This is a genomic window from Massilia sp. FBCC-B171 (assembly GCF_059134155.1).
The window spans coordinates 2,788,093-2,903,435 of record NZ_CP101443.1; the positions used below are offsets into that span (position 1 = coordinate 2,788,093).

Sequence of the window (115,343 nt, forward strand, 5' to 3'; positions counted from 1 at the left end):
GCCTGCTGGTCGACGGCACCTTCTGGCGCGAGGACGAAATGATCGAACTGGGTTTCTCGTCCAAGCATGCGGCCGACATGGGCCACCTGCCGCAATCGGGCGCGGGCGGCATGATCGATGTGCTCGACAGGCTCGACCGGGACGACCGCCGGCGCCGCAAGATCCTCATCCACATCAACAACACCAACCCGATCCTCGACGAAGACTCGCCCGAGCGCGCCGAGCTTGCGCGCCACCGCATCGAGCTCGCCTTCGACGGCATGGAGATCGAGCTATGAGCCTTCCACCCTGGAGCCCCAGCGAGTTCGAAGCGCAACTGCGCGCACGCGGCGCGGGTTACCACATTCACCATCCTTTCAACCTCAGGATGAACGGCGGGCTGCTGACGCCAGACCAGATCCGCGGCTGGATCGCCAACCGCTTCTATTACCAGGTCAATATTCCGCAGAAGGACGGCGCCATCATCGCCAACTGCCCCGACCGCGACACGCGGCGCAAATGGGTGCGCCGGATTCTCGACCACGACGGCTGGGAAGATAACGCGGGCGGCATCGAAGCCTGGGTGCGCCTGGGCGCGGCGGCCGGCATCGATCCGGAAGCGCTGTGGTCGCAGCGCCTGGTGGTGCCCGGCGTGCGCTTCGCGGTCGACGCCTACGTCAATTTCGCGCGCCACGCGCCCTGGCAGGAAGCGGTCTGCTCCTCGCTGACGGAAATGTTCGCGCCCCAGATCCACAAGGACCGCCTGGCCAACTGGCCGCAGCACTATGGCTGGATTGATCCCGCGGGCCTGCAGTATTTTCGGGGCCGCATTTCGCTGGCCGAGCGCGACGTCGAACACGGCCTGCAGGTGACGCTGGCGCATTTCACGACCCGCGTCCAGCAAGAGCGCGCGCTCGAGATCCTGCAATTCAAGCTCGACGTCCTGTGGGCCATGCTCGATGCGATCGACAAGGCCTATCCATCTTCTTCGGAGACACCATGAACACCCTGCCCGACAAACCCGCGCTGTCGCGCGTCTTTCGCATGCAATGGGAAGAAACGCAGAATAACTATGTGCTGCTCTACCCGGAAGGCATGGTCAAGCTCAATGGCAGCGCGGCCGAAATCCTCAAGCGCTGCGACGGCCAGCGCAGCGTGCCGGCAATCGTGGCCGACCTCGAACAGGCCTTCGGCGCCAGCGGCCTGCAAGGCGATGTCGACGACTTCCTGCAGGCCGCCCACGAGCGCGGCTGGCTCGCCTGAATCATGAACGCGCCCCACCCCCGCATTGCCGCGCCGCTCTGGCTGCTGGCCGAGCTGACCTACCGCTGCCCGCTGCACTGCGCCTTTTGCTACAACCCGGTCGACTACACGCGCCAGGCTGCGGAGCTGAGCACCGCCGAATGGTTCGGCGTCATGCGCCAGGCGCGCGCGCTCGGTGCGGCCCAGCTCGGGTTCTCGGGCGGCGAGCCCCTGGTGCGCGAGGACCTGGAAGAACTCGTCGGCGAAGGCCGCCGGCTCGGCTTCTACACCAACCTGCTCACCTCCGGCGTGGGCCTGACCGAGCCGCGCCTGGCGCGCATGAAGGAACTGGGCCTGGACCACATCCAGCTGTCCTTCCAGGACTCGACCCGGGAGATGAACGACTTCCTCTCGAATGCCAAAACCTTCGAGCTGAAGGCGCGGGTGGCCAAACTGATCAAGCAGTACGACTATCCGATGGTCCTGAACGTGGTGCTGCACCGCTTTAACCTCGACCACGTCGGGCGCATCATCGAGATGGCGCTCGAGATGGGGGTCGAATACCTGGAACTGGCCAATACCCAGTATTACGGCTGGGGACTGGTCAACCGCGCCCAGCTCATGCCGACCCGCGAGCAGCTGGAGCGCGCCGAAGCCGTGGTGAACGAATACCGCGCCCGCATCGGCAACCGGGTGCGGATATTGTTCGTCGTGCCCGACTATTTCGAGGAACGCCCCAAGGCCTGCATGAACGGCTGGGGCTCGGTCTTTCTCGGCGTCTCGCCGGACGGCACGGCCCTGCCTTGCCATGCGGCGCGCTCGCTGCCCGGCATCGCGTTTCCGAACGTGCGCGATTACAGTGTGGAGGAAATCTGGTACGCCAGCGGCGCCTTCAACCGCTACCGCGGCGACGCCTGGATGAAGTCGCCCTGCAGCACCTGTCCCGAGCGGAGCAAGGACTTCGGCGGCTGCCGCTGCCAGGCCTATGCGCTGACGGGCGACGCCGAAAACGCCGACCCGGTCTGCGCCCGGTCGCCGCACCACGAAGGACTGCAAACAATCGTGATGCAAGCCCAGCGCGCGCAAGCAGAAGTGCCGGCGCAGACTATCCTGTTTCGCAGCGATGCGAATGCACGCCGGCTGGCCGGGCCGTAAAAGGGCATCCGGTGCTGCGGCGACGGGTTCGACGACCCGCCGCCATCACCGCGTTGTCAGCCGTTGAAGCCCTTGCCCTCGCCGGCAAGGTGTTCCAGCAGCGGCGCCGGCGCCCAGGCGTCGCCATGCTTGCCGCGTGCGAAAGCGCGCATGGCCTCGAGCACATTCGGCAGGCCGACGGTGTCGGCATACAGCATCGGGCCGCCGCGGTGCAGCGGGAAGCCGTAGCCGGTCAGGTAGACCATGTCGATGTCGGAAGCGCGCAGGGCAATGCCTTCTTCCAGGATGCGCGCGCCTTCATTGACCAGGGCGAACACCAGGCGCTGGACGATTTCCTCGTCCGACACCTTGCGCCGCTCGCCGCCGCTGGCCTGCAGCTGGGAAGCGACCAGCTCGTTCACCACCGGCGACGGATACGCGGTGCGGTCGCCCGCCTTGTAGTCGTACCAGCCGGCGCCCGTCTTCTGGCCGAAGCGGCCCTGTTCGCACAGCAGGTCCGGCACTTTCGAGTACTCGATGTCCGGGGTCTCGATGTAGCGGCGCTTGCGGATATACCAGCCGATGTCATTGCCGGCCAGGTCGCTCATGCGGAACGGGCCCATGGCGAAGCCGAACTTTTCGATCGCCTTGTCGACCTGCTCGGGCAGCACGCCCTCCTCCAACAAGAAGAAGGCCTGGCGCAGGTATTGTTCGAGCATGCGGTTGCCGATGAAGCCGTCGCACACGCCCGAGACCACGCCGGTCTTCTTGATCTTCTTCGACAGCGCAAGGCCAGTGGCCAGCACGTCCTTCGCGGTCTCCTTGCCGCGCACGATTTCCAGCAGCTTCATCACATTGGCCGGGCTGAAGAAGTGCAGGCCGATCACGTCCTGCGGGCGCTTGGTGAAGGCGGCGATCTTGTCGAGGTCGAGGGTCGAGGTGTTCGACGCCAGGATCGCACCCGGCTTCATGACCGCGTCGAGCTGGCGGAACACGGTTTCCTTGACGCCCAGGTCTTCGAACACCGCTTCGATCACGATGTCGGCCTGGGCGATTTCCTCATACGACAGGGTGCCGGTAATGAGGCCGATGCGCTGTCCTGCTTTCTCCGGCGAGAGCTTGCCCTTCTTGACCGTGTTCTCGTAGTTCTTGCGGATCGTGGCCAGTCCCTTGTCCAGCGCTTCCTGTTTCGTTTCCAGGACCGTCACCGGGATGCCGGCGTTCGCGAAATTCATCGCGATGCCGCCGCCCATGGTGCCGGCGCCGATCACGGCGGCTTTTTCGATCTTGCGGGTTGGGGTGTCTGCCGGCACGTCCGGCACCTTGCTGGCGGCGCGCTCGGCGAAGAAGGCGTGGCGCAATGCCTTCGATTCATTCGTCTGGGCCAGCGCCAGGAAGCGGTCGCGCTCGTATTTCAGGCCGTCTTCGAACTTCATCGTCACGCTGGCGGCCACGCATTCGACGCAGTCGAGCGGCGCCGGGAAGGGGCCGCTCATGGCTTTCACGGTATTGCGCGAAAATTGCAGGAAAGCTTCAGCGTTCGGGTAGTCGACCTTCAGGTTGCGCACTTTCGGCAGCGGACGCGTGTCGGCGATGCCTTCGGCAAATTCGACGGCGGAGGCGACGAGGTCGGCGCCTTCTGCGAACACTTTGTCGAACAGCTTGGTCCCGGCCAGCTTTTCCGACAGCACCGGGTTACCCGAGACGATCATGTTCAGGCCCTGCTCGAGGCCGACCACGCGCGGCAGGCGCTGCGTGCCGCCGGCGCCCGGCACCAGGCCGATTTTGACTTCCGGCAGGCCGATCTGGGCGCCAGGCGTGGCGACGCGGTAGTGGCAGCCGAGCGAGAGCTCCAGGCCGCCGCCCATGCAGACGCCGTGGATGGCGGCCACGACCGGCTTCTCGGAATTTTCGGCGGTGGCGATCAGGGTGTGCAGGGTCGGTTCGGTCAGCGCTTTCGGCGAATTGAATTCGCGAATGTCGGCTCCGCCCGAAAACACCTTGCCGGCGCCGGTGATGACGATGGCCTTGACCGCGTCGTCCTGCGCGGCGCGGCGCAGCGCGGCGACGGCGGCGGTACGGGTTTCCATGCCCATGCCATTGACCGGCGGATTGTTCAGGGTGATGACGGCAACGCTGCCACGCACGACGTAGTCTGCACTCATGTCTCTTCCTTTTTAATTGGTTGAACCTGCACTTTCAACTATAACGCCAAAAAGTACGGTCGTGTTATTTTTGAAGCCGAAAGATTGCCGGTCCTGCCCGCCCTGCATGAAGGCCATGCGCATGTGTCAGAATGCCGGGTTCGAATCGAACCTGCATGCGGCCGCGGCCCGGGAGCTTTATATGGAAAAACTGATTGCTGAACTGATGCGCCTGTTCATTCCGGCGGGGACGCTGGACCCTGCGCAGCTGGCCCAGCGCCTGCTCGGCCACGACACCCAGCCTCTGTCCCTAATCGCGCCCGACGGTCTGACGCGGGCGATCGCCATCCCCTTCGACAAATTGCCCGAGGACGGAGAAAACGGCCATTGGACGCGCCTGTGCGAAGCGGCAAGCAGCCTGCAGGCCGGGCACGGCTTCCCTGCCCCGGCCGTGAGCGTATCCGGCGGCAAGGGCTACAGCCTGTGGATTTCGCTGGCCACGCCCGTACCAGAGGCACAGGCGCGCCGGTTCGCCGGTCTGCTGCGCCAGGCCTGGCTGCCCGGCGCCGAAGGCGCTGCGGACGAAGCCATGGCCGCCCTGCCGCCCTGCCTGAACCCGGCCACCGGCAAATGGGCCGCCTTCATTCACCCGGGCATGGGGGCCTCGTTCGCCGAAGAGCCCTGGCTCGAGATGGCGCCGCCGGCGCCGGCCCAGGCCGCCTTCCTGGAAGCCATCGAAAGCGTCGGCAGCGTCCAGTTCGAACGCGCCTTCGCAGCCTTGCAGCACCCGGCCAGCCAGGCGCCGGCTGCGCCCCTTGCGGCGCCGCAATCGAAGGCGGTCCTCCTGCTCGAGGACGCCACGCTGGAAGACATCGTCCGGCACCTGCATGCCCGCCACATCGAGCCCACCTTCCGCCACCTGATTCCGCCCGGCCGGCCGCACTGAGGCCCGCCCGCCACCGCCCGGGATGCCTTCCCGCGCCGGCGGGTGTATGCTGGCTGCATTCAGGCGTATTTACCTTTGGCTCGGAAAATTCCGCAAGGAGACCGGCATGGGGCAGTCAGGGCGGCACATCTGTCTCGGGTTTACGGATGAAACTTATCCGGAAGGCACCCATATCTGTTACCTCTACAACAGCGAGGAGGAGCGGCGCCGCATCCTGCCCCTGTTCGCGCGCCACGCCCTGCTCGAAGGCGAATCCTTCGACTACCTGGCCGACGTCCCCACGCGCGCCGACCTGCCGCGTGCCATGGCTGAGCTTGGGTTGCCGCCGCAAGTGGCGATGTCGACCGCCATGGAAGGCTATTACCCTGACGGCCGCTTCGACCCGGATGCGATGCTCGAGCGCCTGCGCAAGCGCTACCTGGAATCGAAGGCGGCCGGCCTGGCCGGGGCGCGCATCGCCGGCGAAGCGAACTGGGCCGCGCGCGGCGTGCCCGGCGCCGACCGGATCGTCGAGTGCGAGGCGCGCATCAATGCCCTGGTGAAGGACACGCCGATCACCGTCATGTGCCAGTACGACCTGCGCCAGTTCGACGGCGCGCTGATGTTCGAGATCATGAACGTGCATCCGGTGATGATCGTGGGCGGGCATGTGCTGCGCAATCCCTTCTGCCAACACTCCGCCTGAACCATGGGAGACGACGACACCGGGCGCCCCGGGCTGCCCACCGCTGCCGTACTCGGACGCCTGCTGGTCATCCAGCAAGCCATCGATGCCATTCCAGACGAGGTGCGCATTGCCGGCTTCGTGCGCCGCGCCTTGAGCGAAATGCCCGGCGTGGCCGACGTCCACGTTCAGCTCGACGGGCACACGGTGCCGCCGAACCAGCGCATGGCGGCGCTGCTGGGGCGCTGCGAGCATGAACTGCAGCAGGCAGCGGCCAGGGGCGCCCTGCACGGCCCCGGCGACGAGCTGCAATGCTTCCCGATCGAGGCGGCCGGCCAGCGCTACGGCCACTTGGTGCTGGAAGTGCGCGACGCTGCCGCACTGCGTCCTTACCTGGCCTTTCTCGGCAATATTTCAGGCACGATCGGCCGGATCGTCACGGCGCGCAAATACCAGGCCCGGCTGGCAGAGCTCAATGCCGAACTGCGCGAGGCGCGCGACACCCTCGAGCTGCGCGTGGCCGAGCGCACCCGCGAGCTCGAATACCGCACCACCCACGACCAGCTCACGGGCCTTGCCAACCGGACCCTGCTGACCGACCGCCTGGAGGGCGCGATCGCCGCGGCCGCGCGCGACAACTGCATGGTCGCGGCGATCTATCTCGACCTCGACAACTTCAAGTTCATGAATACGGGCCTGGGCAACGCCTGTGGCGACCTGTTCCTGTGCGAGACGGCGCGGCGCTTGGCGCGCCTGGCGCACGAGGGCGATACGGTGGCGCGCATCGGTTCCGACGAATTCGTGATCCTGCTGGCCCGCCTCGACGGCGTCGAACGCAGCGGCGCCCGCCTGTCGGCCATGCGGGCGGCGGTACGCGAGCCGGTGCGTCTGGCGGGCAAGGACGTGGTGGTGACCTGCAGCATCGGCGCCAGCGTCTACCCAGCCGACGGCATCGAGCCCGAACTGCTCCTGCGCCGCGCCAACTCGGCCATGCACCGCGCCAAGGTATCGGGCAAGGATGCGATCCAGTTCTACGCCAGCACGCATGATGCCGCCGTGGCCGAACGCATGGGACTCGAAACGGAACTGCGCCAGGCCATCGCGAGCGGCGAAGTACTTGTCCATTACCAGCCCAAGCTCGATGTGGCGAGCGGCGCTTTTGTGGGCGCCGAAGCGTTGGCGCGCTGGGCCCATCCACGGCGCGGGATGCTGCAGCCGGGCCAGTTCATTCCGCTGGCCGAAGACTCGGCCCTGATCGTCGGGCTGGGCGAGCGGGTGCTGCTGCAGGCTTGCCTGCAGGCGCGCTACTGGCAACAGGCGGGCCTGGGGAATAAATCGGTCGCGGTCAACATCGCGGCGCGCCAGCTGCGCGACGACGGCATCGTCGACACGGTGCGGCAAGTGCTGCGCGACACCGGCATCGGCCCCGGCTGCCTGGAACTGGAGGTGACGGAGAGTTCGATCATGCACGACCTCGACCATGCCGCAAATCTGCTGCACGAACTCAAGGGCCTGGGCGTGACGATCTCGATCGACGATTTCGGCACCGGCTATTCCAGCCTGGCCGCCTTGCGCAATTTCCCGGCCGACAAGCTGAAGATCGACCGTTCCTTCGTCCACGAGATCGAAACCGCGCCCAGCGCGGCCGCGGTGGCGCTGGCCGTCATTTCCTTCGCCAAGACGCTGGGCATGCGGGTCAACGCCGAGGGCGTGGAAACCCGCGGCCAGGCCAATTTCCTGAAGCGCCACGGCTGCGACGAGATCCAGGGTTTCTTGCTGGCCAGGCCGGTGCCGGCGGAGCAGGTGCAGCTGCTGTTCCGCCAGCCGCCACTGGGCGGCTGGGGAGGTCCGGCAGCATGAAACGCCGCCGGATGAACATCAAGCCGTCGGCAGCTTGTGCTCCCGGTACTGGTCGCGCAAGCGGTTCTTCTGGATCTTGCCGGTTGCGCCCATCGGCAGCGCTTCCGTGAAGACGACGTCGTCCGGCAGCCACCATTTCGCGATCTTGCCTTCGAAGAAGCCGAGCAGCTCTTCACGCGACACTTCGACGCCCGGACGTTTCACGACGACCAGCATCGGCCGCTCGTCCCATTTCGGGTGCGCGATGCCGATGCAGGCCGCCTGCAGCACGGCGGGGTGCGACATGGCGATGTTTTCCAGGTCGATGCTGCCGATCCACTCGCCGCCGGACTTGATCACGTCCTTGCTGCGGTCGGTGATCTGCATGTAGCCGTCGCCGTCGATGGTGGCCACGTCGCCGGTCGGGAACCAGCCGTCGACCAGCACGTCGCCGCCCTCGTCCTTGAAGTAGCGCGAGATGATCCACGGGCCCTTGACGTACAGGTGGCCATAGGTCGTGCCATCCCAAGGCAGTTCCTTGCCCTCGTCGTCGACGATCTTCATGTCGACGCCGTAGATGGCATGGCCCTGCTTTTGCAGGATCTTGCGTTGTTCATCCTTCGGCAGGTCGCGGTGCTTGGCCTGCAGGGTGCTGGCGGTGCCCAGCGGCGACATTTCCGTCATGCCCCAGGCGTGGATCACCTGCACGTCGAGCTTGTCGATCAGGGTGTCCATCATCGCCGGCGGACAGGCCGAGCCGCCGATCACGGTGCGGCGGAAGGTGGAGAATTGCAGGTCGTTCTGGACTGCGTGGTTGATCAGGCCCAGCCAGACCGTCGGCACGCCGGCCGAGAAGGTCACGCCTTCGGATTCGAACAGGTCGTACAGCGACTTGCCGTCCAGGGCCGCGCCCGGGAACACCATCTTCGCGCCCGACAGCGGCACCGAATACGGAAGGCCCCAGGCGTTCACGTGGAACATCGGCACCACCGGCAGCACCGTGTCGGCCGACGAGACGTTCAGCGCGCTCGGGGTGCTGGACGCGTAGGCGTGCAGGATGGTCGAGCGGTGCGAGTAGAGCGCGCCCTTCGGGTTGCCGGTGGTGCCCGAGGTATAGCACAGGGTCGCGGCCGAGTTTTCGTCGAACAGCGGCCAGGCGTAGTCGTCGCTGCTGGACGCGATCAGGTCTTCGTAGCACAGCAGGTTGGGGATCTTTGTTTCCTGCGGCATGTGGGCGCGGTCGCTCATCATCACGAAGCCCTTGACCGTCTTGCAGTGGGCGGCGACCGCCTCGACCAGCGGCAGGAAGGTCAGGTCGAAGAACAGGTACTGGTCTTCGGCGTGGTTGACGATGTAGGCGATCTGTTCCGGATGCAGGCGCGGATTGACCGTGTGCATCACCGCACCGGAGCCGGAGACGGCGTAATACAGCTCCAGGTGGCGGTAGCCATTCCAGGCCAGGGTCGCGACGCGGTCGCCGAGCTTCACGCCCAGGCCTTCCAGCACCTGCGCCATGCGCCGCGAACGCTGCTCGCACTCGCGGTAGGTGTAGCGGTGCAGGTCGCCTTCGACGCGGCGCGACACGATTTCATTGCTGCCGAAATGGCGCGCGGCGAATTCGATGATGCTCGAGATGAGCAAGGGCTGGTTCATCATCTGGCCCATGAGCGGGCTCTTCGGATATGACATGTGCATGGTCTCCTGTGGACGAAACATTAACTCCGGACGAGTGTGAGTCGCTCGGCTGTCACCCGTCAAGGGCTTTCCATGCTGCGTCGCAGCACGACCGTACTATTCCGTTACCGGATGTAAGCGTAGTGGCGCTACAGGCGTGCGTGAATAGAATGAGCCGGGTACGGTAGAATCGCTGTTTCCCTCTATTCGCTCATTTTCTGACACGGAGCTGCCATTACGCCTGACGAACTGCAACTCAAGAACGGCTTCGCCGCGCTGCCGCCCGCGTTCTATACACGCCTGATGCCGACGCCCCTGCCCGCGCCCTATTTCGTCGCGGCCAGCAGCCGTGCGGCCAGCCTGGTGGGCCTGGACCTGGAAGCACTGGCGCAGGAGGATTTCGTGTCCGCCTTTACCGGCAACACCCTGCTGCCGGGCTCCGAGCCGGTATCGGCCGTGTACTCGGGCCACCAGTTCGGCGTCTGGGCCGGCCAGCTCGGCGACGGCCGCGCCATCCTGCTCGGCGACGCCGACGGCCCCGAGGGCCGAATGGAACTGCAACTCAAAGGCGCCGGCAAGACGCCGTATTCGCGCATGGGCGACGGGCGCGCCGTGCTGCGCTCCTCGATTCGCGAATTCCTGTGCTCGGAAGCCATGGCTGCGCTCGGCATTCCGACCACGCGCGCCCTCGTCGTGACCGGCTCGAACCAGCGCGTGATGCGCGAGAACATCGAAACGGCTGCCGTCGTCACCCGCATGGCGCCCAGTTTCGTGCGCTTCGGCTCTTTTGAACACTGGCATTACCGCGACAAGCCGGAAGAACTGCGGGTGCTGGCCGACTATGTGATCGACACCTTCTATGCCGAGCTGCGCGCGGCCGCCAATCCTTACAAGGAACTGCTGGCGGAAGTGACGCGCCGCACCGCGCGCATGATCGCCGGCTGGCAGTCGGTCGGCTTCATGCATGGCGTGATGAACACCGACAATATGTCGATCCTCGGCCTGACCATCGACTACGGCCCCTTCGGCTTCATGGAAGCCTTCGACGTCAACCACATCTGCAACCATACCGACCAGGGCGGGCGCTATTCGTATGCGAACCAGGTCGCGATCGGCCACTGGAATTGCTATGCGCTGGGCAATGCCCTGCTGCTCCTGATCGGCACCGTCGACGAGGCGCAAGAAGCGCTGGACGCCTACATGCCGGCCTTCGAAGCCAGGCTCGACGAGTTGCTGCACGCGAAACTGGGCCTGGCCACCGTGCAGGACGGCGACCGCGAACTGTTCGACGGGCTGTTCTCCATCATGCAGGCCGGCCACGTCGACTTCACGCTGATGTTCCGGCGTTTAAGCGAGCTGCAGGTGGAGGCGCCCGATACCGACGCGCTGCTGCGCGACCTGTTCATCGACCGCCCCGCCTTCGACGAATGGGCCGGGCGCTACCGCGCACGCCTGCGCCTGGAAAACAGCGTCGATGGCTACCGCCGCGCCGCCATGAACCGCGTCAACCCGAAGTACGTTCTGCGAAACTATCTGGCCCAGCAGGCGATCGAACATGCGCAGAATGGCGATTATGCGCTCGTGCGCGAGCTGCTGGCCGTGCTCGAACAGCCCTTCGACGAGCAGCCCGGCAAGGAACACTATGCCGCGCTGCCGCCCGACTGGGCGGCCCACCTTGAAGTAAGCTGCTCCTCGTAATTTTCTATAGAAAGAACACCATGACCGATAAAGTGACGAAGACGGACGCCGAGTGGCGTTCGCAGCTGGACCCGATGGAATACCAGGTGACGCGCCATGCCGCGACCGAACGCGCCTTCACCGGCAAGTACTGGGACCATCACGGCCACGGCATCTATCACTGCGTCTGCTGCAATACGCCGCTGTTCGAGTCCGACGCCAAGTTCGAGTCCGGCTGCGGCTGGCCCAGCTATTTCCGCGCGCTCGACCCCGAGAACGTCATCGAGAAAGTCGACACCACCCACGGCATGCGCCGCACCGAAATCATCTGCGCCGTCTGCGACGCCCACCTGGGCCACGTGTTCCCGGACGGCCCGCCGCCGACCGGCATGCGCTACTGCATCAACTCGGCCGCCCTGCGGTTTGAAGAAGTTTAAATATCCGGAGCACCATGAAATTCCTGTTCGACTTTTTCCCGCTGATCCTGTTCTTCCTCGTCTATAAATTAGGGAACGGTAACGAAGCGGCCGCTTTGGCCATCGCCGAGCAGTACCTGGGCGGCATGGTCTCGGGCGGCAAGATTTTGGCGGACCAGGCGCCGATGATGCTCGCCACCGTGGTGGCCATCATCGCGACCTTCCTCCAGGTCGGCTACCTGATGCTGCGCCGGCGCAAGGTGGACGGCATGCTGTGGGTGTCCTTCTTCGTCATCGTCGTCTTCGGCGGCATGACGATCTACCTGCACGACGAAACCTTCATCAAGTGGAAGCCGACCATCATCTATTGGGTCTTCGCCGCCGGCCTCTTGATCAGCCAGGTGTTCTTCAACAAGAACCTGATGCGCAAGGCCATGGAAGAAGCGCTGCCGCTGCCGGACGCCGTCTGGCCGCGCGTCGGCTTCACCTGGGTCGTGTTCCTGTTCCTGCTCGGCGCGCTGAACCTGATCATGGCCTTCGTCGTGTTTCGCGATAACACGGCCGCCTGGGTCAACTTCAAGGTCTTCGGCATGACCGCCATCTTCTTCGTGTTCACCATTGCCCAGTCGATGCTGCTCATGAAACACATTCCGCAGGAGAAAGCATGAATCCCGGCCAACCCGTCAATCCAGCCGTCGACAGCCGCCCCGAGCGCATCCAGCTGGCGCTGCAGGCGGCGCTTGCGCCCAGCCTGCTCGAAGTCACCGACGATTCCCACCTGCACGCCGGCCACGCCGGCGCGGCCTCCGGCGGCGGGCATTACAGCGTCAAAATCGTCTCCGAGCGCTTCCATGGACTGAGACTCGTCATGCGTCATCGACTGGTGTATGATGCCGTGGCCGAAATGATGCGGGCCGAGATCCACGCCCTCGCCATCACGGCGCTGGCGCCCTCTGAAACGGACTGAGGCCGGTTCAGGCTCGCTTAAGAAAATTGACTCACAATCGCTGACGCACAATTGTTGAACTGCTCGGCAAAAGAACGACTCTAATCTTGTCCAAGACTCTCCCTCCACAGGAACCAATAATGACTTTGAAGCCAGCACGCCTGCTGTTAGCCTTGACCGCCGCATTTGCTACCTGCGCAGCGCCCGCCTTCGCCCAGAATTTGGCCGTCGTGAACGGCAAGGCCATTCCGACCTCGCGCGTCGATGCGATCGTCAAGCAGGTCGTCGCCCAGGGCCAGGGCCAGGATTCCCCGCAACTGCGCGAAGCCGTCAAGCGTGACCTGATCGCCCGCGAAGTACTGATGCAGGAAGCCATCAAGCAAGGCTACGACAAAAAGCCCGACGTCAAGCAAGCCCTCGACAGCGCCCGCCAGGCCATCGTCGTGAACCAGCTGGCACGCGACTACATCGCCAAGAACCCGGTGACCGATGCCGACATCAAGGCCGAGTACGACCGCTACGCCAAGACCCAGGCCGGCGAGAAGGAATACCACATCCGCCACATCCTGACCGGCACCGAAGACGAAGCGAAAGCCGTCATCGCCAAGCTCAAGGGCGGCGCCAAGTTCGAAGAACTGGCCAAGACCAGCAAGGACACCGGTTCGGCTGCCAATGGCGGCGATCTCGATTGGGCAGCACCATCGGCCTTCCCGCCTGAATTCGCAGCCGGCTTCACCAAGCTGCAAAAAGGCGGCGTCACCGACACCCCGGTGAAAACCGGCGCCGGCTTCCACGTCATCAAGGTCGACGACGTGCGCGCGGTGAAAGTGCCGCCAATGGAAGAGATCAAGTCCCAGATCGCGGAAGGCCTGACTCAGAGCAAACTGGCGGCATACCAAGAGGAAATGGTCAAAAAGGCAAAGGTGCAGTAAGATGTTTGCCACCGGCGCCGTCGCTGGCGCCGGCCCTGTCGTCGCCAACGGGCGACTTTTCGAGTTTTTATAGGATCTGAACAATGATTTTGAAGCCAACCCGCCTGTTGCTCGCCATGTCGTTCATCGTGGCCGCACCTGTCTTCGCCCAGAACGTTGCGACCGTGAACGGCAAGCCGATTCCGGCAGCGCGGGTCGACCAGATGGTCAAGCAGGTCGTCGCCCAAGGCCGTGCAACCGATTCGCCGCAGCTGCGTGAAATGATCAAGAAGGACCTGATCGGCCGTGAAGTGCTGATCCAGGAAGCCGACAAGCAGAACGTGGGCGCGCGCGCCGACGTCAAGGCCGCCATCGACAACGCACGCCAGAGCATCATCATCAACGCGATGCTGGCCGACTACGTCAAGAAGAACCCGGTCAAGGACGCCGACATCAAGGCCGAGTACGACAAGGCGAAAGCCGGCGCACCGGACAAGGAATACAAGGCACGCCACATCCTGGTCGAGAAAGAGGAAGACGCGAAAGCGATCATCACCAAGCTCAAGGGCGGCGCCAAGTTCGAAGAACTGGCCAAGCAGAGCAAGGACCCGGGTTCGGCTGCCAATGGCGGCGACCTCGGCTGGACCGACCCATCGCGTTTCGTGCCTGAGTTCTCGAAGGCGATGAGCGCACTGAAGGTCGGCGCGATCACCGACACCCCGGTCAAGACCCAGTACGGCTACCACGTCATCAAGCTCGACGAAACCCGCCCGGTGACGATCCCGCCACTGGACCAGGTCAAGCAGCAGGTGGCAGAACAGCTGCAGCAGCGCAAACTGGCGGAATACCGCGAGTCGCTGCTGAAGAAGGCCACGATCAAGTAATTCTGATCGGCTGGACGAGAAAGGCGCTTCCGAGGAAGCGCCTTTTTTATTGTTGGCGTTCTAATGACGTTGATCGGAGGGACGTAGGGTGGGCGGCTACACCCTAACCGATGCAACCACGCTGCATACGCGCCGCCCACGCGTTCAACCGGCTCGTGAAACTTCGCGTCCCTTCAAACGCTGGTTGAACGCGTGGGCGGCGTTCAAGCCGCTGGCCAACCAGTCAGTCGGGTGTAGCCGCCCACCCTACGTCCCTTCGCTCCCCGTCGCGTGGCATTCAATCGCAATGCTTCGGCGCCCCCGGATACTGCCCGTTGTTATACGTATCCAGAACCCCGGCCCAGGTTTTCTGGGTCGCACAATCGCCCGGCCCGCAGGTCGACGGCACCGTGCCGCTGCGCAGCCAGGCGTTCGCTGCATTGATCACCGACTGCACGCCGGACGGCGCCGAAGCACCCGCGGCGCGGTTCAGCACGGCGGCGATGTACTGGTGTGCCAGGATGATGTAGCCGCTGCCGCGCGGCGGCGTGTCGAGGATCTGCTGCCAGGTGAGGCCTGAGGAAAAGAACAGCGCCTTGCGGCTGTAGGGTGCGGGCCAGAGTACGTTCGGCTTGTTGCCCCAGTAGCCCTGGGTGCGCACGCAGCCCTTGGGCGCGCAGCCGCAGACGGCGTCGGCGGTCATCATCTCGCTCTCCACGAACAGCGTGCGCAGGGTGGGGTCGGTCAAGGTGCTCAGCTGTATCGTGGCGGCGCTGCGCAGCACGCCCAGCGTCAAGGGCGGCGCCTCGACGCTGTAGGGCACCACCAGCGTGCTCCCTGCCCGCGCCTGCGCCAGGCCCGCGCTGGCCGCCGCCGCATCCACATAGCCGTCGCGCGAGGTCTGGTTCTGGATGCGGCTGTCGACGCGCACCTGCGCCCCTTCCAGGCCCGGCGCAGTCACCACACCCGAGTAGCGCCAGCGCCCCGTGGCTTCGTCGGCGCAGACGTCGAAGGTGGCGGCGGCGGCTTGCGGGGCCGCGTTCTGGGCCAGTGCGGTGTGGGACAGGCCGAGTGCGAATGCGATCGCGAGGACGGCGCGGGCGGGCGAAAAGCGGTGCGTCAGGGACATGAGGGTCTCCATCGGCTGAGGGACGGCAGGACTGCCGTGGCTTCATGATGAACGCGCCGCCGCCGCACCGAATTGTGCGGCCTCAGCAGCCTAACTCTTTGAATTTTAACGAAGAAATATTGTCGAAAAAAAAGCGCTTCCGAAGAAGCGCTTTTTTTCGCAGCGGCAAACCGGGGGTCAGCCGACCCACTTGCGCGCGTTGCGGAACATGCGCATCCAGGGCGCATCGTCGCTCCACTCAGGCGGCGCCCACGAATGCACGGCGGTACGGAACACGCGCTCGGCGTGCGGCATCATGGCCGTGAAGCGGCCATCCTGCGTCGTCACCGCCGTCAAGCCGCAGGGCGAGCCGTTCGGGTTGAACGGATAGGCTTCGGTCGCCTGCCCGCGGTTGTCGACATAGCGCAGCGACTGCACGACCTGGCTCAGGTCGCCGGTCAGCGAGAAGTCGGCGAAGCCTTCACCGTGCGCGATCGCCAGCGGCGCCTGGGTGCCGGCCATATCGGCAAAGAAGATCGACGGCGAGTCGAGCACCTCGACCATGCCGAAGCGCGCTTCGAACTGCTCCGACTTGTTGCGCGTGAACTTGGGCCAGGCATGGGCGCCCGGGATCATCGATTTCAGGTTCGACAGCATCTGGCAGCCGTTGCACACGCCGAGGCCAAAGGTATCCTGGCGCGCGAAGAAGGCGGCGAACTGGTCGGCCAGTTGGGCATTGAACAGGATGGTCTTGGCCCAGCCCTCACCCGCGCCCAGCACGTCGCCGTAGGAGAAGCCGCCGACCGCGATCACGCCCTGGAAATCGCTCAAGGTCGCACGGCCCGCGATCAGATCGCTCATGTGGACGTCGACCGCGGCGAAGCCGGCCTGGTGCATCGCCCAGGCGGTCTCGATGTGCGAGTTGACGCCCTGCTCGCGCAGGATGGCCACGCGCGGACGCACGCCCGTTGCAATGAAGGGCGCGGCGATGTTTTCGCTCGGGTTGAAGGTCAGCACTGGCGTGATGCCGGGATCGGTTTCGTCCAGCAGGCGATCGTATTCCTGGTCGGCGCAATCCGGATTGTCGCGCAGGCGAGCGATGCGCCAGCTGGTCTCGGACCAGAGGCGGTGCAGGCTGCTGCGCTTTTCGTTGTAGATGACTTTGGCGTCGCGCGTGAACTCGATCGCGCCGCGCTCGTTGACCTTGCCGATGATGTGGCTGCAGGCGCCCAGGCCCAGCTCGCGCAGCACGTTCATCACGTCGCGCTTATCGGCATCGCGCACCTGCACCACGGCGCCCAGCTCTTCCGAGAACAGCGCGCGCAGCGTCATCTCGTTGCGGCGCTCGCCCACTTGCGCGGCCCAGTTCTTGGCGTCGCCCCAGTCGGACGCATGCTCGTCGCCCATCGCCAGGATGTCGAGGTTGACCGAGACGCCGGCACGGCCGGCGAAGGCCATTTCGACCAGGGTCGCGAACAAACCGCCGTCGGAACGGTCGTGGTAGGCGAGCAGCTTGTCTTCCAGGTTCAGGCGCTGGATCGCGGCGAAGAAGGCTTTCAGGTCCTCGGCCGAATCGACATCGGGCACCGAGTCGCCCAGTTGCTGGGTCACCTGCGCCAGCGCGGAGGCACCGAGGCGGTTCTTGCCGCGGCCGAGGTCGATCAGCACCAGCACGGTGTCGCCCAGGTCCGTACGCAGTTGCGGCGTCAGGCAGCGGCGCACGTCCGTCACCGGCGCGAAGCTTGATACGATCAGCGAGACCGGCGAGATCACCGATTTGGCAACGCCATCATCGCTCCAGGTGGTGCGCATCGACAGCGAATCCTTGCCGACCGGGATGCTGATGCCCAGCGCCGGGCACAGTTCCATGCCCACCGCTTTCACGGTGTCGAACAGCGCGGCATCCTGGCCCGGCTGGCCGCAGGCCGCCATCCAGTTGGCCGAGAGCTTGATGTCTTCGATGCTGGCGATCGGGGCAGCGGCGATGTTGGTGATCGCCTCGCCCACGGCCATGCGGCCGGACGCGGCGGCGTTAATGACGGCCAGCGGGGTGCGCTCGCCCATCGCCATCGCTTCGCCCTTGAAGCCTTCATAGCTCATGGCGGTGACGGCGCAGTCAGCCACCGGCACCTGCCACGGTCCGACCATCTGGTCGCGCACGGTCATGGCGCCGACGCTGCGGTCGCCGATCGTGATCAGGAAGGACTTGTCGGCCACCGTCGGCAACAGCAGCACGCGGCGCGCCGCTTCATCCAGGGCGAGGCCGGTCAGGTCGATCGCGGGCAGCGTGCGCTGGACGTGCTCGACGTCGCGCGTCATCTTCGGCGGTTTGCCGAGCAGGACGTCCATCGGCATGTCGACCGGGTTGTTGCCTGCCTGCTGGTCGATGACCTTCAGCTGGCGCTCTTCGGTGGCGACACCGATGACGGCGAAGGGGCTGCGCTCGCGTTCGCACAGCGATGCAAATAAACTAAGGCTTTCTGGCGCAATTGCCAACACATATCGCTCTTGCGACTCGTTTGACCAAATTTCCTTCGGCGACATGCCGCTCTCTTCGAGCTGGATCTTGCGCAGGTCAAAGATCGCGCCGCGCTTGGCGTCGTTCACGATTTCCGGGAAGGCGTTCGAGAGGCCGCCCGCGCCGACGTCGTGGATCGAGATGATGGGATTGTTCTCACCCAGCTGCCAGCAGCCGTTGATGACTTCCTGGGCGCGCCGTTCCATTTCCGGATTGCCGCGCTGGACCGAGTCGAAGTCCAGGTCGGCGGTGTTGGTGCCGGTCGCCATCGAGGACGCGGCCGAGCCGCCCATGCCGATGCGCATGCCCGGGCCGCCGAGCTGGATCAAGAGGCTGCCGGGCGGGATGTCGTTTTTAAACGTGTGCTGGTCGGAGATGTTGCCGATGCCGCCCGCGATCATGATCGGCTTGTGGTAGCCGTAGACGCCGCCGGCGGCCTGCGCGTTCTGTTCGTAAGTGCGGAAGTAGCCGCCCAGGACAGGCCGGCCGAATTCGTTGGAAAACGCGGCGCCGCCGAGCGGGCCGTCGATCATGATCTGCAGGGGCGACGCGATGCGTTCCGGCTTGCCGTAGACGGGCGCATCGCCCTTCTGGCTTGCCGTCACGTCGGCCGCGTTTTCCCACGGACGCTGGGCGTCCGGCAGCAGCAGGTTCGAGACCGTGAAGCCCGTGAGGCCAGCTTTCGGCTTGGCGCCGCGGCCGGTCGCGCCTTCGTCGCGGATCTCGCCGCCCGCACCCGTGGAGGCGCCCGGGAAGGGCGAGATTGCGGTCGGGTGGTTGTGCGTTTCCACCTTCATCAGGGTGTGCGTCAGCTCCGTGATCGGCGCGTACTCTTGACCGGCGCCCGGGAAGAAGCGCGTGACGACCGCGCCTTCCATGATCGACGAGTTGTCGCTGTAGGCGACCACGGTGCCCTTCGGCTGCAGCTGGTGCGTGTTCTTGATCATGCCGAACAGCGACTTGTCCTGCTTCACGCCGTCGATGATCCAGTCGGCGTTGAAGATCTTGTGGCGGCAGTGTTCACTGTTGGCCTGGGCGAACATCATCAGCTCGACGTCGGTCGGGTTGCGCTGCGCTTTCGTGAACGCCTCGTACAGGTAGTCGATCTCGTCGATCGACATGGCCAGGCCCAGTTCCGTGTTCGCGCGCAGCAGGGCCTCGCGGCCTTCCTTCAGCACGTCGATCGATTCGAGCTGTTTGCCTTCGAGTTCAGTAAAGAGTTGCGAAGCTTCTTCGGCATGGCGCAGCACCGTCTCGGTCATCCGGTCGTGTAAGAGCGCGGCGACGTTCGCCAGTTCCTCGTCGTTCAGTTTCTTTGGCGCGCCGATGCTGCTGCCCAGGATGCCGCTTTTCAGCACCACGGTGTAGGCCACGCCGCGCTCGATGCGGTGGACGTGCGCCATGCCGCAGTTGTGCGCGATGTCGGTCGCCTTCGAGGCCCAGGGCGAAATCGTGCCCAGGCGCGGGATGACGAAGAACAGGGCGGTCGTGCCTTCATACAGCGTTTCGGGAACCGGCTCGCCGTAGGTCAGCATGGCGGTAAGGCGCTCGGTGTCCTCGATCGCCAGCGGCGCGCTGCTGTCGATGAAGTGGACAAAACGGGCCTGGACCGCGGCGATCGCGGGGGCGGCTGCTTGCAGCTGGCTCAGGAGGCGTTGGCTACGGAATACGGAGAGGGCATTGGAACCCGGCAGAATCAACATGGCTGGAAGTCGGTTGATGCAGCGTGGCTGCGGGTGGAAGATAGCCCGCTATTATACAGGGTTGACAATATTGCCTATGCGGGGCGCTTGATCGCAGTTGCCCAGCTTCCCGCTTGTCGGTATTGTAGCGATAGTGAAGGCGCCATTCGTGCGCCCATGAGAGAGACGATGCAAGAGAACAGCCAACTGTCGGTCCTGGTAATCGATCCCAACCCGGGGATGCGCAGCAATTTGCAGAACATGCTCAACCTGGCGGGCATCAACAAGATCGAATACGCCGTCAACTCGGGCACCGCGATCCGCCAGCTGACGCGCCGTGCCTACGACATCGTCCTCTGCGAATACGATCTTGGCAGCAGCTCCGGCGACGGCCAGGATGGCCAGCAGCTGCTGGAAGACCTGCGCCACCACCGCCTGATCAGCCCCTGGTCGATCTTCATCATGCTGACCTCGGAAGCCGTCTACGGCAAGGTGATCGGTGCGGCCGAGCTGACGCCGACCGACTACATCCTCAAGCCCTTCACCGCCGAGACGCTGGGCGGGCGCATCGGCCGCGCGATCGATCGGCGTGCCGTCTTCCTGCCGACCTGGCAGCTGGTCGCCCATGGCAACGTGCCGGAAGCGATCCGCTCGGCCGCGGCCGCCGAGATCGCCCATCCGCGCTACGCGCTCGAGTGTGCGCGCCTGCGCGCCGAGCTGCACGTGAACCAGGGCGAGCATGGCGAGGCCGAAGAAATCTACCGCAAGGTACTCGATTTCAAACCGCTCGGCTGGGCCGCGCTGGGGCTGGCGCGCGCCCAATTCGCCCAGCGCCGCATCGACGAAGCGCGCGATACGCTGCAGGTGCTGGTCGCCGCCAACCCGCGCCTGATGGCCGGCTACGACTTGCTGGCGCGCTGCCACGAAGCGGCGGGCAACCATGCGCAAGCCCAGAAAATCCTCGAGGAAGCCGTCGCCATCTCGCCGCACATGGTGCGGCGCCTGCGCAAACTGGGCGAAGTCGCATTTGAAGCGGGCGACTCGGCGGCCGCCGAAAAATCGTTCAGGCAGGTCGTCGCCAAGGCCCGCTATTCCGAATTCCGCGATCCCGAAGACCACGTGCGCCTGGTGAAAGCGCTCGTGAAACGCGGCGACGTGCTGGGCGCGAGCGGCGTGGTGCGCGAGCTGGAACGCTCGATGAAGGCAAGCCCCGAACTTGAGGCCTGCGTCGCCGTCGCCAACGCGGCCGTGCACGACGCGGCCGGCAACCGCGCCGGCGCCTTAACCGACCTGCAGGGCGCGGTGGCGGCGGTGCGTTCCAGCAGCGGCCTGTCGACCGGTCTCAAGATCGGCCTGGTGCGCTCCTGCCTCGACCACCGCTTCGACAAGGGCGCGCAGGACGTCATGATGGCGGTCGTGAACGACCAGCACAGCGGCGTAAGCTCGCAGGACGCATTGACCCTGTTCGCGCAGGCCGGCCGGCGCGATCTGGCCGACGGCGTCCAGCAGCAGCTCAAGGCCCAGGCCCAGATCCTGCTCGGCGTGGCCGACGAAAAGCGCAACATGGGCGACGTGCGCGGCGCGGTCCAGACCCTGCTCGAGGCCCTGCACATGGCGCCGCTGAACTTGCAGGTGATGATCGCGGTGGCGGGCGGGGTGCTCAGGCAGATCAACGAGCTCGGATGGGATCATCCGCTGGGAGAGCTGTGCCTTGCCCAGCTGGAGAAGATCCGGGCGATCGACGCACAGCATCCGCGGCTGGAGTCGCTCGACGAAGAATATCTGGCGATGCGCAGGAAGTACGGTATCGCGGGATAATCGCATCGTTCTTCGTAGGGTGGGCTCTCGAGCCCACCCTGCTATACTTCTCCGTACCCTCCTCCGCCTGGCGTCTCGATGATGAAGCGGTCGCCGGCCGCCATCTCGACCTTGCCGATATGCCCCACTGATTCCACCCGCCCATCGGCGCGCACCACCGTGTTGACGCCGCGTGCGCCCGGTTCGCCGCCGGCCATCCCGAAGGGCGCGTAAATCCGGTTGTTCGACAGGATCGCCGCCGTCATCGGTTCCAGGAAGCGCACTTCGCGCACCCCGCCCTTGCCCCCATGCCAGCGCCCCGCCCCGCCGGAGCCGGGCTTGACCGCATAGCTTTCCAGCCGCACCGGGAAGCGGAACTCGAGCACTTCGGGATCCGTCAGGCGCGAATTGGTCATGTTGGTCTGCACGACATCGGTGCCATCAAAACCCCCGCCCGCGCCGCTGCCGCCGGAAATCGTTTCGTAATACTGGTAGCGCGCGTTCCCGAAAGTGAAATTGTTCATCGTGCCTTGCGAGGCGGCCATCACCCCAAGCGCGCCGTACAGGGCGTTGGTGATGCAGGTCGAGGTCTCGACATTGCCCGAGACGACAGAGGCCGGGTAGCGGGGATTGAGCATCGAGCCTGGCGGGATAATCACCTCGAGCGGTTTCAGGCAGCCGCCGTTGAGCGGGATCTCGTCGGCGACCAGGGTGCGAAAGACATAGAGCACGGCCGCCATGCAGACCGCGGACGGCGCGTTGAAGTTGTTTTCCAGCTGCTGCGAGGTGCCCGTGAAATCGATGCGGGCGCTGCGCGCGGCCTGGTCGACGGTAATCGCCACCGCGATGCGCGCGCCGTTGTCGAGGTCCACGGCGAAGGCGCCGTCCTTCAGCGCCGTGATCACGCGCCGCACCGCTTCCTCGGCATTGTCCTGCACGTGGCCCATGTAGGCGCGCACCACGTCCAGGCCGAAATGCGCGACCATCCGGTGCAGCTCCTCGACGCCCTTGCGGTTGGCCGCGACCTGGGCGCGCAGGTCGGCCATGTTCTGGTCGGGATTCCTCGCCGGGTAGCGCGCACCTGCCAGGAGCGCGCGTGTCTCGACCTCGCGAAGCACGCCGTCCGTCCCGTCGACGAGCTTGAAGTTGTCGATCAGGACGCCCTCCTCCTCGATATGCGTGGAGTCGGGCGGCATCGAGCCGGGCGTGGTGCCGCCGATGTCGCCATGGTGGCCGCGCGAGCCGACGTAGAAAAGAATTTCCGCGCCGGCTTCGTCGAACACCGGCGAGATCACGGTGACGTCGGGCAGGTGCGTGCCGCCGTTATAGGGGTCGTTGAGCATGTAGACGTCGCCGGCGCGCATGCGCCCGGCATTCTCGCGCATCACGGTCTTGATGCTCTCGCCCATCGAGCCCAGGTGCACCGGCATGTGCGGCGCGTTGGCCACCAGGTTGCCGCCGGCGTCGAAAATCGCGCAGGAAAAATCGAGCCGCTCCTTGATGTTGACGGAACTGGCGGTGTTCTGCAGGCGCAGGCCCATCTGCTCGGCGATCGACATGAACAGGTTGTTGAAGATCTCGAGCATGACCGGATCGGCGCTGGTGCCGATCGCGCGCCGCGCCGGCAGCGCTTCCACGCGGCGCAGCACGAGGTGGCCGTAAGGCGTGACTTCCGCCTGCCAGCCCGGTTCGATCACGGTCGTCGCATTGTCCTCGGCGACGATGGCCGGTCCCTTGATGATGTCGCCCGCACGAACGTCCGCGCGGCGGTAGATGTGGGTGCCATGCCAGGCGCCGGCGCTGAACAGCTTCACCGTTTCGCAGGCTGCCAGTGCGCCCTGGCGCGGCGCCTGCGAGGGCAGCGCCTCGGGCGGGGCTTGCGAGCGGCCCAGGGCTTCGACCGAGACCGCTTCCACGATCAGCGCGCGCGAGGGCATCAGGAAGGAGAAGCGGCGCTTGTAGGCCGACTCGAAAGCGGCCTGCATCGCGGCCGCATCGCTGAAGTCAACCAGTAGGGCCGAATCGGTACCCTCGTAGCGCAGGTGGACCCGCTTGAGCACCGTGATGCGCGCGGTGTCCACGCCTTGCGCGCGCAGCTCGCGTGCCGCGGCATCGCCAAGCTGTTCCAGGCGCGCTGCCAGCGCCGCGGGGTCGGCCCCATCGAGCCGCTCTTCGACCGCCTGTTCGCGCATCGCGCTCTGGTCGGCCAGGCCCATGCCATAGGCCGACAGCACGCCGGCCAGGCTGTGGATGAAGACCGTCTTCATGCCCAGCGCGTCGGCCACCAGGCAGGCGTGCTGGCCGCCGGCGCCGCCGAAACTGGTCAACGCATAACCAGTGACGTCGTGCCCGCGCTGCACCGAGATCTGCTTGATCGCATTGGCCATGTTCCCGACCGCGATCTCGATGAAGCCTTCGGCCACCTGTTCCGGCGTGCGCAGTTCGCCCCCGGCGTCGGCGATCTCGCGCGCGAGCTGCACGAACCCGGCTCGCACCGTGTCGGCATCGAGCGGCTCGTTCGCTGCAGGCCCGAACAGGCGCGGAAAGTGCTGCGGCTGGATTTTACCGAGCATCAGGTTGGCGTCGGTGACCGTCAGCGGCCCGCCGCGCCGGTAGCTGGCCGGTCCCGGATTGGCGCCGGCGCTGTCCGGGCCCACCCGGTAGCGGCTGCCGTCGAAATGCAGGACCGAGCCGCCGCCGGCGGCGACCGTATGAATGCTCATCATCGGCGCGCACATGCGCACCCCGGCGACCTGGGTCTCGAAGACGCGCTCAAATTCGCCGGCGTAATGGGAAACGTCGGTCGAGGTGCCGCCCATGTCGAAGCCGATGACGCGCTCAAAACCGGCCGCGCGGCTGGCGCGCACCATGCCGACGATGCCGCCGGCCGGTCCCGAGAAAATGCTGTCCTTGCCCTGGAAGCCGCGCGCATCGGCCAGGCCGCCGTTCGACTGCATGAACTGCAGGTGCACGCCGGGCAGTTCGCTTGCCACCTGGTCGACGTAGCGGCGCAGGATGGGCGAGAGGTAGGCGTCGACCACGGTGGTGTCGCCGCGTGCGACCAGCTTCATCAGCGGGCTCACTTCGTGCGAGACCGACACCTGGGTAAACCCGATATCGCGCGCGATGCGGGCCACTTCCGCTTCGTGCCGGGTATGGCGGTAGCCGTGCATGAAGACGATCGCCAGCGCGCGCGTCCCGCTGTCGAACACCGCCTGCAGGCCGGCGCGCGCCTGGACGGCGTCGAGCTCGCGCACGGTCTCGCCGTGCGCGCCGATGCGTTCGATCACCTCGACCACCTGGCCGTAGAGGAGCTCGGGCAGCACGATGTGGCGCTCGAAGAGCTTGGGACGGTTCTGGTAGGCGATGCGCAGCGCGTCGCGAAAGCCGTGCGTGATCGCGAGCGCGGTGGGCGCGCCCTTGCGCTCGAGGAGCGCGTTGGTGGCGACCGTCGTCCCCATCTTGACGGCTTCGATGCGCTGCGCCGGCAGGGGCTCGCCAGCTGCGGCGCTCAACAAGTGGCGGATGCCGGCCACGGCCGCATCGCGGTACTGGCCGGGGTTCTCGGACAGCAGCTTGTGCGTGACGAGCTGCCCGTGTGGGGTGCGCGCCACGACGTCGGTGAAGGTGCCGCCACGGTCGATCCAGAACTGCCAATCCATGCAAACTCCCATGCCGGTTCAGGTATTCGCGTATTGTATGCCCGCGGCGCCCCAAAATTAGCGGGAATGCGTGGCGCAAATGCACGAACGAAGAATGAGGAGTATGGATGGACAATCGACTTTATAGCGTGGCGCAAATCCGTGCCATGGAAGCCGCAGCCGCGGCCAGCCTGGAACCGGGCACGCTGATGCGCAGCGCCGGGCGCGCCGCGGCCGACGCCGCCCTGGCCCTGCTGGGCGACGAGCGCGCGCGCCCGGTGCTGGTGCTGGCCGGGCCCGGCAACAATGGCGGCGACGCGCTCGAAGTGGCGGCCAATCTGATCGAAGCGGGCGTCGACGTCGTCGTGCTGCACCTGGCCGGCAGCGGCAAGGTCTCGCCGGAAGCGGCGCAGGCGCTGGGACGTGCGCGCGCCAGCGGCGCCAATTTCGCCGACGTGGCCCTGGACGTGCGCGACTGGGCGCTGGTGGTCGACGGCCTGTTCGGCATTGGCCTGGCGCGCCCGCTCGAGGGCCGCTACCGCGAACTGGTGCTCGGCATCGATAAAGTGAGCTGCCCGGTGCTGGCGCTCGACGTGCCGAGCGGCCTGGACGCCGACAGCGGCGCCGTGGTCGGCCCGAACGGCGTGGCCGTGCGCGCGACCCACACCATCACCTTCATTGGCGGCAAGCCGGGCCTGCACACGGCCGAAGGCTGCGACCACGCGGGCGCGGTGCAGGTGGCCGACCTCGGGCTTGAACTGGCCCAGTCCGAACCGGCACAGGCCAGCATCGCCTCGCCTGCCCTGTTCGCATCGCACCTGGCGCCGCGGCGCCGCAGTTCGCACAAGGGCGAGTACGGCGACGTGGCCATCGTCGGCGGCGCCCACGGCATGGCCGGCGCGGCGATGCTGGCCGCACGCGGCGCGCTGTATGCCGGTGCCGGCCGCGTGTTCGCGGCCATGATCGGCCCGGCGCTGGCGCTCGACCCGCTGCAGCCGGAACTGATGCTGCGCTCGGCGCATGATTTCGAGATCGCCGGCCGCGTGCTGGTGCTCGGACCCGGCATGGGCGGCGCGATGGAAGCAATGCGCGCGCTCGGCGCCGGCATCGACAGCGCCTCGCCCATCGTGATCGATGCCGATGGCCTGAACCTGGTGGCCGCCAGCCTCGAACTGCAGGAGCGCGTCGCGAGGCGCCAGGCCGCCACCATCGTCACGCCGCATCCGCTGGAAGCGGCGCGTTTATTGGGCATCTCCGCAGCCGAGGTCCAGGCCGACCGGCTCGGCACGGCGCGCAGCCTGGCCAAGCGCCTGCAGGCGGTGGTCGTGCTCAAGGGCTGCGGCAGCGTCATCGCGCGGCCGGATGGCGAAGTGGCGATCAACCCGACCGGGAACCCGGGGCTGGCCAGCGGCGGCAGCGGCGACGTGCTGGCGGGCCTGTGCGGCGCGCTGCTGGCGCAGGGCTGGGGCGGCTGGGAAGCGGCCGTGGGCGCCGTCTGGATGCATGGGACGGCGGCGGACCGGCTGGTGCAAGCGGGGATCGGGCCGGTGGGGATGACGGCGGGGGAATTGCCGGCGGCGGTGCGCGGCGTATTGAACCAGTTGATAGCAGGTCAGTCAGCGGGCCGGTCACACGTGGGTTGAACGCGTGGGCGGGAGACCCGCCCACGCGTTCAACGGTCGCATGCACCGTCGAAGCGTTAAACCAGCTTCCCCGCCGCAATCGTAATCGTCCGCCCGCAGCGCGATGCCATCGCCGTATCGTGCGTCACCAGCACCAGGGTCGAGCCACGCTCGCGATTGAGTTCGAACATCAGTTGGATCACTGCCTCGCCGGTCGCCGCATCGAGGCTGCCGGTCGGTTCGTCCGCAAACAGCAGCGGCGGCTCGGTCACGAAGGCACGCGCCAGGGCCACGCGCTGCTGCTCGCCACCGCTTAAATATTTCGGATAATGGCGCAGCCGGCTCGACAGGCCGACCCGGCCCAGCATGGCTTCGGCTTTCTCGCGCGCCTGGCCGTCGCCGCGCAGTTCGAGCGGCAGCATGACGTTTTCGACCGCGTTCAGGTGTGCAAGTAACTGGAACGACTGGAACACGAAACCGAGCTTGGCCTTGCGGAAAGAGGCGCGGCCGTCTTCGTCGAGGGCGAAGATATCGGTGCCGTCAAGCAGCACACGGCCGCTGCTCGGGGTGTCGAGGCCGGCCAGCAGGCCCAGCAGGGTCGACTTGCCGGAACCGGAGGCGCCGACGATCGCGAGCGTCTCGGCCGGTTGCACGGTAAAATCGATGCTGTGCAGGATGGTGAGTTCGCCACTGGCGTCCGCCACCCGCTTCGACAGCCCCGCCACCTGGATTGCAGCTGGGGTTGCAACCACTCTGCCGGCGTCGGCGGATAACGCATTTTTGAAAGTTTCGGGGTTATCGCGCATGCTTGCTTTTCTAAAAAAATTGACTGGTGCCACCGTCCTGCTGGCCGTTTCGGCGAGCGCCTATTCTGCACCAAAAACCGTTCTCGTGGTTGGCGACAGCCTGTCGGCCGAGTACGGCCTGACGCGCGGCGCGGGCTGGGTCGCCCTGCTTGAACAAAAGCTCAAGGCGCAAAAGATCGATGCCACCATCGTCAACGCCAGCATCAGCGGCGAAACCACCAGCGGCGGCCGCGCACGCTTGCCGGCGCTGTTGACCGCGCACAAGCCGGACCTCGTCGTGATCGAACTGGGCGCCAACGATGGCTTGCGCGGCCTGCCGGTGGAAGCGGCGGCCAGCAACCTGCGCCAGATGATCACCATGTCGCAGAAACAAAGCGCCAAGGTCATGTTGATCGGCATGCGCATGCCGCCGAACTATGGCCGTGCGTACACTGAACGCTTCTTCGGCATGTTCAATACGCTCTCGAAAGAACACAAGGCGCCGCTGGTGCCCTTCATGCTCGAGGGCGTGGCCGACAAGCCGGCCCTGTTCCAGGCCGACCGCCTGCACCCGAGCGCCCAGGCCCATCCAATTATCCTGAATAACATCTGGCCGACCTTCTCTTCCCTGATCAAGACACGATGAAATACCCAGCCTTACTGGCTTTTGCCGACATCCTTCCCCAGCTCGATCAGTTCGACACCATCATCGACGCGCGCAGCGAAGGCGAATTCGCCCTCGACCACCTGCCCGGCGCGATCAATTGCCCGGTGCTGAACAACGAGGAGCGGGTGCGGGTCGGCACGCTGTACAAACAGGTCGGCTCCTTCGAAGCGAAAAAGCTGGGCGCGGCCCTGGTCGCGCGCAACATCGCGCGGCACCTGGAAACCACGTTCGCCGACAAGGGACGCGACTGGAAGCCGCTGGTCTACTGCTGGCGCGGCGGCAACCGCAGCGGCTCGCTGGCGCATATCCTCGCCAAAATCGGCTGGCCCGCGATCCAGCTCGATGGCGGCTACAAGGCCTACCGCGCCCACGTCAGCGCCGCGCTCGACGCGCCGCCGGATTTGCAGTGGCGCGTGATTTGCGGCACCACGGGCAGCGGCAAGAGCCGGCTGCTGGAGACGCTCGACGGCATCGGCGCCCAGGTGCTCGACCTGGAACGCCTGGCCGCCCACCGCGGCTCGGTGCTGGGCCACCTGCCGCACGAGCCGCAGCCATCGCAAAAGATGTTCGAGACCCGGATCTGGGAGCTGCTGCGCCGCTTCGATCCAAGCCGCCCCGTGTTCGTCGAATCCGAGAGCAAGAAGGTCGGCAACCTGCGCGTGCCGGACGCGGTCATGGAGCGCATGCGCGCCGCGCCCTGCGTGTCGCTCACCCTGTCGCGCCCGAACCGCGTGCGCCTGCTGATGGAAGACTACGACCACTTCGCGCGCGACCCAAGTGCCCTCAACGGCCAGCTGGATCACCTGGTGCAGCTGCACGGGCGCGCCAAGATCGAAGCCTGGCACCAGCTCGCCAACAGCGGCGCGATGCCGGAACTGGTCGACCAGCTGCTGGTCGAGCATTACGATCCGGCCTACCTGCGTTCGATCGACCGGAATTTCGTGCAGTATGGGAAGGCGCAGGTGCTGGCGCTGGATGACATCGGACCTGAAAATTTCGCGCGGGCTGCGCACGAATTGCACGCAGCCTGAAACGGAGCGGCGTAGGGTGGGCGGCTCAACCCGATAAGATGCGTCTCAGGGACTGATGCGCCGCCCACGCGTTCAAACCGAGCCGGCATGAAAGCGCGGCTGATCACGGGCTGGTTGAACGCGTGGGCGGCGTTGACGCTGCGCCCGTTCGACCGCAGACAGTAGAGCCGCCCACCCTACGGCCCTCCGATCAAGCGATCGGGAAGCGCGACGTAAAAAAACCCGGATGCGCAAGCACCCGGGTTTTTTGTCGTCGCAAGGGCCCGCAGGCCCGTCCGTCTTACTCCGCCTTGGCCGGCGCAGCACCCGTGGCGACGTTGATCTTCGCCTTCGACTTGACCTTGATGGCTTCGATGAAGTTGTACAGTTCTGCCTGGCCGGTCAGGCCGGCGATCTGCTCGGCTTCCTGGGCGCGGCGGGCCGTATCGAGCTGGGCCGGCTGGGAGACCTTGCCGATGCGGTAGACGGCGTAGCCGGTACCCGGCAGGTCCACGCCGACATAGGCCGGCAGCTTGGTCACGTCAGCCTTGAACAGGGCCAGCGCGGCGGCAGGATTGACGCCCGACGCCTTGGTGCGTGCCAGCACCTTGGTTTCGCCGAAGCCGGTGGCGTCGCCGGAGGCCTTGGCGGCGGCCAGCTTGGCTTCGCCGGCCTGGCGTGCCAGGCGCAGCGCTTCTTCCTGGGTCACGCGCTGGCGGATCGCGGCTTCCACTTCGGCCAGCGGACGCTTGGCGGCCGGCTTGAATTCGACTACGCGGCCGGCGATCAGGACAGCCGGCGCGACTTCGACGGCTTCCGTGTTGCGCTTGTTCTTGATCGCATCGGTCGAGTACAGCGCGGTCAGGAATTTCTCGTTGTTGAAGGGCGCGGCGCCCAGGGCCGGATTCGGTTTGCGGCCCAGGCCTTCGGCGGTCTGGATGGTCAAGCCCAGCTTGTCGGCGGTCGGTTTCAGGCTGTCGGCCTGCTCATAGACGCTGTCGTTGAACAGTTCGGCCAGTTCCGAATACTTTTTCGAGAGCTTCGACTTCTTCACTTCGGCTGCGATTTCAAGCTTGGCTTCCTCGAGCGACTTCTGCGTCTGCGGCTTGACCGAGGTGACCTTGATGATGTGGTAGCCGTATTCCGACGGCACGATGCCGCTGATTTCGCCTTCCTTCATGCCATACACCGCGTCTTCCACCGACTTGACCAGGCTGCCGCGGGCAACCGCGCCCAGGTCGCCGCCCTGCTCGGCCGAGCCAGGGTCCTGCGAGCGCGACTTGGCGATCGCCGCGAAGTCGGCCGGGTTCTTGCGCACTTCAGCCAGCACGGCTTCGGCCTTGGCCTTGGCGGCGGCTTCTTCGGCGGGCTTGGCGCCCTGCGCCTTGGTAATCAGGATGTGGGCTGCGGTGCGCTGCTCAGGCGTCGTGAAACGCTTCTGGTTGGCGTTGTAGAACTGGCTGACTTCAGCGTCGGTGACGGCGACCTGGCTTTCCACGGCGGCGCTGTCGAGCACGATGTACTCGGCCTTCACGGTTTCCGGGATCTGGAACAGGGTCGCGTTCTTGTCGTAGAACGCCTTCACCATGTCGTCGGTAACCTTCACCTGCGGCAGGTACTGGGCGATCGGGAAGACCAGCTCCTGCACTTCGCGTTCCTGGTCGTTGATGTCCGAAATGCGGCCAGCGATCGAGCGTGGCACGAAGGCCGTGCCCTGGATGGAACCTGCCAGCTGCTGGATCGCCATGTCGCGGCGCATGCGGGCATCGAACGCTTCCGGCGTCAGGCCCTGGGCGGCCAGGGCGGCACGGTAGCTGTCCATGTCGAAGCTGCCGTCCGGCTTGCGGAAGGTTTCGATGGCGTTGATGGCCTTGAAGACGGCATTGTCGCTGACGGTCAGGTGGCTGCGCGCGATTTCGGCGTTGACGGCACGCTCGGCGACCAGGTTTTCCAGCACTTCACGCTTGGCTTCCGGCGTGTCGAACATCTTCTGGTCGAACTGCGGGCCCATCTGCTGGCGCGCCTGGTCGATCTGGCGGCGATGCGCATCGTCCCATTCCTGCTGGGTGATGCTGCGGCCGTCGACGCTGGCGACGCCGGCGCCGCTGTCACCGCGGCTCTGGTAACTGTCGACACCGACCAGCACGAACGAAGGGATGATCAGCAGCAGCAGGACGCCCTGCAGCAAGCGCTTGTTGTTACGTACGAAATCAAACATGGTCCACCAATCGCTGTAGAAATGGCTTCAAAGCACAAGTTAAAAAAAAAGGCGAACTCGCGTTCGCCTCTTCTTCGTCATTTTGGCGGAGCGGACGGGGCTCGAACCCGCGACCCCCGGCGTGACAGGCCGGTATTCTAACCAACTGAACTACCGCTCCAAAATTCGTTTGTATTTAAGTGGCGGAGCGGACGGGGCTCGAACCCGCGACCCCCGGCGTGACAGGCCGGTATTCTAACCAACTGAACTACCGCTCCACGTAAATACTGGGTGCTGCTTCATCCTTGCGGCGAAAGCGAGAGGCACTGCTCTCCACCTGCTTGAAGGATGTTTTCTCTGCATGTCACTGCAGAGAAGGCATTAGTTTACAGCATCTTTTAACGCTTTACCAGCCTTAAATTTTGGAACCTTTGCCGCTTTAATCTTGATTGGTTCCTTGGTACGCGGATCGCGGCCGGTGCGGGCGGCGCGGTCGCCGACGGTGAAGGTGCCGAAGCCGACCAGGGTCACGCTGTCGTTCTTCTTCAGGGTGTTCGTCACCGCTTCGATCATCGCGTCCAATGCACGGGTGGCCGAGGCCTTCGTAATGTCCGCGGATTTCGCAATTTCTTCGATCAGTTCAGTCTTGTTCACTCGTATCCTCTAGTCGTTCTGACGCTGCGGCGCTGCGCCTTCCTGCAAAAAGTGCAAGCGCGTATTAAACAAGGGGGGATTGCTTCTGTCAAGCAACATTCATCACTGAATGGTTCAGGAAGCAAAAAAGGCGCCCCGCAGGGCGCCTTCCAGACGATCAAACCACGATCAATGTTTTACCACACCGCCCTGCCCTTCGGCAGCGGCCGGCGGCGTGACCGATACGGCAGGCACTTCGACGATCGGCTCAGGCTGACGCTCCAGCGCGATCTCCAGCACCTTCTCGATCCAGCGCACCGGAACGATCTCGAGCTTGTTCTTGACGTTGTCCGGAATCTCGGCCAGGTCTTTCACGTTCTGCTCGGGAATCAGGACCGTCTTGATGCCGCCGCGATGGGCTGCCAGCAGCTTTTCCTTCAGGCCGCCGATCGGCAGCACTTCGCCGCGCAGCGTGATCTCGCCCGTCATCGCCACGTCCGCTCGCACCGGAATTCCGGTGAAGGCCGACACCAGCGCCGTCGTCATGCCGATACCGGCCGATGGACCATCCTTCGGCGTCGCGCCTTCCGGCACGTGGATGTGGATGTCGTTCTTTTCGAACGCTTCCGCCTTGATGCCGAAACGCTGGGCACGGCTACGAACCACTGTACGGGCCGCTTCGATCGATTCCTTCATCACGTCGCCCAGGGTACCGGTGCGAATGATGGCGCCCTTGCCAGGCACATTGACGGCTTCGATCGTCAGCAGGTCGCCGCCGACTTCGGTCCAGGCCAGGCCGACCACCTGGCCGACCTGGTTGTCCTTCTCGGCCACGCCGAAATCGTAACGGCGCACGCCCAGGAACTTGTCCAGGTTCTTGCCGTTGACGATGACTGCCTTGTCCGACTTTTTCAGCAGCAGCATCTTGACGACCTTGCGGCAGATCTTCGAGATTTCACGCTCGAGCGAACGCACGCCGGCTTCGCGGGTGTAGTAGCGGATGATGTCGCGAATCGCCGATTCCTCGACCTTGATCTCGCCATCCTTCAAGCCGTTGGCCTTGATCTGCTTCGGCAGCAGGTAGCGCTGCGCGATGCTGGTCTTTTCGTCCTCGGTGTAACCCGACAGGCGGATCACTTCCATCCGGTCCAGCAGTGCCGGCGGGATGTTGAACGAGTTCGAGGTCGCCACGAACATCACATCCGAGAGGTCGAAGTCGACTTCCAGGTAGTGGTCCGAGAAGGTGTGGTTCTGTTCCGGATCGAGCACCTCGAGCAGGGCCGAGGACGGGTCGCCGCGGAAGTCCGCACCCATCTTGTCGATCTCGTCGAGCAGGAACAGTGGATTGCGCACACCGACCTTGGCGAGCGACTGCAGCACCTTGCCCGGCATCGAGCCGATATAGGTACGGCGGTGGCCGCGGATCTCGGCTTCGTCGCGCACGCCGCCCAGGGCCATGCGCACGAACTTGCGGTTCGTGGCACGGGCGATCGACTGTCCGAGCGAGGTTTTACCCACGCCTGGAGGGCCCACGAAGCACAGGATCGGGGCTTTCAGCTTGTCGACGCGCTGTTGGACTGCAAGATATTCCAGGATGCGTTCTTTAATCTTGTCGAGGCCATAGTGCTCCGCTTCCAGCACCTTCTCGGCATTCGACAGGTCGTTCGTGACCTTGGATTTCTTTTTCCATGGCAGCGACACCAGGGTGTCGATGTAGTTGCGCACGACCGTGGCTTCGGCCGACATCGGCGACATCAGCTTGAGCTTCTTGATCTCGGCGGTGGCCTTGTCGAGCGCTTCCTTCGGCATCTTGGCGGCGATGACTTTCTTCTCGAGCTCGTCGATGTCGGCGCCGTCTTCGCCTTCGCCCAGTTCCTTCTGGATGGCCTTGACCTGTTCGTTCAGGTAGTACTCGCGCTGCGACTTCTCCATCTGGCGCTTGACGCGGCCACGGATGCGCTTTTCGACCTGCAGGATGTCCAGTTCGCCTTCCAGCTGGCCGAGCAGGTGCTCGAGGCGCTTGGCGACATTGAAGATCTCCAGGATCACTTGTTTCTGCTCGAGTTTCAACGGCAGGTGCGCGGCGACAGTATCGGCCAGGCGGCCGGCGTCATCGATGCCGGCCAGCGAAGCCAGGATCTCGGGCGGGATTTTCTTGTTCAGTTTGACGTACTGGTCGAACTGCTGGACGATCGCGCGGCGCATTGCTTCGACTTCGGAATCGTCGCCGATTTCCGAAAGCAGCGGGGTCAGCTCGGCGACAAAGTGCGTGGCGCCGTCGCTGATGTTATCGATGCGGGCGCGCTGCGAGCCTTCGACCAGCACCTTCACGGTACCGTCGGGCAGTTTCAGCATTTGCAGGATGTTCGCGACGCAGCCGATCTCGTAGATGTCCGCAGCCGATGGTTCGTCCTTGGCGGCGGCCTTCTGGGCAGCCAGCATGATGCTCTTGCCCTGCTCCATCGCGGCTTCGAGGGCCTTGATCGATTTTGGGCGTCCAACGAACAGGGGTATTACCATATGGGGAAATACGACCACGTCGCGCAACGGCAGCAAGGGCAGCGTCGTTTGCTCGGTTAATTTCGAAGTTGTCATGGTATACCTTATAAAAAGCGTGTAGACGATGTTGGGCGCACACGGTTAAAACTCAAGACCGCTCCACAATTTATTTCTGTGAATAAAAAAACTTAGTCACGAAATGCAATCTGGACGTTCCAATAAAATCCCGTTTTAAAATGAAAAAGCCACCACGTGACAGAGTGTCACGAGTGGCTTTTCGATTGAAGCCGGTTGCTTTTATTGAGGTAAATTGTACCGCCAAGCTTCCAGCGCACAAGTGCTTTTGTGGTTTCCGCGTGGATATTTTTTAATTTTCTCCGGACGCTTTGGCGGTTTCGCTGTAAATAAGCAAAGGTTTGGCGCCATTCGTGATCGTATTTTCATCAACCACGACTTTCACCACGTTTTGCTGATTCGGCAATTCGTACATCACGTCGAGCAGAGCGTGTTCCAGGATGGAACGCAAACCACGCGCACCGGTCTTGCGCGCCAATGCTTTTTTTGCAATCGCGTGCAATCCGGCCGGACGAATTTCCAATTCCGCGCCTTCCATTTCCAGCAGTTTCGAATACTGCTTGATCAGCGCATTCTTCGGCTCGATCAGGATCTGGATCAGTGCTTCTTCGGTCAATTCGTTCAGCGTCGCGACGACAGGCAGACGGCCGACGAGTTCGGGGATGAGGCCGAACTTGATCAGGTCTTCCGGCTCGGCTTCCATCATGATCTCGCTGGCCGAGCGCTGGGTCGCGCTCTTGACGCTGGCGCCGAACCCGATGCCGCCTTTTTCCGAACGGTTCTGAACGATTTTCGCCAGGCCGTCGAACGCGCCGCCGCAGATGAACATGATGTTGGTCGTGTCGATCTGGACGAAGTCCTGGTTCGGATGCTTGCGCCCGCCCTGCGGCGGCACCGAGGCCATCGTGCCTTCGATCAGTTTCAGCAGAGCCTGCTGCACGCCTTCGCCCGAGACGTCGCGGGTGATCGACGGATTGTCGGACTTGCGCGAAATCTTGTCGATCTCGTCGATGTAGACGATGCCGCGCTGGGCCTTCTCGACTTCGTAATTGCAGCTTTGCAGCAGCTTCTGGATGATGTTCTCGACGTCTTCACCGACATAACCGGCTTCGGTCAGCGTGGTGGCGTCGGCGATCACGAAGGGCACGTTCAGCATGCGCGCCAGGGTTTGGGCCAGCAGGGTCTTGCCGGAACCGGTCGGGCCGACGAGCAGGATGTTGCTCTTGGCCAGCTCGACGTCATCCTTCTTGCCCAGGTGCTTGAGACGCTTGTAATGGTTGTAGACCGCCACGGACAGGATGCGCTTGGCAGTCTGCTGGCCAATCACGTACTGATCGAGCAATTCGGCGATCTCGTGCGGCGTCGGCAGGTCGGACTTGGCGCCCGCCACCGACTCGACGTTCGATGTCTCGTCACGGATGATGTCGTTGCACAGGTCGATGCACTCGTCGCAGATGAAGACCGATGGTCCCGCGATGAGTTTTTTGACCTCGTGCTGACTCTTGCCGCAGAACGAGCAGTACAGAAGCTTTTCGCCGCTGGAGGATTTTTTGTCAGACATGGGGGGCTTGTCTCGTGTGAAGTACTAAGAAAGAATATAACGCAAGAACGCAACGCAAGGTATAACGCGACAATACGACGCACATGCGGGGCGCGCAACAATGCACGCGTACACCAACATGCTACCCGAAATGAAAAACAAACGCCCGAACGTATTTGCGCCCGGGCGTTATTTAAGCAACACCTGTGTGGTGCCTCAAGCGCGGTTCGTGAGGACCTTGTCGATCAGGCCATAGTCGACGGATTCTTCAGCCGACATGAAGCGGTCGCGGTCGGTATCCTTGTGGATCTGTTCGACGCTCTGGCCGGTGTTCTCGGCCATGATGCGTGCCAGGCGCTCGCGCAGGTACAGGATTTCCTTGGCCTGGATTTCGATGTCCGAAGCCATGCCCTGCGAACCACCGGACGGCTGGTGGATCATGACGCGCGAGTTCGGCAGCGAGAAACGCTTGCCCTTGGCGCCGGCGGCGAGAAGGAAAGCGCCCATCGAGGCTGCCAGGCCCGTGCACAGCGTCGAGACGTCCGGCTTGATGAAGTTCATCGTGTCGAAGATCGCGAGGCCGGCCGAGACCGAACCGCCAGGCGAGTTAATGTAGAGCGAAATATCCTTGTCCGGATTCTCGCTCTCCAGGAACAGCATCTGGGCGACGATCAAGTTGGCCATCTGATCGTTGACAGGACCGACCAGGAAAATCACGCGCTCCTTGAGCAGACGCGAGTAAATGTCGTACGCGCGTTCGCCGCGGCCGCTTTGCTCAACTACCATCGGCACGAGGCCAAGTGCTTGGGTGTCCAATGCAGGATTACGGTTCATACCTGTTCGTTCCTTGTAAAGAAGGCTTAAAAACGGAGGCTTCACGCAACACCAGGCGAGAAGCCTACGCCCTCGTTCAGCCTTGTGGGTTGCTGCCCATCAATTCGTCGAAAGCAACGGCCTTGGAGCTGACCTTTGCCTTGCCAAGCACATAGTTGACGACGTTTTCTTCCAATACAAGGGCTTCCACTTCACCCAGGCGGCGACGGTCGCTGTAGTAGTACTTGAGGACTTCTTTCGGGTCTTCGTAGCTCTGTGCGAAATCTTCGATCTGGGCCTTGACCTGCTCTTGCGTGGCTTCCAGCTTGTTATCCGACACCAGCTGCGACAGGATCAGGCCCAGGCGCACGCGGCGCTCGGCCTTCTCAAGGAACAGTTCGGTCGGGAACGGCATGTTCTTGACGTCCATGCCGCGCTGGGCCATGTCCTGGCGGGTCTGCTCGGCCAGGCGCTCGGAATCCTGCTGGATCATGACCGTTGGCACGTCCATGTTGGTCACTTTGACCAGGGCGTCCATCACGGCTTCCTTGTTGCGGGCCTTGACGCGGGCGTTGACTTCACGCTCCAGGTTCATCTTGATGTCGGCGCGCATTTTTTCGATCGAGCCGTCTTCGATGCCCAGCGACTTGGCGAACTCTTCGTCCACGGTCGGCATGTGCGCCCATTCCAGCTTTTTCAGGGTGATGGTGAAGTCGGCGGTCTTGCCGGCAACGTCGGCACCGTGGTAATCGGCTGGGAAGGCCAGCGGGAAGGTCTTGCTCTCGCCGACTTTCAGGCCGACGGTGGCAGCTTCGAATTCAGGCAGCATGCGGCCTTCGCCGAGCACGAAGGCGTAGTCTTGCGCCTGGCCACCCGAGAATTCGACGTCGTCGATCTTGCCGGTGAAGTCGACCGTCACGCGGTCGCCATTGGCTGCGACCGGCTCGCCGCCGTCGCCGTGTTCGCCTGCCTCACCCTTGGTGTGGTAGTGCACGCGCTGCTTGCGCAGGATGTCGATGGTCTTGTCGATTTCGGCATCCGACACGTCGGCTGCAACGGTCTCGACTTCCACGCTCGACAGGTCGCCGATGACGACTTCAGGGAACACTTCGAAGGTGGCGTCGAAGGCCAGCATGCCTTCAGGCGCTTCTTCCTTCGGTTCGATTTTCGGGAAGCCGGCGACGCGCAGCTCGTTTTCACGGGCAGCTTCGTTGAAGGCGCGGCCAACGCGGTCGTTCAGCACGTCCGACTCGATCTGGTAGCCGTACTGGGCAGCGACCATTTTCAGAGGCACTTTGCCAGGACGGAAACCAGGAGCCTTGGCGGTCTTGGCCTGCTTCTTGAGGCGTTTTTCAACTTCCGAACGGACATCGCTCAGCGGAAAAGTGATCGTCAAGCGACGCTCGAGTTTATCCAGGGTTTCGACTGCAGTTGCCATCGTAAAAATCGTCCAAAAAAATAATTATTCGTGGTGCGAGGAGGGGGACTCGAACCCCCACACCATTGCTGGCGTCAGGACCTAAACCTGGTGCGTCTACCAATTTCGCCATCCTCGCGCAGGATTGCATATTGCCACAAAAACAAAGGGCGCCCGACAGTGAAACCGGCCGCCCTTGCACTCCATTGTCTAGGGGCTACAACTTCAACCCGGTATTTTACTGGATTTTCTGACACTACAGGAGTGATTTTTACAGCGGTGCGGGGCGTGGGTTTATCTATATGCATAAGGTGAACGCGTGGACTCGGGAGTCCACTCTACGAATACCGATTAATCGTAGGGTGGACTCCTGAGTCCACGCAGTACGGCCCAAAACTCACCGCACCGGCTTCTTCACCCGGAACCACGCCGCATACAAAGCCGGCAGGAATAACAAGGTCAAGGCCGTCGCCACCAGCAAGCCCCCCATGATGGCCACCGCCATCGGCCCCCAGAACACCGAGCGCGACAGCGGAATCATGGCCAGCGCCGCCGCGGCCGCGGTCAGCAGGATCGGCCGGCAGCGCCGCACCGCCGCCTCGACGATCGCGTCCCAGGCTTCGGCCCCGGCCTTGATGTCCTGCTCGATCTGGTCGACCAGGATCACCGAATTGCGAATGATCATCCCGAACAGCGCGATCACGCCCAGGTTCGCGACGAAACCGAACGGCCGCCCCAGCAGCAGCAAGGCCATCGCCGCCCCCGCCACGCCCAGCGGCCCGGTCAGGAACACCAGCAGCGCGCGCGAGAAGCTGTGCAGCTGGAGCATCAGGAGGGTGAAGACGAGGAACAATACCAGCGGCACGTTCGCCGCGATCGAGGCTTCCGCCTCGGAACTGTCGGCCGCCGCGCCCTCGAGCGTGATGCGGTAGCCGGCCGGCAGCTTGGCGCGAATCGCATCGAGCTTCTCACCGACCTGGCTCGATACGGTCGGCCCCTGGATGCCGCCCACCACGTCCGACTGCACCATGATCGCCCACTCGCGTCCCTCGCGCCAGATGACGCCCGGCTCCCAGACGAAGTCCACGCGCGCCACCTGCCCCAGCGTTACCGAACGGCCCGAGGCCGTGGGAATATTCATGTCCTTCAATACCGTGATCGTCGAGCGCTCCTCGATCGGCTGGCGCACCGCGATGTCGATCAATTCGTTGGTCTCGCGGAATTGCCCGATCGTCGTGCCGGACAAGACCGTGTTGACCGCGCGCCGCACCGATTGCGAGGTCACACCCAGCGCGCGCAATTTATCCTGGTCGAGGTCCAGGCGCAGCACCTTGACCGGCTCGTTCCAGTTGTCGTTGACCCCGGCCGCATTCGGATTGGCGCGCAGCACGTCCTTGACCTGGTCGGCGACGCCGCGCACGATGCCGATGTCCGGCCCCGCCACCTGGAACTGCACCGGATACGGCACCGGCGGCCCGTTCGGCAGCAGTTTGACGCGGCCACGGGCTTCGGGAAAATCGTTGACGAAGACGTCTTCGATCTTGCGCTTGAGCGTCTCGCGGTGCGCCGCATCGACCGGCAGCACCACGAATTGCGATACGTTCGACTGCGGGAAGATCTGGTCCAGCGGCAGGTAGAAGCGCGGGCTGCCGGTGCCGACGTAACTCGTGATGCTTTCCAGCCCTTCCTGCTTGCGGACAAAAGCCTCGAACTTCTTCGCCAGCGCCTCATTGGCCGCAAAGCTGCTGCCTTCCGGCAGCCACAGTTCGACCATCAGTTCAGGCCGGCTCGAATCCGGGAAAAATTGTTTCTCGATGAATTTGAAGCCGAACACGCCCAGGGCGAAGACCAGCAGGCTGGCGACAATGGTCGTCTTGCGAAACTCGATGCACCAGGACACGACTTTGCGAAAACGCCGGAACGCCGGCGTATCGAACACGTCGTGCTCGGAATGCGTGTGGTCGTGCGGTTTGACCTTGAGCAGCATGAACCCGATATAGGGCGTGAAGGTGACCGCCACCACCCATGAGACCAGCAGCGCAATCGCGTTCACCGAGAACATGGTGAAGGTATATTCGCCCGCTGCCGATTTCGCCAGGCCAATGGGCAGGAAGCCCGCGGCCGTGATCAGGGTGCCGGTCAGCATCGGCATCGCGGTCGAGGTATAGGCATAGGTCGCCGCTTCCAGGCGCGACAAGCCCTCCTCCATCTTGCGCACCATCATTTCCACCGCAATGATGGCGTCGTCCACCAGCAGGCCCAGCGCGATGATCAGGGCGCCGAGCGAGATCTTGTGCAGCGAGATGTCGAGCATGCGCATGAAGAGGAAAGTGATCGCCAGCACCATGGGAATCGTCAGGGCCACCACCAGCCCCGGGCGCATGTCGAGCGAGAGCTTGGGCTTGGTGTGCAGGCCCAGCGCCAGGAAGCTGACCGCCAGCACGATGATGACCGCTTCGATCAGCGTGCGGACGAATTCGCTCACCGAGGCCGTGACCGCGCGCGGCTGGTTGGCCACCTGTTCCAGCTCGATGCCGACCGGCAGCTGGGCGCGGATGCGCTCGACGGTGCTTTGCAGCGATTCGCCCAGCTTGATGATATTGCCGCCCTTCTCCATCGACACGCCCAGGCCGATCACCTCCTTGCCGTTGAAGCGCATTTTTTCCTGGGGCGGATCCTGGTAGGCGCGCTCCACGGTGGCGAAATCGCCCAGGCGGAAGGTCGTGCTGCCGGCGCGCAGCTGCAAGTCCTCGAGTTCCTTCGCGCTCTTGATGGCGCCGGTGACGCGCACCTGCAGGTTGTCGGTCGGCGTGACCAGGATGCCGGAGGCCTCGATATTGTTTTGCGTGGCCAGCTGGTTGACGATCTGTTCAAAAGGCACGCCCAGCTGGGCGAACTTCTTGCTCGAGAAGAGAATGTTGACCTTCTCGTTCTGCACGCCGAACTGCTCGACTTTCGCCACCAGCGGCACGCCCAGCAACTGCTGGCGCACGAAGTCGGCGTAATCCTTCATCTCGGCATACGTAAAACCGTCGCCCGAAAGCGCGAAGATCGAGCCGTAGGTGTCGCCGAATTCGTCGTTGAAGAAGGGGCCGATCACGCCCTGCGGCAGGGTGCCGGCGATGTCGCCGATCTTCTTGCGCACCTGGTACCAGGATGCCGGCACGTCTTTCGGCGGGGTGGACTCGCGCAGCTCGATCAGGATGGTCGTCTCGCCCGGCTTCGAGAAACTGCGGATGCGCTCGACATAAGGCGTCTCCTGCAGCTTGCGTTCGAGCTTGTCGGTCACCTGCTCGGCCATCTGCACGGCGCTTGCGCCCGGCCAGATCGCGCGCACGACCATCACCCGGAAGGTAAACGGCGGATCCTCGTCCTGGCCCAGCACGTTGTAGCTGAGGATGCCGCCGATCAGGAGCGCCGCCATCAGGTAGCGCGTCAGCGGGATGTGTTCGAGCGCCCAGCGCGAGAGGTTGAAGCCCCTCATTTTGCCCCGCCCCCGGCCGCAGCGGCCTCGGTATCGCCGCGGCGCGCCACGTCGGCGCTCAGGATGCGCACTTTCTGGCCCGGACGCAGCAGATTGACGCCCGCGGTGACGACGGTCTGCCCCGCCTTCACGCCTTCACCCAGCAACACGTCGTTGCCGGCCTGGCCAATAATCTTCACCGGCACCCGGCGCACCGCGCCGTTCTCCACCAGCCAGACGCCGGTCACGCCTTTGTCGTGGTGCAGGCTGGTGAGCGGCGCGCGCAGCCCGGCGCCGCCATTTTTCGAGGCCACCTGTACCGACGCCGTCATCCCCAGGCGCACGTCGGCGCGCGGCGGGATCGCAATCTTGGCCGTGTAGGTGCGGGTCGCTGCGTCGGCCACCGGCGAGACTTCGCGCACCCGGCCGGCAATCGCCGCATCCGGCTTGGCCCACATGCGCACCGTCACCGAACTGGCCTTGCGCAGGTCGCCGACGCGGTCTTCCGGAATGCCGATCACGACATCGAGTTCGTCGGTGCGGGCCACGCGCACCACGGGCGTGCCGGCATTGACCACCTGCCCGACCTCGGCATCGATGCCGGTGACGACGCCGTCCACGTCCGACACCAGGCTGGCGTAACCGGCCTGATTCGACTGGCCCTTGAAAGCCGCGCCCGCCGCATCGGCTTCGGCCTGGGCCGCGCGCAAGGCGGCGCGCTTGGTGTCGAGCACCGACTGGCTGACGAAATTCTTGGCGCGCAGCTCCTGGTAGCGCTTGTAGTCGGCGCTGGCCAGGTCGCGGTTGGTTTCGGCGGCGCGCAGGCTGGCCTGGGCCTGGGTGGCGGCCAGTTTCAGGTCTTGCGGATCGAGCTGCATCAGCACCTGGCCCTGCTTGACGAGCGTGCCGACGTCGACTTCGCGCGCCGTGATCTTGCCGGCCACGCGGAAACCCAGGCGCGATTCGATGCGCGGGCGCACCTCACCGGAAAAGTCTGCGCTGGCGCCGGCGGCGCCTTCGGCCAGCACGGCAACGCGTACCGGGCGCACCGCTTCCGGCTTCGGTTCTTCCTTCGAGCAGGCGCTGGCCAGGAGCGCGCACAAGAGAATGGCCGGAGCGGCCAGCGGCCTGCGCAGTCGAGTCGTAATGAACACGGTGTTCTTCCTTTTTATTGGCAGTGGACATGCGGCACAGCACGCTACCGGAACGTCCCGGTATTATCGGCGTAATTCGGCGCACCTCAAGCGCCACAATTATAATGTTGCAAATACATTTAGGAAATGACCAGCGGGTCATTATTGACCCATGGCTGTTGACCATTACGAAAATTTCCCTGTCGCCTCGATCCTGCTGCCGCGCCGCCTGGTGCCGGCCGTCGAAGCGATCTATGCCTTTGCACGCGGCGCCGACGATGTCGCCGATGAGGGCGATGCCACGCCAGCCGAGCGCATGGCGGGCCTGGCCGAGTACGAAGCCGCGCTCGACGCCATCGCCGCCGGCCGCATTCCGGCGGGACCAGTGTTTACCCGCCTGGCGAGCGTGGTGGCGCAACATGGCCTGTCGCTGCAGCCGCTGCGCGACCTGCTGTCGGCCTTCCGCCAGGACGTGGTCACCACGCGCTATCCGGACTACCTGACCCTGCTCGACTATTGCCGCCGCTCGGCCGATCCGGTCGGGCGCCTGATGCTGGCCCTGTACGGCGTCGGCGGCGCGGCCAACCTGCGCGATTCCGACGCGATCTGCAGCGCCCTGCAGCTGATTAATTTTTGGCAGGACGTCGGGATCGATATCGAAAAGGGCCGCATCTACCTGCCGCAGGAAGACCTCGTTCGGTTCGGTGTTAGCGAAGCCGACATCGCCGCCCATGCCGACACGCCTGCCTGGCGCGCGCTGATGGCCTTCGAGGTCGCGCGTGCCAGGGCGCTGATGCTGTCCGGCGCTCCGCTGGCCACGCGCCTGCCCGGGCGCATCGGCTGGGAGCTGCGCCTGGTGATCCAGGGCGGCCTGCGCATTCTCGAACACATCGAGCGCGCCGGCTACGATGTGTTCAGGCGCCGCCCGAAACTGGGCAAGCCCGACTATGCGGTGATGGCCTGGCGCGCCCTGCGCATGTGAGACCGCATGTGGCTAAATAATCAGCTTAACCAGCCCGGCCGTAGCGCGCATCGGCTAAGATAGCGGCTTCGCCTCCCCTGACCTTGCCTTTTTTACATGTCTCCTGACGAATACTGCCAGCAAAAGACTGTCCAGAGCGGTTCCAGCTTCTATTACAGCTTCCTGTTCCTCCCTGCCGAGCGCCGCCGTGCGATCACGGCCCTGTACGCCTTCTGCCGCGAGGTGGACGATACCGTCGACGACGCGACCGATGCTTCGCTGGCCCGCATCAAGCTGGCCTGGTGGCGCACCGAGGTCTCGACCATGTACAAGGGCACGCCGACGCACCCGGTGACCCAGGCGCTGCAGCCGCACGTCGGCGTCTACAAGCTCGAAGAGCAGCACCTGCAGGCGATCATCGACGGCATGGAAATGGACCTCGACCAGAGCCGCTACCTCGACTATCCGGGACTGCGCAAATACTGCTGGCATGTGGCCGGCGTGGTCGGCATCCTCTCGGCCAGCATCTTCGGCTACACCAACCCGCAGACCCTGGCCTATGCCGAGAAGCTGGGCCTGGCGTTCCAGCTGACGAACATCATTCGCGACGTCGGCGAAGATGCGCGCAAGGGACGCATCTACCTGCCGGTCAACGAGTTGCAGCAATTCGGCGTCACCGCCCAGGACTTGCTGAGCGCGCGCCACAGCGACAAGTTCGAGGCGCTGATGCGATACCAGACCGAACGCGCCCAGGCGATGTACGACGAGGCGCTGGCGCTGCTGCCGAAGGAAGACCAGCGTGCCCAGCGCCCGGGCCTGATGATGGCGGCGATCTACCGCACCCTGCTCGACGAAATCGTCCGCGACAACTTCCATGTGCTGAACCAGCGCATCTCCCTCACGCCGCTGCGCAAACTCTGGCTGGCGTGGAAGACCTATGTCCGCACCTGACAAGCTGGCGGCCGGCGGCGCGGTCGCCGTCGTCGGCGGCGGCTGGGCCGGCTGCGCGGCCGCCGTCGAACTGGCGCGGCGCGGCGCCAGGGTCACCCTGTTCGAACAGGCGCGCACCCTCGGCGGGCGCGCGCGCAGCATCGAGGTCGACGGCCGCCGGCTCGACAACGGCCAGCACATCCTGCTCGGCGCGTACAAGCAAACCCTGGGACTGTTGAAACGCGTCGGCATCGATCCGCGCGCGGCCATGCTGCGCCTGCCGCTGCAAATGCGCTACCCGGAGGGCAGCGGCGGCATGGATTTTCTTGCCGCGCGCCTGCCTGCGCCCTGGCATGTGCTGGTCGCCCTGATACGTGCCAAAGGCCTCGCGCGTGAAGACAAGCTGGCGCTGGCCCGCTTTACCAGCGCCGCGCGCTGGATGGGCTGGCGGCTCGACACCGACGTGCCGGTAACCATCCTGCTCGAACGCTTCGGCCAGACCGAATGCCTGCAGCGCCTGATGTGGCATCCGCTCTGCCTGGCGGCCCTGAACACGGCGCCGGAGCGCGCCTCGGCCAACGTCTTTCTCGCCGTGCTGCGCGACAGCCTGGGCGCCGGGCGCGCGGCGTCGGACATGCTGATTCCGCGGCTGGACCTGGGGGCGCTGTTCCCGCAGGCCGCCGGGCGCTATCTCGCCGCCCACGGCGGCGCGGTCCACACCGGCGCCAAGGTCGAGTCCCTGGCCCCTGGCGGCGCGGCCTGGGAAGTCGCGGCCAGCGGCCACGCGCTGGGCGGCGCATGGCGCGGCAGTTTCGACGCCGTCGTGCTGGCCACGCCGGCCAGCCATAGCGCCGCCCTCCTCGCCCCGCTGCTTGAGACGGCCGAGTTGGCCGCGCAACTGCAAGGCTTCGACTACGAGCCGATCGCCACCTGCTACCTGCAATACGACGCGGCACTGCGCCTGCCGCTGCCGTTCTACGCCCTGCTCGACGCACCGGCACGGCAGCGCTTCGGCCAGTTCGTGTTCGACCGCGGCCAGCTCGACGCGCAGCAGGCCGGCTTGCTGGCGGTCGTGATCAGCGCGGCCGGCCCGGCGGCGGCCTTCGAGCAGGATGCGCTGGCGCGCGCCTGCGCGGCCCAGCTCGATGCCGCTTTCCCGGGCCTGGGCCTGGACGCGCCGCTGTGGCGCCGTGTGATCACCGAAAAGCGCGCCACCTTCGCCTGCACGCCCGGCCTGGCGCGCCCGGACAACGCCACCGCCCTGCCCGGCCTGGTGCTGGCCGGCGACTACACGGCCTGCGATTACCCGGCCACGCTCGAGACGGCCGTGCGCAGCGGCCAGGCGGCGGCATCGGTCATCCTGCGTGGCGGCAGTTCAAGCGCCCAAAAGCGCACCCTGTCGCAAGACGCTGGCAGCGTGCGCCCCGAGTCCGTACAGTAGCCACATCGGATAACCGGACCATCTACCCATCATGACACCCCGACTCGGCTTGCACACCCTGCTCCTGCTGGCCCTGGTTGCCGCCAGCACCGTGGTGCTGGTCGCGCCCGAACTCTTCGGCGCCCGCGGCAATGCCGCCGCGCCCGCGCTGATGTCGATGCTGGCCCTCGGCCACGCCTGATCCATGGGCAAGCTCGATTACTTAGACGCGCTCAAGCGCGCCATGCTCGGCCTGCCGCCGGAACTGCAGGCCAAGACCCTGGCCTGGTACGAACAGCGCTTCGTCGACGGCGTCGCGGCCGGCCGGCTCGAGCCCGACATCGCACGCGAGCTGGACGACCCGAAAAAAGTCGCCCTGACCCTGCGCGCCAACACCCACATGAGCGCCTTTGCCGAGCAGAAGAACCCGGCCAACCTGGTGCGCCTGTTCGTCTCCGTGCTGGGACTGTTGATCTTCAACCTCTTCATGGTGATCCCGGCGGCCGTTTTCGGTTCGCTCCTGGCAGCCCTGTATGTCGGTGCGTTTGCGCTGTACGTCGGCGGCATTGCGATCACCGCCAGCGGCCTGGCTGGCGCGAATGAACTCGTGCTCGACGGCCCGCTGCGCCACGTCATCGAAGGCGACCGGATGGACCGTGTACGTACACGGGTCTCGATCGGCGAGACCGGGATTGAAGTGAGCGAAGACAAAACGCCCGAACCTGGCATGGAAGCCGGGACCGACGCCGGCGCCGAACCCGGCGAGCGCTCCAACTCGCGCGTCGTGCGCGGCGCCGAGCGCATGGCCGAAGGCGGCATACGCATCTCGACCGACATGGACGAACAGTCGCGCGCCACCCAGGCGGTGCTGGGGCTGGCCTCGGTGCTGGGCGGGATCGTGCTGTTCCTGGTCTCGATCGTGGTCACCCGCTATGCGGCGCTGGGCGTGAAGCGCTACCTGCAAATGAATATGTCGCTGCTGCGCGGCAGTTAGGAATAGCGATGCGATCCTTGCTCAAACTAGGCCTGGGCCTCCTGGCCCTCGCCTTTGTCCTGATCGGCCTGTCCTACGGCGCCCTGCGCGCCCAGGGCGGCAGCGCGCGTCTCGATGCCCGCATCGTCGACGAGGAAACCCGCGCCATCACGCGCGAGGTGCGCGCCGTCGAACTGTCCGGCCCGATCGACCTGACCCTGCGCTACGGCGCCCAGCCGATGCTCACCGTGCGCGGCGAACAGCGCCTGCTGGCCAATGTCGAAACCAAACAGGATGGGCGCGTGCTCCTGATCGGCACGCGCGGCATCGTGCTGCGCCACCGCCAGCCGATCGAAGTCGAACTGACCCTGCCGGCGCTGGAGCGCATCGGCGTCGACGGCAGCGGCGATACGCGGGTAAACGGCTTCTCGGGCGAACTGGTCGAGGTCGAACTGAACGGCTCCGGCAGCATTGACTTCAACGGGCGCTACCGCCAGGCGAAGGCCACCGTGCACGGCACGGGATCGGTGACGCTCGACGCGGGAAACAGCGACAGCGTCGAAGCCGAGCTGACGGGGTCGGGCACGATCACGCTGGCGGGAGCTGCCCGCAGCTTCCAGGCCTCGTCGAACGGTTCCGGCACGCTCGACGCCCAGCGCCTGCGCGCCGAGACCGTCAAGGTGCGCCAGACCGGCTCGGGCAACGCCAGCGTGACGGCAAACGCCACGGTGGCGGCGGCCGTCAGCGGCAGCGGCGACGTCGATGTGTATGGCAATCCGCCCCAGCGCAGCATTAGCCGAACGGGTAGTGGCGATGTCCACTTTGATCACTAAGAACGCCGGAAGCGACCTCCAACGATAGATGCTGGCTGAGGCACGTCGCGGACACGGGCGTGTCCGCGGACGTACGACACTTCCCATACGGACACTTCAGACAGCCGACTGCTTGCAGACCTGGCAAGTAAATCAAACACTTAAACGCTGGCACGGATCGTGCAATAACGACAGCATTCATGTCGTTGCTGGAGCCTTTATGCGTCTTATCTACCCGGCCCTGCTGTCGGTCGTCCTCCTGGCTGGTCCCGTCCATGCCGATCGCCTTGACGACGCCCTGTTGGAGGAAATGAAACGGCGCCACGTACCCGGCCTGAGCGTGCTGGTGCTCAAGGATGGCAAGGTAATCAAGGAAAAGGGCTATGGCACGGCGAACCTCGAACACGGCGTTCCGGTCACGCCGCAGACAGTGTTCCAGTCTGGCTCGATCGGCAAGACCTTCACCGCGGCGCTGATCCTATTGCTCGAGCAGGATGGCAAGCTGAAACTCGACGATCCGATCTCGCGCCACCTGCCCAACACGCCGGCGGCTTGGGAAAAGATAACGATCAGGCACCTGCTCACTCATACCTCTGGGCTGGGCGACCCCTACGAGATCATTGACTTGCGCAAGGACTACACCGACGAGGAGCTGATCGCGCTCGAAGCGACAGTGCCGGTGCGCTCCGCCCCCGGAGAGAAGTGGGCTTACAGTAACATGGGCTACCATCTGCTGGGCTTCATCGCCAACCGGGCCGGCGGCAAATTCTACGGCGACCAGCTGCGCGAACGTATCTTTGCGCCTCTCGGCATGGGCACGCGCGTGATCAGCGAAGCCGACATCGTTCCGCACCGCGCCGCCGGCTATGCGTGGAAAAAAGACGCTTACAAGAACCAGTCCTGGGTGGCGCCAAAGCTGAACACGACGGCGGACGGCAGCCTCTACCTGACCGCGCGCGACTTGGCGGTCTGGGACCAGGCCCTGTACGGCGACAAGATCCTGGATGCGCGCTTGCGTACGGCGAGTTTCACGCCGGCCAAGTTGAACGATGGCTCCGACGCACCCTATGGGTTGGGCTGGTTCGTCGATACTGTCAAGGGCCGCCGTCACATCTCCCATGGCGGCGCCTGGCAAGGCTTTCGCACGCAGCTGTGCCGCTATGTCGATGACAAGCTGACGGTGGTAGTGCTGGCCAATTCGACGACCGCGCTCCCGTCCAGGTTTGCCGACATGGTCGCGGCGCACTACGTGCCCGCGTTGTTCGACGCCCCGCCAAAAGCCATTGCGGATTCGAGCCCTGGTCTGACGGCGCAAGTGCGCGCCTTGATGGCCAGCCTTGGAGCGGGCAAGTTGCCTGCGGGGCTGTCCCCTGAATTAGGCGCCGGGTTCACGCCTGCCCACCTGGCCAACCTGAAGGAACGATACGATGAAAGGGGGCCACTTCAAACGGTCGAACTTCTGTCCAGCGAACCCAAGGAAGGGGGCCGCAGCCTGCGCTACCGCTTCAGGTACGCCAACGAGACGATGCTGGTATCGGTGCTTGTCGACCAAGCCGGCCAGTTCAGCCAGCTGGGTTCCGGACCCGAGTAAGTCGAACGGTTTTGTCAGGCGCCCTACGTCTTTAACTTCCGCAGCACCCCTTGCGCCGCTGCGCGCCCGCTGGCGAAGCAGGCCGTCAGCAGGTAGCCCCCGGTCGGCGCCTCCCAGTCGATCATTTCGCCTGCCACGAACACGCCCGGCACGGCGCGCAGCATGCCGTGCGCATCCATCGCTTCGAAGCGCACGCCGCCGGCGCTGCTGATCGCCTCGTCGATCGGGCGCGGGCGTTTCAAGGTCACCGGCAGCGCCTTGATCGCCCTGGCGAGCAGCTCCTCGTCCATGTAATCCGCCTGCGACAGGCATTCGCGCAGCAGGCCCGCCTTCACGCCCTTGATCCCGAGCCGGCTTTGCAGGTGGCTCGACATCGAACGGGCGCCGCGCGGGCGCGTCACTTCCGCGTGCACGCGCGCGGCATCGAAGTCGGGCGCCAGGTCGAGCCAGATGGTGGCCGTGCCGCGCGCCGCGATCTGGTCGCGCAGGACGCTCGAGATGGCGTACACCAGGCTGCCTTCGATGCCGCTGGCGGTGACCACGAACTGGCCCTTGCGCCGCGCGCGTTCGCCATTGCGGTCTTCATATGCGATGGCCACCGTGGTCAGCGGCGCGCCGGCGTGCTTGCCGCTGAAGTGCGGCGACCAGTCGACGTCGAAGCCGCAGTTGGCGGGCACCAGCGGTGCGACTTCGACCCGGCGCTCTTCCAGCAGCGGCACCCAGGCGCCGTCCGACCCGAGGCGCGCCCAGCTCGCGCCACCAAGCGCCAGGATGACGGCATCGGCCTCTTCGCGCTGCTCGCCGTCGGGCGTGGCGAAACGCAGCGCGTCGCCCTCCCATCCCAGCCAGCGGTGGCGCATGTGAAAGCGCACGCCGCTTTCGCGCAGCCGGTGCAGCCAGGCGCGCAGCAGGGGCGCCGCCTTCATATCGGTCGGGAAGACGCGGCCCGAACTGCCGATGAAGGTGTCGATCCCGAGGCCATGGATCCAGTCGCGCACGTCGCCCGGCGTGAAGGCGTCGAGCCAGGCGGCGACCTGTTCGCTGCGCGCGCCGTAGCGGCCGACGAAATCGGCATACGGCTCGGAGTGGGTGATGTTCATGCCGCCCTTCCCGGCCAGCAGGAATTTGCGCGCGACCGTCGGCATGGCGTCGTAGACGTCGACCTGCGCACCGCCCGCGGCCAGCACTTCGGCCGCCATCAGGCCGGCCGGACCGCCGCCGATGACGGCGACGCGAGGAGAAGTTGGCGGAGTAGTCGGCATGCTGGAACGGTGGTGATGGCGGAGGCGCATTGTAGTCGAGATCCGGCATCACAAGAAAGATGTAAAGGGAGCTTGACATCGGCTTTTTGCTCGCCTAGGATGTAAAGCATACTTTACACAAAGGAGCGCACCATGGTCTGGAACCGTCACGAAAAGCGTCTTGCCAAGATCTACCTGCGCGAGCTGTTCGCCGCGCTCGCCCTGTACACCATCATCCTGATTGGAGCGGTCAAGTTCGGCCGCCCGATGCCCGAGGGCATCCTGCGCACCGCCGTCCTGATGAGCCCGATGATCGGCTTTGGCGCCGCCCTCTGGGCCATCGTGCGCCAGGTCCAGCGCGCCGACGAATACATGCGCATGCGCCTCTTGGAAAACGTCTCCCTGGCCGCCGCGATCACCGCCGGCCTGACCTTCAGCTACGGCTTCCTCGAGACCGCCGGCTACCCGAAGCTGTCGATGTTTACGGTCTGGTGCGTGCTCTGCCTGTCGGTGTGCGCCGTGCAGCTCGTTCGCAAAGTCGCCGGACGATGAACAACCACCTGCGCGAACTGCGCGCCGAACATGGCTGGAGCCAGGCCCATTTGGCCGAGCTGCTGGACGTGTCGCGCCAGACCGTGATCGCCATCGAGAATGGCCGCTACGACCCGAGCCTGCCCCTTGCATTTGCCATTTCCCGACTGTTCCAGCAACCGATCGAATCGATCTTCAACCCTGACCAGGAGCCAGCATGAAATCTGCCTTGAAACGCAGCCGCCTCAACCGCACGTCCGTCTTGTTCGCATTGCTGCTGGCAAGCAGCGTCCCGGCCTTTGCCCAGAGCGCGGCTCCCGTGGCGCCGAACCGATTCGCCGCCACGACCGCGCCGGCCGAGCGCTTCGAGGTCCAGGGCATGCTGGTCGAGCGCCACGGCAGCGGCGGGCGGCCCCTGGTCCTGATCCCGGGCCTGGCGACGGGCGGCTGGGTGTGGCAGGAAACGGTGCGCGAATTCGCGGGCAGCCACACCATCTATGTGGTGACCCTGCCCGGCTTCGATGGCCGTCCGCCCGTGGCAGGCAACCCGTTCGAGGCCGCCCGCGCCGCCCTGGCCGAGCTGGTGGCCTCGCGCAAGCTCGTCAAACCCGTCCTCATCGGGCACAGCATCGGCGGCACCCTGTCGATCGCCCTGGCACAGGACCTGGGAAGCCGTATCGGCGGCGCCGTCGCCATCGACGGCCTGGGGGTCTTCCCGCGTACCGAGGACACGCCGCCCGAACAGCGCGCAGCGATGGCCGAGGGCATGCGCCAGCGGATGGCGGCCGCAACGCCACAGGCCTTCGCGGCCCAGCAGCGGCAATACATGCGTGCGATCGGCGTGACCGACATGGGCAAGGCCGACGACCTGGCCCAGCTCACGTCGCGCAGCGATCCGACCGCCGTGGCCGCCTATGTGGGCGCGGTCCTGGCGCTCGACCTGCGTCCTGGCCTGCCGAAGATCAGCGCGCCGATGCTGGTGCTGGCGCCGAGCTACGGTCCCGATGAAGCGATCACGGGGATGTCCGGGCTTGAGAAGGTCGCGTATTATCGGGAACTGATGACCGGCACGCCAAAGCTCGAAGTGGCGCCGATCGACAACGCCCGCCACTTCGCCATGCTCGACCAGCCGCGCGCAGTGCATGAGGCGCTGCGCCAGTTCCTGAAAACCCTGTGAGGAGACACGCCATGCCCCCGATGCGTCACTGGATCATGCAATACCTGTTCGCCGTCGTCTCGATGTTCGCCCTGCTGATGGTCGTCGATATGCTCAGGGGCGAGAGCCTCGAGCGCGCCTGGCCCTCGGCCCTGGGCTGGGCCGTGGTTGCCTCCGCCCTCTTTATCGGCACCCGCTACCGCAACATGAAGCGCGGCATCGCCTGCGGTGTCTGCGACACGCTGGACAAGAAGCAAGCAAGAAAATAAGTTCCCCTCTCCTCCTTGATGGGCTCCCGGCCTGCTCCGTACGGCAAACCTGATACTGATGAGTTATTCACGGTGTATTTGTTAAGAAAACAAGATACTGCTTGACAAGCTTTATCTAAGGAATATTCTTACAGTCACCTTAAAAGGGTCAGGAGTGAACGATGTGTGTCCTCAGGCACGCACGATTCGCTTGGTAGTGCAGTGTTACTCATCTTGGAGGATGAATATGTCGTTGAAGACAGGGCCGATGTCGGCTCGTAGAACCCTGCTGGGCGCGATCGCGTCCAGCCCGCTGTGGTTTGGTCCTGCCTGGGCCGCATCGCAGTCGATGAAAATCTCGCACCAGTTCCCCGGCGGCAGTGTCATGGAAGGCGACTTCCGCGACCGCCTGTGCCGCATGTTTGCGGCCGACGTCGAAAAGCGTACCCGCGGCAGCCTGAAGTTCTCGATCTACCCGAATGCCTCACTCATGGCCCCGAACGCGCAGTTCGGCGCCATGAAAAAGGGCAGCCTCGACCTGGCCCTGGTGCCGCTGTCCTACGCCGCCGCCGAGTCGCCTGAAGCGAACATCGGCCTGATGCCGGGCCTGGTGACCTCGTACGCCCAGGGCTATGGCTGGAGGGACGCCGAAGTGGGCAAGGAATTGACGCGCATCCTGGCCGAGCAGGGCCTGGTCGTGGTCAGCTGGATCTGGCAGGCCGGCGGCGTCGCCTCGCGCGGCGCGCCCATCATCGCGCCCGAAGACGCGCGCGGCATGAAAGTGCGGGGCGGTTCGCGCGAGATGGACCTGATCCTGCAGGAAGCGGGAGCGACCATCGTCAACGTCCCTTCGAACGACATCCACGCCGCCATGAAAAGCGGTGCGCTGGACGCGGCCTTCACGTCCTCGACCTCATTGATCTCCTTCCGCCTGCAGGACGTGTCGCGCTCGCTCACCACGGCGCGCAGCGGCGGCTACTGGTACATGCTCGAACCGCTCATGATGTCGAAGACCGTGTTCGATCGCCTGAGCCGCGACCAGCAGGCGGCCATCATGGCCGTTGGCGCCGACCTCGAAAAATTCGCGCTGCGCATGGCCCAGGGCGACGACGCGGCGGTGGCGAACGTGTATGCGCGCGCTGGCGCACGCGTGGTCGACATGAATCGCGAGACGCTCACGAAGTGGCAGGACATGGCACGCACCACCGCCTGGGCCAGTTTTGCTGCCCGCAATGAGAATTGCGCGCGCCTGCTGGCGCTGGCCGAGAAATCGATCGCCGCGATGTAAGTATTGAGGGCGGGCGGACAAGGGCGGCTCGCGCCGACCTTGTCCGCCCGTTTTATCCGCCGGTCACCGGCGGGAAGAATGCCACTTCCCCACCTTCTTCCAGCACCGTCTCCGGAGCGCACATCACGTGGTTGAAGGCCATGCGCAGGGCACGCTCGTGCTTCAGCGCAGTCTCCCAGGCGCCGCCGCGGGCAATCAGGTGTTCGCGTACGCCGCCCACCGTCTTCACGTCGTCGGGAAGTTCGATGCGTTCGCTGGCGAGGCCGAGGGCTTCGCGCACGGACGCGAAAAATCGCAGTTCGATGTGCATGGTCTGTCAGTGCTGTAGTTCGGCGAAGGGGATGAAACGCACGATATCGCCTTCGGCGATGCTGCGTCCCGGCGGATTGTCGATCAGGCCGTCGCCCCAGACGGTGGAAGTCAGCACGCCCGAGCCCTGGTTCGGGAACAGGTCGAGCCCACCGCCGGCGTTGACGCGCGCGCGCAGGAATTCGTTGCGGCGGTCGCCCTTGGGCAGGTTGAAGTCGGCGCGCAACTGCCAGGCGCGCGCCTCGACCGGGCCGCTCACGCCCTGCAGGCGCAGCAGGAAGGGCCGCACGAAGAGCAGGAAGGTGATGAAGCTCGACACGGGGTTGCCCGGCAGGCCCATGAAGAAAGCGTTCCCGACCTCGCCAAAGGCGAGCGGTTTGCCCGGCTTGACGGCGATTTGCCACATGTTCAGTTGGCCCTCGAGCTCCACCGCCGGCTTGATATGGTCTTCCTCGCCCACGGAAACGCCGCCTGAGGTAATGATCAGGTCGTTCTCGCGTGCGGCGGCCTTGAGCGTGGCGCGCGTCGCCTCCAACGTATCGGGCACGATGCCGAAATCGGTGATGGTGCAGCCGAAGTTCTCCAGCAACGCGCGCAAGGTGAAGCGGTTCGAATTGTAGATCGCGCCCGGCGCCAGCACCCCGCCCGGCGCTTCGCCCGGCATGGTCAGTTCGTCGCCGGTGAAGAAGACGGCCACGCGCAGGCGGCGCCGCACCGGTAGCATGGCCAGTCCCACCGAGGCGGCAAGGCCCAGTTCCTGGCTGCGCAGGCGGGTGCCCGCATGCAGGATGGTGGCGCCCGACGCGATGTCCTCGCCCGTGCGGCGGATCCATTCGCCACTTGGTGGCGTGTGGCGAATCGTGACCATCTCGCCCGCCAGCTCGCACTGCTCCTGCATCACGACCGCATCCGCGCCTTCAGGGATCATGGCGCCGGTGAAGATGCGCGCCGCCGTGCCGGCCTCCAGGGGCTGGCCGACGTGGCCGGCCGGGATGCGCTGGGCCACGCGCAGGGTCGCGCCGCCGTTCACGCAGTCCGCCGCGCGCACGGCATAGCCGTCCATCGCGCTGTTATCGGCCGAGGGCACGGCAATCGTCGAAGCCTGGTCAAGCGCGAGCACGCGGCCGTTCGCTTCCAGGGTCGCAACCTGTTCGATCTCCTGAATCGGGCGCGCGGCGGCCAGCAGCGTGTCGAGCGCTTCGCGCACGGTCAGCATCGGGCGCGGCGCCGGTTTCTCGTTTGCAGTCGTCATGTCAGAGGCCCGTGTGCGCGGCGATAAAGGTCTTCATCTCGTCGACGTTCGGGCGCATCACGACGAATTTCTGCGGCAGTGCTTCGATGTTCTCGAAGCCGGCCGGACGCTCGGCATCGGTCCCGAGCGCCTCCAGGATGGTCTCGTTGAATTTCGCGGCCAGCGCTGTTTCCAGCACGATCATCGGCACGCCAGGCGCCATGTGTTCGCGCGCGACCTTGATGCCGTCGGCGGTGTGGGTGTCGATCACGATGCCGTAGTCGTCCAGCACCATGCGAATCGTCTCGAGGCGGTCCGCGTGGGTCGATTTGCCGGAGACGAAACCGTATTCGCCAACGCGCTTGAATTCGTCGCCGTCCGCGCCCGGCGCGCCCGACAGGTCGAAGCCGCCGTGGGTATCGACTTTGCGGAACAGCGCGTGGGTGCGCTCGCTGTCGCGGCCCACCAGGTCGAAAATGAAGCGCTCGAAGTTCGACGCTTTCGAGATGTCCATCGACGGGCTGCTCGTGTGCAGGGTTTCGCTACTCTTGCGCACGCGGTAGACGCCGGTGCGGAAGAATTCGTCGAGCACGTCGTTCTCGTTGGTCGCGACCACCAGTTTGTCGATGGGCAGTCCCATCATGCGTGCGATGTGGCCGGCGCAGATATTCCCGAAATTTCCCGACGGGACGGTGAACGAGACTTTTTCAGTATTGCCGGAAGTCGCCGCCAGATAGCCGCGGAAGTAGTACACCACCTGTGCCACGACGCGCGCCCAGTTGATCGAGTTGACGGTGCCGATCTTGTGGCGCGCCTTGAAGGACAGGTCGTTCGAGACGGCCTTGACCAGGTCCTGGCAGTCGTCGAATACGCCTTCGACGGCGATATTGAAGATGTTCGGGTCCTGCAGGCTGAACATCTGGGCGGTCTGGAAGGGGCTCATCTTGCCGGCCGGGGACAGCATGAACACGCGCACGCCGCGCTTGCCACGCATCGCGTACTCGGCCGCGCTGCCGGTGTCGCCCGAAGTGGCGCCGAAAATGTTCAGCTCATCCTCGTCCTTGGCCAGCGCGTATTCGAACAGGTTGCCCAGCAACTGCATCGCCATGTCCTTGAAGGCCAGGGTCGGGCCGTTCGACAGGGCTTGCAGGATCAGTTTCGTGCCACCCTCTTCTTCCAGGGTGCGCAGCGGCGTGATGTCGGCGGCGTTTTGTTCGGCGCGCGCGTTGCGGTAGACCTCAGGCGTGTAGGTCTTGGCCGTCAGCGCCTTCAGGTCGGCGTCCGGAATATCGGTGGCAAACTTGCGCAGGATTTCGTAGGCCAGTTCGGCGTAGGACAGCTTGCGCCAGGCGTCCAGCTCCTCGTTTGATACGCGCGGGTATTCGGCCGGCATAAACAGGCCGCCATCGGGGGCCAGGCCGCCGAGCAGGATGGTGGAGAAGGTTGCCGGATTGCGGGAAGCGGACGCGCTCGTTGCGCGGGTAGACACGTATTGCATATTCAGGATGATCCGGTTGGGCTCGCGATGATGCCTTTTATTATAGTGCGAGCCCGGGAATCCTGTTTGCGGACGAGTTTGGAGGGGAGTTACCCCCTCCAGCCATCAACAGGCTGCGTGGTTGACGGTCACCACATGAATCGCCAAGCCACCGAGCGAAGTCTCCTTGTACTTCACCTGCATGTCCGCTCCCGTCTGGCGCATCGTCTCGATCACGTTATCCAGGCTCACGAAGTGGGTGCCGTCGCCCTTCAGCGCCAGCGAGGCCGCCGTGATCGCCTTGATTGCGCCCATGCCGTTGCGCTCGATGCAGGGAATCTGCACCAGGCCGCCGATCGGGTCGCAGGTCATGCCGAGGTGGTGTTCGATGCCGATTTCGGCGGCGTTCTCGATGCGTTCATTCGAGCCGCCGAGCGCCGCCACCAGTCCGGCCGCCGCCATCGCGCAGGCCACGCCGACTTCGCCCTGGCAGCCCACTTCGGCGCCCGAGATCGAGGCGTTCTTCTTGCACAGCATGCCGATCGCACTGGCCGTGAGCAGAAATTCTCGAATGCCTTTCACGGCGTCCGTCGGCCGGCAGTCTTCGGCGTAGTAGCGCACGACAGCCGGGATGATGCCGGCCGCGCCATTCGTCGGCGCCGTCACCACGCGACCGCCGGCCGCGTTTTCTTCGTTGACGGCCATCGCGTACAGCGTTACCTGGTGGGTTGCGTCGTGCGGCAATTCGTTGACGCGCTTGCCCTCGACGCAGTGGGCCTGCTTCCACAGCGTCGCCGCACGCCGCTTGACGTTCAAGCCGCCCGGCAGCTGGCCGCCGGTGATCAAACCATGGTCGATACAGTCGCGCATGACCTGCCAGATGCGGTCCAGGCCGGCGTCGAGTTCTGCTTCGCTCATGCGCACCAGTTCGTTCGCGCGCAGCATGTGCGGGATCGACAGCCCGTGTTCGCGGCCGTGGGTCAGCAGTTCGGCCATGGTCGCGAACGGGAACGGGACCTGCACGGCGCCCGGCTCCTGCGGTCGCTGGGCTTCGCCGGCGGCCGTGATGAAGCCGCCGCCGACCGAGTAGAAGATGCGTTCGATGACGCTGCCGTCCGCCAGCTGCAGCACGAAGCGCATGCCGTTCGGGTGCTCGGGCAGGCTCGATTGCTTGTGCCAGACCAGGTTTGCCTTCATCGAGAACGGCACTTCCTTCGTGCCGAGCAAGCGCAGCACGCCGTCGAGTTCCGCCTCGGCCAGCTTGTCCTCGACCGAATCGGGATCGATGTCCTGCGGGGTCTCGCCCATCAGGCCGAGGATCACCGCCTTGTCGGTCGCGTGGCCCACGCCCGTCAGCGCGAGCGAACCATACAGGTGCGCTTCGACGGCGACCGCATTCTCGAGCGGGCCGCATTCGAGCAGGAAGCGGCGCGCCGCCACCATCGGGCCCACCGTGTGCGAGCTCGAAGGCCCGATACCGATCTTGAAAAGATCGAAGACACTCATATCCATCTGGCTTGTCTCACTAATATTTTTATAGTTGTAGATCTTAGGCCGTGGCGCCGATGTCGATATTCTCGAGCATGCTGGTGACCATCTCTTCGATGCCGACCCGCGCTTTCCAGCCCCAGTCGCCCGTTGCCCGGCTGTCGTCCAGGCTCTTCGGCCAGGTGTCGGCAATCGCCTGGCGGCTGTCCGGCTGGTAGGCGATCTCGAAGGCCGGGACGGTCTTGCGGATGGCGTTGGCCAGTTCGCGCGGATTGAACGAGACGCCGGCCACGTTATAGGACGAACGGATCACGACCTTGTCGCTCGGCGCATCCATCAGTTCGATGGTGGCGCGGATCGCGTCGGGCATGTAGATCATCGGCAGCGTGGTTTCCGGGCCGAGGAAGCATTCATAGGTCTCGCCCTTCAGGGCCGCATGGAAGATCGCGATCGCGTAGTCGGTGGTGCCGCCGCCCGGAGGCGACTTGAAGCTGATGATGCCCGGGTAGCGGATCGAGCGCACGTCCACGCCATACTTGGTGTGGTAGTACTCGCAGAGGCGTTCGCCGGCCAGTTTGCTGATGCCGTAGATCGTGGTCGGGTCCATCACCGTGTACTGCGGGGTGTTCTCCGCCGGGGTGTTCGGGCCGAAGGCGGCGATCGAGGACGGCCAGAAGACCTTCAAGGGTTTACCCGCTTCCAGGCGTTCGCGCGCCACTTCCAGGATGTTCAAGAGGCCATCCATGTTCAGGGTCCAGGCCTTCAGCGGGGCCTTTTCGCCGGTGGCCGACAGCAGCGCGGCCAGCTGGTAGACCTGGGTCACACCCTCTTCCTCGACCAGTGCCATCAAGCGGTCCTTGTCCAGCACGTCGAGCTGGGCATAGCGCGCCGCGCCGTAGACGTTGTTGGCGCCGATGTCGGTGGCGAGGACGTTGGCGGCGCCGTGCTGCTGCGCCAGGGCCGAGACCAGCTCGCTGCCGATTTGGCCGTTGGCGCCGATGATGAGGATGCGTTCCATGTGAATTCCGTATGAATTAATTATTCTTGAGCAGACCGAGTTCGCGGCCGGCCTGTTCGAAAGCGGCCAGCACGGTGTCGAGCTGCTCGCGGGTGTGCGCCGCCGAGAGCTGGACGCGCACGCGCGCCTGCCCCATCGGCACTACCGGATAGAAGAAGCCCGACAGCAGCACGCCCAGTTCGAACATGCGCGCCGCGAATTTCTGCGCCACCGGCGCGTCGAACAGCATCACCGGCACCACCGGGTGGGTGCCCGGCTTGATGGTGAAACCGATACGCTCGATCTCCTTGCGGAAGTAGGCCGTATTTTCATGCAAGCGATCCCGCAGCTCGGTCGACTTCGAGATGCGGTCCAGCACCGACAGCGAGGCGCCGGCGATCATCGGCGCCAGCGTGTTCGAGAACAGGTAAGGACGCGACTTCTGGCGCAGGGTTTCGATGACTTCCTTGCGCCCGGAGGTGAAGCCGCCCATCGCGCCGCCCAGGGCCTTGCCCAGGGTGCCCGTGATGATGTCGATCTTGCCCATCACGCCGCAGTGTTCGTGCGTGCCGCGGCCGGTCGCGCCCATGAAGCCCGAGGCGTGCGATTCGTCGATCATGGTCAGGGCGCCGTATTGCTCCGCCAGTGCGACGATCTTGTCGAGCTGGGCGATCGTGCCGTCCATCGAGAAGGCGCCGTCGGTGACGATGACTTTGTGGCGCTTGCCGGCGTCCGTGGCCGCTTGCAGCTGCTTCTCGAGGTCCGCCATGTCGTTGTTGGCATAGCGGTAACGCGCCGCCTTGCACAGGCGAATGCCGTCGATGATCGAGGCGTGGTTCAGGGCGTCCGAGATGATGGCGTCGTTTTCGTCGAACAGCGGCTCGAACACGCCGCCGTTGGCGTCGAATGCCGCGGCGTACAGGATCGTGTCTTCGGTGCCGAGGAATTCGGAAAGTTTGCGCTCCAGTTCCTTGTGCACGGTCTGGGTGCCGCAGATGAAGCGCACCGAGGACAGGCCATAACCATACTTGTGCAGCGCTTCTTCGGCCGCTTTCTGGGTTTCCAGGTCGCCCGACAGGCCGAGGTAGTTGTTCGCACACATATTAATCAGGGTGCGGCCGTCTTCCGACTGCACTTGTGCTCCCTGGCGCGAGGCGAGCACGCGCTCCGGCTTGAACAGGCCCTGCTCGCGCAGGGTGGACAGGTTCTGCTCCAGGCCGCCGTAAAATGCCTTCCTCGCTTGCTCGCTCATATGTATACCTCGTCTGTGAAGCCGGCTTGACCGGCGGTTGGACTATGCTGTACCGTGCTTCGATCGCCTGGCATATTTACCAGCATGATGCGTTTTCGGTATCTCGAACTGAAATTCAATATAATGGATATTACGCCGACCTGTTGAACTTGGCAAGGTCCTGCGGTCCCCCAATACTAGAGCTGCCTGAAGATGAAAACCCTGGTCACGACCAACAACGCCCCGCCCGAAGTCGGCGCCACCCTGCAGCGCCTGCGCCTGGCGCGCGGCCTGACGCTGGAGGACCTGTCGCGCATTGCCGGTGTGTCGAAGTCGATGCTCTCGCAGATCGAGCGCGAAAAGGCGAATCCTACCATTGCCATCACCTGGCGTCTCGCCAATGCGCTGGGCGTGCCGATCGGCGAGCTGCTGGCGTCGGAAACACGCGACGTCGAAGCAATCCGGGTGCTCGAAGCGCATGAAACACCGACTCTCCCAGGGAATCACGCCGGCTACGTGCTGCGCATCCTGGGGCCGATGGAGCTGGCGGGCCAGTACGAATGGTACGAACTGAGCCTGGCGCCGGGCGGCGAACTCAAGTCGCAGGCGCACGACCCGGGCACCAAGGAGCACATGACGGTCCTGAACGGCTCGCTGGAGATCGAAGTCGGGCTGGAAAAGCGCAAGGTCAAGGCAGGCGGGACGGCGCGCTATCCGGCGGACCAGGACCACGTGCTGCGCAACACCGGCAAGACCGAGGCGAAAGCGCTGCTGGTGGTCGTGCACCGCTGAGCGTTTTCAGCTCGACAAGCTTATTTTTAAATTATTTTTGTCAGGACTGCATCCAAATCCGGCTGTCTCACGTAGTAAGAGCATCAACAGCGCCCAAGCGCCTGCCAGTTGATCTTACCGCACAGCGTGTGCCAACTTTTTCAGGATGCAGACCATGAACAAGATTCTTTTCCCGAAGCTGATCCTTGCCACCTCCATCGCCCTGGCCCTGGCCGCCTGCGGCGGCAGCGACGACGATGACGACATGCAGGACCCGGCGCCAACACCGGCGCCGCCGACCATGACGGCCGGCGACGTGTTCGCCATTACGGTCAGCAACAAGTTGGTCTCTTTCAACCGCGATGCCCCGGCCACCATCCGCACGAATGTCGCCGTGACCGGCCTGCAGACGGCCGAAACCCTGCTCGGCATCGATTTCCGTCCCACCGACGGCCTGCTGTACGCGCTCGGCAGCAGCGGCCGCATCTACACGATCGACACCGGCAGCGGCGCGGCCAGCGTGAAATCGACCCTGGCGGCGGACGCCGGCGACACGACCTTGCCCTTCACCGCCCTGGCCGGCACCGACTACGGGGTCGACTTCAACCCCGCCGCCGACCGCCTGCGCGTGGTCAGCAATACCGGCCAGAGCCTGCGCATCAACGTCGACAGCGGCGCGACGACGACCGACGGCGCGATCAATGGCGGCGCATCGAACGCCGTTACCGCATCGGCCTACACGAATTCCTTCGCCGGCACCGCCACGACAAGCCTGTACGCGCTCGACACCACGAACGACACGCTGTACCTGCAAAATCCGCCGAACAACGGCACCCTGAGCCTGCCGGTGGCGCTGGGCGTGGATGCGGGCGCGGCGAACGGCATGGACATCGACGCGCGCACCAACATGGCGTATGCCGTCCTGACCGTGGGCGGCGCGCGCACGCTGTATTCGATCAACCTGGCGGCGACCGCCAGCCCGGCCACCAGCATCGGCGCGCTTGGCGTAAGCGAAGACATCCGCGGCATCGCGCTGCGCGCAGCCGCCGCACCCGTGGCCTATGGCTTGAGCGACGACGGCCGCCTGCTGGCGTTCAAACCGGCTACCCCGAATACCATCGACGCCAGCGTGGCGATCACGGGCATGACCGGCGCCGAAACCCTGCTCGGCATCGATTTCCGCCCGAAGGACGGCCTGCTGTACGGAATCACCTCGACCGCGCGCATCGTGACCATCGACCCGGCCACCGGCGTCACCACGGCCAAGGCGACGCTGGCGGCGGATACGACAGACCTCAGCTCGCCGTTTACCGCGATCATCGGCAGCGCCTTCGCAGTCGACTTCAATCCGGTGGCGGACCGCCTGCGCGTGATCGGCGACACCGGCCAGAACCTGCGCATCAATGTCGACAACGGCGCCACGACGACCGATGGCCCGATCAACCGCCTGGGCGCCGCGCCATTTGTCACCGCCGGCGCCTACACCAACAGCTTCGCCGGCGCCACTGCCACCACGCTGTACGACATCGACGGCGGGAACGCCAGCCTGGCGATGCAGACACCGCCGAACGACGGCACCCTGGTCAACGTCGGTCCACTGGGCGTGGCGATCGTCGGCGACCAGGGGATGGATATCGGGGGCGGGGCGAATGGCCTGGTGCTGGCGGCGCTGCGCACGAGCGTGAACGGGCCGTCCTCGCTGTACCGGATCGACCTGGCGACGGGCGCCGCAACGCCGGTGAACGGTGCGGCGACACCTGGGAGCTCGGCGATCGGGAATGGCCAGGTCGGGCTGCGCGACATTGCCATCCTGATCAAATAAACAAATCGGACGCCGTGCGGCGTCCATTGTTCATCAGATCCGTATCGCGCGTCCGATAAACAGGATAGGCCCGGTCGGCCGCCCGACCGGCGAGCCGCCCTGGGGTTCCAGCGTGATCTCGAACAGCTGGTTCGGCTGCAGCGGCGGCAGTTTGGCCAGCGAGACCTCGGCCGCCTTGCCCGGCTGGACCAGGCCGAGCGAGACCGGGCCCTTCCAGCTGTCGGCCTTGGTCCAGAACTGCAGCGCCCTGCCCGGCGGAACCTTGGTGCTCCCAAGCGGCACCAGCTTGAGCGCGCCTGCGGCATCGGCCTGCACGATCCAGCCCGGCGCCATGTTGTCCGGCGCGGCCAGCACGACCATGTAGCGCGGCGCTGCAAGCGGCGCGTCCAGGCGCGGCACCACCGCCATGATCGCGGCAGCGGCAAAGCCGGTCGCGGCCAGCGCGCGCCAGACATTCAGGCGTTCCCACCACCTGGGGCTGGACGCGGCCGGCGACGGTTTCCGCGCCGCCGCCAGCGATGCTTCGACGCGTGGCCAGAATGCCGGCGACGGTTCCATCGGCGAAGCCAGCGCCGTCAAGGGCAACAGGCGCGCTTCCCATGCCTGCACCGCCGCGCGCAGGGCTGGCTCGTGCGGCAGGGCCAGTTCGACGCGTTTGCGTTCGCCCGCCGCCAGCGTTCCGAGCACGTATTCGGCGGCCAGGTCTTCGTCTTCCATCGGATCGGTCATCCCATGCACTCCTTCAGCGCGGAAAGGCCACGCTTGATCCAGGCCTTGATCGTGCCCAGCGGCGACCCCATGCGCTGTGCGATTTCGGCATGCGAGCAGCCGTCGACATAGGCAAACAGGATGCTGGTACGTTTCGACGCGTCGAGGCCGACCAGGCAATCGTGCAAACGACCCATGTCCTGGCGCTGTTCGAAGGCGTCGACCAGTCCGGCGCCGTCATTGGCCACAATGTGTGCATCGAGGGTGTCGGCATCGGCCTGCACCTCGCGTGCGCCGCCGCGCGCCATGTCCAGGGCCTGGTGGCGCACGATGCTGTGGATCCAGCCGCGGCCTGCGCCACGCGCCGGATCGAAACTGCCCGACTTGGTCCAGATGGCGAGGAAGGCATTGTGCAGTACGTCTTCGGCCAGATGGCGCCGGCGCACGATGCGCAGGGCTACGCCCAGCAGGCGCGCGCCGTCGCGCTCGTAGATGCTGCGCAGGGCGTGCTGGTCGCCCCGGGCGCAGGCAAGGAGCGCGGCCTCGTAATCGAATTCAATCGGCGCATTCATGGGGCGTCGCTTTCTTCGTGAATCAAAAAAGGCCGCCTTGCGGCGGCCCGGTGTTTACATCTTCAGGGCCTTGGTCAGGAAGCCCCAGCGGTCCGCCACTTCCTCGATCTGCTTGGCCGTCGGCTTGCCGGCGCCATGGCCCGCCTTGGTGTCGATGCGGATCAGGACCGGGTTGCAGCCCGCTTGCGCGGCCTGCGCCGTGGCGGCGAACTTGAAGCTGTGCGCCGGCACCACGCGGTCGTCGTGGTCGGCCGTCGTCACCATGGTCGCCGGGTAGGCGGTGCCGGGCTTGAGGTTATGCAGCGGCGAGTACTTCACCAGCGCCTTGAACTCTTCCGGGTCGTCGGCCGAACCGTAGTCCGAGGTCCAGGCCCAGCCGATGGTGAACTTGTGGAAGCGCAGCATGTCCAGCACGCCGACCATCGGGATCGCCGCGCCGAACAAATCCGGACGCTGGGTCATGGCCGCGCCCACCAGCAGGCCGCCGTTGCTGCCGCCGCCGATCGCCAGCTTGCCAGGCGAGGTCACCTTGTTCGCCACCAGCCACTCGGCCGCGCCGATGAAGTCGTCGAACACGTTCTGCTTCTGCAGCTTGGTGCCGGCCTGGTGCCAGGATTCGCCGTACTCTCCGCCGCCGCGCAGGTTGGCCACGACGTAGACGCCGCCCATTTCCATCCACGCCAGGTTGGCCGGCGAGAAGCCAGGGGTCATCGAGATGTTGAAGCCGCCGTAACCGTACAGATAGGTCGGGTTGCTGCCGTCGAGCTTGATGCCTTTTTTGGAGACAATAAACATCGGCACTTTGGTGCCGTCGCGGCTGGTGAAGAACTGCTGGCGCGTTTCGTAGGCGTTTGGGTCGAAGTCGACCTTCGGCTGGCGGAACACGCTGGTCTTGCCGCTCTTCATGTCCATGCGGTAGATCGTCGTCGGCGTGGTGAAGCCGGTGAACGAGAAGAAGGTTTCGCTGTCGCCGCGCTTGCCGGTGAAGCCCGAGACCGAGCCGATGCCCGGCAAGGCGATTTCGCGCACCAGCTTGCCGTTCAGGTCGGTCACGCGCACGACGCTGCGGGCATCCTTCAGGTACTCGGTGATCAGGCGGTTGCCGACGATGTGGGCGTTCGCCAGGGTGTCTTTCGACTCCTTGACGATCTCTTTCCAGTTCGATTCGGCCGGCTTGCTGACGTCGATCGCGACGATGCGCTGGCGCGGGGCCTTGCGGTCGGTGCTGAAATAGAAGGTCGAGCCGACATTGTCGATGAAGTCGTAGGCGGCGTCGAAGTTGTCGACCAGCGGCACGACTTTCGAGTCTGGCTTGGTCAGGTCCTTGATGAAGACGCGGTATTTGTGGGCCGTGCCCTTGGTCGCCGTGATCAACAGGTAGTTGCCGTCGTCGGTGGCGTGGGCGCGGAAGCCCCATTCCTTTTCGTCCGGACGGTCGTAGACCAGCACGTCGGCGCTTTGCGGGGTGCCGATCTTGTGGAAGTAGAGCTTCTGGAAGTAATTGATGCCGGCCAGCTTGGCGGCCTCTGCCGGCTCGTCGTAGCGGCTGTAGAAGAAGCCCTTGCCATCCTTGGTCCAGGTGGTCTTCGAGAACTTGACCCACTTGATGTGGTCCTCGAGATCCTTGCCCGTCTCGATGTCGCGCACTTTCCACTCGTTCCAGTCGGAACCGGAAGCGGCGGTGCCGTAGGCCATGAGTTTGCCGTCCGGGCTGATTTCGACGCCGGCCAGGGCGACGGTACCGTCGGCCGCCAGCGTGTTCGGGTCGAGCAGCATGCGCGGCGTGTCATTCAGGCTCTTCATCGTGTACAGCACCGACTGGTTCTGCAGGCCGTCGTTGCGGCTGTAGAAGTAGCGGCCGCCCTCTTTCGACGGCACCGAGTAGCGCTCGTAGTTCCAGAGCTTGGTCAGGCGCTGGCGGATGGCTTCGCGCTGCGGGATCTGGCCGAGATAGCCCTGGGTCACCGCGTTTTGGGCGTCGACCCATTGCTTGGTCTCGGCGCTGTTCGCGTCTTCCAGCCAGCGATAGGGATCGGCGATCGTCGTGCCATGGTAATTGTCGGTATGCGCAAGCTTGGTGGTGACCGGATAGGCTACTACCGAACCGGCGACGCAGGCGGCGCCTGCTGCCGGGGTCGCTGCCGGGTCGGCTGCGAAGCTGGCGCCAAAGACCGTCATCAGTGCGACGGCAAGGGTTGCATGTCTCATGTGCATGTTCTTCTCGAAACGGTGTAAGGCGGAATGTGCCGAGAGGAATCATAGCGCAAACCTGGCGGGAAGCGAACTGATGTTGTGGCCGTATGGACAGGCGGCAACCGGCCGTGCGCACGCACCGGCGCTGAGGCCCGCTGCGGCGACGGCCAGCTGCGGCCGATGTGCGGAAACGATCTGGTTTATTGTCCGGCCCGCCGTGCCAGCACGTCGCGGTGGCTCATCTGCCACTTGTGCTGAAGGTCGAGCGCCCAGCCGATTTCGGAAGGACTGAGACGGCGCGCGACGATGGATTTGTTGACGTTGGCCGCGCTGTCGCCGCCCTCGGCCGCCAGCAGCATCCACATATAGGCGCGCACCGGGTCGCGCGCGACGCCCAGGCCGCTGCCGACCATGCCGCCGAGGTTGTACTGGGCCAGCGCATGGCCCTGCTCGGCGGCCTGCTCGTACCAGTAGACGGCCAGCTCGTCGTTATGGGGCACGCCCTGGCCGCCGGCGTACATCACACCCAGGTTGTTCTGGGCGCTGGCGTCGCCCTGCTCGGCCGCCAGCCGGTACCAGTAAGCGGCGCGCGCCTGGTCCTTCTCGACGCCCTGGCCGTTGGCATAGATGACGCCGAGGTTGAACTGGGCGTTCGGTGCGCCCTGCTCGGCCGCGCGCCGGTACCACTCGAAGGCGCGGGCCGGGTCCTGCGGGGTGCCGCGCCCGTGCGCGTACATGTTGGCCAGGTTGTACTGGGCGCCCATGTGGCCGGCGCCGGCCGCCTTCGTGTACCACTCCAGGGCGCGCGCCTCGTTGCGTTCGACGCCGCGTCCGTTGACGCACATGGTGGCGAGCAGGAACTGGGCTTCGTGGTCGCCGTGCTCGGCCGCGCGCTGCAGCCAGGCGCAGGCGCGCCGGGCGTCGAGGCGCACGCCCTTGCCTTCGGCATAGGCGATGCCGAGTTCGCGCTGGGCGCCGCGCTCGCCGGCGGCGGCGGCCTTGCGGAACCAGTACAGGGCCTCGCCGGCGCTGGCGTCGACGCCCTGCCCGCGCTGGTACATCAGCCCCAGGTTGAGCTGGGCCGCCGCTTCGCCCTGCAGGGCCGCCTTGCGGAACCAGGCCATGGCCAGCGGATAGTTGATGGCCGCGCCCACGCCCTCGAGATAGCATTCGCCGAGCTGGTTCTGGGCGCCTGCCATGCCCTGCTCGGCCGCGCGGTAATACCAGGACAGCGCGCGCTCCGGGTCGATCTCCATGCCGCGGCCCTGGCGGCACATGTGCCCGAGATTCTGCTGGGCCGAGGCGTCGCCCTGCTCGGCGGCGCGGCGGAACCAGCGCGCCGCCTCGTGGTCGCAGCGCTCGACGCCGCGGCCGTGGTAATACATGGCGCCCAGGTGGTTCTGGGCGAACGCCAGCCCCTGTCCGGCCGCCAAACGCAGCCAGCGCGCGGCCGCGGCATCGTCGCGCTCGACGCCGTTGCCCTTCTTGTACATCAGCCCGAGGTTGAACTGGGCGTAGGCATTGCCGCGTTCGGCGGCCTCGCGGAACCACAGATAGGTCTGGTGGCTCTCGTTCTGGAGCTTCTGGTGGTTCATGCTCTTCCCCAGTGTGGATCAAGGACTGCCGCGTTCGATTGGCGCCCGCTCGATTCAGGCGGCCTCATAAGTATTAACAAAATTTTAACGAGAGCGACCCCTTACGGGTTTGACCGTGCACAATCGTGCCGGCGCGCGCCCAAGAAAAAACCCGCCGGGCGCGGCGCGCGGCGGGTTTGAGACGAGCTCGGCTGCGAGGGCAGCCGGGGCTTCAGGAGAGTGCCTGGCGCTTCGGACCCAGTGCGTAGACCAGCATCGCCAGCAGCGCCAGGCACCAGACGATCAGCGCGCCCGACGGCAGGTCGAGGATCACCGACAGCACCAGGCCGGCCGCGTAGCCGCCGATGCCGACCAGGTAGGCGAAGGGCAGCTTGCGCGCCTCGGCATACTGGCGCACCGCCAGGCTCGGCACGATCAGGGTGGCGAACACCAGATAGACGCCGACCAGCTGCACCGAGGCCGTCACCGCCAGCGCGAACACGAGGTAAAAACCGAGCCGCCCGAGGCTGTTGTGAAAAAGCGCCAGCAGCGCCAGGATCAGCACCGCCCCGATGGCCGGCAGCACCAGCTGGTCGTAGCTTACCCAGAGGATCTGGCCCGCGAGCAGGTCCTGCAGGTGTTCGCCGCCATGCGGATTGTGCGCCAGCAGCAGCAGGCCGGCGCTGGCCGCCAGCACGAACAGCACACCGATCTGCGCCTCCTGCACCTCGGGCCAGCGCTTCTCGGTCCAGGTCAGCAGCAAGGCGCCGAGCACGGCCGCCACGCCGGCGGCCACCTGGATGGTCCAGCCATGCGGGTCGAATTCGAGCGAACTGGCGACGATCACGCCCAGGGCCGCGATCTGGGCGATCGCCAGGTCGATGAAGACGATCCCGCGCCGCAGCACCTGGGCGCCGAGCGGAATGTGGGTTGCCAGCACCAGCAGCCCGGCCACGAAGGCCGGGAGCACGATCATGAAGTCGAAGGCGTCCGGGCTCACTTCAGCGCTGCCGTCAGGCGCTGCACGGTCGTATCGAACAGGGCGAACAGATCGCGGCTCTGGGCGTCGGCGCCGACCGTGTAGGGAATCACGACCGCCGGGATGCGGGCGCGCTGCGACAGCCAGTTCGAGGCGCGCTCGTCCTGGTAGGCCGCGCGCATGACCATCCGGGCCGGCTGGCGCTGCAACTGCGCCAGCAGCTGGCCCAGCTGGGCCGCGCTCGGCTCGACGCCCGGTTTCGGCTCCAGCGTGCCGACCTGGCGCATGCCGAGCCAGTTCAGCAGGTACTCCATGTTGCGGTGGTGTTCGACGACGGCCACGCCGCGCAGCGGCGCGCCCTGGACTTCCCACTTGCGGATCGCCTGCGACCAGCGGCCGGCAAAGTCGGCCTGGCGCGCAGTGTAGAAGGCCGCATTCGCCGGATCGATCGCCGCCAGGCGCTTGGCCAGCTGGGCGCTGACCAGGGCGATGTTATGCGGGTTCAGGTGCACGTGCGGGTTGCCGTAGGCATGCACGTCGCCGTCAGCGCGGTCGAGTTTTGCCGGCACGTCCAGGCGCGGCACGAAGCTGCCGGCTTCGAAAAAACCCGGCTGGCCGCGTGCGATCTTTGCGTTGCCCGACTGCTGGACCAATAGCGGCAGCCAGCCCGCTTCCAGGTCCAGGCCGGTGCATACCAGCAGGTCGGCATTGCGGGTGCGCGCGATCAGGCCGGGCCGTGCTTCCACCCGGTGCGGATCCTGCAAGGCGCTGGTCGCGCTCGAGACGCTGGCCTTGTCGCCGGCGATTTCCTGGGTCAGCGCCGCCCATTCGGGCTCGCAGGCGAGCACGTTGAGGGCGGCCTGTGCCGGGGCGGCGATGCTGGCCAACACAAGGGCGCAGCCGGCCAGCAGTTTCAGAGGGAGTGAGGTCATGGCGATGTCCTTCAGAAGGTGTGCCCGGCGTGCGCGCCCAGGCTCATGATGTATTGCAGGAAGACCTGGTTGTCCGCTTCGCCCGGACGCGCCTCGTCGCGCGCGAACTGCAGGCGCAGGCGCGAGAATTCCGACGGGCTCCAGTCCAGCATCACGCTCGAGCGCTTCGGTTTGTAGCTGGCCAGCGCCGGGAAGGCGTCCATGCCAAGCGCGCCGCTGTCGACCAGGCCGATGAAGGGGCTGCTTGATGCCAGCCGGTCGTGGCGCAGGCCCGCGCGCCAGTTCGGCATGAACTGGTAGACGCCCTGCAGGTACCAGCCGGACTGGGTGCTGGCGTACGCGTCGGCCAGTTCGCCGGAAGCCAGCGTGCCGCTTTCCTTGCGCCGCATGTATTCGCCCTGCAGCTTGAAATTGGTCTGGGTCGGATTGCCGTTCGGCGCCCATTTGTAGACGGCGTCCGCCATCCAGATCGTGCTGCGGCCGTCAAAGACGTTCGGCACGCCGCCATCCTCGTATTCTCGCCCCGCCGAACCGGTACGCAAGTAGGATGCGCCGGCGCGCCAGCTGGCGGAGTCGCCGATGTCGTCGCCCACGTGCGCGAACACGCTGGTGGCGTTGAAGCCGTTCTTGTTGCGGTCATTGCCCGGGAAGCTGCGCCCGCTGCCCAGTTCCGCGCCGATTTCCACAAAAGTGTTCAGGGGCGCCAGCCAGCGCGCCTGCACGCCGTCGGGTTTGTACTGGCCGCCGAAGAAGGCCTGGTAGTTGAGGGGCGCGTCGACGAAGTCCCAGGTGTGGGCGTGCTGGCCGTTCAGGTAACCGACGCTTGACAGGAAACGGCCGGCCTTGAGATTCATGCCGCCGCCCAGTTCGCGGGTACGCACGAAGGCTTCCTCGACTTCAAGCTCGTTCTCGCCCGACAAGGCGAAGGTCAGCTGGCCGGCGAACATCGGGTCGATATTCGCCGCCATCGTCAGTTCCGACTCGCCCAGGTTGAAGCTGCGGCTGCCCGGGCCGATCTCGCCCTCCGGCGGCATGAAGCCGCCGAAGCGGTAGGTGCCGGGATCGCGCTGCAGGTTGTTGAAGCTGCCGCCGAGGACCAGCGAAATGCTCGGATTGAAGCTGTTGTCGAGCGCGGTGCGGGTGGCCGGCGCCGGCGCGGCAGGCGCGGGAGCAGCGGAAGCAGGAGCAGCAGGCGCGGCGCCGGCCGCCTGCTGTGCGCTGACCGCGGCGTTCTGCGCCTCGGCCACGGCCACCTGCGCATCCTGCAGGCGCTGCTCGAGCGCTTGCAGGCGCGCTTCATAGGATTGCTTCATCTCGGCGATCTGGGCGCGGATGGCGGCCAGTTCAGGCGTATCGGCGGCGGAAGCGGACAGGGGAATTGCAAAGGCGGCGGCAATCGCCACCGTCAGGACGGAGTGCTTCAACATGGTGTTCTTTCAATCGAATAGAAAATGGCTGGCTCTTCCGGCAAGCGCAGGAAGGCCATGGCGACAACGAATCTCTAGACGAAGGAAGGAGGTGCGCGCGAGTGGAAGACGCAGACGGTGCGCGGCGCGGCTGGCGTCGCGGTAAAGGCACCGGCGCGTTCGGCCTGCAGGTCGAGCGGGACGAACTGGCGCGGCGTGCTGCCAATCGCCGATGCCATCTGGGCGAAGGCGAGACACTGGCTGCAGCTGCCGTCCTGGGCGACCGAGCTGGAAAGGTCTTTCCGGACCTCGCCGGAGAGTGCACTTGCGGCCGGATGAGCGCCGCCGATCTTGCCGGTCCAGTGCGACATCGCATGCGCGAACGCCATCTGCTGGCTTACCAGCAGAAGCAGCGACAGCAGGATGTGGACAACCGAACGACGGATCATGATGGCGGCATTGTAATGCCTGCCCGGCAACTAAGGAACCATTACGTCGCTTTTTTCTCGGCCACGTATTTACCCAGCCAGGTCGGCACCTTGGCCGCCGAGAGTTTGTTGATCGACACCAGCAGCTCGGGCGCGACGCCCTGCAAGCCGTAGGACGTGCCGATATGGCGCCCGATATGGATCAGCACTTCGGCCGCCACTTCCGCATCGGCCTCGGCCCGGTGGGCCGCGCTGCGAAAGGCAATGCCGAGCTGGCGCGAGAGCGTGCCGAGTTTATAGCTCGGCATGCCGGGGAACATGCGGCGCGAGAGTTTCAGCGAGCAGACCAGCCCCACGTGGCCGCAGCTGCGGCCGAGGCGTTCGCTTTCGGCGACAAGGAATTTCTCGTCGAAGCTGGCGTTGTGGGCCGACAGGGTATCGCCGCCGATGAAGTCGAGCAGTTCGGGCACGACGGTGCGCGCCGGCGGCGCCGAATCGACCATCCCCTGGGTGATCCCGGTCAGGCCGGTGATAAACGAGGGAATGCGCGCGCCGCAGTTCACCAGCGAGACATAGCGTTCGGTCACCTGCCCGCCCACGATGCGCAGAGCGGCCACCTCGGTGATGCGGTCGCCCATGGCGGGCGAGAGTCCCGTGGTCTCGAAGTCGAGCATCACGATGGGGCGTTCAAATATAGACATGCGGTCCTAGGATAGATATGCGAACGTTCTAACCGAATTTGCGCAGCGCGTCCAGTGCCAGGCCGGCGCCGATGCTGCCAAACAGATCACCTTCGACCTTGCGCGCGTCGGGCACCAGGGCGCCGATGCGCTCGCGCAGCAGGCCCACGCCGCTCGATCCGCCGGTGAAGAACACGGTGTCGACCTCGCCCGGCGCCACACCGGCATCGGCCAACAGGCGCAGCACCGTCGCATCGATCGCGTCGAGCAGGGACAGGATCGATCCTTCGAAGGTAGCGCGCTCGACCAGCAGGGTCTCCGCCGGCGCCAGGCGCTCCAGTTCCAGCGCTACCTGCTCATGAGCGGACAGTGCGATCTTCGCGCCTTCGACCTGCATCGCCAGCCAGTGGCCGGCGCGATCAATGATCAGGTGCTGCAGGCGCACCAGTTTGGCCGGCTCGCGCGCGTCGCGCACCAGGTCGTCGAGCTGGGCGATGCTCTTGCGGGTATAGGCCTGGTTGATCGTGTGCCAGGTCGCGAGATTGAAATAATAGCTCGACGGGATCTCGGCGCCCGAGCGCAGCGCGCTCTGGTAGCCCAGCAGCGGCATCACCGAGGCCAGGCTCAGGTATTTGTCGAAGTCGGTGCCGCCGATGTGTACGCCGCCGGTGGCGAGAATGTCGTCGCGCCGCTCGGGTTTACCGGCGCGGCCGGGCCCCAGGCGCACCAGCGAGAAGTCCGAGGTGCCGCCGCCGATGTCGGCGATCAGGACCAGTTCCTCGCGGTCGATCTGAGACTCGTAGTCAAACGCGGCGGCGATCGGCTCGTATTGAAAGGCCACTTCGCGAAAACCCACCTTGCGCGCCACCTCCGCCAGCGTGTCCTCGGCCAGTTGGTCGGCGGCCGGATTGTCGTCGATGAAGAACACCGGACGCCCGAAGACGGCGCGATCGAAGCCGCGCCCCGCCTGGGCTTCGGCGCGGCGCTTGACCTCGCCGATGAACTGGGCCAGCAGCAGCCGGAACGGCAGCGCGCGCCCGCCCACTTCGGTCTGGCCATCCATCAGGCTGGTGCCGAGCAGGCTTTTCAGGGAGCGCATCAGGCGCCCTTCGTAGCCGGCCAGGTAGTCGGCCAGCGCGGCGCGGCCGTAACGCACCTCGTCGTCGTCGGCATTGAAGAAGACCACAGAGGGCAGCGTGGCCTTGCCATCCTCGAGCGTCAGCAGCGCGCTCGCTCCCTGCGTGGCCTGGCCCGGTACTGCATGATTCTCTGGCCTGATCCAGCCTACCGTGGAATTGGACGTACCGAAGTCGACGCCGCAAGCGTTCGTCATGTCTGCCTTTGTCGAGGACGCGTTTTGAAGGGGCGAGATCTTACCAGAAATGAGCTCGCCTGGCGACGGCTGGCTTGCCGCCGTTGCGCGCGGCATACGGGCGCGCCCTCTCCTATAATGAACCGACACCCCGCCTGTCCGAGTCCCCAGCCATGGCGCATACCTGGATCCTGAAGCGCAACTGCTCGCTGACGCCGCGCCAGTCGGCCGCCGCCTACGTGCTTCTGTGCACCGGCTCCTTCGGCATCGCCCTGTTCTTCCTGCTGCAGGGCTACTGGATCGTGCTCGCCTTTGCCCTGCTCGAGATGCTGGCCGTCGGCTGCGCCCTGCTCCACTATGCGCGCCACGCGCTGGACGTCGAACGGATCGCCCTCACCGAGCGCATGCTCATCATCGAGCGCATCGACGCCGGGCGCCGCAGCCAGTTCCGGCTCGACCCCGTGCGCACCCGCGTCGGCCCGCCCCTGCCGCGCAAGCGCAAACTGATCCTGCTCGAGTCGCCCGGCGCCAGCATCGAGGTCGGCAGCTATGTCTCCGAACCGATCCGCCAGCAGGTGGCGCAGGAACTGGCGCGGGCCATGCATGCCCACCCTGCCCGCCTTCGTTGAAATGTTGTCTTCTATGTAAGTTTGTTCTTACACGAACGCGGCTACGCGACCGATTGGTATTTTCTATCGCATTTAGCATAATCCCAGACCGGATATGCTAAGGATTAATATTTCCTAGGCAACAACAGAGAAAAGACTGATTGCGCAACTAACATGAAAACAGAACCGCACCAGACAGCAAAGCATGGCCACCTCGTCATCATCGGCGGCCACGAAGACCGTCAATACGGCAAGGAGATCCTGGCCCGCTTCATCGAACTCTCGGGCGGCGCGAGCGCCCGCATCGTCGTGATCACCGCCGCCAGCAAGGTGGCCGACGAGATGTGGGGCATCTACGACCAGGCCTTCGGCGACCTCGGCGTGCACCAGGTCAAGCACCTCGTGCTCGAATCGCGCCAGGACGCGAACGACGAGGAGAAGGTGCGCATGGTGGCCGAAGCCGACGGCATCTTCATGACCGGGGGCGACCAGAAGCGGCTGCTGGCCATCATCGGCGGCACCGCCCTCGACGCCGAAATGCACACCGCCCTCAAAGTGCGCGGCGCCTGCATCGCGGGCACCAGCGCGGGCGCTTCCGCCATGTCGGGCCACATGCTGGCCCAGGGCAAGACCGACCTGCTGCCGGCCAAAGGCGCGGTCAGCCTGGCTGCCGGCCTGGGCTTTTTGCACCGCGTCGTCATCGATCAGCACTTCTCGGAGCGGCAGCGCCTGTCGCGATTGTTGTCCGTCGTGGCGCAGAACCCCTATTTGCAAGGCATCGGCATCGACGAGGACACGGCCCTGGTGGTCGAGCGCGGCCGCGGCATCGAAGTGCTGGGCGAAGGCTCGGTCACGATCGTCGACGGCCGATCGATGGACACCAACATGGCCGACATCGCCGAGCGCGACACGCCGGAACTGATCGACGTGCGCCTGCACCTGCTGCCGGCAGGCAGCCGCTTCTACCTGCCGACGGACGGCGAACCGGCCAAGCCGATGTCGCCCTCGCTGCGCGATTTTTTAGAAAATGTGACGAAACGGAACCCGATCTCATGAGAATCACCGAAAAACGCTTCCTGCGCGGCCCCAACCTGTACAGCCCCACCCCTTGCCTGATGGCCGTCGTCGATGCGGTCGGCCTGGAGATCGCGCCCGGCTTTGGCGCACGCCTGCTGGCGCTGCTGCCCGAACTGGCGCCCGAGGTCTCGGCACGCATGGCCAGCCTGGCCTGCCTGGCCGACGCCGTCGAACCGGTCGTGATGGAACTCCAGCGCCTGGCCGGCGCACCGGCCGGCTTCAGCCAGACCCTGGACGTGGCGCGCAAGCATGACGCACGCCGCGCCGTCTGCGGCTACCGCACCGAGCAGGTCGCGCGCCAGGCGCTGGACGTGGCGATGAACATGCTGCGCGCGCTGGCCGCCGGCGAAGCCTACGACCTGGCCGCCAGCCTCAAAGACTTGCACGAGACCGCCGAAGACTATGCGATCGGCACCAGCACCGCCGCCGTGGTGAACGCGGCCATCAAGCGCGGCATCCCGAGCCTGCGCATCACGGACGAGGCGAACCTGTTCCAGCTCGGCTGGGGCTCGAAACAGAAACGCCTGCAGGCGACCATTACCGGCGCGACCAATTCGATCGCGGTCGGCATCGCCAGCGACAAGCAGCTGACCAAGACCCTGCTCGAGCAGGCCGGCGTGCCGGTCCCGGGCGGTTCCACCGTGACCACCCTGGAGGACGCGCAGCGTGTCGCGCGCCGCATCAAGGGCCCGGCCACCATCAAGCCGCTCGACGCCAACCAGGGTAAAGGCGTCACCACTACCTGCACCACGCCGGACGAGGTCGCGTGCGCCTTCGAGCACGCCCGCAAATACGGCCGCCACGTGATCGTCGAGGAATTCCTGGCCGGGCGCGACTACCGCGTGCTCGTCACCGGTAACAAGATCGCCGCTGCGTCCTGGCGCCGTCCGCCTTGCGTGACTGGCGATGGCCGCTCCACCGTACGCGAACTGGTCGACGTCGAAAACCGCAACCCGGCGCGTGGCGACGGCCACACGAATATCCTCACCAAAATCCCGATGGACGACCTGGCCGCGCAGACGCTGGCGAAACAGGGCTTTGGTGTCGAGTCGATCGTCCCTGCAGGCATCACCGTCGACCTGCGCGGCAATGCCAACCTCTCGACCGGCGGCACCGCCGAAGACGTGACCGACTTGCTGCCGGAAGAAACGCGCGAGATCTGCATCCGCGCCGCACGCACCATCGGCCTGGACGTGGCCGGCATCGACGTCATCTGCCAGGACATCGCCCAGCCCCTGCGCGAACAACAGGGCGGCATCATCGAAGTCAATGCCGCACCGGGCATCCGCATGCACCAGTACCCGAGCCGCGGCACGCCGCGCGATGCGGGCGATGCGATCGTCGAGGCCCTGTTCGGCCAGGACGACGGCCGCATCCCGGTGATTGCGGTGACCGGCACCAACGGCAAGACCACGACCTCGCTCTTGATTGCGCACACGGCGCGCCTGGCGGGCCTGCGCACGGGCGTCACCACCACCGAAGGCGTGTACGTCGACGGCCAGCTGACCATGAAGGGCGACTGCACCGGCTACCGCTCGGCGCGCAGCATTCTCACGTCGCCCGACGTCGATTTCGCCGTGCTGGAAACGGCGCGCGGCGGCATCCTGAAGCGCGGCCTGGCGTACGACCGCTGCGACGTCTCGGTGGTGCTGAATGTCTCCTCCGACCACCTGGGCCTGGACGGCGTCGACACCGTCGAGGAACTCGCGCGCGTGAAAGCCGTCGTCGCCCAGCGCGCCTCGCGCGCCGTGGTCCTGAATGCCGAAGACGATTATTGCGTGGCCATGGCCAAGGAGCTGCAGGAGCAGGTCGAAGTGCTGTACTTCGCGCTGGACGCCGACAATCCGGTCCTGCTGCGCCACCTGGAGCGCGGCGGACGCGGCGTCTACCTGGAAGACAACACGGTCGTGCTGGCCACCGGCGCGCGCCACGAAGCGCTGGCCGACGTGCGCCAGATGCCGGTCACCCTGAACGGCTGCGCGCGCTACAACATCGCCAACGCCCTGGCCGCCACCGCTGCACTTGCCGCCACCGGCTTCGGCAATGCCGAAATCGTCACCGGCATGCGTTCGTTCGTTTCCGACAGCAAGCACAATCCACTGCGCTCGAACCTGTTCGACGTCGAGGGCGTGACCGTGATCGTCGACTACGCCCACAACTGCGCAGCCTACGCCGCGCTGTCGGAAACGGCGCGCGCGATGACGCCGGGCCGCGTGGTCGGCGTGGTTGCGGCTCCGGGCGACCGGCGCGACGCCGACCTGGTCGACATCGGGCGCACCTGCGCCGCCGGCTTCGACGAGTTGGTGGTCTACGAAACGACGAACCGCGGCCGTGCCGATGGCGAAACCGCCGCCCTGCTGGCGCAGGGAGCGCGCCTGGGCCGCATCGCCGCCGACAAGCTGGCGCTCGAGCTGAACGTGCATGCCGCGATCCGCCACGGCCTGTCCCTTTGCCAGCCGGGTGACGTGCTCGTTTTCGGCTGCGGCTCCTCGATCTCGGAACTGACCGAAGCGCTGCGCCCGACCAAACCCGAGATCGCCCAGCGGATCGAGGCTGAAGCCGTGTAACTCAGGCGCGCGCACGAAAAAAACGGCCCTCGCGGGCCGTTTTCCGTAGGGTGTGTAAAGGCAAAGTTGAAATGTCCGCTTTCAGCAAAGTTGAAATGTCCGCTTTTTCAGGTGTTGAACATGGAGCTGAGCGGCCCCTTTCTTTGCTGCTGACACGCCTTTCGTAACGATGGCGGCTGGCTGATCGGCACGATAGGTACGGTTGCGCGACTTTTTGTCGAGCAGTGCGTGCAGGGTCTTGCTGTCGATGTCGTTCCGATTTTCCCGACGCGGCAGTGCCAGGCTGGTATGGGTAAATAGCTGACCGTTTGCCCGCAGCTCCACACGGCCATCGGTGTAGGTATGGATGGCAACAGCTTGGCCAATCAGACTTCGGGCTCTGGGGGTATCGTCCAGCCGGTGCTGTACGGTGGCCTGTTGCAGGGTCAGTTGGGTGCTCAGTTTGCGTGTCTCGCAAAAGCTCAGGATGCGCTCCAGGTTTTCGCCGGCTTGCAACGGCGTATGCAGGTCAAGCGGATTGCTTGGCACACGGGCAAACCGGGCGTTGTAACGTGCAGCGTAATCGTTACACCAGGCATTGGCGGTCGCGATATCGCTGATTCCTTCAAGCCTCAGATGTTTTACCAAGCGGTCCTGCAAGGTACGGTTGGCTCGTTCTACACGGCCTTTTGCTTGCGGTGAGTTAGCGCAGATTAGTTCGATTCCGAGTTCATCCATGGCACGTTGAAACTGGGTGCAGGTTCGGCTCGTCGCTATTGCCGAGCGAAACACGGCAGCGCGGTCGGAGTACAACGCCTGGGGCTTGCCGTGTTGTTCGACGTAGCGCTGCGTGGCCTCGAAATAGCTGGCCGTTGATTCACTCGGGGCGAAGTGCAGCTGCAGCAGCTTTCCGGTTGCATCGTCGATGTAGACGAGCAGTGCGCAAGCGTCTCCACGTCGCTCGAACCAGTGATGGCGGCTGCCGTCGATCTGGACCAGTTCACCGAAACAGGCGCGCCGCTCGCGCGGCTGGTGCAGCGCAGCCATCCGCGCGGTCTTTGGGATCCACAATCCCGCCTCGATCATCAGGCCACGCAGCGTTTCTTTTGACACGATGACGCCGTGCCGATCCCGCAGCTGCTCGCACGCCAATGTTGGGCCAAAATCGGCGTAATGGTCGCGTACCAGTTGTAGGGCTGCCTTGGCCAGGCCCGGCCCGAGCTGGTTGTTGCTCAGCTTGCCTCGCTTGCCAGAAATCATGGCGCCTACGCCATCCTCTGCAAACCGCTTGATCAGGCGCCGCACCTGCCGGGTCGTTATTTGAAGCCGTTTCGCCGCAATCGTTGCCTTGACCTCGCCACGGGCACACGCCCCCACGAGTTCAGCCCGCTCTAGCTCCTGCATCGTAATGCTCCCGATTTTGCTCACGCTCGACTCCAAACGATTCGGAATCGACAGCATGAACTATCTAGCAAAAGCGGACATTTCAACTTTGCTAGAAGCGGACATTACAACTTTGCTCTTACAGGGTGGGCACTCCGTGCCCACGCGGTCTCACCAGTCGATTCATCGGCGATCAGGCCTTGGCCTTGCGCGGCAGCAGTCGCGTAATAACCTTGACCGCCACCAGCAAGATAATGCCGGCAAGGACACCCGCCAGCGTGCCGACCAGCGTCGGCGTAATCGCACCCAGCACCCCGCCCGCGCCGGGAACGCCACGCGCCGCCTCCGCCGCGCGCTCGGACAAATGGTGCAGCGGCGCAAACCCGTGGCTCAGGATGCCGCCGCCCACCATGAACATGGCGATGGTGCCGATGATCGTCAGCGCTCGCATCAGCTTGGGCGCGGCCGCCAGCAGGAAACTCCCCAAGCCGCGCGCCAGTGGCCGGCGCCGCCTGCTCAGGCGCAGGCCAAGGTCATCGAGTTTCACGATGCCAGCCACGATCCCGTACACCGCCACCGTCATCGCCACCGCAATGGTCGCCAGCACCATCGACCTTTGCATGAGCGGCAATGCGGCGGCAACGCCAAGCGTGATGACGATGATTTCGGCCGACAGGATGAAATCGGTGCGGATCGCACCCTTGATCTTTTCTTTTTCCAGCGCCACCAGGTCGACCGCCGGGTCGGCCAGGGCACTGGCCAGTTCGGCGTCGTGGGCGGCGTCCTCTTCCGGGCTGTGGAGAAATTTGTGCGCCAGCTTCTCGACACCCTCGTAGCACAGGAAAGCGCCGCCAAGCATCAAGAGCGGCGTGATCGCCCACGGGGCGACGAAGGAAATCCCAAGCGCCGACGGCACCAGGATCGCCTTGTTGACCAGCGATCCCTTGGCCACCGCCCAGACTACGGGCAGCTCGCGGTCCGGATCGACCCCGGCCACCTGCTGGGCGTTGAGGGCAAGGTCGTCGCCGAGCACGCCGGCGGTTTGTTTTGCCGCCACCTTGCTCATCAGCGCAACGTCGTCGAGCCCCGCTGCGATATCGTCCATCAATGCCAGCAAGCTCACCGCATACATGCTGTCTCTCCCGCAATTGGGTAGCGATCATTCTACCCATGCACGGAGCAGCCCCTGCACACCTTTCACTGCCGACATTCGTGTTCGCGGCGCAGTTCGCCTGAAACGGAAGCGCTTACACCGTCTGCGCCTCGATCCGGTCGGCACTCTCCGGATCGTCCACCCGCAGCGCATCGATGAAGGTTTTCAGCGAGGAGCCGCAGGCAAACACCAGCACATCCCCCGCGCGGCAGAGCGACAGGCCCAGGCGGATCGCCTTGTCGACTTCGATCTCGCGGTGCGTCGTGTCGGACGGCCCGACGACCTTTTCGATGCCCTCGATGATCAGGTCGACCGCGCCCCCCACTTCCCGGCCGCGGCTTTGCGATTCGTACACCACCAGCTCGTCGAAACGCTCGCCGCAGACTTCCCCGATCTGCACCAGGTCGCTGTCGCGGCGGTCGCCCGGCGCAGTGACGATGCCCACCAGCTGGCCCGGCAGCAGCGCGCGCGCCATTTCAGCCAGGGCCGCGTAGGCCGCCGGGTTGTGGGCGTAGTCGACGATCACCGTCACGCCGCGCACGTCGAAGACATTGGTGCGCAGTGGATTGGTCTTGCAGTCCGAGACGAAGGTCGACAGGCCGTCGGCAATCTGCAGGTTGGAAAAGCCCGAGGCCATCAGCGCCGCCGATGCGGCCAGCGCATTGGCGATGTTGTAGCGCGCCCGTCCGCCGAAAGTCGATGGCATCGCCTCGACCCGCATCAGTTCCTGGTGCAGGGTGCCGTCGGCGATGACGATGGCATTGTCCTGCAGGTAGGCGCCGCGTCCGCCGTCTTCCAGGTGCTGCAGAAGAATCGGGTTCTCGGCGTCCATCGCGAAATAGATGATTTCCGCGTCCGGCTTGGCACGGCGCGCCATCGCGACGCAAAGCGCGTCTTCCGCATTCAGGACCACCGCTTTCGCCGCCGAGCAGGCGACCACCGCCTTCACCTGGGCCAGGTCTTCGATCGTGTCGACCCCGTCCAGCCCCAGGTGGTCGCCGGCGACGTTGAGCACGACCCCAACGTCGCACTGGTCGAACGCCAAGCCACGTTTCAGGATGCCGCCGCGCGCCGTTTCCAGCACGGCGAAGTCGACGTCGGGCGCCGAGAGCACCGTGCGCGCCGACCAGTAGCCGGTGCAGTCGCCCTTGACCAGGCGCTTGCCGTTCACAAACACCCCTTCGGTCGTGGTGACGCCGGTGCCCAGGCCCGCGACGCGCGCGGTGTGCCCGATCATCAGCGAGGTCGTGGTCTTGCCGTTGGTGCCGGTGACGGCGACCACCGGGATACGGCCGTTCGACTGGCCCATCAAGCCGTCGACGATGGCCTCGCCCGCGTCGCGCGGTTCGCCTGCGCTCGGATGCTGGTGCATGCGGATGCCGGGCGCGGCGTTCACCTCAATCACCGCCCCGCCCTGCTCGTCGAGCGGCACCGAGATGTCCCGGCAGACGATGTCGATGCCGGCCACGTCCAGGCCGATCTTGCTGGCGGCGCGCACGCACAGGGCGCGCGTGATTTCCGGCAGCAGGTCGGTCACGTCTTCGGCGGTGCCGCCGGTCGACAGGTTGGCGTTGCTGCGCAGTTCAACGCAGCTACCTTCCGCCGGCACCGAATCGGGCGCATGGCCCTGGCGGCGCAGCATGTCTTCGGCGTGCGCGTCGAGCGCCAGGCGGGTGAGCACATTGCTGTGGCCCGCGCCGCGCGCCGGGTTCTGGTTTTCGATCTCGACCAGTTCCGTGATGGTCGACACGCCGTCGCCCATCACATGGGCGGGACGGCGGAAGGAGGCGGCGGCAATGCGCCCGCCCGCCACCAGCACGCGGTAGTCGCGCCCTTCGACGAAGCGCTCGACGATGATGCGGCGCCCGTACTGGCGTGCGAAATCGAAAGCGGTGGCTACTTCCTCGGGGGTCGCGCATTTGGTGGTGACGCCCTTGCCCTGGTTGCCGTCGAGCGGTTTCAGGGTGACCGGCACGCGCAGGCGGCGCGCGATGCGCTGGGCTTCTTCAACGCTGGTGACGGTGCCGCCTTCCGGCACCGGTACGCCCGCCTCCATCAGGAGCGCCTTGGTCAGCTGCTTGTCGCTGGCGATCTTCACGGCGACATAGCTGGTGTCGCCGGTGGTGGTGGCCTGCAGGCGCTTTTGCTTCGAGCCCCAGCCGAGCTGGAACAGGTTCGCTTCATCGGTGATGCGCGAATACGGGATGCCGCGCTCGTGGGCGGCGGCCAGCACGGCCGCGGTGCTGGTGCCGATCGAATAGCGCGAGGCGAGCGCGCGCAGCTCCTTCATGCGCGGCTCGACTTCGAAGGCGTCGCCGTTCGCCAGCGCCGTGACCAGGTCGACGGCCAGCTGGAAGGCGGGTTCGGCCAGCTTCTCGATCGCATACTGCACGACCACGCGGTACTGGCCCGGACGCCCGGCTGCCGGGCGCGTGCGGCCGTAGCCGACCGTGGGGCCGGCCATCGACTGCAGGGTCAATGTGACGTGTTCGACCACGCGCGCCAGATAGGTGCCGGCGCGCAGGCGCTGGGCGAAGCCGCCCGGCTGGCCGAGCGGCACCAGCTGCTCGTTCAGCGCCGGCAGGGTCGCCAGCAGCGCCTCGTTGAAGCCCGGGATGTCCTTCGAGGAGATGCCGTACAGGTCTTCCAGGTCGATGACGCTGAGCAGGCAGGGGGTATCGGCGTGGACGTTGGGTCCGCGCAGGAAGCGTTGTTCGAGGATATGCACGTAATGGTCCCTGTTGTTGGATTTTTTATTAGACGGGCGCCGCTATCCCGGAGATAGCGGCGCCCGGTTAAAACGTGGTACGGCGGTTCAGGTGTCGAGCAGCTGGGTGTACATGCGGGTCGCCATCAGGCCGGCCGCGCTGTGGTGGTGCGAGGGCGTCATGAGCTCCAGCAGCAGGGTCATCGCCTCGCCCTTGCCGCTGGCGGATGCGACGCGTTGCTCGAGCAGGGCCAGTTCGTTCTCGCTGCCGCTGTCGCGCGCCGCGCGGCGGCGGATCAGGCCGCGCTCGGGGAAGTTGCTGCTGCGCTCGGCGTGCCCGCCCAGGTTGTCGAGCGTGCGCTGGCGTGCGCGCCAGGTCAATGCGCGTTCCTCTTTCACCGTGCTGCCCGGGGCGCTGACGATCCAGTCGCGCAGCACCTGTTGTTCGTAGGCTGAGAAAACCCCGAACATTTCGGCGCGCTCGCCTTCGATCAGGCGCCAGAAGCGGCTGTGTTCGACCTCTTCGCCACGCTTGATCCAGCCGGCCGTCTCCAGCGCCGCCAGGAAGCCAGGGATCTGGCCCGGCTCGCCCAGCCACTCGTTGACCGAGCGGCCCGCGACGCGGCAGTAATCGGAGTGCATGTTCTTGCCGACGACGCTTTTCTGCGCCAGGATGGTCACCAGCTCGTCCTGCAGGTCGAAGTCCGCGATCACCGAATTGGTGCTCGCACCGAGTTCGTTCAGGCGGTAGCCGTCCAGCACGCGCCGGTAGAAGGCGGCGCGGTCGCCCACGCGCGGCATCAGGTCGAGCAGGGCCTGGACCGCCTTTTGCGCATGGCCCGTAGCCGCGTTGTCGACCGTGACGTGCAGCGTGAAGTAATACGGATCGATGCCGAATTCGTTCAATTCATAGGACGTGATCAGGAGGTGCAGCGGCAGCTGCTCGTAGCCGAGGTTGAAACCGATTACCTCGGGCAGGAAGCGGTCGGCGTTCTGGCCCAGGGCCAGCTGGATCGCGCCCTGCACGAAATGGTCGTCGCTGAGCTGCTCCCAGTTGTCGATGCCGTGGGTGGCCAGCAGCTTGCGGTAGATGGTGACGTGGTTCTTGTCCGGCACGCCCTCGCCCAGCTCTTCGAGATAGGTCTTGATCAGCGGGTGGAAGTCCGGGCTGTCCCAGTGCCTGAGCATGCCGTACAGCCAGGAACCGTCGACCAGCTTGGTCGGCGCGGCCGACTTGATGAAGTTCAGCGCGTGCGCCTTGTTATGGAAGTAGCGGCGCGGGGCCCCGCCCTTGCGCGCGGCCAGGTATTCGCGGTACTGGATGCCCACCGCCTCGCTGCGTGCTTCTATCCAGGCCGGCAACTGGGCCAGGGTCGGCGGCAGGTCGGCCGGAATGTCCTGCACGGCGGCGATCTGGTCGCGCAGGAAAGCTTCGCCTTCGCGCGCATGGTGCAGAGGATCGGCGTACTGGGCGAAATACAGGTCCTGGGCACGCGTGCTTGGTGCCGCCGGGCTGCGCTGCACCTGAGCGGAATTGGAAACTTCGGTAACGAGCGATGGCATCATAAACTTTTGTTCACAATCTTGTTGAATGATCACCGGAATTATCCGGGCTGAACTATGCAGCGCACATCGGCACGCACCCCCCATCGCTGTAAGACAGAACTTACAAAGATGTAAATTTGTTCACATTCGGTGCAGTTCGACGGCGTTTCAGGGCATATCGCCGAGACAAATGCCCAATTCGCGTGCAGTGGCGACCGTATCGCCGTCGACCGGCACCAGGCGGGTGCGCCCCGCCACCGCGGCCAAAGGCACCAGCTCGATCGCCTGCGGCCCCAGCGCGACCATGACGCCGCGCTCGCCGCTGGCCAGCGCGCGCACGGCCGCCGCTCCGAAACGCGCCGCGATGACCCGGTCGAAGCTTGAGGGACTGCCGCCGCGCAGAAGGTGGCCGAGCACGACGTTGCGGCATTCCTTGCCGGTGGCAAGCGCAAGCTGGTCTTCCAGGCGCGCCGCGATACCGCCGAGGCGCTCGGCCTTGCCGACCTCGGCCCCGGCCTGCACGGCCCGTTCCCCATCCTTCGCCCGCGCGCCTTCGGCCACCACCACGACGGCATGGTGGTGGCCGCACGCGTCGCGGCGCGCGATCGCCGCGCGCACAAGCTCGAGGTCGTACGGGATTTCCGGGATCAGGATCGCATGCGCCCCGCCGGCGATGCCCGCGTGCAGGGCGATCCAGCCGGCATAGCGGCCCATGACTTCGACCAGCATCACCCGGTGCTGGCTGTGCGCGGTGGTGTGCAGGCGGTCGATGCAGTCGCTGGCAAAGCCGACGGCCGTGTCGAAGCCGAAGGTGAAGAAGGTGCGGTCGAGGTCGTTGTCGATGGTTTTCGGCACCCCGACCACGCGCAGGCCTTGCGCATGCAGGGCCTGGGCGATACCCATCGAGCCGTCGCCGCCGACGATGACGAGTGCGTCGAGGCCGCGCGCGCGGCACAGAGCAACCACTTCCGCGCTGCGGTCCTGCTCGACCAGGCTGCCATCAAAGGCGCGGACCGGGTAATGCAGCGGATTGCCGCGGTTGGTGCTGCCGAGGATGGTGCCGCCGAGGTGGCCGATGGCCTGCACGTCCTCAATCAGCAGGCGCTGCACCGGCTGGCCGGCGCAGCTGTCGGGCGCGAGCAGGCCATTGAAGCCGTCGCGGATGCCGTGGCATTCCCAGTTCATCCGGCTTGCGGCCAGCACGACGGCGCGGATCACGCCGTTCAGGCCGGGCGCGTCGCCGCCACCGGTAAGCAGGCCGATGCGGCGGATGGCTGATGGATTGCTGTCTGTCTGGCCTACGCTCACGATGCCCCCCTTGCCGGCACGGCCGGCATTCAAGCGCACATGATGGCCGCGCGGGCAGCGCCGCGGCGCACGCCTCCGGGTGCAAAGCCAACGTTTTTGGCGTGTGAGCATCTCGCGCGCGGCCACACGGCCTGGCCGAGCGGCAGTCGGCGCGCAGGCGTAGGATGTCCATGACAGCTGCGACGGGGATGCGCGATGACAGAATCGGACGTATTGATCGTGGGCGCCGGCCCGAGCGGGCTGGTGCTGGCCCTGTGGCTGACCTCTTTCGGCGTGAAGGTGCGCATCGTCGACGCGGCAAGCGGCCCCGGCACCACCTCGCGCGCGCTGGCGGTGCAGGCGCGCACGCTCGAACTCTACCGCCAGCTCGACCTGGCGCAGCCGGTGATCGAGGACGGCCATCCGATCCAGTTCTTCAACGTCTGGGCCGAGGGCGAGCACCGCGGGCGTATTCCGCTGCGCGCCATCGGCACGGGCCTGACCCCCTGCCCTTTCTTCCACATCTATCCGCAGGACCGCCATGAGCGGCTGCTGGTCGAGCGCCTGGCGGCGGTTGGCGTCGAGGTCGAGCGCAACCTGACCTTGAGCGGTTTCGACGAGCACAGCGACCACGTTCTCGCCCGGCTGATCGACGCGAACGGCCGTGAATCGCAGTGCGCCGCGCGCTGGCTGGCCGGCTGCGACGGCGCGCGCTCGGCGGTGAGGAATGCGATCGGCGTGGGTTTTCCGGGCGGCACCTATCGCCAGGTCTTCTATGTGGCCGACATCGAGGGCGACAGCCCGGCCCTGAACGGCGAACTGAACCTCGACCTGGACGAATCGGACATCCTGGCCGTGTTCGCCACCGCCCCGCGCGGGCGCGGGCGGCTGGTGGGCACGGTGCGCGACGAACGGGCCGAGCGCGCCGAGACCCTGCAGTTTTCCGACGTCAGCCAGCGCGCGATCGACAACCTGATGATCAGCGTGCACATGGTGAACTGGTTTTCGACCTACCGCGTGCACCATCGCGTGGCCGATCATTTCCGGCAAGGCCATGCCTTCCTGGTCGGCGACGCCGGCCACATCCATAGTCCGGCCGGCGGCCAGGGCATGAACACCGGCATCGGCGACGCCATCAACCTGGCCTGGAAACTGGCCGCCGTCATCCAGGGTCAGGCGCCCGAGGGCCTGCTCGACAGCTACGAGGCCGAACGCCTGCCTTTCGCGCGGCGCCTGGTCGAGACGACCGACCGCGCCTTCAGCTTCCTGACGGCCGACGGTCCCGTGGCCGAGATCGTGCGCACGGGGATCGTGCCGCGGCTCATGCCATTGATCGGCAAGCTGCCTGTCGCGCGCGAATACCTGTTCCGCACGATTTCGCAGACCGTGCTGCACTACCGCCATGCGCCGCTCAACAGCGGCCATGCCGGCAAGGTGCACGGCGGCGACCGCCTGCCCTGGGTACGCTACCCGCACGGCGACAATTTCGCGCCCCTGCCGAAGCCGGGCTGGCAGGTACACGTCTACGGCAGCGCCCGGCCTGACCTGATCGCCTGGTGCGCGCTGCACGGCATCGCGCTGCGCGTGTTCGACTGGCAAGCCGAATGCGCGGCGGCCGGACTGGCGCACGACGCCGTTTATCTGCTGCGGCCGGACAGCTATGTCGGCCTGGCCGCGTCCGGCCTCGCGGCCGGGCCGCCCTCGCCGGATGTGCTCGACAGCTACATGCGCGCGAATGCGCTGCGCCTGTAGCGGCGCCTCAGTACTTCTTGCCGCCGCCCGAGACCTTGTTTTCGGTCGCCCAGGCGCGGCGCTTCGCTTCCGCCGGCGGCGTGCCGCGCTTTTCGTAGCCCTCTTCGATGTGCTTGGCCTGGCGCTTCTGCTTGTCGGTGTACGAGGAATTATCTCCCTGCGACATGGTTCGTCCTCCTGAAGAAAATGGCGTGTGTTGTTACGTTAGCACCAGCGCCGGGGGCGGTGCGCACGCTAGCGGCATCCCGAGAGTTAACGCCCGGCAAAGCTGCGCCGCCTCAGCTGTTTTGCGGCGATCATGGAATCAAGCCTGATCAGATTCTCCACCATTTATTGGAGCACCATGGAACTCACCGTCAACAACAGCACCACCGCCTCCACCCTCGTCACGGTCTTTGCCGAGATGGAGGGCGGACGCTACGTCGCCAAGGTCATGCCCGAGACCGATGTGCCGTACACGCCCTATTTCGAGAACGAACTCGACCAGGTGATCGTGTATATCGCACCTAGCGAAGAGGAGCTGCAGGCGATACTCGCGGCGCTCAACGAGCGGCGGCTGGCGTTTGGGGATTTGCAGAATTATGGTGCGGCGGGTGGCGGGACGTCGGTGATTCCGGTGTAGGCCGGGATCGAACAGCTTTACCCTGTTCTCGTAGGGGGGCACCCTGTGCCCACGCGGAACGTGATGTCATCGGCGGCGGTTTTTCATGTCGCGATTACGCGCCATTCGAGGAGCCAACATGACTCGGCGTTTCGCGTGGGCACAGAGTACCCACCCTACGGTGCGCTGGCCTTAACGGTGTTTGTAGGCAGTGCCCGTACGGACCGGCAGCGGCGCCTTTTCTATGCGGGTGACCAGCACGCAGGCGATGCGCCGGTCTTGCACTTCGGCCACCTCGAAACTCAGGTCGTCGACCACGATGCGCTCGCCCACCGTCGGCAGGCTGCCGAAGCGCTCGAGCATGAAGCCGGCCATCGAGCTGTAGTCGTCGCTTTCGCTCACCAGCGAATCGAGCCCCAGTTCCTGCTCCACATAATGCAGGTCGGCCGCGCCGTCGATGCGCCAGCAGCCCGGGCTCTCCTGCACCACGGCCGGCTGTTCGTCTTCGTCCGGGAATTCACCGGCAATCGCTTCCAGGATATCGATCGGCGTCACCAGGCCCTGCAGCGTGCCGTACTCGTCGGCGATCAGCACCAGCTGCCCGTGCGAGCGCTTCAGGGTTTCCATCACTTTCAGCACGTCGCCGGTCTCGGGCATGATGATGGGCGTCCTCACGTGGGCCGGGTCGATCCGCCCGCTGGTGGCCAGGTCGGCCATCAGGTCGCGTGCACGCACCACGCCGATGATTTCGTCGAGTTCACCCTTGCAGACGGGGAAAAAGCTGTGCGGCGTCTCCATGATCTGGCCGCGGATCACCTCGGCGCTGGCATCGATGTCGATCCAGGAGATGTCCGAGCGGTTCGTCATGATCGAGCGGATCGAGCGCTGCGACAGGTTCAGCACGCCGCTGACCATGTTGCGCTCGGCTGGTTCAAATGCTTGCAGCTCCCTTGGCGCTGGCGCTGCCGCGGTGCCCGCCGCGCTCTGCTCAGCTTTTCCGCCCAGCATGCGCAGGATGGCGTCGGCCGTGCGTTCGCGCAGCGGCAGGCGGGCTTCTTCGCGCGCCACATTGCGCCCGGCCAGCTGGTTCAGGGCTTCGATCGCGACCGAGAAACCGATCGCTGCGTAAAGGTAGCTCTTGGGAATGCTGAAGCCAAAGCCTTCGGCGATCAGGGCCAGGCCGATCATGAGCAGGAAGCTCAGGCAGAGCACCACCACGGTCGGGTGGGCGTTGACAAAACGGGTCAGGGTTTTCGAGGCGAACAGCATCACGCCCATCGAGACCACGACGGCGGCCATCATGACCCAGAGTTCGTCGACCATGCCGACCGCCGTGATCACCGAGTCGAGCGAAAAGACGGCGTCGAGCGCGATGATCTGGGCCACGACGATGCCGAAACTTGCGTACTCGACGACGCCGCCGCGGTGCGCCGTCTTGCCCTCGGTCCGCTCGTGCAATTCCATGGTCGCCTTGAACAGCAGGAACAGGCCGCCCAGCAGCAAAATCAGGTCGCGCCCCGACAAGGCCAGGCTGGCGAGCGAAAACAGCGGCTCGGTCAGCGTGACGATCCAGGAAATCATGGTCAACAGGCCAACGCGCATCAGCATCGCCAGCGACAGGCCGAGCAGGCGCGCGCGGTCGCGCTGTTCTGGCGGCAGCTTGTCGGCCAGGATGGCGATGAAGATCAGGTTATCGATGCCGAGAACGATCTCGAGCACAACGAGGGTCGAGAAGCCTATCCAGATGTTCGGGTCAAGCACCCATTCCATGGCCGGTCTCGCCTTTACGATGCGGTGTCATGCAACACGGCGCCGGTGCGCATTGCGGCACCGGCGCCGTTGTACCTGCAGCTTACACGTAGGCCGGCATCTTCGGCAGCAGCTTGTCGAGCGTGATCGGATAATCGCGCACGCGCACCCCGGTGGCATTGTAGATCGCGTTCGCCACCGCCGCCGCCACGCCGCAGATGCCCAATTCACCCACGCCCTTGGCCTTCATCGGCGAACTGGTCGGATCGGTCTCGTCGAGGAAGATGACGTCCTGGTGCGGGATGTCGCCATGCACCGGCACCTCGTAGCCCGCCAGGTCGTGGTTGACGAAAAAGCCGATCCGCTTGTCGACCACCAGGTGCTCCATCAGGGCCGCGCCCACCCCCATCGTCATCGCGCCGATCACCTGGCTGCGCGCCGACTTCGGGTTCAGGATGCGCCCGGCAGCGCAGACGGCCAGCATGCGCCGCACCCGCACTTCGCCGGTGGCGGCATCGACCCCGACTTCGACGAAATGGGCACCGAAGGTCGATTGCTGCATCTTCTTTTCCAGGTCGCCGTATTCCATCGTGTCTTCCGCGCTGATTTCGCCACCCTGCGCGGCCTGGGCCAGCGGCACCGATTTGCCGCCGGCGCGCACGGCCCCATCGACGAACTCGGCCGTCGCCGGGTCGAGGCCGAGCTTGGCGGCGATCGCCTCGCGCAGCTTGACGCAGGCCGCGTACACGCCGGCGGTGGACGAATTGCCGCCCCACTGGCCGCCCGAGCCGGCGGACACGGGGAAGTTCGAGTCACCCAGGCGCACGACCACGCGCTCGATCGGCAGGCCCATCATCTCGGCGGCGGTCTGGGCGATGATGGTATAGCTGCCGGTACCGATATCGGTCATGTCGGTTTCGATGGTCACCACGCCGTTGCGCTCGAGGCGGGCGCGCGCGGCCGACTTCATGTTCATGTTGTTGCGGAAGGCCGAGGCCACGCCCATGCCGACCAGCCAGCGGCCGTCGCGCATTTTGCCGGGCTCGGTGCTGCGGTTCTTCCAGCCGAAGCGATCGGCGCCCTGGCGCATGCATTCCACGAAGCGGCGCTGCGAGAATTTGCGGCCCGGCTTTTCCGGATCCACCGTCGTGTCATTGACGATACGGAAGGTGACCGGATCCATTTTCAGTTTTTCCGCCATCTCGTCGACCGCGATCTCGAGCGCCATCAGCCCCGGCGCTTCGCCTGGGGCACGCATTGCATTGCCTTCCGGCAAATCAAGCACAGCCAGCTTCATCTGGGTGAAGCGGTTTGCGCCGGCATACAGCAGGCGAGTTTGCAGTACCGCCGTTTCCGGCTGGCCGCCCGGCAGGTCGCCCGAGGTGCTCTCATGCGAGATGGCCGTGATGCGCCCTTCGCGCGTGGCGCCGATGCGGATGCGCTGGATCGTCGCCGGGCGGTGCGTGGTGTTGTTGAACATCAGGGCGCGCTGCAGCGTCACCTTGACCGGGCGGCCGGCAGCGCGCGCACCGAGCGCGGCCATCAGCGCTTCGGAACGCAGGAACAGCTTGCCGCCGAAACCGCCGCCGATATAGGGCGAGATCAGGCGCACGTTTTCTTTCGGGATGCCGAGCGTCTTGGCCAGGTCGCCCTTGCCCCAGTCGATCATCTGGTTCGACGTCCAGAGGGTCAGCTTGTCGCCCTCCCACACCGCCAGCGAGGCATGTGGCTCCATCATCGCGTGCGACTGGTCGGGCGTGGTGTAGGTGGCATCAAACTTGACCGGCGCGCCGGCGAAGGCGGTGCCGAAGTCGCCGACCTTTGTTTCCGGCTTGTCGCTGCCCTTTTTCGGCAGCTGGGCGCTGTTCTTGACCGCCTTGAGCTCATATTCGCCCTTGGCCTTGATGTAGTCGATCTTGACCAGGCCAGCGGCGGCGCGCGCCTGTTCGAAGGTCTCGGCCACCACCACCGCCACGGCCTGGTGATAGTGTTGCACAGCGGGTCCGGCCAGCAGGTGCGCGGTGTTGAACTTGCCCTTGCCGAGCTTGCCGGCGTTTTCATAGGTGACTACTGCCAGCACGCCCGGCGCGCGCTTCGCGGCCGCGGTGTCGATCGAGGCGATCCTGCCCTTGGCAATGGCGGCCCCGATCACATGGCCGTAGGCGGCGTTCGGGGCGGCCGCGTGCTGCTCGTAGGCATACGGCGCGGTACCCGTGGTTTTCATGGGGCCGTCGATGCGGTCCAGGGGCTTGCCGACGACCTTCAGCTGGTCGATCGGGTTGGTAGTTGCAGGTGTGGTGAATTTCATGCCCTCAGCCTTTCTTTGCGTCGACCAGCACCGCTTCGAGCGTGCGCTGGATCAGCGGGATTTTGTAGGCGTTCTCGCTTGTGGTTTTCGCCCCGGCCAGCAGGGTGTCCACGGTGGCGCGCGCGCCGCGCGGCATGGCGGCGTCCGCGGCCGGCACGCGCCAGGGTTTGTGGGCGACGCCGCCAAGCGCGATGCGTCCGCTGCCGTCTTTCTGCACGACCGCCGCCACCGACACCAGGGCGAAGGCGTAGGAGGCGCGGTCGCGCACCTTGCGGTAGGTGTGGAAGCCGCCCAGCGGGCGCGGCAGCACAACGCCGGTAATGAGTTCGCCCGGCTGCAGCGTGGTTTCGATATGCGGGGTGTTGCCCGGCAAGCGATAAAAATCGGCGATCGGGATCACCCGCGTGCTGCCGTTGGCGCGCACCGTCTCCACGCCGGCGTCCAGCAGCTGCATGGCCACCGCCATGTCGCTCGGATGGGTGGCGATGCAAGCCTCGCTCTGCCCGACGATCGCATGATTGCGCGTATAGCCGCCGATGGCCGAGCAGCCGCTGCCCGGCAGGCGCTTGTTGCACGGCAGGTTGGTGTCGTAGAAATAGGGACAGCGGGTGCGCTGCAGCAGGTTGCCGGAGGTGGTGGCCTTGTTGCGCAGCTGGGCCGAAGCGCCGGAAAGCAAGGCGCGCGAGAGCACAGCGTAGTCGCGCCGCACGCGCGCGTCGCTCGCCAGGTCGGTATTTCTCACCAGGGCGCCGATGCGCAGGCCGCCGCCTTCAACCGGCTCGATGCGGTCGAGTTTCAGGCCGTTGACGTCGATCAGGTGCGGGGGCGACTCGATTTCCAGCTTCATCAGGTCGAGCAAATTGGTGCCGCCGGCGATGAAACGCGAACCAGGGTTGCGCTCGGCGGCCGCTGCCGCTTCTGCGGGCGTGCGTGCCCGTTCGTAAGTAAAGGTCTTCATGCCTTGCCTCCCGCGACGTCGGAGATCGCATCCATGATGTTCGAATACGCCCCGCAGCGGCAGATGTTGCCGCTCATGCGTTCGCGCAGCTCGTCCAGGCTGAGCAAGGGCTTGGCGTTGAGGTCGGCGCTGACGTGGCTCGGGATGCCGGCGCGGATCTCGTCGAGCGCGGACACGGCCGAACAGATCTGGCCCGGCGTGCAATAGCCGCACTGGTAGCCGTCGTGCTTCACAAAAGCGGCCTGCATCGGATGCAGTTTGCCCGGGGTGCCGAGGCCTTCGATGGTCGTGACCTCGTCGCCGTCGTGCATGACCGCCAGGCTCAGGCAGGAATTGATGCGGCGGCCGTTGACGATCACGGTGCAGGCGCCGCACTGGCCCTGGTCGCAGCCCTTCTTGGTGCCGGTCAGTTTCAGGTGTTCGCGCAGCGCGTCGAGCAGCGTGGTACGGGTGTCGACGTTCAGCTCGCGGCGCTGGCCATTCACCGTCAAGGTGGTTTTCAGGCTGCTCGGCGGCGGATTCACCGGCTGCGCCGGGGCGCCGGCCTGGGCCGTGGCCACGGTGGGAATGGCGGCAGCGGTGGCGGCGGCAGCACCCGTCTTGAGTAAATCGCGCCGCGACAGTTTCAGGTCGCTCAGGTCGTCCATATGGTTCAAAGCCTTTTGTACTGATGGGCAGGTCGAAAGCCCGCGTGGATGGGTCTCCAGGCAAGACGCGCAGGCGGCTGTCCGGGAAGTCGCCTTATGATAAAGACATTCGTAAAGGTAGGTGGCACGGTTGACCACGCACCATTTCGGCCGCTTTGAACCTGTTTTGACCCGCAATTTCTGCACCAAAATGGGGCGCCTGCATGCCGGCGGGGCCTGGCCGGCCAGCCTGGTGCGGCGGCGGCCTGAACACTGTAGAATTTCGCCTTTGCCCGCCCTCCCCCCATCATGAACGCATCGGTCTCGAACGACACGGATTACCAACGCAGGCGCGAATTCGCCGGTCTGTTCGAGGAAGCACCGACCTTCATGGCCCTGCTGCACGGTCCGCTGCACGAGTTCGAGTTCATCAATCCGGGCTACCAGCGCCTGATCGGGCAGCGCGACGTCATCGGCCGCCAGATGGCGGACGTGCTCGAGGATGTCGCGGCCCAGGGGTATGTCGCCATGCTCGACGAGGTCTACCGCACCGGCATCCCGATTACCGCGGCCAGTGCGAAGTACTTGATGCAGGTGGTACCCGACGGCCCCGTCCTCGAACGCTATATCGACTTCGTGCTGCAGCCGGTACGGGACGCGCTTGGCGCCATCGACGGCATCTTCATCCTGGGCACGGACGTCACGGACCGGGTGCTGATCGAAATCCGGCGCGATGCGCTGATCCGGGTCAGCGACCTGGTGCGCGACACGTTCGATGCAGGCGCCATCATGACGGGCGCCTGCCGCATCCTCGGCGAAACCCTGGGCGCGAGCCGGGTCGGCTTCGCCGTGACCGATGGACTGGGCGACGCCGTCCACATCAGCGGCAACTGGCAGATGCCTGGTGCCGCCCTCCTACCCGACAGCATCGACCTGCGCGCCTTCGGCGACTATATCGACGACCTGAAGGCGGGCCTGGCGGTTGCCATCGGCGACGTGCGCACCGACCCGCGCACCGCCCACACCGCGCAGGCGCTGATCGACTACGATGCCGCAGCCTTCGTCGACCTGCCGGTCCTCGAGGATGGCCGCCTGGTCGCCTTTGCTTATGTCAACAGCGCCGAGGCGCGCGCATGGCCCCAGGGCGACATCGACCTGATCCGCGAGGTGGCCGAACGCATCCGCACGGCCAGCGAGCGGCTCCATAACCAGAGCGCGCTGGCCGCCAGCGAAGCGAAATTCCGCACCATCGCCGACGCCATGCCGCAGATGGTCTGGTCGACCCTCCCGGACGGCTTCCACGACTATTACAACCAGCGGTGGTACGACTTCACCGGCGTGACGCCAGGCGACACCGACGGCGAACGCTGGGCCCTGATGTTCCACCCCGAGGACCGCGACGCGGCCTGGGCGCGCTGGAGCCACAGCCTGGCCACGGGCGAAACCTACGAGGTGCAGTACCGCCTGCGCCACAGCTCGAACGAATACCGCTGGGTGCTCGGGCGCGCCCTGCCCGTACGCGACGATGGCGGCCGCATCATCCGCTGGATGGGCACCTGCACCGACATCCACGACCAGAAACTGGCCGAAAACGAGCTGCGCCTGGCGAACCAGCGCAAGGACGATTTCCTGGCCATGCTGGCGCACGAATTGCGCAACCCGCTGGCGCCGATCAGCACCGCGGCCCAGGTCATGCGCCTGCGCTACAACGACGCCGACTACGTCAAGCGCGCCAGCGAGATCATCACGCGCCAGGTGCGCCACATGACCGACCTGGTCGACGATCTGCTCGACGTCTCGCGCGTGACGCGCGGGCTGGTGCAGATGGCGCGCGAGCCGGTCGACCTGAAGGCCGTCATCAGCGGCGCCATGGAGCAGGCGCGCCCGCTGATCGAGGCGCGCAACCACGAACTGACCCTGCGCATCGGCGCCGCGCCGGCCTGGGTCGGCGGCGACCGCACGCGCCTGACGCAGGCGGTCTCGAACCTGCTCAACAACGCCGCCAAGTACACCCAGCAGCACGGCCGCATCGAGCTCCATCTCGGGATCGAGGACGAGCATGCCGTCATCACGGTGCGCGACAACGGCAGCGGCATCGCGCCCGCGCTGCTGCCGCACGTGTTCGAGCTGTTCACGCAGGGCGAGCGCACGCCGGACCGCGCCCAGGGCGGCCTCGGATTGGGCCTGACCCTGGTCAAGAGCATCGCGAGCCAGCATGGCGGCGAGGTGCGGGCCGAGAGCGCCGGCCAGGGCCAGGGCAGCAGCTTCACGATTACCCTGCCAGCCATCGCCGCACCCCAGGCGCCGGCCGCGCCCGGGCCGCAAACGCACACCCTGGCGCCGCCCCTCCCAAGACGCATCGTCATCGTCGACGACAACCACGACGCCGGCGCCTCGCTCGCCGCCGCCCTCGACGCCTGCGGCCACGGCACCACCCTGTTCGACGATGCGCAGTCGCTGCTGGACGCGCGCACCCTCGGGGCGGTCGACGCCTATATCCTCGACATCGGCCTGCCCGGCATCGACGGCTACCAGCTGGCGCGGCGCCTGCGCGAGGACGGCCTGCATCCGCACGCGCTCCTGATCGCACTGACCGGCTACGGCCAGGCGCACGACTTCACGCTCTCGAAAGCGGCGGGTTTCGACCATCACCTGGTCAAGCCGGCCGACCTCGACCGGCTCGAGCGCATCCTGCAAGGGGCAGCGGCGCCAGGCGCAGCACTGTAGAATCCGCCTTTTGCCCACGCGCTCGCCATGACCACACAAGTGCCCCTGCAAGTCACGCCACCGCCCGCCTCGGAACTGATCCTCGGCCTGGAAGACCGTCCCCGCCCGCTGATCGGCATGCTCGCCGCCCTGCAGCACCTGCTGGCGATCATCGTCCCGATCGTCACGCCGGGCCTCCTGATCTGCCAGGCGCTGGGCGTGTCGGCGCGCGACACCAACCTGATCGTCTCGATGTCGCTGGTCATTTCGGGCATCGCCACCTTCGTCCAGTGCCGCCGCTTCGGGCCGCTGGGCGCGGGCCTGTTGATCGTGCAGGGCACGAGTTTTAATTTTGTCGGCCCCCTGATTGCCGGCGGCAGCCTGATGGTGAAAAGCGGCACGCCGGTGGAAGCCGTGATGGCGGCCATCTTCGGCGTGGTGGTGGCCGGCTCGTTTGTGGAGATGGGCGTCTCGCGCATCCTGCCTTATGTGAAAAAGATGATCACGCCGCTGGTGACGGGCATCGTGGTCCTGATGATCGGCCTTACCCTGATCAAGGTCGGCTTGATCAGCATGGGCGGCGGCTTTGCGGCCATGCAGAACGGCAGTTTCGCCAATGGCGAGAACCTGCTGTTGTCCGGCGTGGTGCTGGCCCTGATCGTGGGCCTGAACCGCGTGCCGGTGGTCTGGGTCCGCAGCTGCGCCATCGTCATCGCGCTGGCCGTCGGCTATGCGCTGGCCGCGTCCATGGGCCGGCTCGATTTCACCGGCATGCATGAAGCGCCCCTGTTCCAGGTGCCGCGCCCGCTGCACTTCGGACTGGCCTTTTCCTGGTCGCTGTTCATCCCGATGATCGTGATCTATCTGGTCACCTCACTGGAAGCCATCGGCGACGTCACGGCGACCAGCAAGATCTCGCGCGAACCGGTCGAAGGCCCCTTGTGGATGCGGCGCATCAAGGGCGGCGTGCTGCTCAATGGCGCGAACTCGCTGCTGGCCGGCGTCTTCAACACCTTCCCGAGCTCGATCTTCGCCCAGAACAATGGCGTGATCCAGCTGACCGGCATCGCCAGCCGCCATATCGGCATCTATATTGCGCTGTTCCTGGTTGTGCTGGGGCTGTTCCCGGCGGTGGCCGGCGTGATCCAGGCCGTGCCCGAGCCGGTGCTGGGCGGCGCTGCGATGGTGATGTTCGGCGCGGTGGCGGCGGCCGGCATCAACATCCTGGCCAGCGTGACGCTGGACCGGCGCGCGTTGTTGATCATCGCCGTGTCGCTGGCGCTGGGACTGGGCGTCTCGCAAGTGCCCGAGTTCCTGGCCCACATGCCGGCCGCCCTGCGCAACGTGCTCGAATCGGGTGTCGCGACCGGCGGCATCCGTGCGGTGCTGATGAACTGGTTCCTGCCGGCCAGCCACGAGCCGGCCACGCCGGTTTAAGGCACGACCGGCGTCGGCAAAGGCTGGCCGTCGAAATGGGCCAGCAGGTTGTCCACGGCCAGGCGGCCCATCGCCATACGCGTCTCGCGCGTGAAGCTGCCCACGTGCGGGGTCAGGATCACCTGATCGAGTTCGCGCAGCGCCTGCGGCACGCGCGGCTCGTCGGCAAACACGTCGAGCGCCGCGGCGCCCAGGCGCCCCTCCTGCAAGGCCGCCACCAGGGCGGCTTCATCGACCAGCGAACCGCGCGCGATGTTGATCAGGGTGCCCTCCGGGCCGAGCGCGTCTATCACGGGAGCGTCGATCATCGCGCGCGTCGCCTCGCCGCCGGGCGCACAAATCACGAGGAAGTTGCTCTCCTGCGCCAGCGCCAGAAGCGAAGCGCTGCGCGGATGCGGGCTGTCAGCAAGGCTGCGCTGGTAGTAGCGGAGCTCCATGCCGAAGCCGGCCAGGCGCGCCGCCACCGCCTGCCCGATGCGCCCGAACCCGACAATCCCGGCCACCTTGCCGCGCAGGCTGCGCCCCGCCTGCAAGGGCGCCTTGGCCTCCCAGCTTCCCGCGCGCACGTAGCGGTCGAGCTGCGGCAGGCGCCGGCTTGCGGCCAGCAGCAGGAGCACCGCCAGGTCGGCCACGTCTTCGGTCAGCACGTCCGGGGTATTCGTGACCTGGATGCCGCGCGGTGCGAGCGCCGCGAAATCGATGGCGTCGACGCCGACGCCGTGCACGGCCACGATTTCCAGCTGCGGCAGGCGCGCGGCAGTGGCGGCATCGATTCCGGTCACGCCCGTGGTCAGCACGCCGCGCACGTCGGGGCCGACACGTTCTAAAAAGGCCCCGCGCGCGTCAAGCGCCACGCCCGCCAGCCGGTGGCAGACGAAGCGCTCGTCGAGCAGCGCGTCGATTTCAGGGACCCAGCCGGACCCCAGCAGCAGTAGTTCTGGACGCACGCGCTTCTCCGTTCACGTTGAGATGCGGTGAGTATAGGACAAGGCTCAGACGCGTGCGTCCCTTCCTGACCGGCGGCGTCAAGCCGTCACGGCATCGCGCCGGCGCCGCAACCCGGCCAGCCCCACCGCCCCCAAACCGAACAGGGCGATGCTGCCGGGCTCCGGGACTTCCGCAAGGAAGCCGCGAATTTCGCCCGGCGGGAAAGCCGTCGTATGGATATTCAGGTAGGCACGGCCGGCGGACATGCCGGCCATGAGTGCATTCCGCGCCGCCTCCACGCTGCCGCCGTTAGCCGTGAGAAAGCCACTGCTGTAGGTGGCGGCGTCGAGCAGATTGAAGGTCTCGGTGTAGTCGCCCGACGTCACGCCGAGGGGAAACGCCGGAAAGGTCGGCAGCGAGGTCGCCACACCGATCGTCCCGGCGCCGGGAACCGCCGTGCAGCAGTGGATGTGGGAAGCCGTCGTCGTCCCGATGAGCCCGGAAAAAACCGCGTTCACGGTCATCATTCCAGTGACGTCATCGATGGTGACCGTCGTCTGTCCCGTCGCGGGCGAGCTGTTCGGCGGCGCCTCGCTCGAACCGCTCAGCGTCGCTTTATAGGTAATGAGGGCCGCGTTCGCCATGCCGGTGCAAAGCAGCAGCAAGGATGCCGACAGGCCAAGTGCAAGACGTTTCATGACAAATCCTCTGAAGTGGGTGTGCTACCCGCGGAGCATAAAACATGCCGGAACGTGTCCACGGGGCGTCGCGCGGCGCATGCCGCTGTTCTTCCGGCCGATCTGTAAAGATGGTCGACAAGGAATCGATACCGCCTGTCATCACCACATTCCTGGAAGAATTTTGATCCGGGCATTCCTCACGCGGGTACCTGCCTGCCCAGATGACAGCGCTGGCGGGGCAGCGTAGAGTGATGGAGGTGCTGGCCATGAACTGGCGCATGCTCTCGGTTTTGCCAGGAAACTTTTCCGTCGGGTCAGGCCTTGATACGAGAGGAGGCATCATGTACAAGACCATCGTCGTCCACGTCGACGACAGCAGCGCCATGGAGTCGCGCCTGCAGGGGGCGGCGCACCTGGCCAAGCTGTTCGATTCCCACTTGGTGGGCAGCGCCGCCACCGGGCTGTCCTGGCCCTCCTACGCCTTGTTGACCGGCTCGATGGCGGTTACTCCGATCGACGAATTCGACGCCCTCTGCGCCGGCGCGCGCGACAGCCTGCGCGCGTTTGCCGAACGCGCCAGCCAGCTGGGCGTGCCGGGGGCCGAGATGCGCCTGACCGAAGACGAGCACCGCCACGCGCTGCTGCTGCAGTCGCGCTATGCCGACCTGGTCGTCACCAGCCAGGACACCGGGGCCCGCGACAGCGTGCGCGGCCTGCCGCAATACATTGCCCTGCACGGCGCGCGGCCGGTGCTGGCGGTGCCCCCGAACTATGCGGGCGAGCCGATGCTCGATGAAGTCGTGGTCGGCTGGGACGGCAGCCTGCAGGCGGTGCGCGCCATTTCAGCAGCGCTGCCGCTGCTCACGCGCGCCGGGAGCGTGCGCCTGGCGCTGGTGAATGCCGAACGCGAGACCGGCCTGCATGGCGAGGAGCCCGGCGCCGACATTGCGCTCTACCTGGCGCGGCACGGGGTGAAGGTCGACGTCGTCCTCCAGAACAGCACGGCGCCGGTCGGCGAAGCCCTGCTCGGCATCGCCAGGGCCTATGGCGCCGGGCTCGTGGTGACAGGCGCCTTCGGGCACAGCCGTTACCGGGAGCTCGTGCTCGGCGGCGTGACGCGCGTGCTGCTCGAGCGCAGCACGGTGCCGGTGCTGGTGGCGCACTAGACGTCTCACGTGTTTCGATACGCGGCGGCCGTACCGCGTGGAGTCGGGAGGCTCGGCGCCCCCCTCCACCCTACGATTATAGGGATTCGCAGGGTGGACTCCCGAGTCCACGCCGTTCAGTGCGTGCATGCCCGCAGCCCAACTACTTTAAGGCAGCTTGTCAGTCCCGGCTTTCGCCTCGATCAGCCCAGCCAGCAAGGCATCGCGCGCAGGAGCAAGCTGGGCCCCGTCACGTCCAGCCAGCGCCGCTTCCACGCCCGCACTCAGCTGCTGCTTGAGTTCTTCGGTAATCATCGGCGTGCCGAGATCGGCCCACCAGCTCTCGATCGGCGCGCCCAGGTGATCGAGCATGTGGCGGATACCGCCCTCGCCGCCCGACAGGTGCAGGTTCAGGAAAGGCCCCATCAGCGCCCAGCGCAGGCCGGGCCCGTAGGCGATGGCAGTATCGACGTCGGCCACCGTCGCCACGCCCTCCTGCACCAAATGAAAGGCTTCGCGCCAGAGCGCCGCCTGCAGGCGGTTGGCGATATGCCCCGGCACTTCCTTGCGCACGTGGATCGGGCGCTTGCCGATGGCGGCATAGAAGGCCATCGCACGTTCGACGGTATCAAGGGACGTCGCGGCGCCGCCGATGACTTCGACCAGCGGGATCATGTGCGGCGGATTGAAGGGATGGCCGAGCACGACGCGCTCCGGATGGCGGCAGGCGTCCTGCACCCGGCTCATCAGGAGGCCCGAAGAGCTCGAAGCGAGAATGACGTCCGCAGGGAGCAGCGCGTCCATGTCGCGAAACAGCGCCAGCTTCAGGTCCTCGCGCTCCGGACCGTTTTCCTGCACGAAGTGCACGCCCGCCAGCGCGGTCTTCAAATCGCTTGAAAAGCGCAGACGCTCCGGCGAAGCGCCTTCGGCCAGTCCCATTTTTTCGAGGACAGGCCAGTGCGCGCGCACCGCCTCGCGCAGCTTGGCTTCCGCACCTGGCATCGGGTCGCTGGCCGAGACGTCGAAGCCGCGTGCAAGAAAATAGGCCGCCCAGCTCGCGCCAATGACGCCCGTGCCGATGACGCCGATGCAGGTGATGTTATCAAGCATACGTCCTCACGCGGATTTCTTGTTCAGGCCCAGATAGGTATCGATGACTTTCGGGTCGTTCGCCAGCTGCGATGCCGGCCCCTCCATCACCACTTCGCCGGTTTCGAGCACATAGCCATAGTCGGCCGCCTGCAGCGCCGCGCGCGCGTTCTGCTCGACCAGCAGGATGCCGACCCCGGTTTCCTTCAAGCGCACGATCACGCGGAAGATCTCCTTGACGATCAATGGCGCCAGGCCCAGGCTCGGTTCGTCCAGCATCAGGAGCGTGGGTTTGGCCATCAAGGCGCGTCCCAGCGCCACCATCTGGCGCTCGCCGCCGGACATGGTGCCGGCCGCCTGCGCGCGCCGCTCGCGCAGGCGCGGGAACAGTTCGTACACCGACTCCAGCTCGGCCGCGTAATCCTTCTCGCCGCGCTTGTAGCGCGTGTAGGCGCCCAGCAGCAGGTTGTCTTCCACGCTCATGGTGGTGAACAGGTCGCGGCTTTCCGGCACCAGGCTCATGCCCTGGGCGACGCGCCCCTCGACCGGGAAGCTGCTCACGTCCACGCCGCGCAGCAGCACCGCCCCGGTCGTGGACGCGTTGGACACCAGCGCACCGGCGATGGCATTCAACATGGTCGACTTACCCGCGCCGTTCGGGCCGATCACCGTGACGATCTGGCCGGCACCCACTTTCACGTTCAGGCCATGCACCGCCTCCACCTTGCCGTAAGCGACGTGCAGGTCCCTGATCTCGAGGATAGCGTTCGCCATCAGTCGATCCCTCCCAGGTAGGCTTCCAGCACGGCCGGGTCCTGCTGCACCTGGGCCGGATTGCCTTCAGCTATTTTTGAGCCGAATTCCATGACGATCAAGCGATCGGTCAGGTTCATCACGAAGTCCATGTCGTGCTCCACCAGCAAGATGCTCATGCCCTCGCCTTTCAGTTTATTCAGCAGGGTCGCCAGCGCTTCCTTTTCCTTGTAGCGCAGGCCGGCCGCCGGTTCGTCGAGCAGCAGCAGCGCCGGGTCGCAACACAGCGCCCGCGCGATTTCGAGGATGCGCTGCTGGCCGAGCGCCAGGTTGCCGGCCTGTTCGTACAGCAGCCCGCCCAGTCCCACGCGCTCGAGCTGCGTGCGCGCTTCGAACAGCAGCGCGCTTTCCTCGCCGCGGTCGAGCGACAGGCTGCTCGCGAACACGCCGCGATGCGCACGCAGGTGGGCGCCGATCGCCACGTTTTCCAGCACCGTCATTTCCGGCAGCAGGTGCACGTGCTGGAAGGTGCGCCCGATCCCGAGTTTCACGATCTCGCGCGAAGGCAGCGAATCGATGCGGCGCAAACCATCGCCACCGGCGAAACGGATCTCGCCGCTCGTCACCGGCAGCACGCCGGTCACCAGGTTGAACATGGTCGACTTGCCCGCGCCGTTCGGGCCGATCAGGCCGACGATCTCGCCGCTGTTGACCGCAAAGCTCATGTCGTTGACCGCGACCAGGCCGCCGAACTGCTTCCTCGCCTTGTCGATCACGAGCAGCGGCTGGCCGAGGGCCGGCTTGGCGCGCTGCGCCAACGCCGGCGCCTGGTCGGGCGCCACCGCGTCGGGACGCTGCGGCAGCCAGCGCGCGATGAAGGGCCAGATGCCGTTGCGGGCATGCTGGAGCAGGATCACCATCAGGATGCCGAAGACGATGATCTCGAAATTGCCGCTCGAGCCGATCAGGCTTGGGAGATAGCTTTGCAGCTGGTCCTTCAGGATCGTCAGCACGGCCGCGCCCAGGATCGCGCCCCACAAGTAGCCGGCGCCGCCGATGACGGCCATGAACAGGTATTCGATGCCCGAGTTCAGGCCGAAGGGCGACGGGTTCACCGCGCGCTGCAGGTGCGCGTACAGCCAGCCCGACACGCAGGCGAGCAAGGCGGCGATCACGAAGATGCGGATCTTCATGGCCGCGGTGTTTACGCCCATGGCCTCGGCCATCAGGCCGCCGCCCTTCAGGGCGCGGATCGCGCGGCCGGAACGGGAATTGAGCAGGTTGCGCAGCAGCGCGATCGACACCAGGAGGATGAGCCAGATCAGGAAGAACATGCTCTGGCCCGAGCTCAGGTCGAAACCGAACAGGCGGATCGGCGGGATGCCGCCCAGGCCATCGTACTTGCCGAGGAATTCCAGGTTCCCGAACAGGAAGTAGAGCGACAGGCCCCAGGCGATGGTCCCCAGCGGCAGGTAGTGGCCCGACAGGCGCAGCATGATGGCGCCGATGAACAGGGCAGAGGCGCCGGTGACCAGCAAGCCCACCACCAGGCCGAGCCAGGGCGAGATGCCGTGCGCGGTCGACAGGTAGGCGGTGGCATACGCGCCCAGGCCCACGAAGGCGGCCTGGCCGAACGAGGTCAGGCCGCCGACGCCGGTGAGCAGCACCAGGCCGAGCGCGACGATGGCGTACAGGCCGATGTAGTTGCCGAGGGTGATCCAGTAGGCCGGCAGCGGCAGCAGGCCGAAGACCAGGGCGGCAAGCCCCAGCCAGACCAGGGGATGGCTGAATTTACGTGCGCTCATTCGTCGCCCTCCTCGACTTGCGGATGGACGATCGAGCGCCACAGCAGCACCGGAATAATCAGGGTAAAGACGATGACCTCCTTCAGGGCGCTGGCATAGAACGAAGAATAGGCCTCCAGCAGCCCGACCAGCAAGGCACCGCTTGCTGCCAGCGGATAGCTCGCCAGGCCGCCGATGATTGCGCCGACGAAGCCTTTCAGTCCCATCAGGAAGCCACTGTCGTAATACACGGTGGTGAGCGGCGCGATGAGCACGCCGCACAGGGTGCCGATGGAAGACGCCAGCAGGAAGGCCAGGCGCCCCGCTTGCGTGGTGCCGATGCCGACCAGGCGCGCGCCGCGGCGGTTGACGGCCGTGGCGCGCAGCGCCTTGCCCGACAGGGTGCGGTCGAAATACAGGTAGAGCGCGCCGATCAGGAGCAGCGCGGTGACGATGACGACGATGCTCTGGCCGGAAATGGTGAGCGTGCCGACGTTGAAGACGGCGTCGGAGAACGGCGTCGTGCGCGAGCCTTCGGCGCCGAAAATGACGAGGCCGACGCCAAGCAGCACCAGGTGCACCGCGACCGCGACGATCAGCAGCACCAGCACCGGGCTTTCGGCCAGCGGCTGGAAGGCCAGGCGGTAGATCATCGGTCCCATTGGGGCGACGATGGCAAAGGTGAGCAGCAGCTGGGCCAGCATCGGCCAGGACGCGCCTTCGGCGGATTTGGCGACCAGGAACACGGCGGCGGGAAGCACGACGAACTTGAGCATGCCCAGGCCCACCGCGCGGGTGCGGTTGATCTGCCCTGCGGGACTGCGCATGGTGCCGGCCAGCTCCTGCAGGAAGGTGGCCGCGCCCAGGATCACGAGCAGCGCGGCGCTGTTAGGCACCTTGCCTGCCTGTAGCGCGGCCATGGTCAGGGCGCCGAAGGCAAGGAATTCGCCGAGGGGAATGAAGATCACGCGGGTGATCGAGAACACCAGTACCAATGCCAGCGCCAGCAGCACATAGACTGCGCCGCTGGCGATGCCGTCCTGCGTCAGGATGGCGAAAATCGTTAAATCCATACCACTGCCTGGGGCATGCCAATCGCTTTGCTTGGGCGAAGCGTCTCCTCGTCGCACCAATCATCGACCCACCCGTACGGCCCTCCTTTTCGAATGTCGTTATACGGCCGGTTGCGTCGCGGCGGGGCGTTTTCCACCCGCCACGCTTAAATGATATGCGAAAACAGTTGAGGAACCGACATTTTTTGCGGCTTGTCAGCCTATACTATTGTGCAGGACCGCCTCGCTGGCGTGAATATTTAAAACAAATGAAGGAGACAGCATGACCCGCATTTCCCGCCTTACCCTTGTGCCAAAGAGCATCGTACTCGTCGCTGCCCTGACGGCCGCTTTCAGTGTCCACGCGCAGATCAAGGTCGGCGTGTCCATCTCGACCACGGGACCTGCAGCCTCCCTCGGCATCCCGGAAAAGAATACCTTCGCCCTGCTGCCAACCGAAATCGCCGGCCAGAAGGTCCAGTACATCGTGCTGGACGACGCGTCGGACGCGACCCAGGCCGTCAAGAACGCACGCAAGCTCATTTCGGAAGACAAGGTGGACGTCCTGATCGGCTCCTCGGTCACCCCGACCTCGCTGGCCATGCTGGAAGTGGCGGCCGAAACGGAAACCCCGATGATCACCATCGCGGGCGCGGCGCGTATCGTCGAGCCGATGGACGCCAAGCGCCGCTGGGTCTTCAAGACCACCCAGCACGACGGCCAGATGGCGACCGCCATCACCCAGCACATGTCGAACGCCGGCGTGAAGACCATGGGCTTCATCGGCTTTGCCGACGCCTATGGCGAAGGCTGGTATGGCGAGACCAACAAGTTCGCCCCGGCGCGCAAGATCAAGATCGTCGCCAACGAACGCTTCGCCCGTACCGACACCTCGGTCACCGGCCAGATCCTGAAACTGATGGCCGCCAATCCGGATGCGATCCTGATCGCCGGCTCCGGCACGCCGGCGGCCCTGCCGCAAAAAGCCCTGCGCGAGCGCGGCTACAAGGGCAAGATCTACCAGACCCACGGCGTGGCCAACAGCGACTTCCTGCGCGTCTGCGGCGCCGATTGCGAAGGCACCTTCGTCCCGGTCGGCCCGATGCTCGTGGCGAACCAGCTGCCGGACTCGAATCCAATCAAGAAGACGGCGCTGACTTATGTGAACAAGTACACCGCGGCGCACGGCAAGGACAGCGTCTCGACCTTCGGCGGCCACGCCTGGGACGCGGCCATCCTGCTCGACGCGGCAGCGAAAACCGCGGTGCCGAAGGCGAAGCCAGGCACCAAGGAATTCCGCGCGGCCCTGCGCGACTCGCTCGAAGGCCTGAAGAACGTGACGGCCTCGCACGGCGTCTTCAACATGAGCCCGACCAACCACCAGGGCCTGGACCAGCGCTCGCAGGTGATGGTCAAGATCGAAAAGGGTGCGTGGAAATACGTGCCGTAAGCACTGGCTTGAAGCTGGTTCGATAAGAAAGGCCGGGCAGTTGTGAACTGACCCCATAAAGTTGGACGGTTAAATCTAGTCAGCTGCAAAGGGCTGGGTTCTGTATTGAACAGGACTCAGCCCTTTTAGCTTCATCTTGATGCGGTCGTAATTGTAGTAGCGGATGTAGTTCTTGAGACCGGTTTGCAGTTCGTCGACGCTGCTGAATTTGTTCAGGTAGAAAAACTCCGACTTCAGCACGGCAAAGAAGCTTTCCATGGCGGCGTTGTCCAGGCAGTTCCCCTTGCGTGACATGCTCTGCTCGACGCTCTTCTGCCTTAAGGCCCGTTGGTAGGCCGACATTCGATACTGCCACCCTTGGTCCGAATGCAAGATCGGCTGGTCTCCCGGGTTGAGCTTTTTCAGCGCCTTTTTGAGCATGCTGCCTACCAGGCTAAATTCAGGCCGCTTGGCGGTCTCGAAAGCGATGATCTCGCCGTTGTACAAATCCATGACCGGGGACAAATACAATTTTTCGCCGGCCACATTGAACTCGGTGACGTCAGTCACCCATTTCTGATTGATGCACGTGGCCTCGAAGCGCCTTTGCAGAACATTTGGCGCAGCACTGCCCACTTCTCCTTTGTACGAGCGGTATTTCTTGGGTCGAACCAGTGACTTCAGGCCGAGCTTACCCATCAGGCTTTGCACCGTCTTGTGATTGACCTTCGTACCAAGCTGTCGAATGGCTGCCGTCACGCGCCGGTAGCCATAGCGCCCTTTGTGGCGGGCGAAGAGCGTACCGATCTGCGTTTTCAAGGCTTCGTACTTATCGCCCGTCTGAGCTATTTTCTGTTGATAGTAGAAGGTGCTGCGCGCCAAACCAGCCAGCTTCAGCAGGCCGGCAAGAGGGAAGTGTCGCCTCAGTTCAATGACTACTTGCGCTTTTTGCGCGTTGTCGTCCGCTGCTGTTGCTGCGCTTGAACCAAGGCTCTCAACTTTTTTAGGTAAGCTACCTCCATGCGCAGCTGGTTCACCTCAGCGACCAACTCTTCATGGGTACGGCCAGCTGCATCAGGCAGCGCTTCTGTTTTTGTATCCGGCACTTGAGGCATTTTCTTTGAACGGCCGCGCTTGCGCGGCGTCAGCGTTTCTAGACCGCCCGCATCATAACAGCGCTTCCATCGTCCGATGCATCCAGCGCTGCGAATATTGAATAACGCAGCAGCCTCCGCATTAGAAAGCTCATCGGCCCGCATGCGCTGTATCACTTCAAGTCGGAACTGTGCACTGTAATGGCTGAACTTCTTCTTCAGCCCATCAGCCCCATGGGCGCGGTACAGCTTCACCCAAGTCTCCAGGCTCTTGCGTGGGACATCGTGCAACTCGGCCAGCCGCTGATACCCCATCGTCCCGTGCAGATACTCGCGGACGACTTTGAGCTTGAGTTGCTCATCGTATTTCGTCATGAAAAACCCCCAAAAGTTGTGTCCAACTTTTGGGGGTCAGTTCAGTTGCGCCCGGCCTTTTTTATTTGCAGTGACGGCCCGGGCTTAGTCGCCTGCGGCTTCGCCCGCCATGGCCACGCGGTCGCGCCCTCCCCGCTTGGCCGCATACAGCGCCTTGTCCGCCGCCTCGATCAGGGCCGGCGCCTCGTTCAAGCCGTCGGCGCTGTAACTGGCCACGCCGATGCTGAGCGTCACATGGTCCCTGACGGCGGCCGGTGCATGCGCCAGGCGGAGTGCCGCCACGTGCTCGCGGATGGCGTTGGCATGGCACTGCGCCTGGGCGGCCGTGGTATCGGGCAGGATAGCGGCGAACTCCTCGCCGCCATAACGCGCGGCGACATCGGCCGGGCGTTTCAGCATGGAAGCCAGCGCCTGGGCCACGGTGATCAGGCAGCTGTCGCCGGCCTGGTGGCCGAAATGGTCGTTATAGGTCTTGAAGGAATCGATGTCCATCAGGAGCAGCGACAAGGCGCCGCCATGGCGCTGCGCGCGGCGAAGTTCGCGCTCGAGCGCGACATCGAAATAGCGCCGGTTATAAATGCCGGTCAGGCCGTCGACATAGGAGCGCGCGCGCAGCGACTCGGCGTGTTCGAGCAGGTGGCGTTCGCGGTCGACGGTGCCGCTGACGTCGCGGATCTCGATCATGCAAAAGGGAGTCTTGCCTTCCTTGAAGCCTGTGACCGTCACTGCCTGGTCGATGCGCGGCCCGTCGAAACTGCCGGCCTCGCGCAGCGGGAACGGCGAGCGGCTATCGGCGGACGTGACTTGCTTCGCTACGCCGTCCGCTTGCGCCGCCAGCACCGCGGCCTCGACGCGCGAGCCGCGCAATTCCGGGAAGACGTCGAACAGACCATGCGTGCGCACGCGCGCCGCCGCACGGCTCGAGCGCGTGACCAGCCAGCGATTCCAGAGGACGATGCGATGCTCGGCATCGAGGACGATGACGCCGCAGTCCAGGAGGTTCAGGGCGTTCGACGCAAGGTCGGACAGAGGGTCGGGATGGGTAATCATGGGTGTGCGCGAGCATAGCAAGACTCGCAACAAAAAGCCAATTCGACAAGGGCGCTGCGCTCTTGACGGCATGCGAGGCGGATGATTGTCCTACGCGAGACTACGCGATCGGCTGACATGCTGCACCGCAGCATACGATTACACTGAAAGAAAAAATGCTGGAGGCGTCCGATCAGCCATTTAAGAGGTAAGCATGATTAACTTAGCAAACGGAGAATGGCCATTCTTTGGCTTTAATCCATGGGCCGGCCTGCTGCCCCCCGCCCCCGCCCCCGCCGCGCGCGAGCAGCCTGCGCGCCAGGGCAGCTTCCTGTCAGGCGTGTTCAATAGCGGCGGACAGTCGCTGCACTATAAATTGTATGTACCGGCCGGCGAACGCGCCGCGCCCCGGCCGCTGGTGGTGATGCTGCACGGCTGCGGCCAGGACGCCGCCGATTTCGCGCTCGGCACCGGCATGAACGAGCTGGCCGAAGAAGTGCAATGCCTGGTCCTGTATCCGGAACAGTCCACGCAGGTCAGCTGGAACCGCTGCTGGAACTGGTACGACGAGGCCCATCACGACCGTGACGAAGGCGAACCTGCCCTGATCGCGGGCCTGACCCAGGCCATCATCGAGGAATACGGCGTCGACCGCGCCTGCGTCTCGATTGCCGGCCTGTCCTCGGGCGGCGCGATGGCGGTGATCCTCGGGCGCACCTATCCCGACCTGTTCAAGGCGGTCGGCTGCCACTCCGGCCTGCCCCACCGCAGCGCGACGAGCACCATGGGCGCCATGTCGGCCATGCGCGGCGCCTGCGCGCTGACAGCCGCAGACGACCGCGTGCCGCCGGCCAGCATCCCGATCATCGTTTTTCATGGCGATGTCGACAACACCGTCCACCAGAAGAACAGCGACGACGTGGTGCAGCAGACCATCGCGTGCTACCAGGCGCAAGGCGCCGGCGAAGCAGGCGCCATGGCGGTCTGCGAAGAGACGGGCGAAGCAAGCGGGCGCAGTTTTACCCGGCATACGCACCGCGGCGAAACCGGAGACGTGGTCGCCGAACACTGGACCATCCACGGCACCGGCCACGCCTGGTCCGGCGGCAACCGGCGCGGCAGCTATACCGATACCTGCGGGCCGGATGCGAGCCGCGAGATGCTGCGCTTCTTCATGCAGCAATGAGGACAGGCGCCGCACGCCGCGGCGCCTGGTCCGGACGAAAAAAAACCCCGCTCTGCGGGTAATGCCGTTCAGTTAAGACTGAGCGGCATTTTTTTTCGTCGTTGTAAACGCGACGAATCGCTGTTAACCTTCGTCGCCATGTTCGACGATACCCTACATTTTCTCGCAAATCACCTAGAAGCTCCCGATTGGGCAAGGCTGGGAGATCATCTTCCTTTTGAATGGATCGAGCAGGCCCTTGCGAGCACGGATGCACTCAGTATCCGCCATCGACGGCTGCCTGCCGAGCAGGTGGTTTGGCTAATGGTGGCGCTGGCGCTCTACCGTCACAAGTCGATCGGCGAGGTGCTCGACGATCTCGGCCTGGCGATACCGAGCGAGCAGACGCCGTTCGTGAGCAAGAGTGCAGCGGCGCAGGCGCGCCAGCGTGTCGGGGCCGAGCCGTTGAAGTGGCTGTTCGATCATTCAGCCAGAAATTGGGTGGCGCAAGACAAGCGCGCCTATCTATTCAAGGGGCTGCAGCTGTTCGCGATGGACGGCACAACCTTGCGTACCCACGATACAGAGAAGAACCGGGAGCATTTCGGTGCACAGGGCTATGTCGGCGGCACGGTCGCGAGCTATCCGCAAGTTCGCGGGGTCACGCTCACTGCGCTGACGACACACTTGGTGTACAGCGCCGCGTTCGGTCCTTATTCGACCAACGAAATGCTTTACGCGAAGCAGCTGATCGAAGCGATTCCGGAACAATCGCTTACCGTCTTCGACCGGGGCTTCCTGTCGGCCGAGATTTTGTGCAGCCTGACTGGCAGTGGCGCTGAGCGGCATTTCCTTATCCCGGCCAAGTCCAATACCAAATGGGAAGTGGTCGATGGCAGCGACAACGATGAAGTAGTGCGCATGCGCGTATCGCCGCAAGCAAGGAAGAAATCTCCGGAGCTGCCGGAATTCTGGGAAGCGCGCGCCATCACTGTTGTCGACGCCCAGGCGCGCAAACGCGTCTTGCTCACTTCACTGCGCGACCGTCAGCGTTACAAGCCGGCCGACATCGCCGCCTTGTACGACAAGCGCTGGGGAATCGAGACCAGCTATCGAGAACTTAAGCAGACAATGCTGGGCATGGCGCTGACCTTGCGGTCGAAAACCGTGGACGGTGTCTACCAGGAAATCTGGGGCACGCTGATCGCCTACAACCTCATCCGCCTTGAAATCGCCAAGGCTGCGCTGGCGGTCAAGTGCGAGCCAACCGAGGTCAGTTTCATCCGCGCCTTCCACCTAATCCAGTTTGAACTGCATTGGGCTGGCGTGACGAGGTCCTATGGGAAGTTACCTGCATTGATGAAGCACTTGCGTGAAAGGCTGGTTAGCCTTCTAAAAGACGAACGGCCCGGTCGCAAATGCGACCGGGCCATCAAGGCAACGCCGAAGCGCTATGCTGTACGTAAGGTGAAAAAACTACCTTAACTGAACGGCATTACCGCTCTGCGGGGCTTTTTGTTTGTCGACTGCTTAGTTGGCGTTCTTGCTGGCCATGCGGTCAAGCTTGCGGGTCACTGCAGGGCGGACCGAGTCGACGCCGCGGGACATGCGGTACAGCTGATACAGGTCACTGGATGCCGCATCCGACGCGAGCAACTTCTTGACGAACTGCGATGCACTGTTAAACAGGTTGATGGTCTGGGTAGTCATAATTTCCTCACTTGTTTGTCTGATTCGATGTACCCAGTATGGCCTCTTCCAGATAGAAATCAAATTGAGATCCATGATGAAGGTCATTCACCAGACGTATTGCTCTGAGAATACCTGTTATGCGTTTGGCGTATTGCTGAGCGCCGTCCTATGACAGTTTCGCTTGCACGTGCGCGCCCTCCGGCCTACACTCGGAGATATGCAACCACCGGGTTGCTTAAACAATTCGTTTCCGGGAGCCAACAACATGAGTGCAGAGACGATCACGGACAGCATCGAGCGCAGTATCGATATCAAAGCGCCACGCGCGCGGGTCTGGCGCGCCCTTGCCGACGCCAATGAATTCGGCAGCTGGTTCGGCGTGAAGCTGACCGACCAGACCTTCGCGCCCGGCGCGCGCGTACGCGGCAACATCATCCACCCGGGCTATGAGCACATCGTCTTCGAGGTCAAGGTGGACCGGGTCGAACCCGAGCAGCTGCTGTCCTTCCACTGGCTTCCGTTCGCGATCGACCCGCAGGTCGACTACAGCCACGAGACCCCGACCCTGGTGACCTTTACGCTGCAGGAAATCGCGGGCGGCAAGCGCTTGACGGTGGTCGAGTCGGGCTTCGACCAGGTTCCCGCCGAACGCCGCCTGGAAGCCTTCCGCATGAACAGCCAGGGCTGGGACGCGCAGGTTGAGAACATCGCACGCCATGTCGGCGGCTGAGGAAGAAACGACCGGGCTGGCCGAGGTCTTCGCGGCGCTCGGCGACCCGACGCGCCTGCGCCTCGTCACCCTGCTCTGCGCCGGAGGCCTGTTGTCGATTTCCCAGCTCACCAGCGCCACGGAGATCAGCAGGCAGGGCGTGACCAAGCACCTGCACGTGCTGGCCGAAGCGGGCCTGGTGCACGATGTGAAGTTCGGGCGCGAGCGGCGCTGGCAGCTGGCGCCCGAACGCATCGACGACGCGCGCCGCAGCCTGGCCGCGATCGGCGCGCAGTGGGAGGCGGCCCTCGTCCGGCTGCAGCGCTTCGTCGAGTCGGACGCGCCCTAAACGTTGGCGCGCGCGATGCCCAGGGCTTCGCGCAACACCGCCAGGTCGCCAATATGGTTCGACAGCAGCAGGATCAGCTGCGCATTGAGCATCCGGCTCTGCTCCTCGCTCAAGCCTTCGTGGGTGTCGACCAGCAGCGCGTAGAAGGCGTCCGGGTCGGCCAGGTTTGGTTCCACATTCAGTCGCGCGTTCATGCGTGCTCCATCGACGGTGCGGCTTGCGCCACACTACTTTCCACCGCCAGCTTGCCGCTGGCCCTTGCCACCGCCGCGCGCACGGCGTGCAAGTCAAAGCCCCGCCAGCGCGCGCACAGGTGCTGGTCGGGGCGCAGCAGGTAAAAGCTGCCCGGGCTGGCGTCGTAGCGTGCGGCGAACAGGCCCTCGCTGTCTTCCAGCATGCCGGGGCCGCCCTGCCCCCGGGCCGCGATCACCAGCAGACGCACGGGAATCGCATCGTTCGCCAGCGCGACGGCCTGTGCGATGGCTTCGGCATCCTGCGTGCTGCCTGCGTAATAAATACCGGTGAAGGCGCCGCCCGTGTGGCGCAGTAGCCAGCCAGGTTCGCTGTCACACAACAGAGGCGCGTCGGCCGCCGGCGCGCCCGGCGCCAAGCTGCCGGCGAAGGGGACGCCGTCCGGGGTGTTCAGGACTGAGTCGATATAGGTCATCGGGGTCGACAGGCGCCCGCTGTTGACCAGCTTACGCGCAAAGGGCTGGTCCTTTGCCAGCTGCAGCACGGCGTCGCGAAACAGCCGGCTGGCGGCGCTCTTCGGCGTGATGAAATCGGTGGCGCGGGTCGAATGCAGGATGTTCTCGTCGGCGGCCTGTTCGCGCTCGCGCGCATAGGTATCGAGCAGGGTTTCGGGCGCTTTTCCCTCGACCACCAGGCGCAGTTTCCAAGTCAGGTTGTCTGCATCCTGCACGCCGCTGTTGGCCCCGCGCGCACCAAACGGCGAGACCCCATGCGCCGCGTCGCCGGCAAAGAGCACGCGGCCGTGGCGGAAGGCGTCCATGCGCAGGCAGCAGAAGGAATAAACGCTGACCCAGGCCAGTTCGAACTGCGCGTCCTTGCCGAGCAGGGCCTGGATGCGCGGGATCACCCGCTCGGGCGCCTTTTCCGCCACCGGGTCGGCATCCCAGCCGAGCTGGAAGTCGATGCGCCAGACGTTGTCCGGCTGGCGGTGCAGCAGCACCGACTGGCCGGGGTGGAAAGGCGGATCGAACCAGAACCAGCGTTCGGCCGGAAAGTCCGCCGTCATCTTCACGTCGGCGATCAGGAAGCGGTCGCGGAAGGTGCGGCCGTGGCTTTCCAGTCCCATCAAACCGCGCACCG

96 protein-coding genes and 3 tRNA genes (2 of these 99 only partly in view) are annotated in these 115,343 nt (G+C 65.3%); 44 read left to right on the forward strand and 55 right to left on the reverse strand.

The window, feature by feature from the left end; all coding sequences use genetic code 11:
- The 4 genes in view from pqqB to pqqE are tightly spaced (at most 3 nt apart) and all read left to right on the forward strand, a layout consistent with a single transcriptional unit that may run on beyond the window.
- Nucleotides 1-278: the 3' portion of a pyrroloquinoline quinone biosynthesis protein PqqB gene (pqqB, locus tag NMB41_RS12685; RefSeq protein ID WP_494378177.1), read on the forward strand. 661 nt of this gene lie to the left of the window's left edge; 278 of the gene's 939 nt are visible here — the last part of the coding sequence; its start codon lies beyond the left edge, outside the window; the stop codon is at nt 276-278.
- The gene (gene pqqC / locus NMB41_RS12690) at nt 275-982 is read left to right on the forward strand and encodes a pyrroloquinoline-quinone synthase PqqC (RefSeq protein WP_494378178.1); all 708 of its coding nucleotides are present in this window, start codon (nt 275-277) and stop codon (nt 980-982) included. Before pqqB ends, pqqC begins: the two co-directional genes overlap by 4 nt.
- On the forward strand, nt 979-1,242 hold the full coding sequence (gene pqqD / locus NMB41_RS12695; RefSeq protein WP_494378179.1) for a pyrroloquinoline quinone biosynthesis peptide chaperone PqqD: 264 nt from the start codon (nt 979-981) through the stop codon (nt 1,240-1,242). The genes pqqC and pqqD overlap by 4 nt, the downstream gene beginning before the upstream one ends.
- A gap of 3 nt (nt 1,243-1,245) precedes the next feature.
- Complete coding sequence (pqqE, locus tag NMB41_RS12700) at nt 1,246-2,376, forward strand: pyrroloquinoline quinone biosynthesis protein PqqE (RefSeq protein WP_494378180.1); 1,131 nt, start codon at nt 1,246-1,248, stop codon at nt 2,374-2,376.
- Nucleotides 2,377-2,432: 56 nt separating this feature from the next.
- Here pqqE and NMB41_RS12705 read toward each other — a convergent pair whose 3' ends face one another.
- Nucleotides 2,433-4,520, reverse strand: a complete 2,088-nt coding sequence (locus NMB41_RS12705; RefSeq protein WP_494378181.1) for a 3-hydroxyacyl-CoA dehydrogenase NAD-binding domain-containing protein — start codon at nt 4,518-4,520, stop codon at nt 2,433-2,435.
- A 181-nt stretch (nt 4,521-4,701) separates the two neighbouring features.
- Between NMB41_RS12705 and NMB41_RS12710 the strand changes: the two genes are divergently transcribed.
- From NMB41_RS12710 to NMB41_RS12720, 3 genes are all read left to right on the forward strand, one after another.
- Nucleotides 4,702-5,445, forward strand: coding sequence for a hypothetical protein (locus tag NMB41_RS12710; protein WP_494378182.1), 744 nt, complete (start codon nt 4,702-4,704; stop codon nt 5,443-5,445).
- A 106-nt stretch (nt 5,446-5,551) separates the two neighbouring features.
- A complete protein-coding gene (locus tag NMB41_RS12715; protein WP_494378183.1) occupies nt 5,552-6,130 on the forward strand; it encodes an MEDS domain-containing protein in 579 nt (192 codons plus the stop codon).
- Between the two features lie 3 nt (nt 6,131-6,133).
- Nucleotides 6,134-7,969: a putative bifunctional diguanylate cyclase/phosphodiesterase gene (locus NMB41_RS12720; RefSeq protein ID WP_494378184.1), complete on the forward strand. Its 1,836-nt coding sequence runs from the start codon at nt 6,134-6,136 to the stop codon at nt 7,967-7,969.
- A gap of 18 nt (nt 7,970-7,987) precedes the next feature.
- Here the strand turns inward: NMB41_RS12720 and NMB41_RS12725 are convergent, their stop codons facing one another.
- The gene (locus NMB41_RS12725) at nt 7,988-9,643 is read right to left on the reverse strand and encodes a 3-(methylthio)propionyl-CoA ligase (protein WP_494378185.1); all 1,656 of its coding nucleotides are present in this window, start codon (nt 9,641-9,643) and stop codon (nt 7,988-7,990) included.
- Nucleotides 9,644-9,925: 282 nt separating this feature from the next.
- Here NMB41_RS12725 and NMB41_RS12730 point away from each other — a divergent pair, with 282 nt between their 5' ends.
- The 6 genes from NMB41_RS12730 to NMB41_RS12755 all read left to right on the forward strand — a co-directional run bounded on the left by NMB41_RS12730 (nt 9,926) and on the right by NMB41_RS12755 (nt 14,456).
- Nucleotides 9,926-11,320: a protein adenylyltransferase SelO gene (locus NMB41_RS12730; protein ID WP_494378186.1), complete on the forward strand. Its 1,395-nt coding sequence runs from the start codon at nt 9,926-9,928 to the stop codon at nt 11,318-11,320.
- A 20-nt stretch (nt 11,321-11,340) separates the two neighbouring features.
- Complete coding sequence (gene msrB / locus NMB41_RS12735; RefSeq protein ID WP_494378187.1) at nt 11,341-11,736, forward strand: peptide-methionine (R)-S-oxide reductase MsrB; 396 nt, start codon at nt 11,341-11,343, stop codon at nt 11,734-11,736.
- Nucleotides 11,737-11,750: 14 nt separating this feature from the next.
- On the forward strand, nt 11,751-12,383 hold the full coding sequence (locus NMB41_RS12740; RefSeq protein WP_494378188.1) for a septation protein A: 633 nt from the start codon (nt 11,751-11,753) through the stop codon (nt 12,381-12,383).
- Entirely contained in the window at nt 12,380-12,682 is a 303-nt protein-coding gene (locus NMB41_RS12745; RefSeq protein WP_494378189.1) for a BolA family protein, read from the forward strand. The genes NMB41_RS12740 and NMB41_RS12745 overlap by 4 nt, the downstream gene beginning before the upstream one ends.
- Nucleotides 12,683-12,801: 119 nt before the next feature.
- A complete protein-coding gene (locus tag NMB41_RS12750; RefSeq protein ID WP_494378190.1) occupies nt 12,802-13,593 on the forward strand; it encodes a peptidylprolyl isomerase in 792 nt (263 codons plus the stop codon).
- An 83-nt stretch (nt 13,594-13,676) separates the two neighbouring features.
- Nucleotides 13,677-14,456, forward strand: a complete 780-nt coding sequence (locus NMB41_RS12755; RefSeq protein ID WP_494378191.1) for a peptidylprolyl isomerase — start codon at nt 13,677-13,679, stop codon at nt 14,454-14,456.
- Between the two features lie 277 nt (nt 14,457-14,733).
- Here NMB41_RS12755 and NMB41_RS12760 read toward each other — a convergent pair whose 3' ends face one another.
- Nucleotides 14,734-15,564, reverse strand: a complete 831-nt coding sequence (locus NMB41_RS12760) for a hypothetical protein (protein WP_494378192.1) — start codon at nt 15,562-15,564, stop codon at nt 14,734-14,736.
- A 177-nt stretch (nt 15,565-15,741) separates the two neighbouring features.
- Nucleotides 15,742-19,764 carry a phosphoribosylformylglycinamidine synthase gene (gene purL / locus NMB41_RS12765; RefSeq protein ID WP_494378193.1) on the reverse strand — a complete coding sequence of 1,341 codons (4,023 nt, stop codon included), beginning with the start codon at nt 19,762-19,764 and terminating at the stop codon, nt 15,742-15,744.
- Between the two features lie 168 nt (nt 19,765-19,932).
- On the opposite strand from purL, the gene NMB41_RS12770 reads away from it, so the two are divergent.
- Nucleotides 19,933-21,561: a response regulator gene (locus NMB41_RS12770; RefSeq protein ID WP_494378194.1), complete on the forward strand. Its 1,629-nt coding sequence runs from the start codon at nt 19,933-19,935 to the stop codon at nt 21,559-21,561.
- A 41-nt stretch (nt 21,562-21,602) separates the two neighbouring features.
- Here the strand turns inward: NMB41_RS12770 and NMB41_RS12775 are convergent, their stop codons facing one another.
- Nucleotides 21,603-25,202: a hydantoinase B/oxoprolinase family protein gene (locus tag NMB41_RS12775; RefSeq protein ID WP_494378195.1), complete on the reverse strand. Its 3,600-nt coding sequence runs from the start codon at nt 25,200-25,202 to the stop codon at nt 21,603-21,605.
- Between the two features lie 107 nt (nt 25,203-25,309).
- Here NMB41_RS12775 and NMB41_RS12780 point away from each other — a divergent pair, with 107 nt between their 5' ends.
- Nucleotides 25,310-26,824 carry an NAD(P)H-hydrate dehydratase gene (locus tag NMB41_RS12780; RefSeq protein ID WP_494378196.1) on the forward strand — a complete coding sequence of 505 codons (1,515 nt, stop codon included), beginning with the start codon at nt 25,310-25,312 and terminating at the stop codon, nt 26,822-26,824.
- 56 nt (nt 26,825-26,880) lie between these two features.
- Here NMB41_RS12780 and NMB41_RS12785 read toward each other — a convergent pair whose 3' ends face one another.
- Entirely contained in the window at nt 26,881-27,609 is a 729-nt protein-coding gene (locus NMB41_RS12785; protein ID WP_494378197.1) for an ABC transporter ATP-binding protein, read from the reverse strand.
- On the opposite strand from NMB41_RS12785, the gene NMB41_RS12790 reads away from it, so the two are divergent.
- Nucleotides 27,608-28,234: an arylesterase gene (locus tag NMB41_RS12790; protein ID WP_494378198.1), complete on the forward strand. Its 627-nt coding sequence runs from the start codon at nt 27,608-27,610 to the stop codon at nt 28,232-28,234. The genes NMB41_RS12785 and NMB41_RS12790 overlap by 2 nt on opposite strands.
- Nucleotides 28,231-29,286 carry a tRNA 2-selenouridine(34) synthase MnmH gene (gene mnmH / locus NMB41_RS12795; RefSeq protein ID WP_494378199.1) on the forward strand — a complete coding sequence of 352 codons (1,056 nt, stop codon included), beginning with the start codon at nt 28,231-28,233 and terminating at the stop codon, nt 29,284-29,286. The genes NMB41_RS12790 and mnmH overlap by 4 nt, the downstream gene beginning before the upstream one ends.
- A gap of 280 nt (nt 29,287-29,566) precedes the next feature.
- On the opposite strand, the gene NMB41_RS12800 is transcribed toward mnmH, so the two are convergent.
- From NMB41_RS12800 to NMB41_RS12850, 11 genes are all read right to left on the reverse strand, one after another.
- Nucleotides 29,567-31,483, reverse strand: coding sequence for a SurA N-terminal domain-containing protein (locus NMB41_RS12800; protein WP_494378200.1), 1,917 nt, complete (start codon nt 31,481-31,483; stop codon nt 29,567-29,569).
- Nucleotides 31,484-31,566: 83 nt separating this feature from the next.
- Nucleotides 31,567-31,643: transfer RNA gene (locus NMB41_RS12805), tRNA-Asp, on the reverse strand.
- Nucleotides 31,644-31,663: 20 nt separating this feature from the next.
- A tRNA-Asp gene (locus NMB41_RS12810) sits at nt 31,664-31,740 on the reverse strand.
- Between the two features lie 103 nt (nt 31,741-31,843).
- Nucleotides 31,844-32,116, reverse strand: a complete 273-nt coding sequence (locus tag NMB41_RS12815; protein WP_435756335.1) for an HU family DNA-binding protein — start codon at nt 32,114-32,116, stop codon at nt 31,844-31,846.
- A gap of 168 nt (nt 32,117-32,284) precedes the next feature.
- Nucleotides 32,285-34,690, reverse strand: a complete 2,406-nt coding sequence (gene lon / locus NMB41_RS12820) for an endopeptidase La (protein ID WP_494378201.1) — start codon at nt 34,688-34,690, stop codon at nt 32,285-32,287.
- Nucleotides 34,691-34,961: 271 nt separating this feature from the next.
- The gene (gene clpX / locus NMB41_RS12825; RefSeq protein WP_494378202.1) at nt 34,962-36,230 is read right to left on the reverse strand and encodes an ATP-dependent Clp protease ATP-binding subunit ClpX; all 1,269 of its coding nucleotides are present in this window, start codon (nt 36,228-36,230) and stop codon (nt 34,962-34,964) included.
- 195 nt (nt 36,231-36,425) lie between these two features.
- A complete protein-coding gene (clpP, locus tag NMB41_RS12830; RefSeq protein WP_454164763.1) occupies nt 36,426-37,043 on the reverse strand; it encodes an ATP-dependent Clp endopeptidase proteolytic subunit ClpP in 618 nt (205 codons plus the stop codon).
- 76 nt (nt 37,044-37,119) lie between these two features.
- Nucleotides 37,120-38,460 (reverse strand): trigger factor, encoded by a 1,341-nt coding sequence (tig, locus tag NMB41_RS12835; protein ID WP_494378203.1) that lies wholly within the window; start codon nt 38,458-38,460, stop codon nt 37,120-37,122.
- A gap of 31 nt (nt 38,461-38,491) precedes the next feature.
- Nucleotides 38,492-38,578 (reverse strand) — tRNA-Leu (locus tag NMB41_RS12840).
- 258 nt (nt 38,579-38,836) lie between these two features.
- On the reverse strand, nt 38,837-41,923 hold the full coding sequence (locus NMB41_RS12845; protein WP_494378204.1) for an efflux RND transporter permease subunit: 3,087 nt from the start codon (nt 41,921-41,923) through the stop codon (nt 38,837-38,839).
- Nucleotides 41,920-43,056: an efflux RND transporter periplasmic adaptor subunit gene (locus tag NMB41_RS12850; RefSeq protein WP_494378205.1), complete on the reverse strand. Its 1,137-nt coding sequence runs from the start codon at nt 43,054-43,056 to the stop codon at nt 41,920-41,922. Before NMB41_RS12850 ends, NMB41_RS12845 begins: the two co-directional genes overlap by 4 nt.
- Nucleotides 43,057-43,207: 151 nt before the next feature.
- Here NMB41_RS12850 and hpnC point away from each other — a divergent pair, with 151 nt between their 5' ends.
- The 7 genes from hpnC (at nt 43,208) to NMB41_RS12885 (ending at nt 49,722) form a co-directional block, all read left to right on the forward strand.
- Nucleotides 43,208-44,017 (forward strand): squalene synthase HpnC, encoded by an 810-nt coding sequence (gene hpnC, locus NMB41_RS12855; RefSeq protein ID WP_494378206.1) that lies wholly within the window; start codon nt 43,208-43,210, stop codon nt 44,015-44,017.
- A 96-nt stretch (nt 44,018-44,113) separates the two neighbouring features.
- Nucleotides 44,114-44,947, forward strand: coding sequence for a presqualene diphosphate synthase HpnD (hpnD, locus tag NMB41_RS12860; protein ID WP_494378207.1), 834 nt, complete (start codon nt 44,114-44,116; stop codon nt 44,945-44,947).
- Nucleotides 44,934-46,367, forward strand: a complete 1,434-nt coding sequence (gene hpnE / locus NMB41_RS12865) for a hydroxysqualene dehydroxylase HpnE (protein ID WP_494378208.1) — start codon at nt 44,934-44,936, stop codon at nt 46,365-46,367. Before hpnD ends, hpnE begins: the two co-directional genes overlap by 14 nt.
- A 31-nt stretch (nt 46,368-46,398) precedes the next feature.
- Nucleotides 46,399-46,548, forward strand: coding sequence for a hypothetical protein (locus NMB41_RS12870; RefSeq protein WP_494378209.1), 150 nt, complete (start codon nt 46,399-46,401; stop codon nt 46,546-46,548).
- Between the two features lie 3 nt (nt 46,549-46,551).
- Nucleotides 46,552-47,340, forward strand: coding sequence for a DUF1700 domain-containing protein (locus NMB41_RS12875; protein ID WP_494378210.1), 789 nt, complete (start codon nt 46,552-46,554; stop codon nt 47,338-47,340).
- Nucleotides 47,341-47,348: 8 nt separating this feature from the next.
- Nucleotides 47,349-48,152: a GIN domain-containing protein gene (locus NMB41_RS12880; RefSeq protein WP_494378211.1), complete on the forward strand. Its 804-nt coding sequence runs from the start codon at nt 47,349-47,351 to the stop codon at nt 48,150-48,152.
- A 199-nt stretch (nt 48,153-48,351) separates the two neighbouring features.
- Nucleotides 48,352-49,722, forward strand: coding sequence for a serine hydrolase domain-containing protein (locus tag NMB41_RS12885; RefSeq protein ID WP_494378212.1), 1,371 nt, complete (start codon nt 48,352-48,354; stop codon nt 49,720-49,722).
- Between the two features lie 23 nt (nt 49,723-49,745).
- On the opposite strand, the gene NMB41_RS12890 is transcribed toward NMB41_RS12885, so the two are convergent.
- Nucleotides 49,746-50,984, reverse strand: coding sequence for a TIGR03862 family flavoprotein (locus NMB41_RS12890; RefSeq protein WP_494378213.1), 1,239 nt, complete (start codon nt 50,982-50,984; stop codon nt 49,746-49,748).
- A 132-nt stretch (nt 50,985-51,116) separates the two neighbouring features.
- Between NMB41_RS12890 and NMB41_RS12895 the strand changes: the two genes are divergently transcribed.
- From NMB41_RS12895 to dctP, 5 genes are all read left to right on the forward strand, one after another.
- The gene (locus NMB41_RS12895) at nt 51,117-51,515 is read left to right on the forward strand and encodes a hypothetical protein (RefSeq protein ID WP_494378214.1); all 399 of its coding nucleotides are present in this window, start codon (nt 51,117-51,119) and stop codon (nt 51,513-51,515) included.
- A complete protein-coding gene (locus tag NMB41_RS12900; protein ID WP_494378215.1) occupies nt 51,512-51,715 on the forward strand; it encodes a helix-turn-helix transcriptional regulator in 204 nt (67 codons plus the stop codon). The genes NMB41_RS12895 and NMB41_RS12900 overlap by 4 nt, the downstream gene beginning before the upstream one ends.
- On the forward strand, nt 51,712-52,671 hold the full coding sequence (locus NMB41_RS12905) for an alpha/beta fold hydrolase (protein WP_494378216.1): 960 nt from the start codon (nt 51,712-51,714) through the stop codon (nt 52,669-52,671). Before NMB41_RS12900 ends, NMB41_RS12905 begins: the two co-directional genes overlap by 4 nt.
- Nucleotides 52,672-52,682: 11 nt before the next feature.
- A complete protein-coding gene (locus tag NMB41_RS12910; RefSeq protein ID WP_494378217.1) occupies nt 52,683-52,919 on the forward strand; it encodes a hypothetical protein in 237 nt (78 codons plus the stop codon).
- A 247-nt stretch (nt 52,920-53,166) separates the two neighbouring features.
- A complete protein-coding gene (gene dctP, locus NMB41_RS12915) occupies nt 53,167-54,186 on the forward strand; it encodes a TRAP transporter substrate-binding protein DctP (RefSeq protein WP_494378218.1) in 1,020 nt (339 codons plus the stop codon).
- Between the two features lie 52 nt (nt 54,187-54,238).
- On the opposite strand, the gene moaD is transcribed toward dctP, so the two are convergent.
- The 6 genes from moaD to kbl all read right to left on the reverse strand — a co-directional run bounded on the left by moaD (nt 54,239) and on the right by kbl (nt 60,940).
- Entirely contained in the window at nt 54,239-54,496 is a 258-nt protein-coding gene (gene moaD / locus NMB41_RS12920) for a molybdopterin converting factor subunit 1 (protein WP_494378219.1), read from the reverse strand.
- Nucleotides 54,497-54,502: 6 nt separating this feature from the next.
- Nucleotides 54,503-55,747, reverse strand: a complete 1,245-nt coding sequence (locus NMB41_RS12925; protein WP_494378220.1) for a molybdopterin molybdotransferase MoeA — start codon at nt 55,745-55,747, stop codon at nt 54,503-54,505.
- 1 nt (nt 55,748) lies between these two features.
- Nucleotides 55,749-57,224 (reverse strand): threonine synthase, encoded by a 1,476-nt coding sequence (gene thrC / locus NMB41_RS12930; RefSeq protein ID WP_494378221.1) that lies wholly within the window; start codon nt 57,222-57,224, stop codon nt 55,749-55,751.
- A 105-nt stretch (nt 57,225-57,329) separates the two neighbouring features.
- Nucleotides 57,330-58,715: an L-serine ammonia-lyase gene (locus tag NMB41_RS12935; protein ID WP_494378222.1), complete on the reverse strand. Its 1,386-nt coding sequence runs from the start codon at nt 58,713-58,715 to the stop codon at nt 57,330-57,332.
- Between the two features lie 37 nt (nt 58,716-58,752).
- Nucleotides 58,753-59,709: an NAD-dependent epimerase/dehydratase family protein gene (locus tag NMB41_RS12940; RefSeq protein ID WP_494378223.1), complete on the reverse strand. Its 957-nt coding sequence runs from the start codon at nt 59,707-59,709 to the stop codon at nt 58,753-58,755.
- A gap of 16 nt (nt 59,710-59,725) precedes the next feature.
- A complete protein-coding gene (gene kbl / locus NMB41_RS12945) occupies nt 59,726-60,940 on the reverse strand; it encodes a glycine C-acetyltransferase (protein ID WP_494378224.1) in 1,215 nt (404 codons plus the stop codon).
- A gap of 192 nt (nt 60,941-61,132) precedes the next feature.
- Here kbl and NMB41_RS12950 point away from each other — a divergent pair, with 192 nt between their 5' ends.
- Entirely contained in the window at nt 61,133-61,711 is a 579-nt protein-coding gene (locus NMB41_RS12950; protein WP_494378225.1) for a helix-turn-helix domain-containing protein, read from the forward strand.
- 154 nt (nt 61,712-61,865) lie between these two features.
- Nucleotides 61,866-63,512 carry a DUF4394 domain-containing protein gene (locus NMB41_RS12955; RefSeq protein ID WP_494378226.1) on the forward strand — a complete coding sequence of 549 codons (1,647 nt, stop codon included), beginning with the start codon at nt 61,866-61,868 and terminating at the stop codon, nt 63,510-63,512.
- Nucleotides 63,513-63,545: 33 nt separating this feature from the next.
- On the opposite strand, the gene NMB41_RS12960 is transcribed toward NMB41_RS12955, so the two are convergent.
- The 10 genes from NMB41_RS12960 to NMB41_RS13005 all read right to left on the reverse strand — a co-directional run bounded on the left by NMB41_RS12960 (nt 63,546) and on the right by NMB41_RS13005 (nt 74,317).
- The gene (locus NMB41_RS12960; RefSeq protein WP_494378227.1) at nt 63,546-64,241 is read right to left on the reverse strand and encodes an anti-sigma factor; all 696 of its coding nucleotides are present in this window, start codon (nt 64,239-64,241) and stop codon (nt 63,546-63,548) included.
- Nucleotides 64,238-64,792, reverse strand: coding sequence for a sigma-70 family RNA polymerase sigma factor (locus tag NMB41_RS12965; protein WP_494378228.1), 555 nt, complete (start codon nt 64,790-64,792; stop codon nt 64,238-64,240). The genes NMB41_RS12960 and NMB41_RS12965 overlap by 4 nt, the downstream gene beginning before the upstream one ends.
- A gap of 54 nt (nt 64,793-64,846) precedes the next feature.
- Nucleotides 64,847-67,006 (reverse strand): prolyl oligopeptidase family serine peptidase, encoded by a 2,160-nt coding sequence (locus NMB41_RS12970; protein ID WP_494378229.1) that lies wholly within the window; start codon nt 67,004-67,006, stop codon nt 64,847-64,849.
- 179 nt (nt 67,007-67,185) lie between these two features.
- Complete coding sequence (locus NMB41_RS12975) at nt 67,186-68,580, reverse strand: tetratricopeptide repeat protein (protein ID WP_494378230.1); 1,395 nt, start codon at nt 68,578-68,580, stop codon at nt 67,186-67,188.
- Nucleotides 68,581-68,791: 211 nt separating this feature from the next.
- Entirely contained in the window at nt 68,792-69,559 is a 768-nt protein-coding gene (locus tag NMB41_RS12980) for a metal ABC transporter permease (RefSeq protein ID WP_494378231.1), read from the reverse strand.
- Nucleotides 69,556-70,470, reverse strand: a complete 915-nt coding sequence (locus NMB41_RS12985) for a metal ABC transporter substrate-binding protein (RefSeq protein ID WP_494378232.1) — start codon at nt 70,468-70,470, stop codon at nt 69,556-69,558. The genes NMB41_RS12980 and NMB41_RS12985 overlap by 4 nt, the downstream gene beginning before the upstream one ends.
- Nucleotides 70,471-70,481: 11 nt before the next feature.
- Entirely contained in the window at nt 70,482-71,897 is a 1,416-nt protein-coding gene (locus tag NMB41_RS12990) for a hypothetical protein (RefSeq protein WP_494378233.1), read from the reverse strand.
- Nucleotides 71,898-71,971: 74 nt separating this feature from the next.
- A complete protein-coding gene (locus NMB41_RS12995) occupies nt 71,972-72,325 on the reverse strand; it encodes a hypothetical protein (protein ID WP_494378234.1) in 354 nt (117 codons plus the stop codon).
- Between the two features lie 41 nt (nt 72,326-72,366).
- Nucleotides 72,367-73,005, reverse strand: coding sequence for a 3'-5' exonuclease (locus tag NMB41_RS13000; protein WP_494378235.1), 639 nt, complete (start codon nt 73,003-73,005; stop codon nt 72,367-72,369).
- Between the two features lie 28 nt (nt 73,006-73,033).
- On the reverse strand, nt 73,034-74,317 hold the full coding sequence (locus NMB41_RS13005; RefSeq protein WP_494378236.1) for an Hsp70 family protein: 1,284 nt from the start codon (nt 74,315-74,317) through the stop codon (nt 73,034-73,036).
- A gap of 152 nt (nt 74,318-74,469) precedes the next feature.
- On the opposite strand from NMB41_RS13005, the gene NMB41_RS13010 reads away from it, so the two are divergent.
- From NMB41_RS13010 to cphA (NMB41_RS13020), 3 genes are all read left to right on the forward strand, one after another.
- The gene (locus tag NMB41_RS13010) at nt 74,470-74,925 is read left to right on the forward strand and encodes a DUF2244 domain-containing protein (RefSeq protein WP_494378237.1); all 456 of its coding nucleotides are present in this window, start codon (nt 74,470-74,472) and stop codon (nt 74,923-74,925) included.
- A 153-nt stretch (nt 74,926-75,078) separates the two neighbouring features.
- Nucleotides 75,079-75,960, forward strand: coding sequence for a cyanophycinase (locus NMB41_RS13015; RefSeq protein WP_494378238.1), 882 nt, complete (start codon nt 75,079-75,081; stop codon nt 75,958-75,960).
- Nucleotides 75,957-78,548 carry a cyanophycin synthetase gene (gene cphA, locus NMB41_RS13020; RefSeq protein WP_494378239.1) on the forward strand — a complete coding sequence of 864 codons (2,592 nt, stop codon included), beginning with the start codon at nt 75,957-75,959 and terminating at the stop codon, nt 78,546-78,548. Before NMB41_RS13015 ends, cphA (NMB41_RS13020) begins: the two co-directional genes overlap by 4 nt.
- Nucleotides 78,549-78,629: 81 nt before the next feature.
- Here the strand turns inward: cphA (NMB41_RS13020) and NMB41_RS13025 are convergent, their stop codons facing one another.
- From NMB41_RS13025 to NMB41_RS13045, 5 genes are all read right to left on the reverse strand, one after another.
- Nucleotides 78,630-79,988, reverse strand: a complete 1,359-nt coding sequence (locus NMB41_RS13025; RefSeq protein ID WP_494378240.1) for an ISNCY family transposase — start codon at nt 79,986-79,988, stop codon at nt 78,630-78,632.
- A 115-nt stretch (nt 79,989-80,103) separates the two neighbouring features.
- On the reverse strand, nt 80,104-81,042 hold the full coding sequence (locus NMB41_RS13030) for a DUF808 domain-containing protein (RefSeq protein WP_494378241.1): 939 nt from the start codon (nt 81,040-81,042) through the stop codon (nt 80,104-80,106).
- A 115-nt stretch (nt 81,043-81,157) separates the two neighbouring features.
- Complete coding sequence (gene cphA, locus NMB41_RS13035) at nt 81,158-83,791, reverse strand: cyanophycin synthetase (protein ID WP_494378242.1); 2,634 nt, start codon at nt 83,789-83,791, stop codon at nt 81,158-81,160.
- Nucleotides 83,792-83,878: 87 nt separating this feature from the next.
- On the reverse strand, nt 83,879-85,336 hold the full coding sequence (locus NMB41_RS13040) for an iron-containing redox enzyme family protein (protein WP_494378243.1): 1,458 nt from the start codon (nt 85,334-85,336) through the stop codon (nt 83,879-83,881).
- Nucleotides 85,337-85,483: 147 nt separating this feature from the next.
- Entirely contained in the window at nt 85,484-86,623 is a 1,140-nt protein-coding gene (locus tag NMB41_RS13045; RefSeq protein ID WP_494378244.1) for a 6-phosphofructokinase, read from the reverse strand.
- A 195-nt stretch (nt 86,624-86,818) separates the two neighbouring features.
- Between NMB41_RS13045 and NMB41_RS13050 the strand changes: the two genes are divergently transcribed.
- Nucleotides 86,819-88,354: an FAD-dependent monooxygenase gene (locus NMB41_RS13050; RefSeq protein ID WP_494378245.1), complete on the forward strand. Its 1,536-nt coding sequence runs from the start codon at nt 86,819-86,821 to the stop codon at nt 88,352-88,354.
- 7 nt (nt 88,355-88,361) lie between these two features.
- Here NMB41_RS13050 and NMB41_RS13055 read toward each other — a convergent pair whose 3' ends face one another.
- Entirely contained in the window at nt 88,362-88,520 is a 159-nt protein-coding gene (locus tag NMB41_RS13055; protein WP_494378246.1) for a hypothetical protein, read from the reverse strand.
- Nucleotides 88,521-88,697: 177 nt separating this feature from the next.
- Between NMB41_RS13055 and NMB41_RS13060 the strand changes: the two genes are divergently transcribed.
- Nucleotides 88,698-88,976, forward strand: coding sequence for a hypothetical protein (locus tag NMB41_RS13060; protein WP_494378247.1), 279 nt, complete (start codon nt 88,698-88,700; stop codon nt 88,974-88,976).
- A gap of 171 nt (nt 88,977-89,147) precedes the next feature.
- Here NMB41_RS13060 and NMB41_RS13065 read toward each other — a convergent pair whose 3' ends face one another.
- From NMB41_RS13065 to paoA, 4 genes are all read right to left on the reverse strand, one after another.
- Complete coding sequence (locus NMB41_RS13065; protein ID WP_494378248.1) at nt 89,148-90,725, reverse strand: TerC family protein; 1,578 nt, start codon at nt 90,723-90,725, stop codon at nt 89,148-89,150.
- Nucleotides 90,726-90,807: 82 nt separating this feature from the next.
- A complete protein-coding gene (gene paoC, locus NMB41_RS13070; protein ID WP_494378249.1) occupies nt 90,808-93,012 on the reverse strand; it encodes an aldehyde oxidoreductase molybdenum-binding subunit PaoC in 2,205 nt (734 codons plus the stop codon).
- Between the two features lie 4 nt (nt 93,013-93,016).
- A complete protein-coding gene (locus NMB41_RS13075; protein WP_494378250.1) occupies nt 93,017-93,970 on the reverse strand; it encodes an FAD binding domain-containing protein in 954 nt (317 codons plus the stop codon).
- A complete protein-coding gene (gene paoA / locus NMB41_RS13080) occupies nt 93,967-94,617 on the reverse strand; it encodes an aldehyde dehydrogenase iron-sulfur subunit PaoA (RefSeq protein ID WP_494378251.1) in 651 nt (216 codons plus the stop codon). Before paoA ends, NMB41_RS13075 begins: the two co-directional genes overlap by 4 nt.
- 288 nt (nt 94,618-94,905) lie before the next feature.
- On the opposite strand from paoA, the gene NMB41_RS13085 reads away from it, so the two are divergent.
- A complete protein-coding gene (locus NMB41_RS13085) occupies nt 94,906-97,323 on the forward strand; it encodes an ATP-binding protein (protein WP_494378252.1) in 2,418 nt (805 codons plus the stop codon).
- A gap of 27 nt (nt 97,324-97,350) precedes the next feature.
- Nucleotides 97,351-98,739 (forward strand): nucleobase:cation symporter-2 family protein, encoded by a 1,389-nt coding sequence (locus tag NMB41_RS13090; RefSeq protein ID WP_494378253.1) that lies wholly within the window; start codon nt 97,351-97,353, stop codon nt 98,737-98,739.
- On the opposite strand, the gene NMB41_RS13095 is transcribed toward NMB41_RS13090, so the two are convergent.
- Both NMB41_RS13095 and NMB41_RS13100 read right to left on the reverse strand, forming a co-directional pair.
- Nucleotides 98,736-99,686, reverse strand: a complete 951-nt coding sequence (locus NMB41_RS13095) for a 2-hydroxyacid dehydrogenase (RefSeq protein WP_494378254.1) — start codon at nt 99,684-99,686, stop codon at nt 98,736-98,738. The two genes, NMB41_RS13090 and NMB41_RS13095, sit on opposite strands and share 4 nt — an antisense overlap.
- Nucleotides 99,687-99,764: 78 nt before the next feature.
- Nucleotides 99,765-100,364, reverse strand: coding sequence for a CHRD domain-containing protein (locus NMB41_RS13100; protein WP_494378255.1), 600 nt, complete (start codon nt 100,362-100,364; stop codon nt 99,765-99,767).
- Between the two features lie 323 nt (nt 100,365-100,687).
- Between NMB41_RS13100 and NMB41_RS13105 the strand changes: the two genes are divergently transcribed.
- Nucleotides 100,688-101,512: a universal stress protein gene (locus NMB41_RS13105; protein WP_494378256.1), complete on the forward strand. Its 825-nt coding sequence runs from the start codon at nt 100,688-100,690 to the stop codon at nt 101,510-101,512.
- A 147-nt stretch (nt 101,513-101,659) separates the two neighbouring features.
- Here the strand turns inward: NMB41_RS13105 and NMB41_RS13110 are convergent, their stop codons facing one another.
- From NMB41_RS13110 to NMB41_RS13125, 4 genes are read right to left on the reverse strand one after another with little or no spacing between them, the layout of a single operon-like run.
- Complete coding sequence (locus NMB41_RS13110; protein ID WP_494378257.1) at nt 101,660-102,601, reverse strand: 3-hydroxyacyl-CoA dehydrogenase NAD-binding domain-containing protein; 942 nt, start codon at nt 102,599-102,601, stop codon at nt 101,660-101,662.
- A gap of 6 nt (nt 102,602-102,607) precedes the next feature.
- Entirely contained in the window at nt 102,608-103,354 is a 747-nt protein-coding gene (locus tag NMB41_RS13115) for an ABC transporter ATP-binding protein (protein WP_494378258.1), read from the reverse strand.
- Nucleotides 103,354-105,138 (reverse strand): branched-chain amino acid ABC transporter ATP-binding protein/permease, encoded by a 1,785-nt coding sequence (locus NMB41_RS13120; protein WP_494378259.1) that lies wholly within the window; start codon nt 105,136-105,138, stop codon nt 103,354-103,356. The genes NMB41_RS13115 and NMB41_RS13120 overlap by 1 nt, the downstream gene beginning before the upstream one ends.
- Nucleotides 105,135-106,190, reverse strand: coding sequence for a branched-chain amino acid ABC transporter permease (locus NMB41_RS13125; protein ID WP_494378260.1), 1,056 nt, complete (start codon nt 106,188-106,190; stop codon nt 105,135-105,137). Before NMB41_RS13125 ends, NMB41_RS13120 begins: the two co-directional genes overlap by 4 nt.
- A gap of 262 nt (nt 106,191-106,452) precedes the next feature.
- On the opposite strand from NMB41_RS13125, the gene NMB41_RS13130 reads away from it, so the two are divergent.
- Complete coding sequence (locus NMB41_RS13130) at nt 106,453-107,619, forward strand: ABC transporter substrate-binding protein (protein ID WP_494378261.1); 1,167 nt, start codon at nt 106,453-106,455, stop codon at nt 107,617-107,619.
- Nucleotides 107,620-107,694: 75 nt separating this feature from the next.
- Here the strand turns inward: NMB41_RS13130 and NMB41_RS13135 are convergent.
- A protein-coding gene (locus NMB41_RS13135) for an IS3 family transposase (protein ID WP_494378262.1) occupies nt 107,695-109,067 on the reverse strand; the annotation gives its coding sequence in 2 pieces (ribosomal slippage) (nt 107,695-108,593 and nt 108,593-109,067; 1,374 coding nt in all).
- A gap of 84 nt (nt 109,068-109,151) precedes the next feature.
- Nucleotides 109,152-110,117, reverse strand: a complete 966-nt coding sequence (locus NMB41_RS13140; RefSeq protein WP_494378263.1) for a diguanylate cyclase domain-containing protein — start codon at nt 110,115-110,117, stop codon at nt 109,152-109,154.
- Between the two features lie 193 nt (nt 110,118-110,310).
- On the opposite strand from NMB41_RS13140, the gene NMB41_RS13145 reads away from it, so the two are divergent.
- Both NMB41_RS13145 and NMB41_RS13150 read left to right on the forward strand, forming a co-directional pair.
- Nucleotides 110,311-111,282 carry an extracellular catalytic domain type 1 short-chain-length polyhydroxyalkanoate depolymerase gene (locus NMB41_RS13145; protein ID WP_494378264.1) on the forward strand — a complete coding sequence of 324 codons (972 nt, stop codon included), beginning with the start codon at nt 110,311-110,313 and terminating at the stop codon, nt 111,280-111,282.
- 138 nt (nt 111,283-111,420) lie between these two features.
- Nucleotides 111,421-112,746 (forward strand): IS4 family transposase, encoded by a 1,326-nt coding sequence (locus NMB41_RS13150; RefSeq protein ID WP_494378265.1) that lies wholly within the window; start codon nt 111,421-111,423, stop codon nt 112,744-112,746.
- 45 nt (nt 112,747-112,791) lie between these two features.
- On the opposite strand, the gene NMB41_RS13155 is transcribed toward NMB41_RS13150, so the two are convergent.
- A complete protein-coding gene (locus tag NMB41_RS13155) occupies nt 112,792-112,971 on the reverse strand; it encodes a hypothetical protein (protein ID WP_494378266.1) in 180 nt (59 codons plus the stop codon).
- A 247-nt stretch (nt 112,972-113,218) separates the two neighbouring features.
- Here NMB41_RS13155 and NMB41_RS13160 point away from each other — a divergent pair, with 247 nt between their 5' ends.
- Together NMB41_RS13160 and NMB41_RS13165 are read left to right on the forward strand one after the other, a co-directional pair.
- Nucleotides 113,219-113,683 carry an SRPBCC family protein gene (locus tag NMB41_RS13160; RefSeq protein WP_494378267.1) on the forward strand — a complete coding sequence of 155 codons (465 nt, stop codon included), beginning with the start codon at nt 113,219-113,221 and terminating at the stop codon, nt 113,681-113,683.
- Nucleotides 113,670-114,011, forward strand: a complete 342-nt coding sequence (locus NMB41_RS13165) for an ArsR/SmtB family transcription factor (protein WP_494378268.1) — start codon at nt 113,670-113,672, stop codon at nt 114,009-114,011. The genes NMB41_RS13160 and NMB41_RS13165 overlap by 14 nt, the downstream gene beginning before the upstream one ends.
- Here NMB41_RS13165 and NMB41_RS13170 read toward each other — a convergent pair.
- Nucleotides 114,008-114,205, reverse strand: coding sequence for a DUF2783 domain-containing protein (locus NMB41_RS13170; protein ID WP_494378269.1), 198 nt, complete (start codon nt 114,203-114,205; stop codon nt 114,008-114,010). The two genes, NMB41_RS13165 and NMB41_RS13170, sit on opposite strands and share 4 nt — an antisense overlap.
- On the reverse strand, nt 114,202-115,343 hold the 3' portion of the coding sequence (locus tag NMB41_RS13175; protein ID WP_494378270.1) for an FAD-dependent oxidoreductase. It continues 550 nt past the right edge of the window; the window shows 1,142 of its 1,692 coding nt (coding positions 551-1,692); its start codon lies beyond the right edge, outside the window; it ends in the stop codon at nt 114,202-114,204. The genes NMB41_RS13170 and NMB41_RS13175 overlap by 4 nt, the downstream gene beginning before the upstream one ends.

Bases quoted from the DNA above. Each gene is read 5' to 3' on its own strand.
- pqqC (WP_494378178.1), top strand. From the start codon at position 275: ATGAGCCTTCCACCCTGGAGCCCCAGCGAGTTCGAAGCGCAACTGCGC.
- pqqD (WP_494378179.1), top strand. From the start codon at position 979: ATGAACACCCTGCCCGACAAACCCGCGCTGTCGCGCGTCTTTCGCATG.
- pqqE (WP_494378180.1), top strand. From the start codon at position 1,246: ATGAACGCGCCCCACCCCCGCATTGCCGCGCCGCTCTGGCTGCTGGCC.
- NMB41_RS12705 (WP_494378181.1), bottom strand. From the start codon at position 4,520: ATGAGTGCAGACTACGTCGTGCGTGGCAGCGTTGCCGTCATCACCCTG.
- NMB41_RS12710 (WP_494378182.1), top strand. From the start codon at position 4,702: ATGGAAAAACTGATTGCTGAACTGATGCGCCTGTTCATTCCGGCGGGG.
- NMB41_RS12715 (WP_494378183.1), top strand. From the start codon at position 5,552: ATGGGGCAGTCAGGGCGGCACATCTGTCTCGGGTTTACGGATGAAACT.
- NMB41_RS12720 (WP_494378184.1), top strand. From the start codon at position 6,134: ATGGGAGACGACGACACCGGGCGCCCCGGGCTGCCCACCGCTGCCGTA.
- NMB41_RS12725 (WP_494378185.1), bottom strand. From the start codon at position 9,643: ATGCACATGTCATATCCGAAGAGCCCGCTCATGGGCCAGATGATGAAC.
- NMB41_RS12730 (WP_494378186.1), top strand. From the start codon at position 9,926: ATGCCGACGCCCCTGCCCGCGCCCTATTTCGTCGCGGCCAGCAGCCGT.
- msrB (WP_494378187.1), top strand. From the start codon at position 11,341: ATGACCGATAAAGTGACGAAGACGGACGCCGAGTGGCGTTCGCAGCTG.
- NMB41_RS12740 (WP_494378188.1), top strand. From the start codon at position 11,751: ATGAAATTCCTGTTCGACTTTTTCCCGCTGATCCTGTTCTTCCTCGTC.
- NMB41_RS12745 (WP_494378189.1), top strand. From the start codon at position 12,380: ATGAATCCCGGCCAACCCGTCAATCCAGCCGTCGACAGCCGCCCCGAG.
- NMB41_RS12750 (WP_494378190.1), top strand. From the start codon at position 12,802: ATGACTTTGAAGCCAGCACGCCTGCTGTTAGCCTTGACCGCCGCATTT.
- NMB41_RS12755 (WP_494378191.1), top strand. From the start codon at position 13,677: ATGATTTTGAAGCCAACCCGCCTGTTGCTCGCCATGTCGTTCATCGTG.
- NMB41_RS12760 (WP_494378192.1), bottom strand. From the start codon at position 15,564: ATGTCCCTGACGCACCGCTTTTCGCCCGCCCGCGCCGTCCTCGCGATC.
- purL (WP_494378193.1), bottom strand. From the start codon at position 19,764: ATGTTGATTCTGCCGGGTTCCAATGCCCTCTCCGTATTCCGTAGCCAA.
- NMB41_RS12770 (WP_494378194.1), top strand. From the start codon at position 19,933: ATGCAAGAGAACAGCCAACTGTCGGTCCTGGTAATCGATCCCAACCCG.
- NMB41_RS12775 (WP_494378195.1), bottom strand. From the start codon at position 25,202: ATGGATTGGCAGTTCTGGATCGACCGTGGCGGCACCTTCACCGACGTC.
- NMB41_RS12780 (WP_494378196.1), top strand. From the start codon at position 25,310: ATGGACAATCGACTTTATAGCGTGGCGCAAATCCGTGCCATGGAAGCC.
- NMB41_RS12790 (WP_494378198.1), top strand. From the start codon at position 27,608: ATGCTTGCTTTTCTAAAAAAATTGACTGGTGCCACCGTCCTGCTGGCC.
- NMB41_RS12785 (WP_494378197.1), bottom strand. From the start codon at position 27,609: ATGCGCGATAACCCCGAAACTTTCAAAAATGCGTTATCCGCCGACGCC.
- mnmH (WP_494378199.1), top strand. From the start codon at position 28,231: ATGAAATACCCAGCCTTACTGGCTTTTGCCGACATCCTTCCCCAGCTC.
- NMB41_RS12800 (WP_494378200.1), bottom strand. From the start codon at position 31,483: ATGTTTGATTTCGTACGTAACAACAAGCGCTTGCTGCAGGGCGTCCTG.
- lon (WP_494378201.1), bottom strand. From the start codon at position 34,690: ATGACAACTTCGAAATTAACCGAGCAAACGACGCTGCCCTTGCTGCCG.
- clpX (WP_494378202.1), bottom strand. From the start codon at position 36,230: ATGTCTGACAAAAAATCCTCCAGCGGCGAAAAGCTTCTGTACTGCTCG.
- clpP (WP_454164763.1), bottom strand. From the start codon at position 37,043: ATGAACCGTAATCCTGCATTGGACACCCAAGCACTTGGCCTCGTGCCG.
- tig (WP_494378203.1), bottom strand. From the start codon at position 38,460: ATGGCAACTGCAGTCGAAACCCTGGATAAACTCGAGCGTCGCTTGACG.
- NMB41_RS12845 (WP_494378204.1), bottom strand. From the start codon at position 41,923: ATGAGGGGCTTCAACCTCTCGCGCTGGGCGCTCGAACACATCCCGCTG.
- hpnC (WP_494378206.1), top strand. From the start codon at position 43,208: ATGGCTGTTGACCATTACGAAAATTTCCCTGTCGCCTCGATCCTGCTG.
- hpnD (WP_494378207.1), top strand. From the start codon at position 44,114: ATGTCTCCTGACGAATACTGCCAGCAAAAGACTGTCCAGAGCGGTTCC.
- hpnE (WP_494378208.1), top strand. From the start codon at position 44,934: ATGTCCGCACCTGACAAGCTGGCGGCCGGCGGCGCGGTCGCCGTCGTC.
- NMB41_RS12870 (WP_494378209.1), top strand. From the start codon at position 46,399: ATGACACCCCGACTCGGCTTGCACACCCTGCTCCTGCTGGCCCTGGTT.
- NMB41_RS12875 (WP_494378210.1), top strand. From the start codon at position 46,552: ATGGGCAAGCTCGATTACTTAGACGCGCTCAAGCGCGCCATGCTCGGC.
- NMB41_RS12880 (WP_494378211.1), top strand. From the start codon at position 47,349: ATGCGATCCTTGCTCAAACTAGGCCTGGGCCTCCTGGCCCTCGCCTTT.
- NMB41_RS12885 (WP_494378212.1), top strand. From the start codon at position 48,352: ATGCGTCTTATCTACCCGGCCCTGCTGTCGGTCGTCCTCCTGGCTGGT.
- NMB41_RS12890 (WP_494378213.1), bottom strand. From the start codon at position 50,984: ATGCCGACTACTCCGCCAACTTCTCCTCGCGTCGCCGTCATCGGCGGC.
- NMB41_RS12895 (WP_494378214.1), top strand. From the start codon at position 51,117: ATGGTCTGGAACCGTCACGAAAAGCGTCTTGCCAAGATCTACCTGCGC.
- NMB41_RS12900 (WP_494378215.1), top strand. From the start codon at position 51,512: ATGAACAACCACCTGCGCGAACTGCGCGCCGAACATGGCTGGAGCCAG.
- NMB41_RS12905 (WP_494378216.1), top strand. From the start codon at position 51,712: ATGAAATCTGCCTTGAAACGCAGCCGCCTCAACCGCACGTCCGTCTTG.
- NMB41_RS12910 (WP_494378217.1), top strand. From the start codon at position 52,683: ATGCCCCCGATGCGTCACTGGATCATGCAATACCTGTTCGCCGTCGTC.
- dctP (WP_494378218.1), top strand. From the start codon at position 53,167: ATGTCGGCTCGTAGAACCCTGCTGGGCGCGATCGCGTCCAGCCCGCTG.
- moaD (WP_494378219.1), bottom strand. From the start codon at position 54,496: ATGCACATCGAACTGCGATTTTTCGCGTCCGTGCGCGAAGCCCTCGGC.
- NMB41_RS12925 (WP_494378220.1), bottom strand. From the start codon at position 55,747: ATGACGACTGCAAACGAGAAACCGGCGCCGCGCCCGATGCTGACCGTG.
- thrC (WP_494378221.1), bottom strand. From the start codon at position 57,224: ATGCAATACGTGTCTACCCGCGCAACGAGCGCGTCCGCTTCCCGCAAT.
- NMB41_RS12935 (WP_494378222.1), bottom strand. From the start codon at position 58,715: ATGGATATGAGTGTCTTCGATCTTTTCAAGATCGGTATCGGGCCTTCG.
- NMB41_RS12940 (WP_494378223.1), bottom strand. From the start codon at position 59,709: ATGGAACGCATCCTCATCATCGGCGCCAACGGCCAAATCGGCAGCGAG.
- kbl (WP_494378224.1), bottom strand. From the start codon at position 60,940: ATGAGCGAGCAAGCGAGGAAGGCATTTTACGGCGGCCTGGAGCAGAAC.
- NMB41_RS12950 (WP_494378225.1), top strand. From the start codon at position 61,133: ATGAAAACCCTGGTCACGACCAACAACGCCCCGCCCGAAGTCGGCGCC.
- NMB41_RS12955 (WP_494378226.1), top strand. From the start codon at position 61,866: ATGAACAAGATTCTTTTCCCGAAGCTGATCCTTGCCACCTCCATCGCC.
- NMB41_RS12960 (WP_494378227.1), bottom strand. From the start codon at position 64,241: ATGACCGATCCGATGGAAGACGAAGACCTGGCCGCCGAATACGTGCTC.
- NMB41_RS12965 (WP_494378228.1), bottom strand. From the start codon at position 64,792: ATGAATGCGCCGATTGAATTCGATTACGAGGCCGCGCTCCTTGCCTGC.
- NMB41_RS12970 (WP_494378229.1), bottom strand. From the start codon at position 67,006: ATGCACATGAGACATGCAACCCTTGCCGTCGCACTGATGACGGTCTTT.
- NMB41_RS12975 (WP_494378230.1), bottom strand. From the start codon at position 68,580: ATGAACCACCAGAAGCTCCAGAACGAGAGCCACCAGACCTATCTGTGG.
- NMB41_RS12985 (WP_494378232.1), bottom strand. From the start codon at position 70,470: ATGACCTCACTCCCTCTGAAACTGCTGGCCGGCTGCGCCCTTGTGTTG.
- NMB41_RS12990 (WP_494378233.1), bottom strand. From the start codon at position 71,897: ATGTTGAAGCACTCCGTCCTGACGGTGGCGATTGCCGCCGCCTTTGCA.
- NMB41_RS12995 (WP_494378234.1), bottom strand. From the start codon at position 72,325: ATGATCCGTCGTTCGGTTGTCCACATCCTGCTGTCGCTGCTTCTGCTG.
- NMB41_RS13000 (WP_494378235.1), bottom strand. From the start codon at position 73,005: ATGTCTATATTTGAACGCCCCATCGTGATGCTCGACTTCGAGACCACG.
- NMB41_RS13005 (WP_494378236.1), bottom strand. From the start codon at position 74,317: ATGACGAACGCTTGCGGCGTCGACTTCGGTACGTCCAATTCCACGGTA.
- NMB41_RS13010 (WP_494378237.1), top strand. From the start codon at position 74,470: ATGGCGCATACCTGGATCCTGAAGCGCAACTGCTCGCTGACGCCGCGC.
- NMB41_RS13015 (WP_494378238.1), top strand. From the start codon at position 75,079: ATGAAAACAGAACCGCACCAGACAGCAAAGCATGGCCACCTCGTCATC.
- cphA (WP_494378239.1), top strand. From the start codon at position 75,957: ATGAGAATCACCGAAAAACGCTTCCTGCGCGGCCCCAACCTGTACAGC.
- NMB41_RS13025 (WP_494378240.1), bottom strand. From the start codon at position 79,988: ATGCTGTCGATTCCGAATCGTTTGGAGTCGAGCGTGAGCAAAATCGGG.
- NMB41_RS13030 (WP_494378241.1), bottom strand. From the start codon at position 81,042: ATGTATGCGGTGAGCTTGCTGGCATTGATGGACGATATCGCAGCGGGG.
- NMB41_RS13040 (WP_494378243.1), bottom strand. From the start codon at position 85,336: ATGATGCCATCGCTCGTTACCGAAGTTTCCAATTCCGCTCAGGTGCAG.
- NMB41_RS13050 (WP_494378245.1), top strand. From the start codon at position 86,819: ATGACAGAATCGGACGTATTGATCGTGGGCGCCGGCCCGAGCGGGCTG.
- NMB41_RS13055 (WP_494378246.1), bottom strand. From the start codon at position 88,520: ATGTCGCAGGGAGATAATTCCTCGTACACCGACAAGCAGAAGCGCCAG.
- NMB41_RS13060 (WP_494378247.1), top strand. From the start codon at position 88,698: ATGGAACTCACCGTCAACAACAGCACCACCGCCTCCACCCTCGTCACG.
- NMB41_RS13065 (WP_494378248.1), bottom strand. From the start codon at position 90,725: ATGGAATGGGTGCTTGACCCGAACATCTGGATAGGCTTCTCGACCCTC.
- paoC (WP_494378249.1), bottom strand. From the start codon at position 93,012: ATGAAATTCACCACACCTGCAACTACCAACCCGATCGACCAGCTGAAG.
- NMB41_RS13075 (WP_494378250.1), bottom strand. From the start codon at position 93,970: ATGAAGACCTTTACTTACGAACGGGCACGCACGCCCGCAGAAGCGGCA.
- paoA (WP_494378251.1), bottom strand. From the start codon at position 94,617: ATGGACGACCTGAGCGACCTGAAACTGTCGCGGCGCGATTTACTCAAG.
- NMB41_RS13085 (WP_494378252.1), top strand. From the start codon at position 94,906: ATGAACGCATCGGTCTCGAACGACACGGATTACCAACGCAGGCGCGAA.
- NMB41_RS13090 (WP_494378253.1), top strand. From the start codon at position 97,351: ATGACCACACAAGTGCCCCTGCAAGTCACGCCACCGCCCGCCTCGGAA.
- NMB41_RS13100 (WP_494378255.1), bottom strand. From the start codon at position 100,364: ATGAAACGTCTTGCACTTGGCCTGTCGGCATCCTTGCTGCTGCTTTGC.
- NMB41_RS13105 (WP_494378256.1), top strand. From the start codon at position 100,688: ATGTACAAGACCATCGTCGTCCACGTCGACGACAGCAGCGCCATGGAG.
- NMB41_RS13110 (WP_494378257.1), bottom strand. From the start codon at position 102,601: ATGCTTGATAACATCACCTGCATCGGCGTCATCGGCACGGGCGTCATT.
- NMB41_RS13115 (WP_494378258.1), bottom strand. From the start codon at position 103,354: ATGGCGAACGCTATCCTCGAGATCAGGGACCTGCACGTCGCTTACGGC.
- NMB41_RS13120 (WP_494378259.1), bottom strand. From the start codon at position 105,138: ATGAGCGCACGTAAATTCAGCCATCCCCTGGTCTGGCTGGGGCTTGCC.
- NMB41_RS13125 (WP_494378260.1), bottom strand. From the start codon at position 106,190: ATGGATTTAACGATTTTCGCCATCCTGACGCAGGACGGCATCGCCAGC.
- NMB41_RS13130 (WP_494378261.1), top strand. From the start codon at position 106,453: ATGACCCGCATTTCCCGCCTTACCCTTGTGCCAAAGAGCATCGTACTC.
- NMB41_RS13140 (WP_494378263.1), bottom strand. From the start codon at position 110,117: ATGATTACCCATCCCGACCCTCTGTCCGACCTTGCGTCGAACGCCCTG.
- NMB41_RS13145 (WP_494378264.1), top strand. From the start codon at position 110,311: ATGATTAACTTAGCAAACGGAGAATGGCCATTCTTTGGCTTTAATCCA.
- NMB41_RS13150 (WP_494378265.1), top strand. From the start codon at position 111,421: ATGTTCGACGATACCCTACATTTTCTCGCAAATCACCTAGAAGCTCCC.
- NMB41_RS13155 (WP_494378266.1), bottom strand. From the start codon at position 112,971: ATGACTACCCAGACCATCAACCTGTTTAACAGTGCATCGCAGTTCGTC.
- NMB41_RS13160 (WP_494378267.1), top strand. From the start codon at position 113,219: ATGAGTGCAGAGACGATCACGGACAGCATCGAGCGCAGTATCGATATC.
- NMB41_RS13165 (WP_494378268.1), top strand. From the start codon at position 113,670: ATGTCGGCGGCTGAGGAAGAAACGACCGGGCTGGCCGAGGTCTTCGCG.
- NMB41_RS13170 (WP_494378269.1), bottom strand. From the start codon at position 114,205: ATGAACGCGCGACTGAATGTGGAACCAAACCTGGCCGACCCGGACGCC.